The organism is Ralstonia sp. OTU4908, assembly GCF_038440115.1.
Taxonomy (GTDB): domain Bacteria; phylum Pseudomonadota; class Gammaproteobacteria; order Burkholderiales; family Burkholderiaceae; genus Ralstonia; species Ralstonia pickettii.
This window is the reverse complement of record NZ_JASATD010000013.1, coordinates 1-113676: the sequence shown is the minus strand read 5'-3', so window position 1 is coordinate 113676 and position 113676 is coordinate 1. Positions and strand designations below refer to the sequence as shown.

Below are 113676 nucleotides of genomic sequence, written 5' to 3'. Positions count from 1 at the left end.
CCGGAACCAGCGGATGCTCCGGATAACGCGCCTCCAGATAGTCGACAATGACCTGCGATTCGCACATGCCGAGATCGCCATCCTTCAGATACGGCACCTTGTGCAGCGGCGAGATTTCGCCGTCGGTCTGGTCCGGCCAGCGCAGTGATTCCTCAAAAGGGAGTCCCTTTTCCAGCAGGGCGAGCTTGACCTTGTTGTAGTAGTTGCTCGCGGCAAAACCGTATAGCGTCAGCATGAACCCATCTCCTTGGTAATTTGGCCGTCCGTTATGGTCGGTGCGGATGCCAGAAATCGCACGCTCGTGCTATTTTAGCCAGACTTCTTTCGATCGCAGCGGATTTCATATGCAGACTATCGGGATTGTGGGCACCGGCGCCATGGGGCGAGGCATTGCACAGATCGCGGCCCAGGCAGGTTTGCGCGTCAAACTGTTCGACGCCAATCCGCAAGCCGTGGAAGCGGCGCGCACTGCACTGGCCGATACGCTCGCCAAGCTTGCTTCCAAGGGCAAGCTCACAGCGGATGACGCCGACGCCACAATCGCCCGCCTGATTCCTGCCGGCGCCCTGACCGACCTCGCCGACTGCGATCTCGTGGTCGAGGCCATCGTCGAAAAGCTCGACGTCAAGCGCGACCTCTTCCGTCAGCTCGAAGACATCGTTCGCGCGGATGCCATCCTGGCGTCGAATACATCATCACTGTCGATTACCGCGATTGCTGCGACATGCAAGCACCCCGAACGCGTCGCGGGCTTTCACTTCTTCAACCCGGTGCCGCTGATGAAGGTGGTCGAAGTCATCGACGGCCTGCGCAGCGCGCCCGCCACCGGTGATGCCCTGGCCGCACTCGCCCAGCGCATGGGGCACACCGCCGTGCGCTGCATCGACATGCCGGGCTTCATCGTCAACCACGCCGGGCGCGGCATGAATACCGAAGGCCTGCGCGTGGCGCAGGAAAGTGTGGCGGCCTATGCGGACATCGACGCCATCATGCGCGAGCAGGCCGGTTTCCGCATGGGGCCGTTCGAATTGATGGACCTCACGGGGCTGGACGTTTCGCACCCGGTGATGGAATCGGTCTATCGCCAGTTTTATGACGAGCCGCGCTATCGTCCGTCGCAGATCACGGCGGTGCGCTTTGCCGGCGGCATTCTGGGCCGCAAGACGGGCGAAGGTTTCTACCGCTATCCGGAAGGACAGAAACAGGTGCCGGAGGAAACGCCCGGCCCGTCCGCGCGCCCGTCTTCGGTATGGATCAGCCGCGCGCATGACGCCGGCCACGCCGCAGCGCAGCGCCTGTTGCTCGATCTGGGCATCACGCCCGAGGGCGGTTCCAAACCGTCCGCCGATGCATTGATCATCGTGACGCCGCGCGGGCTGGATGCCACGGCCTGCGTGGCCGCCGAGGGACTCGATGCACGCCGCACCGTCGCGCTCGACACGCTCTATCCGTTTGCCGCCACCAAGCGCCGCACGCTGATGACCACACCCGCCACCGATGCGGCCTACCGCGATGCCGCCCACGGCTTGCTGGCCTCCGACGGCGTGCCCGTCACGGTGATCCGCGATTCGGGTGGCTTTGTCGCGCAGCGCATCGTCGCATGCATCGTCAACATCGCGTGCGATATCGCACAGCAGCGCATTGCTACGCCTACCGACATCGACCTCGCTGTCACGCTGGGGCTCGGTTATCCCAAAGGGCCGCTGGCACTCGGCGATACGCTGGGCACGAACGCCATCCTTGAAGTCCTGCAGAACCTCTACGTGCTGTATGGCGATCCGCGCTATCGCCCGAGCCCGTGGCTGCTGCGCCGTGCCCGTCTCGGCATGTCGCTGCTCACGCCTGATGCCTGATACGCCTGACGCCTGATTGCCGCTTACCCTGACGAGGCCGCCATGACCGCACAATTGCTCTCCAAACGCATCGGCTCGACGCTGGTGCTGACGCTGTCCAACCCTGACGCGCGCAACGCGCTGGACCCGGTGATGTACACCGCGTCGATGGAAGCGCTCGACCGTGCCGCCAACGACAACGAGATCCGTGCCGTCATCTTCACGGGCGACGGCAACGCCTTCTGTGCGGGCGGCAATCTGAACCGCCTGCTGGAAAACCGTAGCAAGCCGCGCAGCGTTCAAGAAGAAGGCATCGACGCGCTCAACCACTGGATCGAGACGATCCGCACGTTTCCCAAGCCGGTGATCGCCGCGGTGGAGGGCCCAGCGGCAGGCGCCGGTTTCTCGTTGGTACTGGCTTGCGACTTTGCGATTGCCGCATCGGACGCCAAATTCGTGATGGCATACGTGAACGTGGCGCTCACGCCGGACGGCGGCGGCTCATGGCACATCGCACGCTTCCTGCCGCGCCCGTTGGCGAGCGAAATCAACATGCTCGGCAAGCCTGTCAGCGCAGAGCGGCTGGCGCACTTCGGGCTCATCAATGAGGTGGTCAAACCCGGCGAGGCGCTGGACCAGGCAGTTGCACTGGCGGAAAAACTCGCTGCGCAATCGCCGCACGCGGTGGGCCGCATCAAGGGCCTGATCGCGCACGCCGAAGACGCCTCGCTGCACGACCACCTCAAGGCCGAGCAGCACAGCTTTGTCGAGGCGCTGCACCACGCCGACGGCAACGAAGGCATCTCGGCGTTCCTGCAAAAGCGCAAACCTCAATACCGCTGATTTCCGGTTTGCATGGTTCCCTTCCCGACACCCCAGCGCCGGCGCATCTATCTGATGCGTCATGGCGCCGTGACGTACTTTGACGAAACCGGTCGGCCCGTTCCGTCGCCCGAAGCCGTGCCGCTCAACGAACTCGGCCGCAGCCAAGCCACCGCTGCGGGCAAGATCTTCGCCGCCGAAAACATCGTCTTCGACCGCGTGATCGTCAGTGGCCTGCCGCGCACGGTGGAAACCGCGCAGCGCGTGCTGGCCGAGATGCCCGCGATGCAGGAACGCGGCATCGCGCTTGAACACTGGCCCGAGCTGCAGGAAATCCGCGGCGGCAAGCTGGCGGAAATTCCCGAGCACGAACTCGCGCAGGCTTTCATCGGCGCGTTTGAAGGCACGGTGTCCGAAGACCGGCGCTTCCTCAATGGCGAGAGCATCGGCGAATTTCTTGACCGCGTGATTCCGGCCATCGCCCGGCTGCGCGCGCAAACGGACTGGGACACCGTGCTGCTGGTGCTGCATGGCGGCACCAACCGCGCGATCCTCTCGCACGCCATCACCGGCGGCGAGCGCGTGTTCTTCGGCAGCCTCGCGCAGACCGCCGGCTGTATCAACGTGCTCGACGTTGGCGAGGCCCCGACCGACTGGGTGCTGCGCATGAGCAATTTTTCGGCGCCTTCGCCCGCGCACGTCGGCTCGCGGCTGACGACGATGGAGGTGCTGCTGCAGCAGTACCTTCGCCATCGCCAACCGACCTGAACTTTCCTCGATACACAAGAAGATTCGGAGACACACCCATGGCACAAACGGACCAGCAGGATTTTTCCGCCTTCGAGGGCACGCGCCCCGTGGCAGAACAGCAGAAGTTCGACATTGGCGCGCTGGAAGCGTGGATGCGTGAACACGTGGCCGGCTTTGCCGGCCCGCTCACGGTTGAACAGTTCAAGGGCGGCCAGTCAAACCCGACGTTCAAGCTGATCACGCCGTCGCGCACGTACGTGATGCGCGCCAAGCCCGGACCGAAGGCGAAGCTGCTGCCGTCGGCACACGCCATCGAGCGCGAATATCGGGTGATGGATGCGCTCGCCAAGACCGACGTCCCCGTCGCCAAGATGGATGCGCTGTGCGAAGACGAAGCCGTGATCGGCCGCGCCTTCTACATCATGGAGTTCGTTCAGGGCCGCGTGCTGTGGGATCAGGCACTACCCGGCATGGCGCCTGCCGAGCGCAGCGCGATCTATGACGAGATGAACCGCGTCATCTCTGCGCTGCACACGGTGGACTACGCCGCCATCGGCCTGGCCGACTACGGCAAACCCGGCAACTATTTCGCGCGCCAGATCGAGCGCTGGAGCAAGCAATACAAGCTGTCGGAAACCGAGTCGATTCCGGCCATGGACAACCTGATCGAATGGCTGCCCAAGCACGTGCCGCAGGAAGCCGAGGAAATCACCAGCATCGTTCACGGCGACTACCGGCTCGACAACCTGATCTTCCATCCGACCGAGCCGCGCGTGCTGGCCATCCTGGATTGGGAGCTGTCGACGCTCGGTCACCCGCTCGCCGATTTCAGCTACCACTGCATGAGCTGGCATATCGAGCCGGGCCAGTTCCGCGGCGTGGCAGGACTCGACTTCGCAGCGCTCGGCATTCCCACCGAAGCCGAGTACATCCGCCAATACGAAGAACGCACCGGCCGCCGCATCACGGGCGACTGGAACTTCTACCTCGCCTACAACATGTTCCGCATTGCCGGCATCCTGCAGGGGATCATGAAGCGCGTGGTGGATGGCACGGCATCGTCGGCGCAGGCGATGGAGGCCGGCAAGCGCGCCCGCCCAATGGCCGAACTGGGCTGGAAGTACGCGCAGCAGGCCGGAGCCTGACGCCGCTGCTTTACTAGTAGTCGCGCGCCGCTTCAAGAGGAGCGGACATTGGCGCCTCCAGCTCCAGCACCACCCCGCCCGGCAACTGCACGAAGATCTGTGCGGCAGGCCGCGCGGGGTGTTTTTTTACCTGGTGCGGGATGCCACTCTCGCGCACGGCGGCCAGCACATCGGCCGCATCCTTCCCGGTGCGGAACGCGATATGCGAGAACACCAGTTCCGGCGTATCGCCCGCCTGCGTCACGAGATGGACCAGCGCATCGTCGTTCTGATACAGCCACGTGCCGGGAAACGGAAATGCCGGACGCGGCCCCGGTTTCCAGCCAAGCACATCGGCGAAGAATTTCAGGATGGGCGCATCTCCTGCCACGTGAAAGTTCACGTGGTCGAAGGTCCAATCGCTGTCGGATGTCATAGCAAACCGCCTCCTTCAATGTCGATGATGGCGCCGGTCATGAAACCGTTGGTCATGGCCAGCAGGTAGCCTTGGGCGAGGTCTTCCGGCGTGCCGACACGGCCGACCGGCAGGCCGCTGCCGATGCGCGCGAGCATGGCCTGCCGATCTGCCGGCGCACCCCATACTTCCGTATCCACCACACCGGGGCTGATCACGTTGACACGGCGCGGTGCCAGTTCCTTCGCCAGGTTCTTGCCAGCAGCTTCCACCGCCGCGTTGATCGAGCCACGCAGCAGGCCGGTTGCTGTCGCCTTGCGTGAAAGCAGGCCAGAGGTGAGCGTAATCGATGCGCGTTCCGCCAGATGTGGCAATGCGGCCTGCACTGCCATCAAGGCGGCAAAGAACTTGGTGCCAAACGCCTGTTCCAGGTCAGCACGTTGCAGCGCGGCAAACGGCGGTGGGCTCGTACGCGAGCCGATGGTGATGACGAGATGGTCGATCTTGCCGCTGGGCGACAACTGGGCTGCCTGCGCCAGGGCGCTGGCGAGCGACGCCGTGTCGTTCGCGTCGACGGCAATGCCGTGCGCGCCATCCGCCGCTTGGGCCGAGCGCCCCAGCACCGTCACGCGCGCCCCTTCGGCTACAGCCGCGCGTGCCACCGCCTGACCAATACCGGCCGTACCGCCCAACACCACCACGGACTGATCCTGCAAGGTCTTCGAAGTCATGCCAATGCTCCTTTGTTTTGAGAAGAGGAAAGAAAAAACTGTCAATCAATTGGGCCATTCTTTCATCAAACAAAAGCAAGATAATCTGGCTATGCTTTGATGATTCTCCAAATCTGCTTTGACAATGATCGCCCTCGACGACCTCCGCCTGCTGGTGCGCATTGCTGACGCCGGCAACCTTTCCGCCGCCGCGCGCCAGCTCGGCTGGCTGCCCGCCACCGCCAGCGCGGCGCTCAAGCGCGTGGAGACCGAACTCGGCGCCCGCCTGTTTGAGCGCACCACGCGCAGCATGCGGCCTACCGAAGCCGGTCAGCGCTATCTAGGCTATGCCAGACAGGCGCTGGAAGCCCTGGACGAAGGCGCGGAAAGCCTGGGGCAGGATCGCACGGAGCTGTCCGGTCCCATCCGCATTGCCGCCACATCAGATCTGGGGCGGCACATCCTGCGCCCTTGGCTCGACGCGTTCTGCGATGAGCACCCCGGCGTGCGGATCACGCTGGTGCTGGGCGACCGGCTGGCTGACCTGATGCGCGAAGACCTCGACTTTGCGCTGCGCTATGGGAATCTGCAGGATTCGGCGCTGGTGCGACGGCCGTTGGCATCGCATCCGCGCGTGATCGTGGGCGCGCCGTCGTACTTCAGACAGCATGGCCGGCCCGCACACCCGAGCGACCTCGCCGACCACCGCTGCCTGATCCTCTTGCGCAACGGCGAGCCCGTCACGCGCTGGCAACTCACGCACGCCAGCGGCCCCGCCCCGATCGACGTGCGCGGCGGTTTCCAATGCGACGACGGCGCCGTGGTGCGCGACTGGGCCGTCGCCGGGCGTGGCCTGGCATTCAAATCGTGGTTGGATGTCGCGCAAGACGTGTGCGCCGGCCGTCTGGAGGTGGCACTGCCGGCATGGAGCCATGCCCCTACGCCGCTGCAGCTCGTCGCCCTTGCGCGTCGCCATCGACCGGCGCGACTGACGGCGTGTGCGGATTTTCTCGCCGCCCGCTTTGCGGAGTTCAGCGCGCGTTACCCGTTCCCGTCCGCACAAGCGGCAGCAGCATCGCAAAAGCCGGCCAAGGCGGTCAAGCCGACCAAAACCAAGCCGGCCGTCGCCGCAAACACGTAGGTGTCCTTAATGGTTGTTGCGGCGGCGGACCACCCACCACGCAACGATCACGGTAAACGCCGCCACCAGCCCCACCATCAGCCAGAAGCCGTGGTGGTTGTCGGCCAGCGGCACGCCACCAACGTTCATGCCGAAGAGCCCTGCGACGATATTGATGGGCAATGCCAGCACGGTCACCAGCGTCAGCGTGAACAGCGTCCGGTTGTTCTGCTCGTCCAGACGCGCGATCACCTCTTCCTGCAGCAGCTTGATGCGTTCGACCAGACCGCTCATGTCGCGTAGCACGACGGAAAACTCCTCGGTCGACTCACGCAATTGCTGCACATCTTCCGGATGCAGCCACGCCGGCGGTCGCGCCAGCAAGCGAAAGACCGAACCCGGCTCGGGCGCCAGCATGCGCTGAAGCCGCACCAGTACGCGGCGCGTGCCCGCAAGCTCCTGGCGCCCTGACGTGATCTTCGACGCAAGAAAACGGTCTTCGATGCGGTCGATATCGATGCCCGTCGCGCGGACGATCTGCGTCATCAAATCTGCCTGATCGCACATCAAATGGCCCAGCAGATCGGCTGGCGAGCGAAACGTCTCACCGCTGCGAACGCATTCGCGCAGCCGGTCGACCGAATGCAATGGCTTGCGGCGCAATGTCACCAGCAGGCGCCGGTGTGCGTACACCCACTGCGTTGCCACCTGGGTGGGCGTGCGCTCAAAATCGAAGATCACATCATTGAAGACAGCGACGAGCGCACCGTCCTGCTGCTCGACGCGTGTCGAATGCGCCTCCTCGCCCAGCAACTCGAGAAATGTCTCGGGCAGATCGAGATGGCCCTGCAGCCACCGCATGCAGCCCGCCCGCGACAGGTTGAAATGCAGCCAGATGAACGCGTCGTCGGCACCCTCCATTTCTGCATGCTTGAGCGCATCCGCAATCTCGGACGAATCCAGCGCGACGCCGGGCCTACCGGGTTCGAAGCGAAAACCGCAGATGAAACCGGTGTTGTCGGATTGGAAACTGATCGCGGACGCAGTCGCAGTCATACATCGGAAGAGAAGACGGTTTTCCGGGAAGCGCAGCCGCCGGACAGTCGAATGGCAAATGCCATCAATCTGTCATAAACCGGCGTGGTTACGCCATCTGCGCTGCGCAGCCCCGATGATTGCGTCCGCCCCAGCGTTCGTCAACGCCCGTCTGCGAATGCCGCCACGGTGTCGTCCAGGGCCACCTCTGCCATCGCTGCGAACACGTGGTCGCGCAGCCAGCGGCTGGCGGCATCCTGGTCGCTGTTCGTGTGCCAGTACAGGTACAGCTCAAGCGGCTGCACGTTGAACGGCAGCGGCAACATCACGTTGCCATACGGCTCGTTGGCGATGCGCGCGTAGCGGATCGGCAACGTCGCAAGCAGGTCGGTACAGCTCACTACCCGGCAGGCTGCCGGGTAATGCTGACAACGCAGCCGTACGCGCCGCTCGTGCCCGAGGCGGCGCAGCTCCACATCCTCCAGCCCCGCCCCGCGGCGTCGGGACGATACGTGCACGTGTTCGCATGCGAGGTAGCGTTCCAGCGTCAGGGGTTCATTTGCAATGGGATGGCCGGGGCGCGCCAGCACCACCATCGGGTCGGTCAGCAAGGGCGCGTGCCGGATGGCCGGAGATGCCGGCAGCAGAATGTCCGCCGCCGCATCGATGGTGCCGGCCAGCAGCTCGGTTTCAAGCTGCCGGCGGTCTCCGCGCACGGTCGTCACGTCGATGCGCGGTGCCTCCTTGGCAATGGCGGCCATGAGCGGCGGCAGCAGCGTGGCTTCCAGCGCATCGCGCATCGACAACGTGAAGCGGCGCTCGCTCGTGGCCGGGTCGAACCGCGTGCCCTCGCGCAACGTGCGCTCGAAGCCCTGCAGCGCGGAGCGCACCTCGGCGATGAGCGTGCGCGCCAGGGGCGTCGGCACCATGCCCTGCCCACGCCGCTCGAACAATGGATCATCAAACAACTCGCGCAGACGCCCGAGCGCGTGGCTTACCGCCGGTTGCGTCAAGTTGAGCGTGCGGGCGGCCGCCGTAATCCCGCCTTCCGTATAGATGGCGTCGAAAACGACAAACAAGTTCAGATCGACACGCGATATATGCATGATATTGATGGACCGCAATCTACGAAATTCATTTCTCTTATTGTAGGCGAAGGCTTATTCTGCGAACACCACTTGTGAGTTGCGCCGCGCGCCATGACCACAACCCCCAATCTCGCCGTACCGACGGGCTTTGAACTGCTGAACAAGCCGAGCCCTTTCCTGACGATGCTGGGGCCGGTGTATGCCAAGGGGATGGGCGCGTCGATGGTGATGGGTTTTCATGTACAGCATCACCACCTGAATCGGCGCGGCATTCTGCATGGCGGCGTGGTGGCATCGCTGGCCGATGCAGCGCTCGGTTATTGCTTGGCCGAACCCGGCGAAGGCACCGGCGGCGCGCTGGCCATGTCGACTGCCAGCCTGACGGTGGATTTCATCGCCTCTGCCGGAGAAGGCGACTGGATTAAGATCACCCCGGAAGGATTACGCACGGGCAGCAAGCTGGCCTTTGCGCAGGCGCTCTTCCATCGCGGCGACCGGTTGATTGCGCGCGCGAGTGCCGTGTTTGCCGTGCTCGGCGGGCGTATTTGACGCATGGCCCAGCGCGTCTGGTCTGAACTGAGTTGAGGGTTGCCCGTTCAAGGCGCTTGTTCGATGTACTGAGGAGACACCATGAATTTCGATTACACGCCCAAGGTCAAGGACATGCAGGCACGCCTGCTCGCATTCTTCGACCAGCACATCTACCCAAATGAGCACCGCTTCCACGAAGAAATCGAGGCCAACCGCCGTGCCGGCAACGCGTGGATTCCCACCAAGGTCATCGAAGAACTCAAGCCGCTGGCACGCAAGGCCGGGCTGTGGAACCTGTTCCTGCCGCGTTCGCCGCGCGCACCCGAAGGGCTGTCGAACCTCGAATACGCGCCGCTGTGCGAAATCATGGGCCGCGTGCCCTGGGCGCCGGAAGTGTTCAACTGCTCCGCGCCCGACACCGGCAACATGGAAACGCTGGAGCGCTACGCGTCCGAAGAACTGAAAGACCGCTGGCTCGAACCGCTGCTGCGCGGCGAGATCCGCTCGGCCTTCCTGATGACCGAGCCGGCCGTGGCGTCGTCGGACGCCACCAACATCGAATGCCGCATCGAGCGCCAGGGCGACGAATACGTCATCAACGGCCGCAAGTGGTGGTCGTCGGGCGCCGGCGACCCGCGCTGCGCCGTCTACATCGTCATGGGCAAGACCAACCCGGATGCCGGCCGCCACGAGCAGCAATCGATGATCGTGGTGCCGGCCAACGCGCCGGGCATCACGGTCATGCGTCCGCTGTCGGTGTTCGGTTACGACGATGCGCCGCACGGCCACATGGAAGTCGACCTGAAAGACGTGCGCGTGCCGGTGGGCAACATCCTCCTGGGTGAAGGCCGCGGCTTCGAAATCGCTCAAGGCCGCCTGGGCCCGGGCCGCATCCACCACTGCATGCGCAGCATCGGCGTGGCCGAGCGTGCGCTGGAGCTGATGTGCAAGCGCCTGTCGTCGCGCATCGCATTCGGCAAGGCCATCGCACAGCACAGCGTCTGGCACGAACGCATTGCCGAAGCGCGCTGCATGATCGAGCAGGCCCGTCTGCTGACGCTCAAGGCCGCATACATGATGGACACCGTCGGCAACAAGGTCGCCAAAGCCGAAATCGCGATGATCAAGGTCGTGGCCCCGAACATCGCCTGCCAGATCGTCGACTGGGCGATCCAGGCACACGGCGGCGGCGGCGTGTCGGGGGATTTCCCGCTGGCGTCGGCCTATGCGCACCAACGCACGCTGCGCCTGGCCGATGGCCCGGACGAAGTGCACCGCGCGGCCATCGCCAAGCTGGAACTGGCCAAGCATCTGCACCTGAAAGACGTGGTCGACATGCCGGTCACACGCGGCGCCTGACCTGACGCACGGCTGTACCGTTCACTCCTTAACCCCGCCTTGAGCGGGGATTTTTTTGCCCGTTGCCCGGCGTCTGCGCGTTTTTTGGTTCTGTGCTGGAATGGAACACTTTTGCAGGCTGCTGGTGGCCTGCACCTCTCTTCCCGGCCAGAAGCCAAGGAGCCAACTCGATGATCGACGTCTATAGCTGGGCCACGCCCAACGGGCACAAAGTGCACATCATGCTGGAAGAATGCGAGCTGCCTTACCGCGTTCACGGCATCAACATCGGCGCCGGCGACCAGTTCAAGCCCGACTTCCTCAAGATCAGCCCCAACAACAAGATCCCGGCCATCGTCGATCAGGATGGCCCAGACGGCAAACCGATCTCGCTCTTCGAATCGGGCGCGATCCTGCTGTACCTCGCAGGCAAGACCGGCAAGTTCCTGCCCGACGACGTGCGCGGTAAGTACGAAGTGCTGCAGTGGCTGATGTTCCAGATGGGCGGCGTCGGCCCGATGCTCGGCCAGGCGCACCACTTCCGCATCTACGCGCCTGAGAAGATCGAGTACGCAGTCAACCGTTATACGAACGAGGCCAAGCGTCTGTACGGCGTGATCGACAAGCGCCTGGGCGAATCAAAATTTCTCGGTGGTGCGGACTATTCCATCGCCGATATGGCGACCTGGCCCTGGCTGCGCAGCTGGAAGAATCAGGGAATCGAGCTGTCGGATTTCCCGAAGCTGCAGCGCTGGTTCGAAGCCATTGAAGAACGGCCCGCCGTGCAGCGCGCGGTAAAGGTGCTGGCCAAGGAGCGGCCCGCCGTGCAGGACGACAAGGCGAAGGAAATCCTCTTCGGCGCGACGCAGTACGCGCGGCGCTGATTCCGCGTCTTCGCATCGAAAGACAGGCTGCGAGATGCGGCCTGTTTTTTTTGAAAGTCGTCAATGCGGGGCGCGGGCGAGCGGCCTACACTGGCTCCACTCCATTCACGCGATCCCACACAAGCGCTATGGCAGCCTCACTCAAAATGGGCCTCGCGGCTGCGGTGTCCATCGCGGTTTATCTCGGCCTTGCCGCGCTCGGTTGGGGTGGTGTGGGCGCATTCCTGGCCCATCCCGCACGCGTCGTGCTTGTGGTGATCACGGTGTTGCTGGCCATCGCCGCCTTGCTTGCCGGCGGCAACCTGAGCCCCGGAGAACGCGAAGACCGAACCAACCGCTGGGTGCTGCCGGTGTTTGGCGTGATCGGCTTCGCCAGTGCATGGCTGCCGGCGTATACAGACCGGCTCGACCTCTGGTGCATCGATGGCGATGCCGTACGTTGGCTGGGCGTCGTGCTCTACGCCGCAGGCGGCGCGTTGCGTGTGTGGCCGGTGTATGTGCTGGGCAATCGATTCAGCGGACTGGTCGCGATCCAGCCCGGCCATACGCTTGTGACCGGCGGCATCTACCAATACGTGCGCAACCCGAGCTACCTGGGGTTGCTGATCGGCACGCTGGGTTGGGGACTGACGTTCCGGGCACTGGCCGGTGTGGTGCTGACGCTCTTGCTGATTCCACCATTGGTGGCGCGCATGCGTGCAGAAGAAGCCCTCCTGCAATCACAGTTCGGTGCGGAGTACGACGCCTACCGCGCCCGGACGTGGCGCCTCATTCCCGGCCTCTATTGATGCCGCTCATCATCATGCTGGCGATCCTTGTCGCGCGATTGCATGCGTCCGAGTGGCGCGGACGCTCCGACGCTACCTGACAGAAGACACCTGATCGCCAGTCCGGGGCAACGCAAAGCACTGCACGTCCGGCGCGGTGTAGACAGTCGGATACGGCGACCGGGGCCCCGTCTGCATCCGCAGCGGCTGTGTCGCCAATACTTCGGCCTCGTTACGCTCCCGCACCGTCAACGGCTCCGGCGGCGGACTCGGCAGGTGCACCGGTTGATTCACCGCACACCGCACGGGCTTCCCATCCGCCAGCCGTACATCCATCGTGTAGTACGGCCCGACGATGGTCGGCGCGCCCACGGCCACCGTGATCAGCACCACAGAATGCAGCGTCTTCATCACCCACCTCCGCAACGCATGCGTGAGTGTTTTCGACTGAGCGCGACACCCACAAGTGCCACAGTTTCAGGCAGCCGCCGTCAGCATCCCCTGTTTCTCAATAAAACGGATCACTTCATCCAACCCGCCCTGCGCCCGCAGATTGCACATCACGAACGGCCGATCGCCGCGCATCTTGCGGGTGTCGCTTTCCATCACCTCCAGCGACGCGCCAACGTACGGCGCCAGGTCCGTCTTGTTGATGATCAGCAGGTCCGACTTGGTGATGCCGGGGCCGCCCTTGCGGGGGATTTTCTCGCCGCCCGCCACGTCGATCACATAGATGGTCAAGTCCGACAGCTCGGGGCTGAATGTCGCTGCGAGGTTGTCACCGCCCGACTCAATGAAGACGACATCCGCATCCGGAAACTTCGAGAGCATGCGATCCACCGCTTCGAGGTTGATCGACGCATCTTCACGGATGGCCGTGTGCGGGCAGCCGCCCGTTTCGACACCCATGATCCGTTCTGCTGGCAGTGCGCCGGAGATGGTCAGCAGCCGCTGATCTTCCTTCGTGTAGATGTCGTTGGTGATCGCCACGAGGTCGTAGCGCTCGCGCATGGCCTTGCAGAGCATTTCGAGCAGCGTGGTCTTGCCGGAGCCCACCGGGCCGCCCACGCCAACGCGCAGGGCTGGAAGTTTCTTGGTTCGCATGATGATCAGGTTCAGGATCGAAAGAGTCGTGAATATTGCGTTTCATGCCGGGCGGACAACACGCCCAGCCCCGGTGAAAACGTAGACAGTTCGGGCGGATGAGATGCCGCACGGCGCGTGGCCTCTTCCACCGCACGCGCCACCGCTGCGTGCAGGCCAAAGAGAATCCGTTGCCCCGCAGCCTGCCCGAGCGGAACGGCCTTGACTGCCGCCGCCATCTGGTTTTCCACCCAGGCAAAGCAGTACGCCGTCACGCCGTCGTGCGGGTCGACATTCAGCGCGGCAGCGGCGGCGGCAAAGGCCGTTGGAAACGTCACTGAAGCACGCGCGGCCAACGCGCTGCGCAGTGCGGCATCGCCCCATTCCATCTGCTGGATGAGTCGACTGAGCGACCAGCCCATCTGCGACGTTTCGAGCCGCAGCTCGCGTGTCTCGCGGGTCGCGAGGAACCACGCATCGCGCTCGGCCACGGCATCGAAGCGGCCTGCCTGCCAGTCCGCAAACTGCAGCAGCCACAGCGGCGCCTCGCAGGCGGCCAGCACGTCGAGACCCTCGGCAATCCACGCCGCAGCCGACGCCTCATCGGCCACGTGCCGAACGTCCACCGCCGCTTCCAGCCCCTGCGAATAGCTGAACGCGCCCACCGGCAGCGCCGGGGACGCGAGATGCAGCAAGGCGGTGAGCTGCGCGGCGTTAGTCATGGTGATGGTGGTGATGGCCGCAGCCCGGGCCATGCACATGGCCATGATCGTGACCGTGCGCGTGGTCATGCTCGTGGTCGTGGTCATGCGCGTGACTGTGGCCATGATCGTGCCCGTGGTGCTCGTGATACAGCGCCTGCGCGGCCGCGTAGTCCTCTGCGAACGTCGCATCGTGGCCGTGACGATGGCCGCCGCCATAGGCGCCCGCCTCCGGCTCGAACGGCGCCTCTACATGCGCGACGGTCACGCCCAGGCGTACGAGCATGTCTTCGAGCACTGGATCGGCTTCGAGCTGCAGCGCATCTGCGCTGACCTGCACGGGTGTGTGGCGATTGCCGAGGTGGTAGGCAGCACGCATCAAGGCGAGGCGGTTGTCGCTCGTCACACGCAGGACGTGCTCCGGTGCGGCCTGTACTTCAACCAGCGTGCCGTCTTCAGCGACCAGCACATCACCGCCGCGCATGACGGTGCCGCGCGGCAGCACGACGGCCACGTCACGGCCATCGTCGAGGGTGGCGCGCAGGCGGCTGCGGCTGCGCTCCAGGAATGGGAGTACCAGCTTGGGTGCGCGCTTGACCAGCACGGAGGCCAGGCCGTGCGGCGCGGGGAGGTGTTTGTTGATGGAGAGCATGGTCAGTATTCGTTCATGATTTTGCGGGGGGGGGGGCCATCCCTGGTTTCACCCCCTGCCGGGGGCGACTCACTTTCTTTGTCTTGCCAAAGAAAGTAAGCAAAGAAAGGCGCGCCCGAGATGGCGACCCATCCCTTGAATTTTCGTAACCGGACGGAGACGGGAAAAACTCGCTTCGCTCAAACAGTTTCCCGTCTTGTTTCCGCCCGCTTACGAAAATTCAAGGCGCCATCTAGGGCAGGGGGAAAGCACACAATCTTCTGCCCGTGCGCTACTCCGTTGTACGTTTGGACCCATCGCACGCACTTGCACTTGCACTTGCACTTGCACTCGCACTCGCACTCGCACTCGCACTCGCACTCGCACTCGCCGAGCCCCGGCGCTCACCTCAGTTCCCCGCCGGTGTGGCCGTTGACTTTCCTGCCCTAGATGGCGCCTTGGATTTTTGTTGCGGGGAGGATCAAGAAGGGAGGCCTGTCTGAGCGCAGCGAGTTTGCCTCCCTTCCCTCCCCGCGACAAAAATCCAAGGAGTCTTTCGCCATCTCGGGCGCGCCTTTCTTTTGCCTACTTTTCTTTGGCAAGACAAAGAAAAGTAGGTCGTGCCCGGCAGGGTACGAAACACGGATGGACCAACAACAAAAAAACAGCGCCCAACCCCGCCCCACCAGCTAAAACAAAAAATACCTCTGCGCCATCGGCAACACCTCCGCCGGCTCACAAGTCAACACAGTCCCATCCGCCACCACCTGATACGTCTCCGGATCAACGGTAATGTGAGGCTGCCAGTCGTTATGAATCATGTCCGCCTTGCTGACAGTACGCGTACCCTTGACCACCGCGGTGGTCTTGGCAAGCCCGTACTGCTCCGCCACTCCAGCCGCAGCAGCCGACTGCGACAGAAAGCTCAACGAAGACCGCCCCAGCGCCCCACCCGCCGACCCGAACATCGGCCGATAGTGCACCGGCTGCGGTGTCGGGATCGACGCATTCGCATCCCCCATCGCCGCAGAAGCAATCATTCCGCCCTTGAGGATTAGGCTCGGCTTCACACCAAAGAACGCCGGCTTCCACAGCACGAGGTCTGCCCACTTGCCGACTTCAACCGAGCCGACTTCATGTGCGATGCCGTGCGTGAGCGCGGGGTTGATCGTGTACTTCGCCACGTACCGCTTGACGCGGAAGTTGTCATGTCCGCCCCGCGCATCGTTCGGATCACCGGCCAGCTTGCCGCGCTGCACCTTCATCTTGTGTGCGGTCTGCCACGTACGAAGCACGACTTCGCCCACGCGCCCCATGGCCTGCGAGTCGCTGGAGATCATGGAGAACGCGCCGAAGTCGTGCAGGATGTCTTCAGCGGCGATGGTCTCGCGGCGGATGCGGCTCTCGGCAAAGGCAATGTCTTCGGCGATGGACGCATCGAGGTGATGGCACACCATCAGCATGTCGAGGTGCTCGTCCAGCGTGTTGACGGTGAACGGCCGCGTCGGGTTGGTGGACGACGGCAGCACGTTCGATTCACCGCACACGCGAATGATGTCGGGTGCGTGTCCGCCGCCCGCGCCTTCGGTGTGATACGTGTGGATCGTGCGGCCTTTGAACGCAGCGACGGTCGCTTCAACGAAGCCCGATTCGTTCAACGTATCGGTGTGGATGGCGACCTGCGTATCGGTGTCGTCGGCCACGCCCAGGCAGCAGTCGATGGCGGCGGGCGTGGAGCCCCAGTCTTCGTGCAGCTTCAGGCCGATGGCGCCTGCGTCGATCTGCTCGCGCAGCGCGCCCGGCAGGCTGCCGTTGCCCTTGCCCAGGAAGCCGATGTTCATCGGGTACGCATCTGCGGCCTGCAGCATGCGCTGCATGTACCACGGGCCCGGCGTGCAGGTGGTGGCGTACGTGCCGGTGGCGGGGCCCGTGCCGCCGCCGATCATCGTCGTCACGCCGCTGTTGAGCGCTTCGTCGATCTGCTGCGGGCAGATGAAGTGGATGTGCGAGTCGACGCCGCCGGCGGTGACGATCATGCCCTCGCCCGCGATGATCTCGGTGCCGGGACCGATGACGATGGTCACGCCGGGCTGGATGTCCGGATTGCCCGCCTTGCCGATCGCCGAGATGCGGCCGTGCTTCAGGCCGATGTCAGCCTTGACGATGCCCCAGTGGTCGATGATCAGCGCGTTGGTGATGACGGTGTCAGCGCAGTCTTTCGATTCGCGCTGGCTCTGGCCCATGCCGTCGCGGATGACCTTGCCGCCGCCGAATTTCACTTCCTCGCCGTAGAGGGTGAAGTCGCGTTCGACTTCGACGATGAGTTCAGTGTCGGCCAGGCGGACGCGGTCGCCCGTGGTGGGGCCGAACATTTCCGCATAGGCGCGGCGATTGATCTTCAATGTCATGTCCGTGTCTCGCTCAAAGCTTGCCCATCACGCGTCCGGCAAAGCCGTAGACCACGCGGTCACCGGCCAGCGCCACGAGTTCGACCGTGCGCTCCTGCCCCGGCTCGAAGCGCACGGCGGTGCCGGCGGCGATATTGAGCCGATACCCGCACGCGGCTTCGCGGTCAAAGCGCAGGGCGTCATTCACTTCATAGAAGTGGTAGTGCGAGCCGATCTGCACGGGGCGATCACCGGTATTGGCCACCGTGACCGTCACTGTCGCGCGGCCAGCATTGAGTTCGAGATCGCCGTCTTGCGGCAGGAGTTCGCCGGGGATCATGGTGCAAGCCCCTCAGATGGCCGTGACGAGCAGGCCGGCACCATACAGCGCCACGCCTACACCCGACAGACGCGCCAGCCATGCCAGACGCGGCTTCAGCGCGAAGCCCGCGCCGATACCGGCGGTGTGCAACGCCGCCGTCGCCACGGCAAAGCCGCTCACGAAGTACGGGAACATGGCCTGCGCCCCTGCGGGGAATTCCGTGCTGTGCGCATAGCCGTGGAACAGCGCGAACGCGCCGCACAGCAGCGCACCGCCCCACGTCGGCAGTTGCGCGCGGGCGGCAATCAGCAGGCCGAATACCAGCAGCGATGCGGCGATCATCGGCTCGGCCATCGGCACCGCCACACCGCCGGCGCCGAGAAGCGCGCCCAGGATCATCAACGCGACAAAGGCGACGGGCGCCCACAGCGCATCGCGCACCGAATGCGAGGCCAGTGCGCTCCACACGCCCACGGCCACCATCGCCAGCAAGTGGTCTGCACCCGTGAGCGGATGGAGGAACCCGGCGAGCAGGCTGCCCTCGGCGGTATGGCCCGGGTGCCCAGGGTGGGCAAACGCGATGGAGGCGCCAAACGTAAGCGCGATGGCCGTAGCGGGCCGGACGAAGCGAGACAGGGTAGGCGTCATGGCAGGACTCGTAGTGGTGAGTGGCGTGCGGGCTTCAAACTTCGAAATTCAAACGATCGGGTGGTGAACGGTGACGAGCTTCGTGCCGTCCGGAAACGTGGCTTCGACCTGGATGTCGGGAATCATCTCGGCCACCCCGTCCATCACGTCATTGCGCGTGAGGAGCGTGGTGCCGTAGTGCATCAGGTCGGCGACCGTCTTGCCGTCGCGCGCGCCTTCCATGATGGCGGCGCTGATGAAGGCGACGGCTTCCGGGTAGTTGAGCTTGAGGCCGCGGCCCTTGCGGCGCTCGGCCAGCAAGGCGGCGGTGAAGATCAGCAACTTGTCTTTTTCGCGCGGGGTCAGTTCCACGTGGGGCTCTCTTCGGTGAGGGTCAATTCAGTTCAGTGCAGATCGGGCGATTCGAGGTCAGGTCGCCATCGTGTGGCCGTCATGTAGACCAGAGGCGCAGCGGACGGCCTACCACGCCATGCATCGGCTCGCGCAGCGCAAGCCACGTCTGTGACAGCAACGCGCGCGCATCTTCGGGCCGGCGTGCAAGCACGCGCAGCAACAAAACGTTTGGCAGGCCGGGCGCATCTTGCGTGAGACACGTGACGCCCGCGCGCAGGTCGAAGTTGTACGGCAGGTGCTCGGCCATCGATTCGGCGAGGGCTTCGGTGGCGCCCTCGCCGACGGCCCAGAGCGTGCCGACGACGTGGAAGCCGGCCATGCCCGTCGTCGCATTCAGCACGGGCGATTGCGCGTCGAATGCCGCCGATTCAATCCACAGCGGCTGACCGTTGCAACGCAATGCGGTGCGCATGGCGATGCGGCCTTCGGCCCACGATTCACCGGCGGCGTGGCGGCCGAGCATGGTGGTGTCCCAGCCGATGGCGCTGGCGCCCGGCGCCAGATCCAGCGTCAGGTCGATGATCGGGCGGGCCTGGTTGAAGACGATGTTCTCCTGCGGCAGCCAGTCGAGCCGCGCCCCCGCCTCCGCACGGATGGCAACGCGCTGCGTCGCCGTGCGGCCGAGCGACTTGTACCACTTGGTGGCGCCGGGCGTGGTCAGCACAGCATGCGCATCGGCACCGAGTTCGATGTCGATATCGAGCACATCGCCGCCGGCAATACCTGCAGGCGGATGCAGCATGACGGCATGGCAGACGCCCTCGCCTTCCGGATACAGCGCCTTCTGCACCCGCAGCGGCCCCTGATGCCGGCAGGTGGCCAGCACGGTGCGTTCACCGCGCCGCGCAAACGCCAGGTGCAGCGAGGCTTCCCAGGACGCGAACGAATCGGTCTGCGGCGGGACAGGAAAATCGGGATGGCGCATCAGGAAGGCAGCACGGCGGCTAGGAATTTTCTCATCATAGCCAGATGCCACAGATTTGGCATTCGACTTTTTCCGTCGAATGCCGGGGCATCAGCCGGGGCATCAAACGGCGACCAGATCACGCACGCCATCGGCTTCCATATTGGCGCCGTCGCCATGGGCGATCACCTCGCCGCGGCTCATGACGACGTAGCGGTCGGCAATGCTGCGCGCAAAGTCGTAGTACTGCTCGACCAGCAGCACCGACATGCCAAACTCATCCACCAGGCGCCGCAGCGTGCGGCCGATCTCCTGGATGATCGACGGCTGGATGCCCTCGGTCGGCTCGTCCAGGATCAGCAGGCGCGGCTCGCTCATCAGCGCACGGCCGATGGCAAGTTGCTGCTGCTGGCCGCCGGACAGGTCGCCACCGCGTCGGCCCTTCATCTCTTTGAGCACCGGAAACAGCTCGTAGATGGAATCGGGCACCTTGGACGGCGCCCGCTTGGCGGCTGCTCCAATCAGCAGGTTCTCTTCCACCGTCAGGCGCGGGAAGATCTCGCGCCCCTGTGGCACATAGGCGAGCCCCTGCGAGACACGCTCATACGCGGGCAGCTTCTGGATGGTGCGGCCTTCCCAATCGATCAAGCCGCTGGCGGTGGGCACCACGCCCATCAGGCATTTGAGCAGCGTCGTCTTGCCGACGCCGTTACGGCCAAGCAGCGTGGTGAGCTTGCCCGTAGGGACGTCAAAGCTGACGTTGCGCAGGATGTGGCTGCCGCCGTAGAACTGGTTCAGTTGTTGGACCTGCAACATATCAACGCCCTAAATACGATTCGATCACCCGCTCATCGCGCTTGACGGCATCGAGCGTGCCTTCGGCGAGGACACTGCCTTCAGCCAGCACGGTCACGCGCCCTTCCGCCCCTGCCAGCGCGGCGACAAACTCCATGTCGTGCTCGACGACCATGATCGAGCACGTGCCACGCAGGCCGTTGAGCAACGTTGCGAGCTGCATCGTCTCCTCATCCGTCATGCCGGCGACCGGTTCGTCGAGCAGCAGCAGTTGCGGTTGCTGCATCAGCAGCATGCCGATCTCCAGCCGCTGTTTCTGGCCGTGCGAGAGCAGCCCGGCAGGCCGATACGCCTCCGCTTCCAGGTGGATGCGGCCGAGCGTTTCTTCGATGCGCTGGCGGCCGTCGTTCAACAGGCGCGCACGCAGCGAGACCCACCAGCGCTTGTCGGCCTTCATCGCCAGTTCCAGGTTTTCCCACACGGTGTGCTGCTCGAACACGGTCGGCTTCTGGAACTTGCGGCCGATGCCGATCTGCGCGATGCGCGGCTCGGTCAGGCGCAGCAGGTCGATGGTCTGGCCAAGGAAGACGCGGCCGGTCACGTCTGCATTGCGCGGCCCGGTCTTGCCGGTAATCACGTCCATCATCGTGGTCTTGCCCGCGCCGTTGGGGCCGATGATGCAGCGCAGTTCGCCGTGGTCGATCGACAGCGTGAGCGCGTTCAGTGCGCGAAAGCCGCCGAAGCGCACCGTCACGTCTTCGAGATACAGGATGGCGCCGTGCGAGACGTCGATCGTGTCCGGCTCGACCAGATGGCCCATGCCGGTGGCGGTGCCGGTCTCCGCGCGGTCAGGGAGTGCAGTGAACGTGCTCATGCGTGATCTCCGGTGACGGTCGCGGCTTCATGCGCCTTGGCTTGCGCGGGCGCCCGCTTTTTCATGCGCAGCTTGCTCATCAGGCCCAGCACACCGTTCGGCAGATACAGCGTCACCAGTACGAAGATCGCCCCGAGCACGAACAGCCAGTATTCCGGCACCCATGCGGTCAGCAACGTCTTGGCCCCGTTGACGAGGAACGCACCGATGATCGGGCCGATCAACGTACCGCGTCCGCCCACGGCCACCCACACCGCCATCTCGATGGAGTTGCCCGGCGACATCTCGCCCGGGTTGATGATGCCGACCTGCGGCACGTAGAGCGCACCTGCGATGCCGCACAGCACGGCCGAGAACGTCCACACGAACAGCTTGTAGCCGAGCGGGTTGTAGCCGGAGAACATCACGCGCGCTTCGGCATCGCGGATGGCCGTGACCACGCGGCCGAACTTGGACGTGACGATGGCGCGGCAGGCGATGAACGCCAGCACGAGCGCCACGAACGTCGCCACGAAGAGCACGGTGCGCGTAGGCAACGCCGAGATCGGGAATCCGAGGATGCGTTTGAAATCGGTAAAGCCGTTGTTGCCGCCAAAGCCCGTCTCGTTGCGGAAGAACAGCAGCATGGCCGCGTACGTCATGGCCTGCGTGATGATCGACAGGTACACGCCCTTGACGCGTGAGCGGAAGGCGAAGAAGCCGAACAGCCACGCCAGCACGCCGGGCACCAGAATCACCAGCAGCATGGCCCAGGCAAAGTGCTCGGTGCCGTGCCAGAACCAGGGCAGCTCCTTCCAGTCGAGGAAGACCATGAAGTCCGGCAGATCGCTCTTGTACACGCCTTCGCGACCGATGGAGCGCATCAGGTACATGCCCATGCCGTAACCGCCCAGCGCGAAGAACAGCCCGTGGCCTAGGCTCAGGATGCCGCAATAGCCCCACACCAGATCAAGCGCCAGCGCCGCCAGCGCATAGCACATGATCTTGCCGACGAGCGTGAGCGCATACGCCGACAGATGCAGCGGGCTGCCCTCCGGCACAAGCAGCGCGCACACCGGCGCGCCAATGCACACGATGAGCGATACGAGCACCAGCGCAGACCACCCGCGCCGCGACAGCAGCGGCATGCGCGCCGGAATATCGAGAGAGAACTTGGTCCTCGTCATATCAGGCCTCGGCGCTGCGGCCCTTGAGGGCGAACAGGCCCTGCGGACGCTTCTGGATGAACAGCACGATCAGCACCAGCACGATGATCTTCGCCAGCACCGCGCCATAGAACGGCTCGATGAACTTGTTGATGAGGCCCAGCCCGAACGCACCGATGATCGTGCCGGCCAGTTGCCCCACCCCGCCCAGCACCACGGCCATGAACGAATCGATGATGTAGCTCTGGCCGAGATCCGGCCCGACGTTGCCGATCTGCGAGAGTGCGCAGCCGCCCAGGCCGGCAATTCCGGCACCGAATGCAAACGCGTAGCTGTCGACCTTCCACGTGCGCACGCCAACGCAGGCAGCCATCGTGCGGTTCTGCGTGGTGGCGCGCACGAACAGGCCCAGGCGCGTTCGGTTGAGCACCGCCCAGGCGATCGCCACCACGGCCAGTGCAAACAGCAGGATGACGAGCCGGTTGTACGGCAGCACGAGGCCCGGGTACAACGCAATGCCGCCGCTCATCCAGCTTGGGTTCGCCACCTCCACGTTCTGCGCACCGAAGATCGAACGCACGGCCTGCATCAGCAGCAGGCTGATCCCGAACGTGGCGAGCAGCGTTTCCAGCGGACGGCCATACAGGTGCCGCAGCACCAGCCGTTCCAGCGCAAAACCGACGATGGCCGCCGCCAGGAACGCGGCAGGCAGCGCGGCGGGCAAATACCAGTCGAATGCGCTGGGGAAGTGATTGCGGAAGATCGTTTGCACCACGTAGGTGGCATACGCGCCGATCATCAGGAACTCGCCGTGCGCCATGTTGATGACGCCGATGAGCCCGTAGGTGATGGCCAGCCCGAGCGCCGCCAGCAGCAGCACCGAGCCGAGGCTCAGCCCCGCAAACAGGTTGCCGACCAGCTCGGCCTTGCGTTGCTGCGCGGCCAGGCCGTCGAGCGCCTGTTGGGCCGCGGCGCGCAGTTCATCGTCGGCGCCGCTGTCCTTGGCAAGCAACGGGGCGATGCGCTGGCGCGTCTGCGGGTTGGTATCGCCCGCAAGCAGCTTGAGCGCTTCCAGCTTCTCGGCATGCGTACCGTCGTCGAGCGCGAGATTGGCCCAGAGCACATGCAGCTTGCTGCGCAACTCCGGATCGGTTTCATGCTTGCGCGCCGCGTCGACAATGGGGCGCGACGCCGTCTCGGGATGCGCAAGCAACGTATCGACGGCCTGCGCGCGCACGGCACGATCGGGCGATTGCAGCACGAAGCCGCTCGCCGCGCTGTCCACCTGCGCACGCAGGGCATTGTTCAGTGTGAGGGACTGCAGGTCGTCGGCCTTGACGGTGACGGGCAGGCCAGTGATTGCGTCCAGGTATTTCTCGCCGTCCTGACGCACCATGCCGGCGGCGGGCGCGAAGAACAGCGCGTCATTTTGCAGAGCTTGCAGGATCGGCCCGGCTTGTTCGGCGGGCGCAGCGGTCAGCGCGTTGAGCGCCTTGACCTTGGCATCGAAGTCGTCTTCGGCCAGCGGCTTGAGATCGGCCTGGGTCAGGGGTTGTCCGGCGGCCCACGCAAGGCCTTGGGGCGTCGCAGCCAGACAGAAAGCGCACAGCAGTGCGGCAAGAGAATGAAACAACCAGCGGGACAAGCGCATCATGGCAATCCGATGCGTGGCGGCCGGTGTTGGGGCCGTCCGCCACGTCGTGCAGCGTCGTTCAAAGGACCGGCCGCGCTCTATGCGCCGCCGGTCCGCCTGATTACTTCACTTCGTCAGGCTTGCCCTCGTTGCCCGGGATGTACGGGCTCCACGGCTTGGCGCGGATCACCGTCGGCGTCTTCCACACGACGTTGAACTGACCATCGGCGCGAACCTCGCCAATCATCACGGGCTTGCTCAGGTGATGGTTGTTGTTCATCACCAGCGTAAAGCCCGACGGTGCCTTGAACTGCTGGCCGTACATCGCCTTGCGGACCTTGTCCACGTCGGTCGAACCGGCCTTCTCGACAGCCTGCTTCCACATCATGATGCCGACGTAGGTGGCTTCCATCGGGTCGTTGGTGACGCGCTTGTCGCCGCCGGGCAGGTTATTGGCCTTGACCCACGCAGCCCACTTCTTCTTGAAGTCGTCGTTAACCGGGTTCTTGACCGACATGAAGTAGTTCCATGCGGCCAGATGGCCTACCAGCGGCTTGGTGTCGATGCCGCGCAGTTCTTCTTCACCCACCGAGAAGGCCACCACCGGCACGTCCTTGGCCTTCAGGCCGGCGTTGCCGAGTTCCTTGTAGAACGGCACGTTGGAGTCGCCGTTGATGGTCGACACCACGGCCGTCTTGCCGCCCTGCGCGAACTTCTTGATGTTGGCAACGATGGTCTGATAGTCGGAGTGGCCGAACGGCGTATAGACCTCTTCGATGTCGCTGTCCTTCACGCCCTTGCTGTGCAGGAAGGCACGCAGGATCTTGTTGGTCGTGCGCGGGTAGACGTAATCGGTACCGAGCAGGAAGAAGCGCTTGGCGCCGCCGCCTTCCTTGCTCATCAGGTATTCCACGGCCGGAATAGCCTGCTGGTTGGGTGCCGCGCCGGTGTAGAAGACGTTCTTCGACATCTCTTCGCCTTCGTACTGCACCGGGTAGAACAGCAGGCCATTCAACTCTTCATAGACCGGCAGCACGGACTTGCGCGACACCGACGTCCAGCAGCCGAATGTCACGGCCACCTTGTCCTGCGTCAGCAGCCCGCGCGCTTTTTCGGCAAACAGCGGCCAGTTCGATGCCGGATCCACCACCACCGGTTCCAGCTTGCGGCCCAGCACGCCGCCACTCTTGTTAATCTCGTCGATCGTCATCAGCGCGACGTCTTTCAGCGACGTCTCGGAGATGGCCATCGTTCCCGACAGCGAATGCAGGACGCCGACCTTGATCGGTTCTTTTGCCTGAGCAAACGCGAGGCTCGACACGGACAACAGCGTTGCGGCGGCGACGGCAGACAGCTTCAACAGCTCACGACGTTTCATTGCGGCTCCTTGGGTTTATTGGTGGCGAGAACGACTCCCGGGGCCTAAAAGTGCAACTACCGTGCCATCACATTTGGCTCATTCGAAGGGAAATTCGCGCCAAAACGGTGCCAATGCAGCGCCAAGTCAGCGCATTTATTGTTTTGAATGCGCCTGCTTGGGGCGCGCGAATACAAGCACAAAACAAGCGGAGCGCAAGGGCAAACCGACGCAAAGAGAAAGGCCGGCATTGCGCCGGCCCGGTGAGCTTGCGAAAGACGCGACTCAGGAATAGCGGCGCGAAATCGATTCGGCCACGCACACGGGGCGCTCCTGCCCCTCACGCTCGATGGTCACGGCCCAGGTCATCTGTGCGCCGGTCAACGCGGGGGCATTGGGCAGCGGCGGCAGCGCTTCCATTTCGACCAGCTTCACGCGCGCGCGCACGCGGCTGCCGACCGGCACCGGCGCCGTAAAGCGAACCTTGTTCAGGCCGTAGTTCACGCCCATCTTCACGTCGGACATCTCGATCGCATTGGCCATCAGCATCGGCAGCAGCGACAGCGTCAGAAAACCGTGCGCCACCGGTGCGCCAAACGGCGACTCACGCTTGGCACGCTCCACATCCACGTGAATCCACTGGTGATCGCCCGTGGCCTCGGCAAAGAGGTTCACCTGCTGCTGCGTGATCTCGGTCCAGTCGCTCACGGCGACTTCCTGGCCGATCAAACCTTTCAACTCGTCGAGCGATTCGATGATGCGCATCTGCGTTGTCTCCTTGTTGTGATGCGATGAGGTGTCATCAAGCCTTCGGGCGCCGGCCAAACAAGCCCATGCCCGTGACCGTACAGACAAGTTCGCCGCGCTGGTTGCGCGCTTCCCAACGGTTGACCGCCACGCCACGGTCCGGCTTCGACTGCGACGGACGCACTTCCATGCACGTGCTCGACACCGACAGCGTGTCACCCGGATACACCGGCTTCATCCAGCGGATTTCATCCACGCCCGGTGAACCCATGCTGGCTGCCTTGCCCAGAAACCCCGTCACCATCAGCCGCATCATGATCGAGCAGGTCATCCAGCCGCTCGAAATAATGCCGCCGTAAATGCTGTGCTTGGCGGCTTCCGCGTCGATGTGGAACGGCTGCGGATCGTACTGCCGTGCAAAGGTCAGGATCTCTTCTTCGGTGACCGTGTACGTGCCCACCTGCAGCGTGCGACCGACTTCAAAATCATCGAAGTAGAACTCGTACGATCGTGTTGCTTCTGCGCTTTCGTTCTCCGCCATGTCGTCTCCTCCAAATGACAACGCCCCGCACGAATGCGGGGCGTTCTGGTTTGCTGTTACGCCGCCTGCTGGAATCCAGGCAGCGATGCGAAGCGTGCCAGGTGATGATCCACGTCGCCCAGCGTCGTGTTGATCATCGTCAGCCGCTTGAACATGTGCGCGGCCGGCAGTTCGTTCGTAACGCCCATCCCGCCGTGCAGTTGCACCGCTTCCTGGCCAACGTCGCGTGCCGCCTGGCCGACACGAGCCTTGGCCGCAGACACATAGCGGCGGCGCGCCTCGACATCGCCATCTTCAAAGTGCGCAGCAGCCAGGTACGTGATAGAACGGGCTTGTTCGCCATGGATGAACATGTCGACCATGCGATGCTGCAGCGCCTGGAAGCGCGCGATGGGCACGCCAAACTGCTGGCGGGTCTTGGTGTACTCAAGCGTCGCGGCGTTCAGCGCATCGATCAGGCCGATCGCTTCAGCGCACAACAGCACGCAGCCGAGATCGGCCACGGCGTCGATGGTCTCCCACGCGTCGCCAGCCTTGCCGAGCAGCGTTGCCGGCGCGTTGTCGAAGCGGATGTCTGCAGCGTGCAGGTTGTCGATCGTGCGGTAATCCTTGACCGTCACGCCAGCGGCATCGCGGTCGACCACGAAGAGCGACAGGCCAGACGTATCACGCGCTTCGCCGCCCGTGCGCGCCGAGACGATCAGCTTGTCCGCCTGCGCGCCATGGACCACAACCGCCTTCTCGCCAGTGAGCGTCCAGCCGCTGCCCTGCTGCGCAGCGCGCGTGGTGACATTGAACAGTTCGTAGCGCGATTGGCGCTCACTGAAGGCGATAGCCAGCTTCAGAGCACCACCCGCGACCTCTTCCAACAGCGCGTCTTGGCCACCTGCGAGCTTCAACGCCTGGGCGCCCAGCACGGTCGCCTGATACGGCTCGACGACCAGCCCTCGACCCAGTTCCTGCATGACCACCAGCAGGTCCATCGCACGGCCGTCGAAACCGCCCTGTGCTTCGGGCACGGGCAGCGCAGTCAGACCCAGTTCGGCCAGCGCATCCCAATGGGCCTGGGACACCCCTTCAGGCGAGTACACCACCTTCTTGCGCGCCTCAAAACCGTAGTCCTTGTCGATGAAGCGGCGCACTGCATCGGCCAGTTGCTTCTGTTCGTCGGTGAACGAGAAATCCATGTTTGTCTCCGCTATGTGTTCGGTCGCCGTTTTGCTCAGACGCCAAGGATCATCTGCGAGATGATGTTGCGCTGGATCTCGTTCGACCCGCCGTAGATCGAAGTCTTGCGATAGTTGAAGTAGTACGGTGCCAGCGGCGCGGCATCGTTGTCGCCCGTCACGGCCTGCAAGGTCTCGCCTTCCAGGTAGCTCGGGTCGAACGGCTGGGCGTACGGCCCCACGGCCTCGACCATCAGCTCGGTCAGCATTTGCTGGATCTGCGTGCCCTTGATCTTGAGCAGCGATGCCTCAGGCCCCGGACCCTTGCCGGCGTTCTCGCTCGACACCACGCGCAGCACCGTCATCTCGAGCGCCAGCAGTTCGATCTCCAGCGAGGCCACCTTGGCGCCGAACACTGGGTCCTGCAGCAGCGGCTTGCCGTTCTTCTGGTGTTGCAGAGCGACGCGCTTGAGAAACGCCAGTTCGCGCTTCGAATTGCCCACACGCGCAATACCCGTGCGCTCGTGGCCGAGCAGATACTTGGCGTACGTCCAGCCGCGGTTCTCTTCACCGATCAGGTTTTGAACCGGCACCTTGACGTTGTCGAAGAAGACCTCGTTCACCTCGTGCTCTTCGTCCAGCATGATGATCGGGCGCACGGTGATGCCCGGCGTCTTCATGTCGATCAGCAGGAACGAGATCCCCTCTTGCTTCTTCGCGTCCGGATCCGTGCGGACCAGGCAGAAGATCATGTCGGCGTGTTGGCCCAGTGTCGTCCAGGTCTTCTGGCCGTTGACGATGTAGTGGTCGCCTTCGCGCACGGCGCGTGTCTTCACCGAGGCCAGATCGGAACCGGAACCCGGTTCGGAATAGCCCTGGCACCACCAATCGGTGCAATCGACGATGCGCGGCAGGAAATAGCGCTTTTGCGCTTCATTGCCGTACTTCATGATCACGGGCGCGACCATGCTGACGCCAAACGGCAGCACGCCAGGCGCGCCGACCTGCGCGCACTCTTCGTCCCAGATGTGTTTTTGGATGGGGGACCAACCGGTGCCGCCCCACTCGACCGGCCAGTGCGGCACCGACCAACCCTTGGCTGCGAGTGCCTTGTGCCAGCGAACGAAATCGTCGCGGTTCAGGCGCCGGTGGTTCAACACCTTGTCTTGGATGTCCTTGGGCAGATTGGCTTCCAGCCAGCCGCGGACTTCCTGGCGGAACGCATCATCGGCCGCCGAGTAGTTCAGATCCATGCCTGTCTCCTGTGGTTGGCTCCCCGCCGTGGCAAATCGGCGGAGAGCGTTCTGTCGGACCGGCGCGGACCTGAATCGGGGCAGCTAGTGCACGGGCTGCTTGAGCACGTCAGGCACCAACAGCGGCATCACGTCGATGCCCTCCTCCGCCAGCTCCTGCGCTTCCTCCCGAGAGGTCGTCCCGCGAATACCCCGCTCCGGCGCCTCCTTGTAGTGCATGCGGCGCGCCTCTTCTGCAAACCGCTCGCCCACGTCTTCGGTATTGGCAAGGACGTGGCGCACGGCTTTCAGGTAGAGCTGTTGCAGGGCTGCGGATGCACCGCCATCTCCGCCGGCCGTCTGGGCGGCAGGGCCCTTCTGGGCAGCGTCCGCTCGTGACGACGACAGATTCAGGCGCGGCGCACTCGGCAAGCGCTCAACCTCGTTGTGACCGCAGACAGGGCACGTCAACAGCCCGCGTTCTTGCTGCGATTGCAGGTCGGCATCGGAGCCGAACCAGCCTTCGAAGCGATGGTCATTGGCACAGCGGAGGTCCAGCACTTTCATGATCGGTCCAGCGCATGGGGATGAGTGTATCCCTGATTCAAAAATTTGTGAACGGTCGTGCTAATTTTTTCGCACGACCGTTCGCTATGGTAACGGCAACACGCGAAACACGTAGTCGAGCAACGAGGGCAAGCGGCTTAGGCTGCACCTGGTGTCCATGCGCCCGACAGGATCTTCTCGAGCCAGAACGTACCGATGATGGTCTTCACGTCCGAAATTTTGCCATCGCGCACCCAATCGATGAGTTGACCGGCGGACGTGATAAAGGTCTCGAGGAATTCGCCTTCATCCAGCATCGCCTCCCCTTGCTTGAGATCCCGTGCGAGATAAATGTCGATGAACTCGGTGGAATATGAAATGACCGGATGGATGCGCGTGAGGTAGTCCCAGCGCTCGGCCGTGTAACCGGTTTCCTCGCGCAGTTCGCGCTTGCCGCATGTGAGCGCGCCTTCCTGCGGATCCAGCTTGCCGGCGGGGAATTCAATCATCACCTTGCCGACCGGGTAGCGGAACTGACGCTCCATCAGCACCGTACCGTCGTCGAACAACGGGATCATCATTACCGCGCCTGGGTGGATGAGATATTCGCGGCTGGCGTTGCGGCCGTCCGGCAGGCGGACGATGTCGTGCTTGAGCGTGAGAAATTTACCCTGGTGCATCAGCGCGGATGCAACTTGCGTCTCGCGCAGACCGGCGTCGGGGTCCTGCGTCGCATCAGGGGCTTCGTTCAGAGGGGTGTGATCGGACATGGCGCTCTCTCATGCCGAGACAGCGGGAACCTGCCCGGCGGGAATTAACGGGAATCGCGGAGATGGCGAACCAGGTATTGCCACGTAAAGCCCGGAAACGCGAACACCAGCATCAGGCAAGCGGTGATCGCATAAAACTGCCAGCCTTGCGCAAACGCATTCCCCTGGCTCGATTCGATACCGAAGCCAATCAGCCCAACCACGACATACATGGCAATCAGCTCGGCGCCGCGCAGCCAGAACGGCTTGCGCGGCCAGCGTGTCGGCACAAGTGCCAGCACGCGTTGGTTGACGAACGGCAGGTTGGCACAGATCAGTGCCAACACGATGACAAACAGGCCGCCCGTCGATGTGCTCATGAAGCCGGGCGAGTTACGAAGCCAATGTCAGGCGGATCGCCTGATAGCACACGGCCATGAGACCGGCCGGAAAGATACCGAGCAGCAGCACCAGCAAGCCGTTGACCGACAGCAGCGAACGCAGACCGAAGGTAGCTTCCACAGGGCCTTCGTCAGCCGGCACGTCGAAGTACATGACCTTGATGACGCGCAGGTAGTAGAACGCGCCCACCAGCGAGAACAGTACCGCAACAACGGCCAGCCACGACATGCCAGCATCGACCACTGCGCCCAGGACCGACAGCTTCGCGTAGAAGCCAACCGTCGGCGGCAGGCCTGCCAGCGACATCATGATGAACAGCATCAGCAGCGCGAACCACGGGCTTTTCCTCGACAGGCCTTTCAGGTCGGCGATGTCTTCCGCCTCGTAGCCTTTGCGCGACAGCAGCAGGATGATGCCGAACGCGCCCAGTGCGGTCAGCACGTAGGTAATGGCATAGAACATCGACGCACTGTAGGCCTGTGCCGTCAAATCCGGCTTGCCGGAGCTGACGCCCGATACCAGACCCAGCAGCAGAAAGCCCATGTGGGAAACCGTCGAATAGCCCAGCAGACGCTTGAAGTTGGTTTGCACCACGCCGGTGATATTGCCGATGGCCAGCGACACGACAGCCAACACGATCAGCATGTTCTGCCAATCGAATGCCAGGGGCAGCAGGCCTTCGACCAGAATACGAAGCGTCATTGCAAAGGCGGCCACCTTCGGCGCACCGGCAATCAGCAGCGTCACGGCCGTCGGCGAGCCTTGATAAACATCGGGCACCCACATGTGGAACGGTGCCACACCTAGCTTGAAGCCGAGCCCGGCAACGATGAACACTACGCCGAACACGAGAATCGTCTTGTTGATCTCGCCGTTCTTGATGGCGTCAAACACCTTGCCCAGTTCCAGCGAGCCGGTGGCGCCATACAGCATCGACATGCCGTACAGCAGCAGGCCCGAGGCCAGCGCACCCAGGATGAAATACTTCATGGCCGATTCGGACGACACGTTCGAACGGCGGCGCAGCGCTACCAGCGTGTACGACGCCAGCGACAACAATTCAAGGCCCAGATAGAGCACGAGGAAGTTGTTGCCGGTGATCATCACCACCTGGCCGCCCAGTGTGAACAGGGCGAACATGTAGAACTCGCCCGCGTACATGTCGCGGTCGGCCAGATAGCGGCGCGTATAGACCAGCGTGGCAAACAGCGTCAGCGCACAGAACGACGCCAGCACGTTGGCCATCGGGTCGATCACGGCCATGTTGCCGAACACGTAGTGCGTTTCACCGTTCCCAGCATTCAAGCCGAACCACACCGCCAGCACCAGCGTAATCACCAACGAAACCGGATAGGCCACGCTGCTTCGCTTCTGGCCGCGCGCCAGGTCAATCCAGTTGACGGCACCAATGCCCAGCGCGAGAAAAACGATTGGGGCAAAAGCCGCAATAGAGGAGGACGATTGCATAGTTTCTTCTCGCTGCTTACAGCTTCGACTGAGCCACGTGGGTCAGCAAGTTGACCACGGACGCATGCATGACATCGGTGAAAGGCTTCGGATACAGGCCCATGTACAGGGTCGCAATCGCCAGCACGCCCAGCATGAAGAACTCACGGCAGTTCAGGTCCTTCAACTCGGCCACGTGCTTATGGGTCACATCACCGAAGATCACGCGCTTGACCATCCACAGCGAATACGCTGCGCCAAAGATTAGTGCCGTGGCGGCCAGCAGACCAATCCAGAAATTGAACTTGACCGAGCCCAGGATCACCATGAATTCGCCAACGAAACCCGAGGTCGCCGGCAAGCCGCAGTTGGCCATGGCAAAGAACACTGACAGCGCCGCGAACTTCGGCATGGTGTTCACCACACCGCCGTAATCGGCAATCTGACGCGAATGCACGCGGTCATACAACACGCCAATACACAGAAACATTGCGCCTGAGATAAAGCCGTGCGAGATCATCTGGACGATACCGCCCTCAACGCCGATTTCGTTGAAGATGAAGAAACCCAGCGTGACGAAGCCCATGTGCGCGATCGACGAATACGCGACCAGCTTCTTCATGTCGGCCTGCACCAGCGCCACCAGACCGATGTAGATCACGGCAACCAGCGAGATCGCGATGATGAACGCGGACAGGCTATGGCTGGCATCCGGCGCGATCGGCAGCGAGAACCGCAGGAAACCGTAGGCACCCAGCTTCAGCATGATGGCAGCCAGCACCACGGAGCCTCCGGTCGGGGCTTCCACGTGGGCGTCCGGCAGCCAGGTGTGCACCGGCCACATCGGCACCTTCACGGCAAACGCCATGAAGAACGCGAGGAAGATCAGGATCTGCTCGTTCATCGACAGCTTGACCTGATGCCACTGCAGGATTTCGAACGTGCCGCTGTGGAAGTACAGATACAGCAGCGCAACCAGCGTCAGCAACGAGCCCAGCAGCGTGTACAGGAAGAACTTGAATGCCGCGTAGACGCGGTTCGGGCCGCCCCACACGCCGATGATGATGTACATCGGGATCAGCGTGGCTTCGAAGAACACGTAGAACAGCAGACCGTCGAGCGACGCAAACACGCCGATCATCAGACCCGACAGGATCAGGAACGCGGCCATGTACTGCGCCACGCGCTCGGTGATCACTTCCCAAGCCGAGATCACCACGATCACGGTGATGAACGCGGTCAGCACCACGAACCACATCGAAATGCCGTCGACACCGAGGTAGTAGCTGATGTGGAAGCGCTCGATCCACGACGACTTTTCGACGAACTGCATCGCAGCCGTCGTCTTGTCGAAACGCGTGATGAGCGGGAGCGTCATCACGAAGCTGATCACGGAACCGATCAGCGACATCCAGCGGACATAACCGGGATTGCGGTCTGAGCCCGAGGCCAGCACCAGCACGCCGAAGAAGATCGGCAGCCAGATCGCAAAAGACAGAACCATTTTTGTAATCCCTTATTTGCCTGCCAGGAACACGAAATACGTCAGCAGCCCAACCGTGCCGATGATCATCGCGAACGCATAGTCATAGATGAAGCCGGACTGGAGCAGGCGCACGACAGTCGCGAACCAGCCCACCAGACGCGCGCTGCCGTTGACGACAACACCGTCGATCACACCTTGATCGCCGCCCTTCCACAGGCCACGGCCGAACTTGACCGCACCGTTGGCAAAGACGATCTCGTTGATCTTGTCCATGTAGTACTTGTTGTCCAGCAGCTTGTAGACGCCGGAGAAACGCTTGGCGATGGCTGCCGGAATATCCGGGCGCTTCAGGTAGAAGAACCACGACAGCACCACACCGGCCAGCAGCAGGATGAACGGTGCCGACGTGAAGCCGTGCAGCGCCATCTCGACCCAGCCGTGGAAGTCTTCGCTCAGCACCTTCATCGCTTCGTGGTTCTCGCTGTTGAAGATGACTTCCGAGAACACCACGCCGTGCTTGAAGAACTCGCCGAACAGCATCGGCTGGATTGCCATCGCACCGATGATGACCGACGGGATCGCCAGCAGCACCAGCGGCACTGTCACCACCCACGGCGACTCGTGCGGCTTCTGACCCGGAGCCAGGCCGTGGTGATGATCGGCGGTTTCCTCCTCGTCCACGTGATTGCCTTCGTGATGCGAGTGTTCCTTGCCGAAACGCTCTTCACCGTGGAACACCAGGAAATACATGCGGAACGAGTAGAACGCGGTCACGAACACGCCGGCCAGCACAGCCCAGTAGGCGAAGCCGGCACCCGGCAGGTGCGATTCGCGCACCGCCTCGATGATCGAGTCCTTCGAATAGAAACCCGAGAAGAACGGCGTGCCGATCAGCGCCAGCGAACCCACCAGCGACGTCAGCCAGGTAATCGGCATGTACTTGCGCAGGCCGCCCATGTTGCGCATGTCCTGATCGTGGTGCATGCCGATGATGACCGAGCCCGCGCCGAGGAACAGCAGCGCCTTGAAGAACGCGTGCGTCATCAGGTGGAACACGGCGACCTGGTAAGCCGAAGCGCCCAGCGCGACGGTCATGTAACCGAGCTGAGACAGCGTCGAGTACGCCACCACACGCTTGATGTCGGTCTGGATGATGCCCAGGAAGCCCATGAACAGCGCGGTGATTGCGCCGATGATCAGCACGAACGACAGCGCGGTGTCCGACAGTTCGAACAGCGGCGACATGCGCGCGACCATGAAGATACCGGCGGTCACCATGGTGGCCGCGTGAATCAGTGCGGAGATCGGGGTCGGGCCTTCCATCGAGTCCGGCAGCCACACGTGCAGCGGGAACTGCGCCGATTTGCCCATCGCGCCGATGAACAGGCAGATACAGGCCACCGTCAGCATGTGCCAGTCGGTACCCGGGAAGCCAATCGCGGCCAGGTTGTCACGGGCGGCGAACACATCGGCGTAGCTCAGGCTACCGCTGTATGCCAGCAACAGGCCGATACCGAGCACGAAGCCGAAGTCACCCACGCGGTTGACCAGGAACGCTTTCATGTTGGCGTAGATGGCCGTCGGACGCTTGAACCAGAAGCCGATCAGCAGGTACGACACCAGACCCACCGCTTCCCAGCCGAAGAACAGCTGTAGGAAGTTGTTGCTCATCACGAGCATCAACATCGAGAAGGTGAACAGCGAGATGTACGCGAAGAAACGGTTATAGCCGTCGTCTTCCGCCATGTAGCCAATGGTGTAGATATGCACCATTAGCGAGACGAAGGTCACCACGCACATCATCATCGCCGTGAGCGAATCGATGAGGAAGCCGACTTCCATCTTCAGCGAGCCAACCGTCATCCATTCATAGACAGTGCCGTTGTAACCGGCGCCGTTGATGACGTCGGACAGCGTCAGCGCCGACAGAATGAAGGCGATCGCAACACCGAGGATGGTGACGCTGTGGGATGCCGTGCGGCCGATCTTCTCGCCAAAGAACTTGGTGCCGAACAGCCCGGCGATCGCCGCGCCGGCCAGCGGCGCGAGCGGGATCGCCAGCAGCAGGTTGGGATTGAGCGTGGTAGCCATGGAACGCTTCTTATAGGTGGGATGCGGAGGTCAGCCCTTGAGGCTGTCCAGATCGTCGACGTTGATGGTGTCCAGATTACGGAACAACACCACCAGGATGGCGAGACCGATCGCGGATTCCGCCGCGGCCACCGTCAGGATGAAAAACACGAACACCTGCCCCGCCAGATCGCCCAGGTAGTGGGAGAACGCGACGAAGTTCAGGTTGACCGCCAGCAGCATCAATTCGATCGCCATCAGCAGCACGATGACGTTCTTGCGGTTCAGGAAAATGCCGACAATGCTGATGGCAAACAGCACCGCGCCGAGCACGAGGTAATGGGCAAGGGATAGTGAAGACATATGGGTTCTCCCGGGGCTCAGCTCTTGGATTCAGCCGAAGCTGCGCCGGCCGACTTTTCCGCCGGCATCGAGACCAGTCGCACGCGGTCCTTGCGCTTCACTCGGATCTGATCGGACACGTTCTGTGCCTTGGTGTCCTTGCGGCGGCGTGCGGTCAAGGCGACGGCGGCCACAATCGCCAGCAGCAACACCGCGCCAGCCACTTCAAAGGCATAGATGTAATCGGTATAGATCAGCTTCCCAAGCGCCTGTGTGTTCGGCCCATTAAAGCCCTTCGGCAGCTCCTGCACCGGCTGCACGCGGCCCATGAAGGTCTTGGTCAGCACGACGGCCATTTCCAAGATGATGACCACGCCCACGAAGGCCGCCATCGGTACGTAGGTCCAGAAATCGCGTCGCAGGTGTTCGATGTCGATATCGATCATCATCACCACGAACAGGAACAGCACCATCACTGCCCCAACGTAGACCAGCACCAGCGTGATGGCGAGGAATTCCGCCTTGAGCAGCATCCAGATCGCCGCCGCAGTGAAAAACGAGAGCACGAGGAACAGCGCCGCGTGCACCGGGTTCTTCGCGGTGATGACCTTCAGCGCTGCGAGCACCAGCACGAGCGCGAAACAGTAGAAGATGATCGTCGTGATTTCCATGATCCTGGCACGGGCCGTTTTGCGGCACGCGCTTGTCCAAAGCTGTGATGGCATGACGCCACCGCAACTGGTTGGCTCTGCAAGAGCCGTTGTCCAACCGGGATGTCAACTGCACCGCCCGCCTACTGCACGGCGGACGTCTTGAATCAGCGGTACTTTGCGTCGGCCGCTTTGTTGGCCGCGATTTCCGGCTCGAAGCGATCACCCACGGCCAGCAGCATGTCCTTGGTGAAATACAGGTCGCCGCGCTTTTCACCGTGGTATTCGAGGATGTGCGTCTCGACGATGGCGTCCACCGGACAAGCCTCTTCGCAGAAGCCGCAGAAAATACACTTCGTCAGGTCGATGTCGTAGCGCGTGGTGCGGCGGGTGCCGTCGTCACGCTGATCCGACTCGATCGTGATGGCTAGAGCCGGGCAAACGGCTTCGCACAGCTTGCACGCAATGCAGCGCTCTTCGCCGTTCGGATAGCGACGCAGTGCATGCAGACCGCGAAAGCGCGGCGACAGCGGCGTCTTCTCTTCCGGAAAGAGAACGGTGATCTTGCGCGCAAACAGGTAGCGCCCGGTCAGCGCCAGCCCCTTGAAGAGTTCCTTCAGGAGCAGGCTGTTAAAGAATTCCTTGATGGCAAGCAACATGGTGCCTTCCTATTGTCCCGTTACTTCCAGATGTTCCACGGCGACACCAACCAGATGGCGACGACGACAAGCCAGCCCACAGTGAGCGGAATGAAGATTTTCCAGCCCAGACGCATGATCTGGTCGTAGCGATAACGCGGGAACGATGCGCGCAGCCAGATGAAGACCGACAGCAGCAGGAAAACCTTGATCAGCAGCCAGAAGAAGCCCGGAATCCAGTTGAGGACCGATGCATCGATCGGCGAAGCCCAGCCGCCCAGGAACAACGTTGCGGTCAGCGCGGAGATCACGATCATGTTGATGTACTCGGCCAGGAAGAACAGCGCGAACGCCATGCCCGAGTATTCGATCATGTGACCGGCCACGATTTCGGATTCGCCTTCCACCACATCGAATGGGTGGCGGTTCGTTTCAGCCACACCCGAGATGAAGTAGACGCCAAACATCGGCAGCAGCGGCAGCCAGTTCCACGAGAGGATGTTGATGCCGTGACCCGCAAAGAAACCGCGATTCTGCGAATTAACGATGTCCGACAGGTTCAGGCTACCCGTCACCATCAGCACCGTCACGAGCGCGAAGCCCATCGCAATTTCGTACGAAATCATCTGTGCCGAAGCGCGCATCGCACCCAGGAACGCGTACTTCGAGTTCGACGCCCAGCCCGCCAAGATCACGCCGTACACGCCCACCGAGCTGATCGCCATGACGTACAGCAGGCCGGCGTTGATGTTCGACACCATCGCCTCGGCCTGGAACGGGATCACCGCCCAGATCGCAACCGCCGGCATCAGCACCATCAGCGGCGCGATGATGTACATGCCGCGGCTGACCGCGCTCGGCACCATGACTTCCTTGAGCAGCAGCTTGAGCACGTCGGCAATCGGCTGCAGCAGGCCCATCGGGCCCACGCGGTTCGGGCCCAGACGCACGTGCATCCAGCCGATGAGCTTGCGCTCCCACAGGATCAGGTAAGCCACGCACAGCAGCAGCGGCAGGATGATGCAGACCGCACGGACCAGCGTCCAGATCAGCGGCCACCACCCACCGAAGGTGGCGGTACCGAAAGAAGTAATCGACTCGATCATGTTGACCCTTACACCGTAGCCGCCAGCGCGGACGATTCAACCTTCTCAACGCTTACCGCACCGAACATGGCACCCAGCTGCGCCGACGCTTCGGTAGCGGCCGGCACGCGGATCACGCCAGAAGCCAGCGACTTGTCCAGCACGGCCGGCAGCACCACACTGCGCTGCCCTTGCGTCACGCGCACGGCGTCACCATTGGCCAGGCCCAGTTGTGCGTAGAGATCAGCCGGCAAGCCAGCACGCACGGCAGCACGTGCTGCAGCCGTCAGTTGCAGCGAACCGGCGCGGCGCACGATCGGATCGGCGTGGTAAATCGGCACATCGGCCAGACGCTCGATGCCTGCCGCAGTAGCAACAGGGGCGGCGGTCTGCGCAATCGTCGCGTTCGACAAACGCTCGATGACCGGCTTGGCCAGCACTTCGTCGCGCACCACTTCCGAACTGTCGTACTCAAAGCCAGACACGTTCAGCAGGTTGCCCAGCACGCGCAGGACCTTCCAGGCGGGACGCGAGTCACCCAGGCCGCGCACAACGCCATTGAAGCTTTGTGGCAATCCCTCGCAGTTGATGAACGTGCCCGAGGTTTCGGTGAACGGAGCCGTCGGCAGCAGCACGTCCGCGTACTCAAGCGCGGCGCGAGAGGCAAACGGTGCAAGCACGATCACGGTGTCGGCCTGGTCCAGCGCGGCACGCGCTTGCGTGGGGTTGGCAGTATCGAATTCCGGTTCGGCGCCCAACAGCACGTAAGCGCGACGCGGTTGCGCCAACATGGCGGCGGCGTCCAAGCCGTTGCCTTGGGGGAGCGCCCCGGCGATGTAGCCACCAACCGTGTTGGCTGCTTCCGTCAGGAAGCCAAGCGTCGCGCCGGTCTGCTGCGCGACCCACTGGGCCAACGCGTGCAGTTGCGAAAACTGCGGGTGCGCCACGGCGGCGTTGCCGAGGAACACAGCCTTGCGCTCGCCCGAAGCGAGGCTTGCGGCGATGCGCTGGGCAATGTCACCGGCTTCGATGCCATCGGTGCCGCCTGGACGGGCAACATTATTGGCAGCCGCCACGGCCACCGCCACTTGCGACAGCAGCGACAGCCATTGCGACGGTGCGCCCAACAGTTGCGTGGCAGGCATCAGCAGATCCTCGCCACCTGCGCCGATCATGCTCAGTTGCGCACCCTTCTTGCCTGCCTGACGCAGACGCGCGGCCAGCAGTGGGTGATCCTTGCGCAGGAAAGAGCCTACGACCAGCGTACGCTGCAGCAGCGACACGTCGGCGATGGGCATGCCGAGCCACGGAGCGCCCGTCGGCTTGACCGAGAAATCGGACTGACGCAGACGGAAATCGACGTTGTCGCTGCCAATGCCGCGCACCAGTTTTTGCAACAGGAACAGCTCTTCCAGCGTGCTGTGCGGGCTGGCCAATGCACCAATCTGCTCTGCGCCGTGATCACGCTTGATTTCGTTGAGGCCGTTGGCCACGTATTCCAGCGCGGTGGTCCAGTCGACCGCCTTCCACTGACCGCCTTGCTTGAGCATCGGCTGGGTCAGGCGGTCGTCGCTGTTCACGCCCTCATAGGCGAAACGGTCCTTATCGGATAGCCAGCATTCGTTGATGGCTTCGTTGTCCAGCGGCAGAACGCGCATCACGCGCTGATTCTTCGTCTGGACGATCACGTTGGCGCCCAGGCCATCGTGCGGCGACACCGACTTGCGGCGTGCCAGTTCCCACGTACGGGCCGAATAGCGGAACGGCTTGCTGGTCAGCGCGCCAACGGGGCACAGGTCGATCATGTTGCCCGACAACTCGGAGTCAACAGTCTGACCGACGAACGTCGTGATCTCAGAATGCTCGCCGCGGTTGAGCATGCCCAGTTCCATCACGCCGGCAATTTCCTGGCCGAAACGGACGCAGCGCGTGCAGTGAATGCAGCGCGTCATCTCTTCCATGGAGATCAGCGGGCCCACATTCTTGTGGAACACCACACGCTTTTCTTCCTGGTAGCGCGATTCAGACTTGCCGTAGCCCACGGCCAAGTCCTGCAACTGGCACTCGCCGCCCTGGTCACAGATCGGGCAATCCAGCGGGTGGTTGATCAGCAGGAACTCCATCACGGACTTCTGCGCCTTCACCGCCTTCTCGGAATTTGTGAAGACCTTCATGCCCGCGGTGACGGGCGTGGCGCAGGCCGGCAGCGCCTTGGGCGCCTTCTCGACCTCGACCAGGCACATCCGGCAGTTGGCCGCGACCGACAGTTTGCGGTGATAGCAAAAGTGAGGAATGTAGGTGCCCGTCTGGCGGGCCGCCTCCATCACCAGGCTGCCTTCGGCAACCTCGACCTTCTTGCCATCAATTTCGATTTCAACCATGTTCTGCCACGCTTAAAGGTAGGTGGGCACCATGCACTGCTTGTGTTCGACGTGATACGCGAACTCATCCCAGTAGTGCTTGAGCATGCCGCGGACCGGCATCGCAGCGGCATCGCCGAGTGCGCAGATGGTCCGGCCCATGATGTTTTCGGCCACGTTGTTCAGCAGGTCCAGGTCTTCCTGGCGGCCCTTGCCGTGCTCGATGCGATCGACGACGCGGTACAGCCACCCGGTGCCCTCACGGCACGGCGTGCACTGGCCGCACGACTCTTCGTAATAGAAATACGACAGACGCAGCAGCGACTTCACCATGCAGCGCGTTTCGTCCATCACGATGACAGCGCCCGAGCCCAGCATCGAGCCGGCCTTGGCGATTGAGTCGTAGTCCATGTCGGAGGCCATCATCAGGTCAGCCGGCACCACCGGCGCCGACGATCCACCCGGGATGACCGCCTTGAGCTTCTTACCACCGCGCATGCCGCCGGCAAGCTCCAGCAGCTTGGAGAACGGGGTGCCCAGCGGAATCTCGTAGTTGCCCGGACGCTCAACGTCGCCGGACACAGAGAAGATCTTCGAGCCGCCGTTGTTCGGCTTGCCCATCTTCAAGTAGTTATCCGGACCGATGGCCAGCAAGAACGGCACCGCGGCAAAGGTCTCGGTGTTGTTGATGGTGGTCGGCTTGCCGTACAAGCCGAAGCTCGCAGGGAACGGCGGCTTGAAGCGCGGCTGGCCCTTCTTGCCTTCCAGCGACTCGAGCAGTGCGGTCTCTTCACCGCAGATGTACGCGCCATAACCATGGTGCGCATGCAGCTGGAAGTTGAAGCCGGAGCCCAGGATGTTGTCACCGAGGAAGCCCGCAGCACGCGCCTCTTCCAGTGCCTGTTCGAAGATCTTGTATTCGTTCCAGATCTCGCCGTGGATGTAGTTGTAGCCCACGGTGATGCCCATCGCGTAGCCGCCGATGGCCATGCCTTCGATCAGCGCGTGCGGGTTGTAGCGAATGATGTCGCGATCCTTGAACGTACCCGGCTCACCTTCGTCGGTGTTGCAGACGAGATACTTCTGGCCGGGGAACTGGCGCGGCATGAAGCTCCACTTCAAGCCGGTCGGGAAACCGGCACCGCCGCGGCCGCGCAGGCCCGACGCCTTCACGTCAGCAATGACCTGCTCGGGGGTGATCTTCTCGGTGAGGATGCGTTTGAGCTGCTGATAGCCGCCACGCTTGATGTAGTCTTCGAGGTGCCAGTTGTCGCCGTTCAGACCGGCCAGAATCAACGGCTGGATATGTCGATCGTGCAGGGAGGTCATTTACTTGCCTGCTCCGTTGGTCGGCGCCTTCGACTGGAGGTCGGCGATCAGCGCGTCGAGCTTCTCGTTGCTCATGAAGCTGCACATGTGGGTGTTGTTGACGATCATGACCGGTGCATCACCGCACGCGCCCATGCACTCGCCTTCCTTCAGCGTGAAGTTGCCGTCGGCGGTGGTCTCGTTGAAACCGATGCCCAGCTTCTTCTTCAGGTAGTCGGCAGCACGTTCGCCGCCCGACAGCGCGCACGGCAAGTTCGTGCACACCGACAGTTTGAATCGGCCAACCGGCTTGGTGTCGTACATGTTGTAGAACGTCGCCACTTCCTCGACCCACACCGGCGGCATTTCGAGGTACTCGGCCACGAACTGCATGACTTCGGGCGAGACCCAGCCTTTCTCGCTCTGCGCGACCGCCAGCGCCGCCATCACGGCGGACTGCTTCTGGTCGGCGGGATATTTCGCGACCGCCCGGTCGATTTCCTTGAGAGCTTCTGCTGATAGCATGTTCGTTGCGATTGGTGCGGGACGCGGGGCGTATTACCTAAGTACCTTACCCCGGCGTGCGTCCTCGTTTCACAGCCGCGCTTGCCTGCGCGTCAAACCGTTGTTTCCTGCGGGCTCAGCGATCGATCTCGCCAAACACGATGTCCTGCGTACCGATGATCGTCACCGCATCGGCAATCATGTGACCCTTCGCCATTTCGTCGAGCGCAGCCAGATGAACGAAGCCCGGGGCGCGAATCTTCAGACGGTACGGCTTGTTGGCGCCGTCGGAGATTGCATAAATGCCGAACTCGCCCTTCGGATGCTCAACGGCGGCATACGCCTCGCCTTCGGGCACGTGCATACCTTCGGTGAAGAGCTTGAAGTGGTGAATCAGCTCTTCCATGTTGGTCTTCATGTCCACGCGCGACGGAGGCGCCACCTTGTGGTTATCGGTGATCACCGGACCCGGGTTTTTGCGCAGCCACTCGATGCACTGACGAATGATGCGATTGCTCTGGCGCATTTCTTCGACGCGCACCAGATAACGGTCGTAGCAATCACCGTTCACGCCGACCGGAATGTCGAAATCGATGCGGTCGTACACTTCGTACGGCTGCTTCTTGCGCACATCCCACTCGATACCCGAACCACGCAGCATCGCACCGGAGAAGCCTTTGTTGAGCGCGCGCTCCGGAGTCACCACCCCGATGCCAACGAGACGCTGCTTCCAAATCCGGTTGTCGGTCAGCAGGGTTTCGTATTCGTCAACGTACTTCGGGAAGCGGTTGGTGAAGTCTTCAATGAAGTCCAGCAGCGAACCCGAACGCGCTTCGTTCAGGGCAGCCAAGGCCTTCTCGTTGCGCACCTTGGATGCCTTGTATTGCGGCATCGTGTCAGGCAGGTCGCGATAGACACCACCCGGGCGGTAGTAGGCTGCGTGCATGCGCGCACCCGAAACCGCCTCGTACATATCAAACAGGTCTTCGCGCTCACGGAAGGCGTACAGAAACACCGCCATGGCACCCACGTCCAGCGCGTGCGAACCAATCCACATCAGGTGGTTCATGATCCGCGTGATTTCGTCGAACATCACGCGGATGTACTGCGCACGCAGCGGCACTTCGAGGCCCAGCAGGCGTTCGATCGCCATCACGTAGGCGTGCTCGTTGACCATCATCGACACGTAGTCGAGACGGTCCATGTACGGCACGCTCTGAATCCAGGTCTTCTGTTCGGCGAGCTTTTCCGTCGCGCGATGCAGCAGACCGATGTGCGGGTCGGCGCGTTGAATGACTTCGCCGTCCAGCTCCAGCACGAGCCGCAGCACGCCGTGCGCGGCCGGGTGTTGCGGACCGAAGTTCAGGGTGTAGTTCTTGATATCTGCCATGATCGGGCGCCCTTCAGTGCTTCAGACCACCGTATTGATCTTCACGGATCACACGCGGCGTAATCTCGCGCGGCTCGATGGTCACCGGCTGATAGACCACGCGACGCTGCACCGGGTCGTAGCGCATTTCAACGTAACCCGACACGGGGAAATCCTTGCGGAACGGATGGCCGATGAAGCCGTAGTCGGTCAGGATGCGACGCAGGTCCGGGTGGCCTTCGAACACCAGGCCATAGAGGTCAAATGCCTCACGCTCGTACCAGTCAGCGGAATTCCAGATCGTCGTCACGGACGCCACCACCGGCAGGTCATCGTCCGGCGCGAACACGCGAACGCGAACGCGCCAGTTGTGCGTGATCGACAGCAGGTGCGACACACCAGCAAAACGCGGGCCGTTCCAGGCACCGTCACCGTAATCGGCATAATCGACGCCACACAGGTCGATCAGCTGCTCAAATTTGAGCGAGGCGTCGTCGCGCAGCGTGCGCATGACGTCGTAGTAATCGGCAGCCTTCACTACGAGAGTGAGTTCACCAATCGACTCGGTCAGGCTTTGAACGCGATCGCCCAGCGCCTTTTCCAGCGCGGCCTTCAGGGTGGCAAGCTTCTCGGTCATGTCAGGCCTTGCGCGCGATGGTGTTGGTGCGACGGATCTTGGCCTGCAGCTGGATGATGCCGTAGATCAGCGCTTCAGCCGTGGGCGGACAGCCCGGCACGTACACATCGACCGGCACGATGCGATCGCAGCCCCGCACGACAGAATACGAGTAGTGATAGTAACCGCCGCCATTCGCGCACGAGCCCATGGAGATGACCCAGCGAGGCTCGGCCATCTGGTCGTACACCTTGCGCAATGCAGGCGCCATCTTGTTGCACAGTGTGCCGGCCACGATCATCACGTCAGACTGACGCGGCGACGGACGAAACACCACGCCGAAACGGTCCAGGTCATAACGCGACGCGCCGGCATGCATCATTTCCACAGCACAGCACGCCAGACCGAACGTCATCGGCCACAGGGACCCGGTACGGGTCCAATTGATCAGCTTGTCAGCGGTTGTCGTGACAAAGCCTTCGTTGAGTACGCCTTCGATCGCCATTTCACATCACTCCCAATCGAGCGCGCCTTTTTTCCAGATGTAGACGAAGCCCACGAGAAACTCGAGAAGAAACACGCCCATCGCGAAGAACCCCGGCCAGCCGATCTCACGCAGCGCCACGCCCCACGGGAAGAGGAACGCGGTCTCCAGATCGAACAGGATGAACAGGATGGCGATGAGGTAATAGCGCACGTCGAACTTCATACGCGCGTCTTCGAATGCTTCGAAGCCGCACTCGTACGGCGAGAGCTTGTCAGGATCGGGATTGTTCGGACCGAGGACTCGGCCGATGGTCATCAGCGCAAGGCCAAGGCCAACACCGACGACAATGAACAACAGTACGGGGAAATAGGCTTCGAGGTTCAAGGGACGCCCGCCTTTTTGAATGGTTGCAACAGCACTGCCCGCAGGCGGCGCCTTGTCGCCCCATCGAAGGCGCCGGGTCCGCAGCCTTACGACGCCTCGACTGCGCGTCGTCTTGCGGAGGGGCCTGCGCGGAACATCCCGTGGAACAGACCCCGAATTTGATTGGTGCCGACGGCGAGACTCGAACTCGCACAGCTTTCGCCACTACCCCCTCAAGATAGCGTGTCTACCAATTTCACCACGTCGGCTGGGGGAAGAAACTCTATCAGGAACCCGGTTGAGACTTAGCGCCCCCGCCCGTTTTCCGTATTGTTTCAAGCCTTGCATTCTACCGCAAAGCGAAGCTTTTGTTCAATGCACAAAGAAAAATCTTATGCTTCGCGGCGCGCTGAAAACCCAAACAGTACGCCGCGATCGTTACATCAAATTACTTGGGCACAGCCGGCGAGGAAGCTGCGGCCGGACCAGCAGCCGGAGCCGAGGCCGCCGGTGCCGATGCCGTGGACGTAACAGGTGCGACCGAACCCATCACACCCGCAGACACACTGCCCTTGCTGGTGCCGATCAGCGTCAGCGCCAACGTGGCAATGAAAAACACGGTAGCCAGCACAGCCGTCGTGCGCGACAAGAAGTTGGCCGAGCCGGTTGCGCCGAACAGGCTACCCGACGCACCGGAGCCAAAGGCCGCCCCAACGTCGGCGCCCTTGCCGTGCTGTAGCAGCACCAGGCCGATCACACCGAGCGCGCTCAGGATTTGTGCCACCAGCAGCAGCGTCTTCAGAATTGCCATTTCGTTTCTCTCAATAATATGTTGCAGTCGCACATCTGTGACATTGCGACTCGATCCGTCGTTTATGCGCGACCGATCGTCAGGAAATCTTCGGCCTTCAGGGACGCGCCGCCGATCAGGCCACCATCGATGTCCGCCATTGCAAACAGTTCGCCGGCATTGTCGGGCTTGACGCTTCCGCCATACAGAATTGCCAGGCGCTGCGCCACACCAGCGTCACGGGCGGCGACGCGCGCTCGAAGGAACGCATGCACAGCCTGCGCCTGCTCGCTGGATGCGGTCTTGCCTGTGCCGATGGCCCAGACCGGCTCGTAAGCCACAACAATACGACCCAGTTGCTCCACCGACAGCGCCTCCAGCACCGCATCCAGTTGCCGGCCCACCACCTGCTCGGTCTCACCGGCTTCGCGCTGCGCAAGCGTTTCGCCCACACAGACGATCGGGGTGATGCCGTGTTCGAGCGCGCGGAGGGCCTTGGCCGCCACTTGCGCGTCGGTTTCGCCGTGGTACGACCGACGCTCGGAGTGCCCAACGATCACGTAGCCGCAACCGAATTCCGACAGCATCGACGCCGCCACTTCGCCCGTAAAGGCACCGCGCGCTTCAGCCGAAACATCCTGTGCGCCCCATGCCACCGCAGAACCGGCGAGCAGCGACTGGCACTGCGCCAGGTACGGAAACGGCGCACAGACCGCCAGCGTGGCGGCGGTTTTGCCTGCGGCCTTGATCTGCTCAAGCAGCGCGGCGTTCGTGCTCAGACTGCCATGCAGCTTCCAGTTGCCCACCACCAGCTTCGGTCTTGCGTTCACGTTTTGCCCGGTTGACTGTCAAATAAACCCGGCATTCTACCGCGGCGGCAAAAACGGGGTCAATTTTGGCGTCCTGGCGTCAATCCCAAACCAACATGATCTTGCCGATATGCGCGCTCGATTCCATCAAAGCATGCGCCTGCGCGGCCTGTGCGGCCGGCATGACCTCATGGACGACCGGCTTGATGCGCGCAGACGCAAGCAACGGCCAGACCGTTTCATACAGATTGGCCGCGATGGCCGCCTTGAATGCAACCGGACGCGGGCGCAGCGTCGAGCCCGTCAAGGTAATGCGCCGACGCAGGATGTCGCCCAGCGGCACCTCGGCCTTGGCGCCGCCCAGCAACGCGATCAGGACGATGCGGCCATCGTCGGCGGTGCAGGCGATCTCACGCGCGACATAACTGCCGCCGACCATGTCGAGCACCACGTCGGCGCCGCGGCCCGTCTCAGCCTTGACGATCTCGACGAAATCTTCGGTCTTGTAATTGATGGCGCGCGCAGCACCGAGTTTGACGCACGCGTCGCACTTGTCGGCGCTACCTGCCGTCGCGAAAACACGGTGACCCAATGCGGACGCGATCTGAATGGCCGTCGTTCCGATGCCGCTGGAGCCACCTTGCACGAGCAGCGTTTCATCGGCACCGTGTGCGCCCCGCCCCAGCAAGCCGCGGTCGAATACGTTCGACCACACGGTGAAATAGTTCTCGGGCAACGCAGCGGCTTCCACATCGGACAAACCGCCCGGCACGGGCAGCACCTGGCCCAGCGGTGCCGTGCAGAATTCCGCGTAGCCCCCACCCTGCACCAGCGCGCAAACGCGATCGCCCACCTTCAAGCCGTAGCGATTGTCAGCATGCTCCAGATCACCACTGACGATCTCGCCAGCGACTTCCAGTCCGGGAATGTCGGACGCACCGGGCGGCACCGGATAATTGCCTGTCCGCTGAAACACATCCGGCCGGTTCACGCCGGCAGCGCGCACACGGATCAACACCTCACCAGCCTTGGTTTCCGGCATCGGCCGCTCGCCAAGCTGCAAGACTTCGGGGCCACCGTATTGCGTGATTTCGATCGCTTTCATGGGAATCGGATCAATGAGGTTTACGACGCGACGCTCGAGTTACGAGACGCTACGCTTGGGCTCGACAAAATGCTGCGGAATGCCACGCGTGGTCTCGCGCATGATTTCCTGTTTGCCGTGGACGATGCCGTCGGCGATCTTGCCGATATGCAATTTGAGCCACATCTCTGTCGGGGAGCCCGCGCGATAGTCCGCCGGGCCGAGCATGTCGACGCGATCATCGGCACGCAAGTTGTCGGCCTGCTCGAACGAACGCGGGCTCTCAGGGTTGTAGACAGCATAGGTGCGGCCGCCGCCCTTGCGGGCGACCGAAAACGCCGGAATGTCGCTCGGCCCATCGGCCACGTAGATCATGTTTGCGAACGGCACGCGGCGCTCGTCTTCGGCAATCGAGGAGTTGACACTCACGGCTTCGGGGTGCTTGTTGACGCCCTTGTTGATCTCAAATAGCGCCCGCGTCTTGGTCGTGTTGTCAATCGCATAGATGATTTCCGAGACGACCGGCCGGCCATCCGCGTTCATGTCGGGCGCCTCCAGGAATTCGCAGCCCCACACGCCATCGATGTATGGGGCAATGGGCGAGCCCTTGATCATCTCCGTCAGGCCCGTGCTGACAATGTAGTGCTCAAGCTTGATGTCGAACGCTTGGTAAGCCCCGTTGTCGCGCACCCACGCCTTGCTGCGCTCGAAAAAATCCGTTACGCCGGGAAAGAATTCAAGTTCGGCGCCCAGCTCGCGCAGCGTAGCGTTGTCGAGACCGCCCATGCGGCCGTCGCGCACATGGCGCAGCAGCACATTGAGATAAAACGTTTCGTGGTTGACCTTCTGGCCACGCGATTCGATTTCGCGCGACCCCGCTGCCACTTCATCCCAGAAGGCTTGCTCGGAGATGTTGAAGCGGTCGAACAGCGGCACTTGCATGTAGCGCGGGATCAGCGTCTTGTCGAAGTCCCAGACGATGGCGATGCGGTTTTGTTCGAACAGGCGGCTCATGATGGGGCGCAAAGGCGCAACGGGAAGAACTCGCGACGCAGTGTAAACAAAAAAAGGCTGGACATCGTCCAGCCGTTTTTCTTGGCGAAAACCGCTCGCTTATTGCTGTTGTTGCTGCTGTTGTTGCGAGGAAGCGTCGCCAGCACCCGGTGCTTGCGGTGCAGCGGCCGGCACGTCGCCTTCTTCGGCCTTGGCGGCCTTGATCGACAGACGCATACGGCCCTTCTCGTCAGTGCTCAGCAGCTTCACGCGCACAGCCTGACCTTCCTTCACATAGTCGGAAACCTGGTTCACGCGCTCGTTGGCGATCTCCGAGATGTGCAGCAGACCGTCCTTGCCCGGCAGGATGTTCACGATCGCGCCAAAGTCCAGCAGCTTGAGAACCGTGCCGCTATAGATCTTGCCCACTTCGGCTTCGGCCGTGATGCCTTCGATGCGACGCTTGGCTTCTGCCATGCCTTCCGACGACGTCGACGCAATGGTGATGGTGCCGTCTTCCTGGATGTCGATCGTGCAGCCGGTTTCTTTGGTCAGCGCCTGGATGGTCGAACCGCCCTTGCCGATCACGTCGCGGATCTTCTCCGGATTGATCTTGACCGTGATCATGCGCGGAGCGTGTTCCGACAGCTCGGTACGTGCGCCGCCCATGGCAGCCTGCATCTTGCCCAAGATGTGCAGACGGCCTTCCTTGGCTTGCGCCAGCGCCACCTGCATGATTTCCTTGGTGATGCCCTGCACCTTGATGTCCATCTGCAGTGCGGTGATACCAGCGTCGGTACCCGCGACCTTGAAGTCCATGTCGCCTAGGTGATCTTCGTCACCCAGAATGTCGGTCAGCACGGCGAACTTGTTGTCTTCCAGGATCAGGCCCATGGCCACGCCGGCCACGTGCGCCTTGAGGGGCACGCCAGCATCCATCAGTGCCAGCGAACCGCCACACACCGAAGCCATCGACGACGAGCCGTTCGACTCGGTGATTTCCGACACCAGACGGATCGTGTAAGCGAATTCGTCGTCCTTCGGCAGCACCGGAATCAGAGCGCGCTTGGCCAGACGGCCGTGGCCGACTTCGCGGCGCTTCGGGCTGCCCACGCGACCGGTTTCGCCCGTGGCGAATGGCGGCATGTTGTAGTGGAGCATGAAGCGATCACGGTACTCGCCTTGCAGCGCGTCGATGATCTGCTCGTCGCTCTTGGTGCCGAGCGTGGCCACCACCAGCGCTTGCGTTTCACCACGCGTGAACAGGGCCGAGCCGTGCGCACGCGGCAGCACCGACGAACGGATCTCGATCGGGCGCACCGTGCGGGTGTCGCGACCGTCGATACGCGGTTCGCCGTTCAGGATCTGACCGCGCACGATCTTCGATTCGAGTTCGAACAGGATGTTGTCGACTTCCACGCCGTCGGCTTCCACACCGGCTTCGGCCAGCTTGGCGGCAACCGACTTGTAGACTTCCTTCAGCTTCTGGCTGCGGGCCGACTTCTGGCGCAGTTGGTAAGCGGCTTGCAGATCGGCCAGGCCCAGTTCGGACACCTTGGCAACCAGCGCTTCGTTCTTCGGAGCCGCTTGCCAATCCCACTCGGGCTTACCGCCGTCGCGCACCAGCTCGTGGATCGCGTTGATGGCGATCTGCATCTGCTCATGGCCGTACACCACGGCGCCCAGCATGACTTCTTCCGACAGCTGCTGCGCTTCCGATTCGACCATCAGCACAGCACGCTCGGTACCGGCCACAACCAGGTCCAGATCCGAATGCGCGAGTTGGGCACGATTCGGGTTCAGCAGGTACTGGCCATCCTTGTAACCCACGCGGGCAGCGCCCACCGGACCGTTGAACGGCAGACCCGACACGGCCAGCGCAGCCGAAGCGGCCACCAGCGCCGGGATGTCGGCCGGCACTTCCGGGTTCATCGACAGCACGTGGATCACGACCTGGACTTCGTTGTAGAAGCCTTCCGGGAACAGCGGACGCAGCGGGCGATCGATCAGGCGCGAGGTCAGCGTTTCGTTTTCCGACGGACGGCCTTCGCGCTTGAAGAAGCCACCCGGGATCTTGCCGGCGGCGTAGGTCTTCTCGAGGTAATCGACAGTCAGCGGGAAGAAGTCCTGACCCGGCTTCGGGTTCTTGGCGCCCACCACGGTGGCGAGCACGACGGTGTCGTCCATATCGAGCAGCACAGCGCCGCTCGCCTGACGGGCGATCTCACCCGTCTCCATGCGGACCTTATGGCCGCCCCATTGGAATTCTTTGACGACCTTATTGAACATGGTCATAGCATCTCCTGTTCGGTATTCGCGGCGCGCTTCATTGCGCTTCACCGCGACAAACACGTTCCGTAAGACGGTGCGGTTGCAGAGGTGTGTTTTATGCCATTCCAGCGCAGCGCTGGCATCAACGCCGCGCTGGAATGACACAAGGCCCTGCTTCCTGCCGCCCCCGGTCCTTGGCAGCCGCCTCATCTTGAACTGGCCGACTGCCATCACTCACCGGTTGCCCGGCGCGGCCACAAACGCAGCCGCCAAAAACAAAATGCCTGCATCAGCACGCTGACGCAGGCACTTTTCATCACGCGCAGTGCGTGATACCCGCCATTACTTACGCAGACCCAGCTTCGCAACCAGGGCGGTGTAACGGTCAGCGTCCTTGCTCTTGAGGTAGTCCAGCAGACGGCGACGACGGCTCACCATGCGGAGCAGGCCGCGACGGCTGTGGTGATCCTTCATGTGCGCCTTGAAGTGCGGCTGCAGTTCGTTGATGCGAGCGGTCAGCAGTGCAACTTGCACTTCCGGGCTACCCGTATCGTTGGCGCTGCGGCCGTTATCTTTGACGATGTCTTGCTTTTTGATGTCAGCGACGGACATTTTGATTCCTTTGACTTGCGGACACCGCAGCGCCTGGATAGCCGCCGTTGGTGCCGTGTTGAACAATGATCTTGCCGTTCCATCTACAACTGACCTGGACAGCAAGAGCGAGATTATAGCCTAGAACCCCACCCCAGCGACAGCCCCGCGTCGTTGCCCTCAATGGCGCGCCATCTTGCACGTCGTTGGCAGGGCTGTTTGAGCTTCCGAGATCACTTTCAACGTACGAAACCCGTAGCCGGAGCCCTCGATATCGAAAGGCACACCGGGCGTGCCCGTCCGCTCCATCTGCGTGACGACAAGGGGCTGGATGGCTTGATGATCCTCGGGCCGCAGCGTGATGCGGTGGAAGCCGTTGTCCAAAGAAGCGCCCTCCAGCGCACGTGCGACGGCGGCAGCTTCCGTGGTTCCCGCTGTGGTGATGGCCGCCGCCAGCATCTCCACCATCATCTGGTCACGCAGCAGCGGGTAGTCGTCGGCGGGGGCGGGATAGCGGGCGCGGAAGGCCTTGTAGAACGCGTCGGACTTGGCGCCGCCCAAATTCGGATGCCATTCCGCGACCGCCACCACACGGCCAACGCCTGCGTCGCCCATCGCACCTGGCGCCCCCAGCGAGTTGCCATAGAACGTGAAGAACCGCGCCTTCAGTCCGGCATCCCGTGCCGCCTTGACGAGCAGCGTCAAATCATTACCCCAGTTGCCGGTGATGACCGTATCCGCACCGGACGCGGCAATGCGCGCCACGTACGGCGCAAAATCCTTCACCTTGCCGATGGGGTGCAACACCTCACCAACGACTGCGACGTCCGGCCGCTTCTCGCTCAACTGCTGCCGCGCCAGTTGCGCCACCTGGCGGCCGAATGTGTAGTCCTGCCCGATCAGGTAGACCCTTTTGACGGCCTTGTCCGCGCGAATCACTTCCGTGAGCGCATGCATGCGCATGTCGGCCGATGCGTCAAAGCGGAAATGCCAGAAGCTGCATGCTTCGTTGGTCAGCGCAGGATCGACGGCGGCGTAGTTCAGAAAGAGCACGCGCGCGTCCGGATGACGTTCGTTGTAGCGCGAGATCGACGTCGACAACGCCGCCGCAGCCGCCGAACTGTTGCCCTGCAGCACAAAGCGGATGCCCGCATCCGTCGCGGCCTGCAACTGCAGCAACGACTCGTCGACACTGTTCTTGCTATCAAAGCGCACAAGGGCAAGCGGATGCATGCCATCGGGCAACTTCACACCACCGCGCGCATTCACACCTTCGATCGCCATGCGCAGATTGCGCTCGGCTGCCTCGCCCGCGTTGGCAAACGGGCCTGAAAGACCTTCAATCAGCGCCAGCCGGATCGGCGCGGCTTCGGGCTGGGCACCTGCTGTCCCACACAACCCAACGGCCGCCAGCGCGGCCACAAACCAACGAAACACCATGGCAAATCTCCGTGAAGCGCGGATGGTAAAGCGCCGCCGCGTGTCGACACAAGCCGGCGCAAATCACACGCCCTCCTACACTAAGGGCATTGGAGGAACCACTGTGAACATTCGATCGACACGGCAGTGCGCGGCGCTGCTCGCCGTGGCGCTGGCGTCAACAAGCGCGTGTACCGTATTGGCGCCCGTACAAACGGGCGAAGCACTGGTCGGCCAACCCGCTTCTGCAGTGGAGGCACGGTTTGGCACACCACCGGAACGGTATCCCCGCGCCGGTGGCGGCACGCGCTGGCTCTATCCGACGCAGCCTTATGGGCAATTCACCTATGCCGCTGATTTCGACGCAAGCGGCAAGCTCGTCTCGTTCCGGCAGATTCTGACCACGATGGACTTTGCGCAGATCCGCGTCGGGACCGCGACGCAGAATGACGTGCTGCAGACATTCGGCAAGCCAGAGGAGACCGCGTATTTCCGACTGATGGATCGGCAGGTGTGGTCCTACCGCTTCAAGCATGAAGGCGTGTGGCCCTCGCTGATGCACTTCTATTTCGACCGCGATGGCGTCGTACGGCTCACGCAGGTCAGCCCCGACCCCATGTACGACCACGACCACGATTCCAGCCGCTGAGCCAGCGTCAAACGCCAGAACGGCAACATCCACGCGAGGCCGATCGCCTGGCGTGGACCTTCGGGTCGGCGATGTCGTGGATCGCACAGACATCGCTCTCAAAGACGGCCGGCATGGTGCACGCTCCTGACGTGTCCGGTGCCGCCGCACCCGCTTCGCGTTCCGGTGGATAGCCGGGTGCGCGCTCAGTGGTGATCGTGTTGGGGTCTGGGCTGACTCCTGCCTGTGTTGATGAAACCCGCGATCAGATCTGCGGGTTGAGTTTTTCGCTGCTCTTGTCCTGCAGCTTGTTGAGCGCAGCAAGGTAAGCCTTGGCCGAAGCCGCAACGATGTCCGGATCAGTACCCACACCGTTGACGATGCGGCCCGACTTCGACAGCCGCACCGTCACTTCGCCCTGCGCCTGCGTGCCCGTCGTGATCGCGTTGACCGAATACAGCAGCTGCTCTGCCCCGCTGGCGACCTTGCTCTCAATCGCGTTCAGCGTGGCGTCGACCGGGCCATTGCCCTCCGCTTCGCCCGTCACTTCCTTGCCGTCCGCAACGAAGACGATGCGCGCGTGCGGACGTTCGCCAGTCTCCGAACGCTGGGCCAGCGACACGAAACGGAAGTGCTCGCCCTCGCTGTGCTGGGCCTCGTTCGAGACGATGGCAACGATGTCCTCGTCAAAGATCTCGGCCTTCTGATCGGCCAGCTCCTTGAAGCGGGTGAAGGCAGCGTTCAGCTCGGCTTCCGAATCCAGTTCAATGCCCAGTTCCTGCAGGCGCTGCTTGAACGCGTTGCGGCCCGAGAGCTTGCCCAGGACGATCTTATTGGCCGTCCAGCCCACGTCTTCGGCTCGCATGATTTCGTACGTGTCGCGCGCCTTGAGCACGCCATCCTGGTGGATGCCCGAAGCGTGCGCGAAAGCGTTGGCGCCCACGACGGCCTTGTTTGGCTGCACGACGAACCCGGTGATCTGCGAGACCAGCTTGGAAGCCGGCACGATCTGCGTGGTATCGACACCCACGTCGAGATTGAAGTAGTCGCGACGCGTCTTCACGGCCATCACCACCTCTTCGAGGCTGGTGTTGCCGGCGCGCTCGCCCAGGCCGTTGATCGTGCATTCAATCTGGCGTGCGCCGCCCAGTTTGACAGCGGCCAGGGAGTTGGCGACCGCCATGCCGAGGTCGTTATGGCAATGCACTGACCAGACCGCCTTGTCGGAATTGGGGATGCGCTCACGCACCGAACGGATCAGCGCGGCATAGCCCTCCGGCACCGCGTAGCCCACCGTATCCGGCAGATTGATGGTGGTGGCGCCTTCGGCGATCACGCCTTCCAGCACGCGGCAGAGGAAGTCCATGTCGGAGCGGCTGCCATCTTCCGGCGAGAATTCGATGTCGTCGGTGAACTGGCGGGCAAAACGCACCGCCAGGCGCGCCTGCTCGTACACCTGATCCGGCGACATGCGCAGCTTCTTCTCCATGTGCAGCGCCGATGTGGCGATGAACGTGTGGATGCGGAACTGCCCCGCCGGCTTGAGCGCCTCGGCAGCGCGGGAAATATCACGGTCGTTCGCGCGGGCGAGCGAGCAAATGCGCGAATCCTTGACCGACAGCGCAATCGCACGGATCGCTTCAAAGTCACCGTTTGAGCTTGCCGCAAAGCCAGCCTCGATCACGTCCACCTTGAGCCTCTCAAGCTGCTTGGCGATGCGGATCTTCTCGTCCTTGGTCATCGACGCCCCGGGGGACTGCTCGCCGTCGCGCAAGGTGGTATCGAAAATGATGAGTTTGTCGCTCATGGCGGCTCCTTGGTGGGTTGACGTTTTTGGCGTCAGTCTTAGTGGTGTCTCGAATGGTTTCTTGCGGCGCAGAATACAAAACGCCCCGGCGTGCATAGTTGCAGGCCGGGGCGCTGTGAATCCTGGTTCGCGAAAACTTGGCGGTTTCTGCTTGCCTAGTTTTGCGATTTCCTATGCGCGTGTCCCGACCTGACGACCTAGTAGGCCATCAATCGAGACTAGCGTAATCAGAATGGAAATCGGGCGCGAAAACATGCATTCGACTATAGACGAATTCAAAAATCGGCGCAAGCGCACATTGGTGCAGCGCATCCGTCACTCATGCGCATCATCTTGCGCCTGCTTCGGCAAGCGCGGGCTACCTTGTTGCCCATGCAGCGCACGCCAGCCCCACAGCAGGTAGCCCGATACCGCGTAACCAACAAACAGACCGAACAACGCGACCGGCGGATCGCTCGATATGACCACAAACAACACCAGCACCAGCACCATCACGCCGAACGGCACACGGTGACGAACGTCGAGCGCCTTGCCGCTGTAAAACGGCGCGTTCGACACCATCGACAGCCCTGCATACAGCGTCAGCCCGAAGGCCACCCACGGCATCCATAGTTCTTTGACCGGCAGTTTGTTGTCGATCGCGAGCCAGACGAAACCCGCGATGAGCGCCGCGGCTGCCGGACTCGGCATGCCCTGGAAGAAGCGTTTGTCGACCGACCCGATGTTCGTGTTGAATCGCGCCAGACGCAGTGCAGCGCCAGCGCAATACACGAACGCCGCGAGCCAGCCCCACTTGCCGAGATCGCGCAGGATCCATTCGTACATGACCAACGCGGGCGCCACGCCAAACGACACCATGTCCGACAGCGAGTCGTATTGCTCGCCGAACGCGCTTTGCGTGTTGGTGATACGAGCGACGCGGCCGTCCATGCCATCGAGGACCATCGCGGCGAAGATGGCGATGGCGGCGGTCTCGAAATTCAGGTTCATCGCCTGCACGATGGCGAAGAAGCCGGCGAACAGCGCAGCCGTCGTAAACGCGTTGGGCAGCAGATAGATGCCGCGGCGACGCGGACGCACGATCTCAAGATCGTCGTCATCCGGCCTCGGCTGGTTGTGCCGCAACGGACGCAGGTGCGTCACGTTGCCGGCGGTAAAACGCTTCTTGCGTCGGTTGAACGCGGGCATGGCGGCCTCCGGATCAGTCCAGCTCAGCAAGCACCGTAAGCGTGGCGGATACCTTTTCGCCGATGGTCACGCGCGGGCGCGCCGTCAGCGGCAGGTACACGTCAACACGCGAGCCAAAACGGATGAAGCCATAGCGCTGACCACGCGTGAGCGCTTCGCCTGCCTTCGTATAGCAAAGGATGCGCCGCGCGATCAATCCGGCCACCTGCACCGAAGTGACGAGCTGGCCATCAGCGCGGCGCAAAACGATGGCATTGCGCTCGTTCTCGAGCGACGCCTTGTCGAGGTCGGCATTGACGAACTTGCCCGGGAAGTACTGCACCTGCTGCACCGTGCCGTCGACCGGCGCGCGGTTCGAGTGCACGTTGAACACGTTCATGAACACGCTGATCTTCAGCGCGTCGCGATCCGCATACGGGTCACGTACCTGCTCGACTGCGACGATGCGACCGTCGGCCGGCGAAAGAATCGCATTGGCCTGCGTTGGCACGGCGCGCGCCGGATCGCGGAAAAACTGCAGCACAAACAGCGTCAGCACCCAGAAAGGCCAGGCCCAGCCGAAACCGGCGGCAGCCTGCACGATGAGCGTGACGATGAAAATCCCGCCCAGGTACGGCCAACCCTCGCGGGCGATGATGGGATGCGGATACGTGTTGTTCAAATCAGACCTCGACAGCGTCTTGAAGGAAATGCGGCATTCTAGCCGACACGGGGCTGCGCCAGCACTTGAAACAACGTTTGGCGCCCTCGAATCAGCACAAAAAAAGCCAGCCCGAAGGCTGGCTTTCTCGCACAAGATGCGAACGATCAGTTCTTCGACTGGTCGACCAGCTTGTTCTTGGCGATCCACGGCATCATCGCACGCAGCTTGGCACCGACCTGCTCGATCTGGTGCTCTTCGGTCAGGCGGCGGCGCGAGATCAGCGTCGGCTGGCCGGCCTTGTACTCCAGCAAGAAGCTCTTGGCGTATTCGCCGGTCTGGATGTCCTTCAGGCATTGCTTCATGGCCTTCTTGGTCTCATCCGTCACGACGCGCGGGCCGGTGACGTACTCACCGTATTCGGCGTTGTTCGAGATCGAGTAGTTCATGTTGGCGATGCCGCCTTCATAGATCAGGTCGACGATCAGCTTCAGCTCGTGCAGGCACTCGAAGTACGCCATTTCCGGCGCGTAACCGGCTTCCACCAGCGTCTCGAAACCAGCCTTAATCAGTTCGACCGTGCCGCCGCACAGCACAGCTTGCTCGCCGAACAGGTCGGTTTCGGTTTCTTCGCGGAAGTTGGTCTCGATGATACCGGCGCGGCCACCGCCGTTGGCAGTGGCGTACGACAGAGCGATATCACGTGCAGCGCCCGACTTGTCCTGGTGCACGGCGATCAGGTGCGGCACGCCGCCACCTTGCGTGTACGTGCCGCGCACGGTGTGGCCCGGCGCCTTCGGGGCGATCATGATGACGTCCAGGTCCGCGCGCGGGATCACGGCACCGTAGTGCACGTTGAAGCCGTGGGCGAACGCCAGTGCGGCGCCTTGCTTGATGTTGTTGTGCACTTCGTTCTTGTACACATCGGCGATCTGCTCGTCCGGCAGCAGGATCATGACAACGTCGGCTTCCTTCACCGCCTCAGCCACTTCCTTGACCTGCAGGCCAGCGTTAACGGCCTTGTTCCACGACGCGCCATTCTTGCGCAGGCCGACCGTCACCTTCACGCCCGAGTCGTTCAGGTTCAGGGCGTGGGCGTGGCCTTGCGAGCCATAGCCAACGATGGTGACGTTCTTGCCCTTGATCAGGGAGAGGTCGGCGTCCTTGTCGTAAAACACTTTCATGGTGATGTCCTAATTTTCAAATACTTCAATATCGATGGGGTCCGGCTGCAGCTACACGTTGGTGCACGCGCCGGCTCAAACCTTCAGAATGCGCTCGCCGCGGCCGATGCCCGAGCCGCCTGTGCGAACGGTCTCAAGAATGGCAGTGCGATCGATGGCATCGAGAAACGCGTCAAGCTTGCTGCCGTTACCGGTCAGCTCGATCGTGTAGGTCTTCTCGGTCACGTCGATGATGCGGCCACGGAAGATGTCCGCGGTACGCTTCATTTCCTCACGCTCCTTGCCGACCGCACGCACCTTCACGAGCATCAGCTCGCGCTCAATGTGCGCACCTTCGGTCAGGTCGACGACCTTGACGACCTCCACCAGGCGGTTCAGGTGCTTGGTGATCTGCTCGATGATGTCGTCCGAACCGGTCGTGACGATCGTCATGCGCGACAGCGAGGCATCTTCAGTCGGGGCGACCGTCAGCGTCTCGATGTTGTAGCCACGCGCCGAGAACAGGCCCACCACGCGCGACAGCGCGCCCGGCTCGTTTTCCAGCAGGACAGAAATAATGTGGCGCATTACAGATCCTCCGCGCCGAGCAGCATTTCAGAGATGCCCTTGCCAGCCTGGACCATCGGCCAGACGTTCTCAGTCGGGTCGGTCTGGAAGTCGAGGAACACGGTGCGATCCTTGAGTCGGAAGGCTTCGCGCAGGGCTGGCTCGACGTCAGACGTCTTCTCGATGCGCATGCCGACGTGACCATACGATTCGGCCAGCTTCACGAAGTCGGGCAGCGCCTGCATGTAGGAATGCGAGTAGCGGTTGTCGTACTCGATTTCCTGCCACTGGCGGACCATGCCGAGGTAACCGTTGTTGAGCGAGCAGATCTTCACCGGCGTGTCGTACTGCAGGCAGGTCGACAGTTCCTGGATACACATCTGGATCGAGCCCTCACCCGTAATGGTGACGACTTCCTTGTCCGGGAACGCCTTCTTGATACCCATCGCGTACGGCAGGCCGACACCCATCGTGCCCAGACCGCCGGAGTTGATCCAGCGGCGCGGCTCGTTGAACTTGTAGAATTGCGCGGCCCACATTTGATGCTGACCGACGTCGGAGCAGATGAAAGCGTCGCCGTTGGTCAGTTCCCAGATCTTCTCGACCACGTACTGCGGCTTGATGATCTCGGAGGTGCGGTCGTACTTCAGGCAGTCGACACTGCGCCACTGTTCGATCTGCTCCCACCACTTGGCCAGCGCCGTCTTGTTCGGCTTGGCTTCGCCAGACTGGATCTGGGCAATCATCTCCTGCAGCACGTCCTTGACGTTGCCGACGATAGGGATGTCGACCTTCACCCGCTTCGAAATGGAGGACGGATCGATGTCGATGTGGATGATCTTGCGCGGCTGCGAGGTGAAGTGCGCCGGGCTGCCGATCACGCGATCATCGAATCGCGCGCCAATGGCAATGAGAACGTCGCAGTTCTGCATCGCCATGTTGGCTTCGTACGTGCCGTGCATGCCAAGCATGCCCACGAACTGCTTGCTGGTGCCCGGGAATGCACCCAGGCCCATCAGCGTGTTCGTCACGGGGTAACCGGTCAGCGCAGCCAACTGGCGCAGCTCTTCGCTGGCCTCGGCGAGCACCACGCCGCCGCCCGAATAGATATACGGACGCTCAGCCTGCAGCAGCAGGCTCACTGCCTTCCGAATCTGCCCCGAATGCCCCTTGTTGACCGGGCTGTACGAGCGCATCTCGATGGTCTTCGGATACTCGTACTTGCAGAGCTCGCGCGAGACATCCTTGGGGATATCCACCACCACCGGACCCGGACGGCCCGTTGCGGCGATGTAGAACGCCTTCTTGATGGTTGAGGCGAGGTTGCGTACGTCCTTGACCAGGAAGTTGTGCTTGACGATCGGGCGGGTAATGCCGACGGTGTCGCACTCCTGGAAGGCGTCCTGGCCGATGGCGTGCGTCGGCACGTTGCCGGTGATGATCACCATCGGGATCGAATCCAGGTAAGCGGTGGCGATGCCCGTCACGGCATTGGTCACGCCCGGGCCGGACGTCACCAGGGCGACACCGACCTTGCCCGTGGCGCGCGCATAGCCGTCAGCCGCATGGACTGCCGCCTGTTCATGGCGCACCAGGATGTGTTCGATCTTGTTTTGCTTGTAGAACGCGTCGTAGATATAGAGCACCGCGCCGCCGGGGTAACCCCAGACGAACTCGACGCCCTCTGCCGCGAGCGCATTGACGAGGATGTCAGCCCCCATCATGTCGGCAGATGAACCGCTATTGGCGTGGGAAAATTCCGCGCTTGGCATATTCATGTCAGTCCTTTGCAATTTTCGGCAAAAAATTGTTTGGATGCTCTCTACCGGGCTTGTGGCGCGGATTTGAGCGGTGCGCGTCTGCATGGATGGTCCGCCTGATGGGCGTCCAGATGAGACAAACCACAGATATTGTGAACCGCGGATGATACTGCAATGCCGCATGGCGGTCCAGCGCCGGTGCGAATCCCCAAGTCAACGGGCCCGCTAGACAGACGGACTGTCCGTGGCGCCGCATTTTTGCTAGCATCGCAACATTTTTCACGGCCAACGCCGTTGACGCCACGCGGCGTGACCATCACATCTTGTGAATGTGAATTTTCGCGCGGCCGCCTCACAGGATTCGCACCCGCCGTTGTATGGCCTCTGAACAGGAACTGTCGGCCTTTCTCCTAAGCGTCGAGAAACGCGCCTTCAAGCAGGCGGTCTTCGCGGTGCGCGACGACGATGCCGCGCTCGATATCGTGCAGGACGCCATGATCAAGCTGGCCGAGAAATACGGCGACAAGCCCGGGGCCGAACTGCCCCTGCTGTTTCAGCGCATTCTGCAGAACACGATTCACGACTGGTTTCGCCGCACCAAGGTGCGCAACACATGGGTCAGCCTGTTCTCCAGCTTCCGCTCGGACGCCGAAGGCGACGACACCGATCCGCTTGAACTGATCGAAAGCGAAGCCGGCACCACAGCGGCAGAAAGTAGCGCCGACAAGGTCGAGCGTTCGCAGATGCTCGAGATTCTGGAACGCGAAATCGAGAAGCTCCCCACACGTCAACGGGAGGCGTTCCTGATGCGTTACTGGGAGGACATGGATGTTGCAGAGACGGCCCAGGCGATGGGCTGTTCCGAGGGCAGTGTAAAGACGCACTGCTCGCGGGCAACACACGCCCTGGCCCAAGCGCTGCGGGCGCGAGGGATCCGACTATGAACAAGGTAGAACTTCGAGAACGCCGTTTTGCGCATGCCGTCCGAACCGCTCTAAATGAGTCGGCAGGACAGTTGCCGCCCGACGTGCGCGACCGCCTCGCAGCGGCGCGCCGGATGGCGCTTGCGCAAAAAAAAGCGGAAGCGCCGAGCACGGTGCACTCGCCTGCCTTGGCGATGCCGGGAGGCGGTTCGGTATCCTTCGAGATGGAAGGCGAAGCACCGTCGCCGCTGCAACGTGCCGCAGCAGTCCTGCGCCGCCTTGGCCTGCTGTGGCCGACCATCGCGCTGGTGGCGGGGCTTGCAGGCATCTATCAGTGGCAACAGCAGCAACGCGTGGACGAACTCGCGGAGGTCGATGCCGCAATGCTGCTCGACGATCTCCCGCTGGCTGCTTACGCCGATCAAGGCTTCCATCAGTACCTCAAACACGATCAGTGAAAGGCTGATCGATGAGCAACTTCCTGCACACCCACGGCCAACCACCGCGAGGCGCAACGACCGCGCGCCTGCGCGCCGGCATCGTTGCGTTGATCGGCGCTGCCGGCCTGATGGCGGGACTTGCGGTCGGGCAGGTTCCGGCCGCTTCGGCACCCGCGGCGACGCCTGGCGTGACAGTCGGCGCGCCGGTTGGTTTGCCGACGCCGCCGGCGACCAACCCGCTGCCCGCCGTTCATCCGAACTGGGCCGAACTGACCATTGTCCAGCAGCGCATCTTCGCGCCTCTGGCGCCGGAGTGGAACGGCATGCCGGAATTGGCCCGCAAGAAGTGGCTGCAGATCGCTCAGGCGTATCCGAAGTACACGCCGGCTCAGCAGCAGCGCCTGCAAACGCGCATGGCGGATTGGGTCAAGCTCACGCCGGAGCAACGCCACCGCGCGCGTGAGAATTTCCAGACCACCAAGTCGCTGCCAGTGCAGAAGAAGAGCGAGGCCTGGCAGAGCTACCAGCAACTGACCGAAGAGCAGAAGAAGGCGCTGGTTGCCGCGGCCAAGGCGCAAAAGCACCCTTCCGCAGTGACGGCACTGCCGGGCGGCGCGGGCTTGGCGAAGGACGCGGCCAAATCGATTCATCACGGTGCGCGCACCAAGCCTGGCACGACCAAATCCGCGCCGACCAACAAGACGGCCGCCACCGCATCCACGCCGGCCGCAAAACCTGCGCCCGAACCTGCCGCTGCCGCACCTGCCCCCGCCAGCGCACCGCTCACGCCGGCGCACCCTGTTGCACCACCCGCGGCCACCGGTGGAGAATCGGGCAACCCGCCGCCCTCGACGGTGTTGGGCGGCTGAGGCCGGCAAACCCTTTGGCATAATCCGAACCACGTGCCGCTCGACCTCCGCGCCGGCACATGATGGATTGCGCTCACGGCGCTCACACTCTGTTCGATGGCCACCTCCGTTTCCACGTCTTCACCCGTTGCGGCGCCTGATCCGCTCGCAGCGCCCACGCTGCGCCGCCGTCTTGCCGCCATGCTGTACGAAGGCCTGCTGCTGTTTGGTGTGATGTTTGGCGCCACGGCCGTCTTTCTGCTGCTGCGCCTGATCGTGCCGCCCCTTGCGCGCACCGGCGATGTAGGGCTGCAGGTGTGGGGCTTTCTGTCGCTCGGTCTGTACTTCGTGTGGTTTTGGCGCAAGCGCGGCCAAACGCTTGCGATGCAGACATGGCGTATGCGCGTGGTCAACGCCGATGGGTCGCGTATTTCGCTGGGCCGTGCCATTGCACGCTATTTGCTGGCGTGGGTGTGGGTGGCTGCAGCGGTCGGCGTCATCCATCTGAGCGGCGCGTCGCGATGGACCGGTGCCGGTGTCGCTCTCGCATGCCTTCTGGTTTGGGGCGCGTTGGCGTGGTTCGATCCGCAGCGCCAGTTCCTGCACGATCGCCTGGCCGGCACGCGGCTGGTGCGTGACTGATCAGTTTCACATTCGGCGGCCACCTCGACTATGACGCACGCCGATCTTCCAGCCTCCCCTGTTCCTTTCGCCTCCCTGACCGCCGCCACTGTGCGCCGCATTGCCGTTGCGCTGCAATGTGCCGCGACGATCGCGGTCGGCTGGGCAGCGCATGACTGGGCGGGATGGCATTGGCCGGCCGCAACGTTGCTCGCGGGCGCGGCGCTGGTGCTGGGCTATCTTCTTTCGGTCGGATGGGCATTCCTGGTGTCGCTGACGAGCCTCGGTACGGCGATACCGGACGACCCCATGTGGGACCGCATGCCCGTGCCCTGCGAACAGCGCATCGGCGTCACTGGCTTCATCGCATGTTGGTTGCGCGAATGTGTATCCGTGGCGTGGATGTTCAACGTGCTGCAACCGTTCCGAGCACGCGCCGCGTTCGATACGCCGGCGGGTGATGGCAAGCGCGTGCCTGTGCTGATGATCCACGGCTATGGCTGCAACCACGCGGTGTGGCTGCCGATGCAGCAGCATCTGGCCGCCGCCGGACATCCGACCGACGCCATCGATCTCATGCCGTTGCTGGGCGACATCGACGACTACGCCCGGGACATGACGGCCGCTGTCGCGCGCCTGACGCGCATGCACGGCCGTGCGCCCGTTCTGCTCTGCCACAGCATGGGCGGGCTTGCCGCACGTGCGCTGCTGCGCCAGTCGCAGCCCTGCCCTGTCGCCCACGTCATTACGCTCGGCACGCCGCATCGGGGCACGGCAATGGCGCGCACGGGACGCGGCCACAATGTGCGCCAGATGGCTTGGGCGAGCCCTTGGCTGCGCCAGCTTGCAGCATCCGAAACGCCGGCCTCCCGAGCACGCATCACGTCGATTTTCTCGTGGCACGACTCCATCGTCGGCCCGGCTGGCGCATCCTGGCTGGAAGGCGCGCGACACATCCCGTTCGCGGGCATCGGCCATGTGTCGCTGTTATGCGACGCACGCGTGCGTGATGCCGTGCTGGCAGAACTCGCACGCATCGAAGGCGTCTCTGCGATCCCTTCTGCTTGAAACGCCCGCCCGGCGCGCTTCTTGGGCGTATGCCCTTCCATTACCGGCAACCGCGTCATGTGACGGTCATGTTTCTGACATGGCTTTTTCATGCAGCGATGGCGAAATCCGTCCAACGCAGCCTCTGTTGCCGACATGGTCCTGCCAAAACTGCCATCGCGCCCTGGTTTCCTCCGCCGCCTCGCGCAACGCTTTCGCGCTGCTCCCCTCACCGGTTCCGACTGGAACGCTCCACCGCCTCTGATGCAAATGGCCGCCGGGCTCGCCGCCGCGGGCGCGCTGGGCTCGGCTGTACCGGCCGGCCGCGGCGATGTCCGCGAGCACGAAGCACCCGCCGCCACGCCCGCCTCGACAGCGGCACCGGACCGCTCGGCTGACACGGACACTGACCCGCCCGCCGAAAAAATCCAGCGCTATCGCACGATCTGGCTGTCGGACATCCACCTCGGTACGCCAGGCTGCCAAGCTGACTATCTGCTCGACTTCCTCAAGCACCACGAGTCCGACACGCTGTACTTGGTCGGTGACATCGTCGACGGCTGGCAACTGCGCAAAGGCTGGTACTGGCCGCAGGCGCACAACGATGTGGTACAGAAAGTGCTGCGCCGCGCGCGCAAAGGCACGCGTGTGGTCTTCATCCCGGGCAACCACGATGAGATGGCGCGCCAGTTCCACGGCCTGAACTTTGGCGACATCGAAGTCGCTGAAGACGCGGTGCACGTGACCGCCACGGGCAAGCGCCTGTGGGTCGTGCACGGCGACCTGTTCGACGGCGTGATGCAGCACGCGCGCTGGCTGGCCTACGTGGGCGATTCGCTCTACACCTTCATCCTCGCGATGAACCGGCACTTCAACCGCATCCGTGTGCGACTGGGTTTTCCGTACTGGTCGCTGTCGCAATACCTGAAGCATCAGGTCAAGAACGCGGTGAACTTCATCAATTCGTTCGAGCGTGTGATGACGGACGAAGCGCGCCGCCGCGGCTGCGACGGCGTGGTCTGCGGGCATATCCACAAGGCCGAAATCCGCGAGATCGACGGCCAGCTTTACTGCAACGACGGCGACTGGGTGGAGAGCCTCTCTGCCTTGGTCGAAACCATGGAAGGCGAACTGCAGATCGTCTACTGGACGCATCTGCTCGATGCGCCGCGCACCTCCCGCCGCGCACGCCGTGCCGCTGCGGCCGCCGCCTGATGGAAGCCCCTATGACCAACACCAGCATCGACCTCGCCCAGCCCGCTGCGGCCCAACCTACCCCCCAAGGAGAGCCCGTGAAAGTCATGATCGTCACCGATGCCTGGGAACCGCAGGTCAACGGCGTCGTCCGCACCCTCACCCAGACGCGCCGCGAGCTGGAGGCCATGGGGCACATCGTCGACATGATCACGCCGCTGGAATTCAAGACGGTGCCGTGCCCGACATATCCGGAAATCCGCCTCTCGATCCTGCCGTCCAAGCGCGTGCGCGAGCGCATCGAAAAGTTCGCCCCGCAGGCCTTGCACATCGCCACCGAAGGCCCGCTGGGCCTGGCTGCACGCGCCTACGCGCTGCGCCATAAGCTGCCCTACACGACGGCATACCACACGCGCTTTCCGGAGTACGTGCAGGCGCGCTTCGGCATTCCGCTGGCGTGGACGTATCGCTTTCTGCGCTGGTTCCACAGCCCCGCGCAGGCCGTGATGGCGCCGACGCCCGTGGTGCTGAAAGACCTTGCTGACTACGGCATCACCAACGGCGTGCTGTGGACGCGCGGCGTGGATCTGGACATCTTCACCGCCCAGCGCAGCAACGTGCTCAATACGGCGCACCCCATCTTTCTGTACGTCGGACGTGTGGCCGTGGAAAAGAACGTCGAAGCCTTCCTGGAGCTGGATCTGCCGGGCTCCAAGTGGGTCGTCGGCGAAGGCCCCGCGCTCGCCGGGCTGAAAGCCAAGTACCCGAATGCCAGCTATCTCGGCGTGCTCAAGCAACCGGAACTGGCCAAGGTGTATGCCTCGGCCGATGTGTTCGTCTTCCCGAGCCGCACCGACACGTTCGGCTTGGTACTGCTGGAAGCACTTGCCAGCGGCCTGCCGGTGGCTGCGTACCCGGTGACGGGACCGATCGACGTGCTGGGCGATTCACCGGCCGGTGCGTTGCGCGAAGACCTGCGCGAAGCCTGCCTGGAAGCGTTGCGAATCGACCGCGCCACGGCGCGTGCGCATGCCGAGAAGTTCTCGTGGCGCGCTGCCTCCGAACAGTTTCTCGCACACCTGCGTCCGATGCCCGCTGCCTCCGCCGGCAACACGACGGCCGCCGAACCCTCCACCGCCGCGGGTGCCTGAGCCTTGCGTTCCATGAAGCCCACCACCCCGCCGGACAAGGGACTGGAAAATCCGCCCGCACCGCCCGCGGCCGGTGCGTACTCGCCGGCCGACAACCCGCATAAGGGTAATCGCGGCATCACGCGGGCGTGGTTTGCGCTCAAGAATTCCATCAGCGGCATCCGCTTCGCCATCGACGAGGAAAGCGCGTTCCGCCAGGAGTTGACGCTGTGCGCCATCCTGCTGCCATGCGCGTTCGTGATTCCCGCCACGGTGGTAGAGCGCATTATGATGCTCGGCACGCTGGTGCTGGTGCTGATCGTGGAACTGCTCAATTCGAGCGTGGAAGCGGCCGTTGACCGCATCTCGCTGGAGCAGCACGGGCTGTCCAAGCGCGCGAAGGATTTCGGCAGCGCGGCCGTCATGCTCGCCTTGCTGCTGTGCGTGGGAACTTGGGTGGCGATCGCCTGGCCGTGGGTGGCGTCGCTGTTGCATTAGGAACACCAGCGAAAAGCCGGCGACAACGTTTGGTAATGCCTGCCCCACAGCATGTGGGGGTCGTTGCACAAGCACGATCTCTTATAATCCGGGCACCAATACGCCACGGAGACAGGGCCACCGGCCTTGGCAGTTCAATGGAAACCAAGCAGCATTCCACCGGCCCGCGCCGCACGCGTGATCGCATCCTCGAAGTGTCGCTGCGCCTGTTCAACGAACTGGGCGAGCCCAACGTCACCACCACGACGATCGCCGAAGAGCTGGAGATCAGCCCGGGCAACCTGTACTACCACTTCCGCAACAAGGACGACATCATCAACTCGATCTTCGTGCAGTTCGAGCAGGAGATCGCCCGTCGCCTGAAGCTGCCGGATGACCACAAGGCCACGCTGGACGAAACGTGGGGCTACCTGCAGTACATGTCTGAGTTCCTGTGGAACTACCGCTTCCTGTACCGCGACATCAACGATCTGCTCGCGCGCAACCGCATGCTCGAGCTGAACTTCAAGCGCATCGTCGAGCAGAAGCGCCACTTCGCCATGGACATCTGCCACCAGTTCATCGAAGACGGCGAGATGGAAGCCACAGCCGAGCAGGTCGACGTCATCTGCACCAATATCGTCGTGATTGCCACCTACTGGCTGTCGTTCCAGTTCGTGCAGCACCCGCGCCAGTACAACGACCAGAACGCGATTCGTGACCACCTGCACGGCGCGAGCTACCACATCCTGTCGATCCTCGCGCCTTACCTGCGCGGCAAGCCCCGGCGGGCGTTTGATTTGCTAGCGGTGAGCCGCAGCAACGATCCGCCCATCGGCGCCCCGGGCACCCCCAGCAACAACACCCCTGCTCAATGAAATCGATCTGCGTCTATTGCGGTTCCAGCCCGGGCGAGCGCCCGGAATACAAAGCCAACGCAATCGCGCTGGGCAACGAGATGGTCAAGCGCGGCCTCACGCTCGTCTACGGCGGCGGCAACGTCGGGCTAATGGGCGTGGTGGCCGACGCAGTGCTGCACGGCGGCAGCCCGGTCATCGGCATCATCCCGAAATCGCTGGTGCGCAAGGAGGTCGGGCATAAGGAGCTGACCGAACTCCACATCGTCGACAGCATGCATCAGCGCAAGCAGATGATGGCCGATCGCGCCGATGCCTTCATCGCCATGCCCGGCGGCGTCGGCACCTACGAAGAGCTGTTCGAGACCTTCACGTGGCTGCAGCTCGGCTATCACAACAAGCCGATCGGCCTGCTGAACGTGGCGGGTTTCTACGACAAGCTGCTGGCCTTCATCGACCATGCCGTGGACGAAGGCTTCCTCAAGCGTCACCACGCTGACCTGCTGCACGTGAGCGACGACCCCGCCGCGTTGATCGACATGCTGGCGCGTGCGCCGCGCGAGACGGTCGACAAATGGTCGGAGCGCCGCCAGCGCACGTAAGCCCCGCCAGGGCTAAAACGACGACCCTGGCTGCTTCAGAAACTCCACTTCCTCGGGCGTGGAAACGCGCCCGAGCGCTTTGTTGCGATGCGGAAAGCGCCCGAAGCGCGCCACGATCTCGCGGTGCTTCTCTGCCCAGAAGAGCGGGTCCGCATCGCCTTCCTGATCGCGCAGGCGTGTGTAGAGGCGAATCGATTCGTCCTGCGCAGACAGCGCCTCGCTGTGCTCGAACGGCAGGTAGCAGAACACACGGTGATGGCGCGTCGGCAATCGCGCATCCCAACCCGCGGCCACAACGATTTGCGCGGTGTGCAACGCAGCCGCATCGCTGGCAAACGCGCGCGCGGTGGCGCGAAACATGTTGCGCGGAAACTGGTCGAGTACGACGATGCGCGCGATGGCTTCGAGCGGCGTATCCATCCAGGTGTCGGCGTCACCCGTGGAAAGCGCTTCCCACAGCGGCAGGAAACGGGCGCGGATCTCGGCATCGAACGCGTCGGACTTGGTGAACCACTCCGGCCGTGCATCGATCAGCGGCGCGTTGCCGAACCAGAACGCGAGCACGTCGTCTGCCGTGGGCAAACCGATCATCGGGGTCTCCTCGAATATGTTCTTGTAGGGTGCGCTTTCGCGCGGCACCTTAGCGTTGCACGTTCCGCATCCAGTCGGCGGTCTGCCAGAACGCCTGCATCAGGCGCATCTGCAGGGCTTCGTCCAGGCCGATGTCTTGCATGGCGAGGGCCATGCAGCGCATCCATTGATCACGCTCCTGCGTGCCGATCTCGAACGGCATATGGCGCGCACGCAGGCGCGGGTGGCCAAAGCGCTCGATGAAATGATTCGGGCCGCCCAGCCAGCCGCACAAAAACCAGAACAGCTTGTTCCGCGATCCATCCAGGCTTTGCGGATGCAGCGCGCGCAGCACGGCAAACTCGGGCTCCAGATCCATGAGGTCGTAGAAGCGGTCGACGAGTTCGCGCACACGCGCTTCGCCGCCAATCAGGTCAAACGCCAGGGTCTCCTGGCCGGAAGTTGCGTCAGTCATACAGCGTCATTCACATCAAGAATCCAGGCGTCGTCATGCATCGCGGAGCGTTGCCATGGCGGGGCGGCGCAGCACGTCGCGCAAGCCCAGCCAGCCGCCAATAAAGGCGCACGCCATGCCGCTCACGATGCCCACCGGCAAGATCGCCGGGTTGAAACGATACGGAAAATCGAAGACGTACGCCGACAGCACCCAGCCGATGGCGATCGCGCCCAAGCCCGCCATCAGCCCGGCGAGGCCACCAACGATCAGCACTTCTGCGTACTGCGTCTGACGTACCACACCAGAGCCTGCACCGAGGGCGCGCAGCACACCGGCATCGCGCAGGCGCTCGTCGCGTGAACCGGAGAGCGCGGCATACAACACTAGGACACCCGCCGCGAGCGTAAAGACGAAGAGGAATTCCACCGCCGCCGTCACCTGGTCCAGCACGCCCTGCACCTGCTGCAGGATCAGTTCGGTATCGACCACCGTGAGGTTCGGAAACTCGCGCACTAGCTTAGCCGGCAGATCGGCCTGCCCGGCGGGAATGCGGAACGCGGTCACGTACGTCTGCGGCATGTCGCGCAGCGCCACGGGCGGCAGGATCACGAAGAAATTCACGCGCATCGAACTCCAGTCGAGCTTGCGCAATGACGTGATGGGCGCATCCACCGTCTGCCCCGCGACATCGAAGCGCAGCACGTCACCCAGATGGAGATTGAGCGTCTTGGCAATGCCCTCCTCCACCGAGGCCTCGGGCTTTTGTCCTCTGAACCACTGTCCGGAAACGATGCGATTTTCAGGCGGCTGCGTGGTCGCGTACGACAGGTTGAATTCGCGTTCGACCAGGTTGCGGGCGCGCGATTCGGCATAGGTCTGGCGGTCGATCACCTGACCATTCACCTGCGTCAGGCGCCCGCGCACCATCGGGTAGAGCTTCGGGTCCGCCACGCCGGCTTGGGCGAGGGCCTGCGCCACCGCGTGCATCTGATCAGGCTGGATATTGATGATGAACCGGTTGGGCGCATCGGCCGGGGTGGCGTTGTGCCACGAGCGGACCAGATCATTGCGCGTCATGGCGAGCAGCAGCAGTGCCATCAGGCCGACCGCAAGCGCCACCGTCTGCAGCACGCTCACGCCGCGACGGCGCTCCAGTACGGCCAGTGCAAAGCGCCACCCCACGCTGAGCGCACGACCCCGCCCCAGGGACACCGCCAGCGCGCGCAATCCGCCGGCTGCCAGCAGCGCAAACACGACGATGGCGCAGGCAAACCCCGCGGCGGTCAGCGCCCCAAGCTTGACGTCGCGCGCTGACACCACGAGGAGCGCGAAGAACGCCGCCCCGCCCAGCGCATAGCCGATCCAAGCGGCAACGGCACGCTCAGCCACGTCGCGCCGCAGCACGCGCAGCGGCGCCACGCGCACGAGGCTCAGCAAGGGTGGCACCGCAAAACCGATCAGCAACACCAGCCCCGCCGTCACGCCCACCACCGCAGGCCAGACAGATGGCGCGGGCAACGTCACCGTGACCAGGTCGCCCAGCGACGCCAGCAACAGCCAGTGCGCGCCGTAACCCAGCGCCACGCCCACCGCCGAACCCATCACGCCGATCAGCAAGAACTCCAGTGCGAACGTGCCGAGAATCTGCCGTTGCTCGAGCCCAAGGCATTTGATGACGGCCACCGCATCGGTATGGCGCGCGGTGTAGCGGCGCGCGGCCATCGTAATCGCCACTGCGGCAATCATGGCCGCCAGCAAGGCGACGAGAGAGAGGAAGCGCTCGGCGCGGTCCAGCGTTTCGCGCATCTGCGGCTGGCCGTTCTGCAACGATTCAACGCGCACGCCACGCAACTGGCGCGTCTTCGCTTCGTTCTCGATCCAAGTGTGGAATGCGCCGGCAGCGGCATCCGGGCCAGCGACCAGCAAGCGGTACGTTACGCGGCTGCCGTAGGTGACGAGGCCTGTCGAGCCCAGGTCTGACATCGACAGCATCACCCGGGGGGCGAAGTTCATGAAGCCCGCGCCGCGATCGAGCTCCTGGGTGATGACGTGAGCGACCTTGAAGGAGCGCTTGCCCAGCCGGATCGCATCGCCCACGCGAATGCCGAGCGCTTCGAGCAGCGGTGCGTCCACCCACACCGTGCCTGCGGCGGGAACGCCCTGGATTGGCGCGCCCACGGTATCTCGCCCGTCATCGCCCACCTTGAGGGTGCCGCGCAGCGGGTAGCCCATGTCGACGGCCTTGATGGCAGCGAGTTGCGATACCGGTTCGCCCGACGCGCCCTTCGCCAATGTGCTGGCCATGCTGGGGAAGGTGGCGGTATGCGTGACTTGCAAGCCGCTTGCACGCGCATGCGCCTCGATGTCGGGCGGCAGCGGCTGATCGGAGACGACAAGCACATCCGCCCCGATTAACTGCCGCGCATCGCGCTCGAGGCCCGCATGCATGCGATCGGCCAGAAAACTGACGGACGCCAGCGCCGCCACGGCCAGCACCAGTGCGACGAGCAGGAGGTTCAGTTCACCGGCGCGCCAGTCGCGGCGCAGCATGCGCAGGGCTTGGGTCCAGACGGAGAAACGTGACATGGGCAGAACATGGACGGGGCGCGCAATGGCGCAAACCCCGCCATGTTCGCACGACTTCAGCGGGCCAGCGCGCGGGCCTCGTCAGCGTGCCAAGGCAGCGCCTGCTCTGCGGTCAGCAGCGAAACGTGCTCGGTCGGCCGGTAGCCGGCGAGATGGCCCAGGCCTTCGCGGAAGGCCGGCTGCCCGATGCGCTCGATCAGCTCGCGCACCCAGGGCGACAGCGCGTCGTTGCGGCGCACCGCCAGGTAATACGTTTCGCGTGTCAGCGGCACAAAATGCAGACCGTGCGCTTCGGCGCCAGGGCGCAGGCCGAAGCCGACGTCCGCCCGCCCTTCCTGCACGGCCACGGCGATCTTGTCGCTGGAGAATTCCTGCTCGTCGTACCCGTTGATCTGGTCGGGATACAGCCCGGCTGCCACCAGCAACTGATCGAACAGCAACCGCGTGCCCGAACTGCGCTGGCGGTTGATGAAGCGCGCCTGCGTGCGCGCCAGATCCCCCAGCGACTGCACCCGCCCCGCCCATTCCGCCGACATCATCAGCCCCTGCTCGCGATCGGCCAGGGCGATCAGGCGCACGGCGGTCGGGCGCAGCCACTTGCGCAAGGTCTGGTGCGCGATCGAGCCCGCGCCTTGCTGCGGCGCCACATAGAAGCCGGCTACCTCGCATTGCTTTTCCTGCAGGCAGATCAGCCCTTCGACGGCGCTGCAGAACACGGTATCGATGTGCGCGCCGGGGCTTTGCCGCGCAAACGTCTCGGCCAGCAGCTCCACGGCGGGGTCATGGCTGCCCGAGAAACGGATGCGCGCCTGCGACTGGGATGCGTCTTCCAGCTCCGAGAGGAACTGCCCCATGGCCTGATGCAGTGCCGGATCGATCTGCTCGCGCAGGCGCATCTCGGCGCGCAGCATGCGCTCACCAAAAAGCGTGAGGGAGGCCCCCCGGCCCCGCTCCATGTCGAGCAGCGCGCGGCCAAGCATCTCCTCCCACGACCGCATCACGCCCCAGGCGTGCCGGTATGACAGCCCCACCTGTTTCGCCGCGCGGTGTAGCGACCCCGTCTCTCGCACCGCCCGCAGCAACTGGAACACCTTGCCGTTCGCGCGCGGGTTGTCGTCCGGCCCCACCACCGGAAATACCTCGAACTGGAATGTCATTATGTTTATGGTTTCCTATTTACTTCCGCCGTGCCCCGGGAGAACAATTCTGCTCATTGCGGGGTGGGCATCTCGTGGTCGCTGGCTGCCCCCGACGTTGCCGCCATCATGCAGCATCCGACATAAAGCGTCCACGCCTTTGCGCTAGCCCCCACAACATGCCCCGATTGTCCAAAGCCCTTCGGCTATCTGCTCTCATCTGCCTGACGCTCGCGGTTGCCACTCCCGCATATGCTGGTGATCTCCGCATGGCTACCACCACCAGCACAGAGAATTCCGGTCTGCTGAAGGTCCTGTTGCCCAAATTTGAGGCCGCCACCGGCGTGCATGTGCAGGTGATTGCCGTTGGCACTGGCAAGGCGGTCAAATTGGGTGAATCGGGGGATGTGGATGTGGTGCTGGTGCACGCCCGCCCACTGGAAGACGCCTTCGTCGCCTCAGGGGGTGGCATCGACCGCCGCGACGTGATGTACAACGATTTCATCCTCGTCGGCCCAGACACGGACCCGGCCCACGTGCGGGGCCAGAAGAACGTCATTCAGGGGATGGAGACCATCGCTGCGGCTGGCGAGAAAGCCGGCGCCAAGTTCATCTCGCGCGGCGACAACTCCGGCACCGATGTCATGGAAAAGGCCTATTGGAAGACGGCCAACATCGACCCGAAGGGAAAGCCGTGGTACGTGAGCGCAGGGCTCGGAATGGGCGAAGTGCTGAACATGGCCGCGCAGATGAACGCCTACACGCTGTCCGACCGCGCGACCTACGGCGCCTACCGTGCCAAAACGGGTCTCGACATCGTGTTGGCCGGCGACCCGCGCATGTTCAACCCCTACGGCATCATCGCGGTCAACCCGAAGAGATACCCGAGCGTCAACTACACCGATGCAACCAAGCTGATCGAATGGATCACGTCACCCGCCGGTCAGCAGGTCATTGCCGACTTCAAGGTCAACGGAGAGCAGGTGTTCTTCCCGGACTACGGGAAGGCGGTCGCAACCGGAAAATAGCTTCCTGCCTGCCCCGCCGCAGGGCAGGACGACGGCGGTTCAGTTCAGGCCACGGCCGATTCCAACTGCGGATGCTGCGGTAACTCGGCCGCCACTTCACCGATCATGCGGCGCAGCCACATCACATCGGGCGCCGCGTGGCTGCGCTCGTGCCAGAGCTGGTAGAAGCGCATCTTGGGGAATGCCATGGGTGTCGGCAGGATGCGGATCGGCAAATACTGGGCGCAGTGCGCGGCGAACTGGCGGCCGGTGGTGAACACCAGATCGGTGCGCATCAGCACATACGGCACCAGCCCGAAATACGGCAGCGACACCTGGATCTGCCGCTTGAGCCCCTGCTCCGCAAGAGCCTGATCGATCATGCTGCGCTGCATCACGGCATACGGCGCGGGCGCCAGGTGGGGCATCTCCACATAGTGCTTGAGCGAGATGCCCTTGCGCGCCAGCGGATGCTGTGCACCCAGCATGCAGACGACTTCATCGTCGAACAGCGGTGAAATGTGCAGATGCTCGGGCGGTGAGAGCCAGTTGCCGATCACCAAGTCCATGCCGCCTTGCTCCAGGGCCGCCAGGTAGTCAACACCGGCATTGAGCGGATGCACGACCAGCTTGGCTTGCGGCGCCTGCTTGCGCAGGCGCTCGACGATGTTGGGCAGGAAAAAGGCATCAAGATAGTCCGGTGCACCCAGGTGGAACGTGCGCGTCGTGTTGCCGGGATCGAAATCCTGCGAAGGTCGGGCGATGCGCTCCATCGCCTCCAGGCTTTGCTGGGCCAGCGACAGCAAGTCATGCCCCCGCTCGGTCGGCACCATGCCGTTCTTGCCGCGCACCAGAATGGCGTCGCCGGTGATCTCGCGCAGGCGCTTGAGCGTGTTGCTGATGGCCGGCTGCGACTGGCCGAGCTTGACGGCCGTACGCGTCACGCTCTGCTCAGTGAGCAGCGTGTAGAGAACGCGCAGGAGATAGGTATCGAGGTGATCTTTGCCGTGCATCTGGAGGCGGGTAACGGCTGCGCCGACCCTTCTAAAAAACGTGCGTGGAGACGCTGTCAGTGTATGTCACCTGCACGTCGCGCCGCCAGACCGCTACCGGCGGGTATACCCCGGATTTTGGCTTTCCGATGCGGGTTATCACATGGGCCAAATATTGCATTCCTGGCCCGGTGCTATGGTTCCGTTACACACACAAACAGGCGTAGAACCCCCATGGAGACTCAGCCCATCCGCTTCTTCCACCGCGGCCAAGTCCGCACCGTCACGGACGCCCCGATCACCCGGACGGTGCTTCAATACCTGCGTGAAGACGCACACTGCACCGGCACCAAGGAAGGGTGCGCCGAGGGCGATTGCGGTGCGTGTACCGTCGTGCTCGGTGAGCTGCAGGAAGACGGCAGCGTCGGCCTGAAGGCCGTCAACGCATGCATCCAGTTCCTGCCCACGCTTGACGGCAAGGCGCTGTTCACCGTGGAAGACGTGCGCGGCAAGGACGGCACGCTGCACCCGGTGCAAGAGGCGATGGTGGAGTGTCACGGATCCCAGTGCGGCTTCTGCACGCCGGGCTTCGTGATGTCGCTTTACGCCCTGTACGAGAACACCGGCAATCAGGCGCCCATCCCCTCGCGCCAGACCATCTGCGATTCGCTCACCGGCAACCTGTGCCGCTGCACCGGCTACCGCCCCATCATCGACGCGGGCGAACGCATGTTCGAGCTGCCCTCTCCAGCCGGCATCGACCGCACGCAACTGGCCGACACGCTGCGCAAGCTGCAGCGCAAGGACACCTTCAGCTATGCGCCCGTCGGCACCGAGAATGCGCCGCGCTTCTACGCCCCACGCACCGCTTCGGCCTTCGCCGCGATCAAGGCCGCGCATCCGAACATCCGCATCCTGGCCGGCAGCACCGACGTCGGCCTGTGGGTCACCAAACAGTTCCGCGACCTGGGCGACATCCTGTACATCGGCCAGGTGTCGGATCTGTACGCACTGGAAAAGCGCGATGGCTGGATCGAGATCGGCGCTGCCGTCTCGCTGGAAAAAGCGTACGAATTTCTGGCTGCGGACTACCCCGAGGTGACGGAGCTGTGGAAGCGCTTTGCCTCGCTCCCAATCCGCAATGCCGGCACGCTGGGCGGCAACGTTGCAAACGGCTCGCCCATCGGTGACTCGGCACCCGCGCTCATCGCCATCGGCACGCGTGTCGTGCTCCAACGTGGCGAAGTCCGCCGCGAGTTGCCGCTTGAAGACCTCTACCTCGCCTACCAGAAGAACGCGATGGAGGAAGGCGAATTCGTTGCGGGCCTGCGCATCCCCGCGCGTGAGGGCCGCGACGCCCTGCGCTTCCGTACGTACAAACTCTCGAAGCGTTTTGACGAGGACATTTCCGCCGTGTGCGCGGCGCTGGCCATCGAGCTGGACGGAAACATCGTGCGCAGCGCGCGCATCGCATACGGCGGCATGGCGGCAACATCCAAGCGCGCGACGGAGACGGAAAACGCCATCCTTGGCCAGCCGTGGAACGAGGCGACGGTGCGTGCTGCCATGGCAGCCATGTCGCGCGACTACACGCCGTTGACCGACATGCGCGCGACCGACAATTACCGGCGCATCTCGGCTGCCAACACGGTGTACCGCTTCTGGCTGGAAACCCGCACTGACGCGCCGCTCGCGCCCGAACAGATCAACGTGCGCGCGGTCGAATTGAATACCCTCACGGCAGCCTAAGAACATGAACAAGCAAACCGAAGCCTTCCTGCAGGCGGAAGCCGATATTGCTGGAGCCGTGTCTGGCCAGCGCGGCGCAGTGGTCGGCGTGTCGCGCCCGCATGAGTCTGCGCACCTGCATGTTGCGGGTACCGCCACGTACACCGACGACATTCCTGAGCTGGCCGGCACGCTGCACGCGGCGCTCGGCATGAGCACGCAGGCGCATGCGCGCATCGTCAACATGGACCTGGACCGCGTGAAGGCCGCGCCGGGCGTGGTGGCGGTGTTCACGTCGGCCGACATCCCCGGCACGAACGATTGCGGCCCGATCATTCACGACGATCCGATCCTCGCAACCGACACGGTGCACTTCGTCGGGCAGCCGATGTTCATCGTGGTCGCCACGTCGCACGATGCGGCGCGCCGTGCGGCGCGTCTGGGCAATATCGAATACGAAGTCCTGCCTCCGCTGCTGACGCCTGAAGAGGCTCGTGCCGCGGGCAAGTCGGTGCTGCCGCCGATGCACCTCAAGCGTGGTGAGCCGGCCGAGCGCATCGCCGCAGCGCCCCACTCCGAAGCCGGCAAGATGTCGCTGGGCGGGCAGGAGCAGTTCTATCTCGAAAGCCAGATCTCGTACGCCGTGCCGAAGGAAGACAACGGCATGCACGTTTGGTGCTCGACGCAGCATCCGACCGAGATGCAGCACATGGTGTCGCACATGCTGGGCTGGCACGCCAACCAGGTGCTGGTTGAATGCCGTCGCATGGGCGGCGGTTTCGGCGGGAAGGAGTCGCAATCGGGCCTGTTCGCCTGCTGCGCTTCGCTGGCGGCATGGAAACTCGCCTGCCCCGTCAAGCTGCGTCCGGACCGCGACGACGACATGATGATCACCGGCAAGCGGCATGACTTCCGCTTTGCCTACGAAGCCGGCTACGACGACGGTGGGCGCATCCAGGGTGTCAAGGTCGACATGACCTCGCGCGCCGGTTTCTCGGCCGACCTGTCGGGCCCGGTGATGACGCGCGCCATCTGCCACTTCGACAACGCCTACTGGCTGCCTGAGGTGGAAATCGACGGCTTCTGCGCGCGCACCAACACGCAGTCGAACACCGCGTTCCGAGGCTTTGGCGGCCCGCAGGGCGCGTTTGCCATCGAGTACATCATGGACAACATCGCGCGCTCGGTCGGCAAAGATGCGCTCGACGTACGCCGCGCCAATCTGTACGGCAAGGACAAGAACAACGTCACGCCATACGGCCAGACGGTGGAGGACAACGTCATCCATGAACTGCTGGACGAGCTGGAAGCGACGTCCGACTATCGCGCCCGCCGAGAAGCGATTCGCGCATTCAATGCGACCAGCCCGGTGCTCAAGCGCGGCCTGGCGCTGACGCCGGTGAAATTCGGCATCTCGTTCAACGTGAAGCACTTCAACCAGGCGGGTGCGCTGGTGCACGTCTACAACGATGGCTCGATCCTCGTGAACCACGGCGGTACCGAAATGGGCCAGGGCCTGAACACGAAGGTTGCGCAGGTCGTGGCGCACGAACTGGGCGTGTCGTTCACGCGCATCCGCGTCACGGCAACTGACACCAGCAAGGTGGCCAACACCTCCGCCACGGCGGCATCCACAGGCAGCGACCTGAACGGCAAGGCTGCGCAAGACGCCGCACGCCAGATCCGCCAGCGCCTGATCGCGTTTGCGGCCGAGCATTACGAAGCGCCTATCGAGACGGTGGCGATCGTGGGCGACCATCTGGAAATCGGTACGCGCCGCGTGCCGTTCGACGAGCTGGTCGGCAAGGCCTATGTTGCCCGCGTGCAATTGTGGTCCGACGGCTTCTACGCCACGCCCAAGCTGCACTGGGATCAATCCAAGCTCAAGGGCCGTCCGTTCTACTACTTCGCCTATGGCGCAGCGGTGTCGGAAGTGGTGGTCGATACGCTGACCGGTGAATGGCGCCTGCTGCGCGCCGACGTGCTGCACGACGCCGGCCGCTCGATCAACCCGGCCATCGACATCGGCCAGGTGGAAGGCGCGTTCATCCAGGGCATGGGCTGGCTCACGACCGAAGAGCTGTGGTGGAACAAGAACGGCAAGCTGATGACGCATGCGCCGTCCACCTACAAGATTCCGACGGTCAACGACTGCCCGCCGGACTTCCGCGTGAATCTGTTCAACAACGCCAACGTGGAAGACAGCATCCACCGTTCCAAGGCACTGGGTGAGCCGCCGCTGCTGCTGCCGTTCTCGGTGTTCTTTGCCATTCGCGATGCGGTGGCTGCGGTTGGCGACGGCCGCACCAATCCGCCGCTGAATGCGCCTGCCACCAGCGAGGAAATCCTCAAGGCTGTGGATGCCATCCGCAGCGCCCCGCTGTCCGCCTGAGTTCGGAGAACAGACCATGGACCACACGCAACTGCGCCCATTCCGCTTCGCCGACGTGCTCGCCACCGTGCAAGCGGCGCAGCCGTGCGTGCTGGTCACGGTAACGGACGTGCAGGGCTCTGCCCCGCGCGAACCAGGCACGCTGATGCTGGTATGCGCCGACGGCTTTTTCGGCACCATCGGCGGCGGCCATCTCGAATGGCGTGCGATGGAAATCGCGCAGACGATGATGAATGCGCCTGAAGCCGCCGGCGAAGCACGTCGGCAGTTCGTGCGCATTCCGCTCGGCCCTGCGCTCGGCCAATGCTGCGGCGGCGTGGTGCGGCTGTCGCTTGAACGACTCGACGCGCGTGATGTGAAGTGGATCGCGCTGGCCGACGACGCCATGCGCCAACGCCGCAGCCTGCGCCGTATCGTCTCCGCCGATCCGGCGGTCGCGGTTGAAGCGAGCGTGGCCGACGCAGCCGCAGCCGGCGTGCAACTCGACGCCAGCGGCTTCACCCAAACCGTGCTGCCGCCCGACATGTCGATCGTTCTGTGTGGCGCGGGCCACGTCGGCCACGCCATCGTGCGCGCACTGGCGCATCTGCCCTGTCGCGTCACGTGGGTTGACGAGCGGGATGCGATGTTCCCGTTTCCCACGGAAGTGCCGCCGAACGTCGTCATCGAATCCACCGCTACGCCGGAAGCCGTGATCGACCACGCGCCCGCGGGCAGCTACTTCCTGGTCATGACGCACAACCATGCGTTGGATCTCGCGCTGTGCGAACGCATCATGCGCCGCACGGACTTTGCCTACTTCGGTCTGATCGGTTCCAAGACGAAGCGCGCGCGTTTCGAGCACCGCATGGTCGAGCACGGCGTGGACCCGGCCCGCCTGCCGGAAATGGTGTGCCCGATTGGCGTGGCGGGCATCGTGGACAAGGCGCCGGATATCATTGCGGTATCCGTCGTCGCGCAACTCCTGCAGGTGCGAGAGCTGCAGCAACATGCGCTCACCAGCGCCAGCAGTGGCGCGACGGTTCCTTACCGAGTCCCTACATCCGTCTGACCATGCCGATCTCCCCTGCCCTTGCAGAACGCATCGCCACCAGCCCCAAAGCTGAACTGCACATCCACATCGAAGGCTCGCTCGAACCCGAACTGATGTTCGCGCTGGCCGAGCGCAACGGCGTGAAGCTGCCGTATGCGTCCGTGGAAGAAGTACGCGCGACCTACGCCTTCAACGATCTGCAATCGTTCCTCGACCTGTATTACGCCGGCGCCAGCGTGCTGCTCACCGAGCAGGATTTCTACGACATGACGGCCGCTTATGTCGCGCGCGCGCTTGCCGACAACGTCCACCACGCCGAAATCTTCTTCGACCCGCAGACGCACACCGCCCGCAACGTGCCCATGCATGTGGTCGTTCATGGCATCGTCCGCGCCCTGGACGACGCCGAGCGCGAGCATGGTTTCTCCAGCGCGCTGATCCTCTGCTTCCTGCGGCATCTGAGCGAAGAAGACGCTTTCGACACGCTCGAAGCGGCCCTGCCCTATATCCAGGATCCGGCCAACCGCATCATCGGCGTGGGGCTGGATTCGTCCGAGCGCGGCAACCCGCCGGAAAAATTCGCACGCGTATTCGCACGCTGCAAGGAACTCGGCCTGCGCCTGGTGGCCCACGCCGGTGAAGAAGGCCCGGCGCAATACGTGATCGACGCGCTCGACATCCTCAAGGTGGAGCGCATCGACCACGGCGTACGCGCCATCGACGATGCCGCGCTCGTCAAGCGCCTCGCGGCCGAACGCATCGCGCTGACGGTCTGCCCGCTGTCGAACGAAAAACTGAAGGTCTACCCTGACCTGCGCGACCACTCGCTCAAGCAACTGCTGGACGCCGGCTGCGCTGTAACGCTGCATTCCGACGATCCGGCCTACTTTGGCGGCTACATGAACACCAACTGGCTCGCCACTTTCAACGCCCTTGACCTGTCTGCGGCCGATGCCCATACGCTCGCGCGCAACAGCTTCGAGGCGTCCTTCCTGCCCGAACAGGACAAAGCCCTGTGGCTTGCCAAGGTCGACGACCACTGGAAAGCCGCACACTAAAAATCACGAGACGACATGACCACGATGCCTCCGACTTCCAACACCGTTCACGCCTACCGCGGCCGCGTGCTGCATTTCCTGCACGATCCGCAGTATCGCGAGCGCGATGCCTATGAGTATTGGGAAGACGGCCTGCTCGTGGTCTTGGGGGGCAAGGTGATCAAGGCCGGCGACTACGCCGCGCTGCGTGAAGACCTGCCGGCCGGCGCGCAATTGCACGACTACAGCGGCAAGCTCATCGTCCCGGGCTTCATCGACACGCATATCCACTTCCCGCAGACGGACATGATCGCGTCGCCGTCGCCGGGTCTGCTGCACTGGCTGGAGACGTACACCTTCCCGGAAGAGCGCCGCTTCGAAAGCGAGCAGTACGCCGCCGGTGTCGCCTCGTTCTTCCTCGACGAACTGCTGCGCAACGGCACGACCAGCGCGATGGTGTGGAGCACCGTGCATCGCGGCTCCGCCGAGACACTGTTCACGCAAGCCCAGCAACGCGGCATGCGCATGATCACCGGCAAGGTGATGATGGATCGCAACTGCCCGGACTACCTGCGCGACACGGCCGAATCCGGCGCGCGCGACACCGCCGACCTGATATCGCGCTGGCACGGCAAGGACCGGCTGGCCTACGCCATCACGCCGCGATTCGCGCCCACCTCGAGCGAAGCCCAGCTGCAGGCCTGCGCAGAACTCGCCAAGCAATACAAGGACGTCTTCATCCAGACGCACGTCGCAGAAAACCCCGACGAAGTGAAATGGGTGGCCGACCTGTTTCCAGACGCGCGCAGCTATCTGGACGTCTACGACCGCTACGGCCTGCTGCGCAAAGGCGCCTTTTACGGCCACGCCATCTGGCTGGACGACGGTGACCGCCAACGCATGGCCGAATCCGGCGCAGCCGTGGCGCACTGCCCCACCTCCAACCTGTTCCTGGGCAGCGGCCTCTACAACTTCCACCAGAACGACGCATACCGCCTGGCGCTCACGCTGGCGACCGACGTGGGCGGCGGCAGCTCGTTCTCGATGCTGCGCACGATGGGCACGGCGCACAAGGTCGCGCGCATGGGCGGGTATCACCTGACGGCGCTGCGGATGTTCTACCTGGCCACGCGAGGTGCCGCTGAGGCTCTGGGCTGGGAAGATCGCATCGGCAGCTTCGTGCCGGGCGCGGAAGCCGACTTCATCGTGCTGGACCCGGCAGCCACACCGCTGCTCGCCCGCCGCAACGCGCGCTCGGAGACGCTGGAAGAGCTGCTGTTCTCGCTGGCGCTGTTGGGCGAGGATCGCGCCGTGGCTGCCACCTACATCCAGGGCGAGCCGGCCAAATTCGCGATTGGCGCCAACGCTTGATGCACTTATAATCGTGGCTTCCATTGGGGAGTAGCCGCCTGGGGTCGATACCCCGGGGGCCACGTCAACAGACTTGACCGCCGTCGCAACGACAGGTGGTTATGGCGTGGTCAGCCGCACTCAGGGTGCCACCCCGGCACCCGGTGACGCGCCTGGCGAGACCGATGACAACCCACTGCGGACAGGGCCGGCAGTGGCGCGTCATTGGTTCGCATACGGCCCGGACACCACAACAACATGGAAGCCTTTCTCGTCTCCACCGGCATCGTCGCGCTCGCTGAAATCGGCGACAAGACGCAATTGCTCTCGATCCTGCTGGCCGCGCGTTTTCGCAAGCCGGTGCCGATCATTCTCGGCATCTTCATCTCCACCCTCGTCAACCACGCACTGGCCGGCGCCGTCGGTGGCTGGATCACGCACGTGCTCGGCGAAAACGTGCTGCGGTGGATCCTGGGCGTGGGCTTTATCGCCATGGCCGGCTGGATGCTGATTCCGGACAAGCTAGACGACGACGAAGCGCCCTCGACGACGCAGCGCGGCCTGGGCATCCTGGGGACGACCATCGTTGCGTTCTTCTTTGCCGAGATGGGCGACAAGACGCAGATCGCGACCGTGGCGCTGGCCGCACGCTTTAACGACGTGTTTTCTGTCGTGGCGGGCACCACCGTCGGCATGCTGCTGGCCAATGTGCCGGCCGTGCTGATGGGCAACAAGTTCGCCTCGCGTATGCCGATCACGCTGGTGCACCGTATTGCAGCGCTGATCTTCCTGGTGCTGGGTGTGCTGGCGCTGCTTGGCGTGAGTAAATAACCAGTCAGCGCCTCATACTTCCAGGCTAGTTTGATTGGCAAACTCAGGATTTTCGGTCACCCGTTTGTTTGCCAAACCACGGCCAGTACGCACGGCCCTCACCCCGCGCACGGTCCCATTGCGTGATTGGCGGCGTCGGCTGCCAGCCCGGCGGGGGGCCGATCAGTACCGCCCAGCTGTCTTTGGCATCGGCCACGCTGGTGACGACGGCGCTCTTGCCACTTTGGTTGGCGTAGGCAGCGGCAAAGGCGGCGTTGACCGCGAAGCTAGCGGCGCGGGCCGGACCCTCCATGACTTGGGACACGCTGTAGAAGTTGCCAACTTGATCCAGGTCGGGCCATTGCTGGTGGACGGCGGCGTGCAGTGGGCCCATCAGGGCGTTGATGTTGGCGGTGTGCTTGTGCACGTCGTGATAGACACGTTCGACCGGGTGATCCTGCGAGGCCTGTTCTCGCAGCGTCTTCATCAGAGGCGTCCATGCGCCACCCGGGTTGGCGGCCTTGGCGCCGATGCCGCCTTCGTGATGCTGCGGCGTGTAGATGGACGCGAGCGGCGCGTAGCCCCAGTTGGCGCTGGGGTGGCCGAGGATGAGGAGGGCGGTGTTTTCGTTGGTCTGCTCGCCCATCGGGTAGTTGGGCGCATCCATGTTCCACACCCACACCAGCTTGTTGGGGTTATCGGCCAGGAATTTGAGCGCCTCTTGCAGATCGTAGAAGCCCACGGTCTCGTCGCCAGCCTTGAGCACCACCTGTGGCAGCTTGCCGCTGGGGTTGTACTTCATGCTTTTGGCGAAGGCGGCATCGGCCACCTTGTCGAACATCAGTCTCCGTGCACCTTGCAACGACAGAATGGACTCGCCAACGATCATTGGTTCACGAGTACGCAGGCCGCGCACGGTTTCGCCGGTCTTCGGGTCTTTGTGCAGCTTGACCCAGTAGTCCTGCATGCGTTGCTCGGCATGTGCGGCGTCGTAGGCCAGATAGCTGGGCGCGGGCATGCCCATGGCGGCCTGCTCTTTCAGCAGTTCATCCACGCTCCAATCATCGCCAAGGGCATAGTTCTTCAGGTACGTGGGCGTACCGATCCACTCGCGCGGCATACCCGCGAACACGATGGCATCCATGAAGTCGGGCCGGTCGGTACCCTGCTCCATCGAGTAGAAACCCGAGTTGAAGTAGCGATAACTGAAAGTGCTTAGAGGAACACTCAACAGCTTGCTATAGGCTCCCCAGAACCTGTCGCGCTTGATCTGCGGGTAGTCATCTAGACGATTCTTGCGCTCTAGCCCGAGCGTTAATTCCCCTACCGCATCCCCAAGCTTGAATCTTGCTGCATCGCGATCATTGGCGTTGGGCTGGGCCAGGCCCTGCGCCCAAAGTAAGTTCCATTGGGTGGGGTAGTCCCGCCACATCAGCGGGTTGATCCATTGCACGCCCAACAGCACGGCAGCGGGGGCTTTCGGGTCGGCCTGCGCGGCGGCCTGCATACGCGGCCAGGCCACGGGCTTGCGGGAATACGAATCGTTGGCGGACATCGACACTCCAGAATAACTAACGGTCAACAGCAGGCAGGCGGCGGCCAGCACGCGCGTGGCCTTCAGCGCGCGCCTGCATGGGCTCAAACAAGACAAGTTGGGCATGGCAGCTCCCTCAGGCATAGGGGGTACCGGTGTCGTCCGGCGTGTGGTAGGAGTACATGCGCCCCGGGTTGCGCTCGCCGGGGATCCCGATCGCCGTGACGCCGCCCTTGGCTTCGACGAACATGTCGTGGTCTTCCAGCTTCTTGCTGTCATACGTGGCTTTCTCGGAGTTGTAGTACTCAAACTCAATATCCTTCGCGGGCTCCCGCCCCGCCGGATATACCTCGCCCCCCTCAGACTGCGGCTCACACCAGCGCCAATCCGCCATCCTGCGGAACTGAGCCATGTGATTGGCGTTGAACAGACACAGGCCCACATCCACGTCATACGCCAGCACGTGTTCACTGTGCGCCGGGTTGGTGAGGATGGTGGAGTGGTTGGTGGGCTGCTGGCGGTCGCCTTCCTTCAACTGCGCCGCGCGCGCCTGCTCCTCGAACTTGCCAAACTCGGTGCCGCGAATCTTGTGATGGTTCTCGTCGTTCATCAGAGCAATGTCGTTTTTGTCGAAGGTGGCTCCGCTCTGGAGTTGGCCCCTTTCGTCGTAGGCATTGCGCCGCGCGCGCTGGCGAATGCCGGCGTTCTGGTCGTAGCGCATGGCGGCTTCGCTGGCAGTGCTGCCGTGTCCGGTCGTGCGTTGATGGGCGTAAGGGTCCTCAGTGCCCTGGGGTACTTGACGCGCCGGATTGAGCGCATCACGAGCGGATTCGTAGTGGACATTGAAGGGTCCCAGCGTGTGGACGCCGTCGACGTAGCATTGCTCGGTCGGCAGCGTGCTGCCGTCGCTGCGCGCCAGGTAGACAGCCCGCGGCACGATGCCGCCGCTGGAGATGGCCGGCGCGTTGACACGCACGGCCCAGTCCTTGTCGGGCACGCCATTGACCTTGGCGACATTGCTCACCTGATTGGCAATTACAGCGCCCGCTCCCATGAATATGCCGATGGTCGAGCCAAAGAACTTGCCCCAAAAACCCTTTCGATCGTCACCCCAGATTTTCTTGAATTGAACGCTCACGCGTTCGGAATCCGGAGTCCAGAAGATGCTGGTCTCGGGATTGGCGCCAATGGTGTCATTCCAGTAGTGGTAGTCAGTACCAGGGGTGCCGCCCACCTTGTACGGCACCCCCGGCTTGGCCTCGGCCCAGACACGTTGGTAGAGCACACCGTCAGCTCCGGTGGCCTCCACATCTTCCTTGTTTAAACCTAGCCAGCCCATACCACGCACGGCGGCAACGGAGATGACCCGATCATGCGGGCTGCAGTACAAGAAGACGCGGGCGCGCGTGTCGCGCCCCTTGCAATCTTGCTCGGCGGTGCAGGCAGCGTCGCCATTCCGAGGCTTGTGGTTGAAGGCGTGCTGGGTTACGAAGTCGGCATCGTAGTGCTGCGCTCGCTCCTTGCCGAAGCCCCGCACGATGTCGAAGAAGTTCCTGAGGCCCTTGGCGCGGGCTTCATAGGTGACACGACCCGCTTCGTTTTTTGAATCGTATTGGGAGACGTTGTCGATCCAGCTCTTGCGCAGGCTGTAGGGCGCACAGGCGAGGACGTAGTTGTCGGCGACACCGTTGCACTTGCCTTCACCGTTGAATTCGGCGTGATGGGCGCCAAAGTACGCCGAGCCGATGCCTATCATGTTGCCTTGGCTATGGCAGACCACGGTAATGGGGCAATCCTTGTCAGTGACACCATCGCGCTTCAGCGTCCTATGCACCTCGCGGATGCGGCTCACCAGCTTGGCCAGTCGCCAGGCGGCGAAGGCCTGGTAATGACGGGCCGGAGCACTGTAGACCTGCCGGTCACTGGTTTGAAGGTGGGTCAGGGACAGTGCGCCAAAAACGAGTTCCGCATCGGTGCCTTTGTTGAACATGTCGGGCAAGGCCGAGCAGCCGTTCACGAAGGGGCCGCCGCCCCAGGCGTTCTTCTCATCGAGCAGAATGTTGCCGCCCACGGCATTGAGTTCATCGACACTGGACTTGTAGCCCCAGCGGAACCGAATGACGGGGCTGTAGCCTGCGTCTTTGACAAACGTTGCCGACTTGAGGTCACGCTGGATGTAGCCATCCTCAGTCAATTCGCTCATGTAGGTGACGGGCCTGAGTTGCCCGCTACCCTTGACGCGAAAGACATGATCGTCCTCGCGTTGCAGGCGCGCGTTCAGGCCCTTGCAGAGCCCCTCTTCTGCGGTGTCAAACCATTCGCCCATGGAGTTGACGCCGTGTACAAAGATGACGACGCCCGGCAGCGGCAAGGGCTCATCCACATCCTGACAAGGATTGCCCGGCAGGCAGAGGGCTTCTGCGCGCGGGCCGCCTGAAAAAGATTCGATTGAATCAGTCATTGATGCGTCCTGTCCGATTGATGAGAGCGGTTAGCCAAACTTGATTGCCAGCACGTCTGCTGCGTGAGATTCATGCAGGTCGGTTTCTCCCAGGGCGTTACTGACTCCCCTGATAACGCTGCCGTCTCTCTTGACGATTTCATACGACCGGTTCGCTACGGGTTCATTGTCTGCGGGACGAATCAGCCGGAACTTGCGCCCCGTATCCCCTGAGTCGAACTGCGGTACTGCCCCATCAATCCCCTGCGGCCCTGGCGCATCAAAGTCGGCGGTATGCGCATGCACGCGCGTCGGTCCAAAGATATCCACGCACCCATCCGAGATGCGGATGCCGGCATTGCCACTCATGAAGGTGATACCGGTCTTGCCATTGAGCACGATGGTGCCGTCGGTGGTGGTAATCACCACATCCGTCTTGGCGTTGAGCGCCATGTTCTTGCTCTGCGCCTGTAGCACGAGCTGGCCTTGGTGGGCGGTGGCCTTCCAATCACCACTGTGGGCGAACTGGCTGATGCCAGTGCCAGCGTTGACAATGTATTGCTGACCTGCCGTGTGTTGCTGGTTGAGTTTGGAGATCGTGTCGACGTGCTTGCCGGCGTAGCTGGTCAGCGTCTCGGGTATGGCGAACGCCATGCCCGCCGGCGCGTAGGCGCCAATGATGGGTTGTCCACCTTGCCCCGGGGCGTCCTTATGGTTGTTGGCGCCAGCATCCCAGTCCTCGATGGCTTGGGTGAGCTTGGATTGCGGATCGGTGTCGCACTTGAGCGCTTCGTGCTGACTGCTGTAGTTGCCGAACGATTCGGCGGTCTCAAGCGCTGCTCGCATGCAGCGGATGAATTCCTCTCGCGTGAAGTGGCCACCCACGGCAGCGATTTGCCCTTCTGCGGTAAAGAACAGGCCCTTGGCGCCTCGCACACTGCCCCGCCCATCAGTACGCAGATCAAAACCTTCGCCACGCGGGTCTTTGCGCCCAGGCTGCCCCGGCACACCGGTCAAGTAGCCCAGGTTGAGCTGGGATGTCTGGTGGTCTGACGACAGTTGGGCCTGAATCTGCCCTTGGGTGTCATCCATCAGAAGATGGTTACGCCGCCGCCCGAAGAGTTCCTTGCTGGCAATGCCGGACAACGCATGCTGCGTCGGCAGCGCCCACGGCGGTGTGTTGAGCTGGTTGGGTACGCGACCAACGATGATCGGCGTGTTCGGATCGCCGTTCAGATAGTCGACCAGGACCTCCTGACCAATACGAGGAATTTGCATGGTGCCGAATTGATCGCCGGACCAGCCATTGGACACGCGGATCCAGGGCGAGGAATTCTCGTCGTGCTGGCCGTAGCGGTCCCATTCGAACTGGACTTTGACGCAGCCGTGGTCGTTGGTCCAAATCTCTTGGTTCTCGGGACCGGTGACGACGGCGCGCTGGATACCTTGAACGCGACGCTTGTGGGCGATCCGTTCTGGACGGAAGACTTCGTCCGTGGGGTGAGCTTCGAAGCTGACGCGGCAGGTGTATTGCTGGGTGCCGCCACTGTGGATGCCCACGTCTTCCAACATCAGGTCCGTGCTCACAATCAGGACTTCGCGGTTCAGCGCGTCATGGTCGTGATTGGTGATGTGGTAGGTGTTGCCGGCGGCGACGCCGCGCAGGTTGCCGACACCACGCATGCGTCGCCCCTTGGCGCGCCGCTCTTCCGTATGAATGCGAGCGTGCAAGTTGCCGACATCTCGGCTGTCATAGAGGCCGGGTTCGTATTCGTAGCGTTCGAACTCGGAAAACAGCGTGTCGCGCGGCAGGCTGTCACTGGTGGTGAGGTCGGCTTTGGGCTGGCGTGGGTCGTAATCCTTGAACGTAACCTTGCCGGTACGCAGACGGTTGATGGGCTCGAAACGTGTCAGGTGCTCCTGGTCGATCTTGAAACCTTGCGGGTAGATCGACAGCGCGTGATATGCCCCGCTGGGGAATTTGCGCCAGGCGCCGGATTCGGAGACGAGCACGAGCCGGTGGTGGCTGCCATCGTGTTCGAAGAAATAGCTGATACCCCATTCTTCGGTGAGACGTTGGATGAAGTGAGCGTCGGTCTCGCCGTGCTGGACTTCCCAGATGAGCTTGGGGAAGACACTGGTGTCCAGACGCTTGTCCACCGAATACGGGTAATCGGCCAGCACTTCGTCGAGGATGTCGATGACAGACTTGTTTTGGAACGCTTTGTAATCAGAGGTCTGACTGGCCAACCAAAGCCAGGGGCGCAAGGTGTAGCGGTAGAGACGATTGTTGTCCACGCCGCCGATCAGTTCGACGGCGGTGATCAGGCCGGTGATTTCTCGCATGCCCGCACCAACACCACCAAGCAGGCCGGTGCCCATGCCGTCCAGTTCGATGGACAAGGTCATCTCGTGGCCAATGGCAGCGTCTAGATCTGATTCGAGCATGGACTGATCGGCTGCCAACGAAACGGGGCGCAGATCCACTGTGTAGGTGAACAACTCGCTCAGCGCTTCGCGGCCCGAGACGCACACGAATTCCAACTGTGGCTGCCCCAGTAGGTCAGGGATCGCGTTGCTGCTCGCTTTGACTGTGCGGTGGTTGCCGATTTTGTTGGACATGCGTTCTGCTGCGCCCATCTCTGTGCTCCTCGTGCGTGACACGCCAATGTCGTAGCGACGTGCGGGGTGTTATGAGTGGCTATGACGGTAGCGCTCTTTGTCGTGAAATCGAATGAGAATGGCGCGCAACCGCGTCAAAAGTTGTCACACACCAAGGCTCAACTGACTCCCTCCGACACATCGATTCCATCCCAAACTGTTAGCGCTCGATATGCCTCTTCTGCAAAGTCCAGACACGTCCACAGGTATTCCGCCTGCCGCGTCTCGTCCATCGCACGAAATTGTTCGAATCCAGTCGCGTGCAGCATGCTCAAGAACGTTCGCAGCTTCGAAAGCTTGTCGAACAAATCAGCATGCGCTTGATAGCGGCGAATATCGGGGAGGGCTTGGGAATCCGTCATGGCGCGGTCTCCGTCGAGCTGAAGGAAACGCGCCACCCGTGGTGAACGGGTGGGCGAGCCTTGACAAGGTTGGAACCCGAGTAGCAACTCTCGATCGGCACGAAGCCGCCCCTGCCAAGCTCGCCCATAAGGGGAAGCGGCCACGGGAGAATGACGACAAGGACTTGTGCTCAGTCCTTGCCGGTTGCTACCGAGGGTTCCAGTCCTCGGCCGCTTTCTCTCATGGCACGAAAGCGGCACCGACAAGTCTAGTGGGCCGCTTCCTATTGAGGCAATACAGCACGGAACAAATCAGAATTTGGCTATGCATGCCCGTGCAGTGCTTTGTCCCGTGGAATTTGTGCGGTGGTGCACGAGGCGCGCATTATCGCGCAACGGCACCACACCTGCCCGAAATCAGCTGGTAGGCGCTGCTGCATGCAAAGGCTCGCATTCTCAAGGCGAAAAAAAAAACGGGGCCGCAGCCCCGTTCAACCCTCACCGGTCATGCCACCCGCTAGGGAACGAATGGCATGCTCCGATAAACCTTTCCGTTGTTGCTCAGCATGCGCTTCAGTTCGTCTTGGCGCCGCCTTCGAACCACTTGGCGATGATCGTGCGCTCGTCGTCGGTGATTTGCGTCACGTTGCCCAACGGCATCAGCTTCTGCTGGACGACCTGCTGGTAGACGAGCTGCGCATGCTTGCCCAGTTCGTCCGGCGTATCGAGCAACACGCCCTTGGCCGGTGAAGGCATCAGGGTAGGATGTGCCGAGTGACATTGGTAGCACCGCGCGGTAACGACTGCCTGTACTTTGGCGAAGTCCGAACCGCCGGCAGCTGCCGCAGTGGCCTGGCCTGCTGCAGCCGGTACCGAAGCGCCGCCTTCTGCCGCCGCTGCATGCGCCGTCGCCGCCGGGGCTTCTGCCACCGGGACTGCCGGACGCGACGCCGGAGCCAGCCACACCGCCACACCCAGCAGCACGGCCACACCCGCTGCCGGATAGCCCCAGTTGATCACGCCCTTGTGCTTCAGGATGAAGAACTGACGGATCAGCACGCCGGCCAGCATGATCAGCACCAGCACAACCCAGTTGTACTTGGCGGCGTACGTCATGCTGTAGTGGTTCGACAGCATCGCGAACAGCACCGGCAGCGTGAAGTACGTGTTGTGCACGCTGCGCTGCTTGCCGCGCTTGCCGTGGATCGGGTCCGGCTTTTCGCCAGCCTTGAGCGAGGCGACCACCTTGCGTTGCCCCGGGATGATCCAGAAGAACACGTTGGCGCTCATGATCGTTGCGATCATCGCGCCGATCAGCAGGAATGCCGCGCGGCCCGAGAACAGGTGGCACGCCGCAAACGCCGCAATCACCACATAGATCGCCACAAGAATGCCGACCACGCGGTCGTTCTTGCCGAACACACGGCAGATCGTGTCGTACACCAGCCAGCCGACCACCAGGAAGCCCAGCGCCAGCAGCACGGCTGTGGTCGCCGTCATGTCGAACACGCTGCGATCGATCATGTAGACGTTGGCGTTGAACAGGTACACCACCGTCAGCAGGGCGAAGCCCGACATCCAAGTCGAGTAAGACTCCCAGTAGAACCAGTGCAGATGATCGGGCAGTTGCTTCGGTGCGAGCAGGTACTTCTGCGGGTTGTAGAACCCGCCCCCGTGCACGGCCCACAGCTCGCCATCGACGCCCTTGTCCTTCAGGTCCGGTGCGGTCGGCTTGGTCAGGCTGTTATCGAGCCAGACAAAGTAGAACGACGAACCGATCCACGCGATCGCGACGATCACGTGCAGCCAACGCAAGAGCAAGTTGGCCCAGTCGAGGATATAGCCTTCCATGATGACTCCCTGCCCTGTTAGCTGCCGCGATAGGTCGAATACGACCACGGCGACACCAGCAGAGGCACGTGGTAGTGCGCACTGGTGTCGGCCACGCCAAAGCGCAGGGTCACCACGTCCAGGAACGCGGGATCGGGGAGTTTGACGCCGGCGGCGCGGTAGTACTCCCCCACGCCGAAGTCCAGCTCGTACACGCCGGCTTGCAGCGCTTCGCCTTCAAGCAGCGGCGCATCGCAACGGCCATCGTGATTGGTGCGGACCGACTTGATCGGTTGCCGCTGATTGTCGACAATTTTGAACAGTGCGATCGCCAGGTTTTGGCCCGGCGTGCCTGCAGCGGTGTCGAGCACATGGGTGGTCAAGCGTCCCATTTGTCTTCCTCTGTAGTTCGAATTTTCAGAAGCGCCGCTGCCTCCACTTGCACCTCGCACCAAACCCTTGTTTGACAAGGGCTGGCGTCGGGGCCCGCTCGGTACGTGCTGTGCACGCATCCCGGCGCGCGTCCAGCCGGTTTACGCCTGCCATCCATGTGGGGAGGGGCATGCCAAACCGGCAAAGCCGTCGCTGGTTCTGGGTCCGACGCCTTGCTCCTGCCGTGTCGCTAGACTCGGCTTGAAACAGGGATTTCCCTAGTTTGTCGGATTCCCGAACACATTTTGTTGACAATATTGAAGGCCGCCACGAATAATTGTCAACAGATTTTCGCAGTTGCTTATGCTGCGGCGCGTTACTCAAAGGCGGATCTGCCATGTCCAAGAATCTCAAGCTGGTCTCCACGGAAGCGACGTCGAAATCGGGCGTCAAGGCATCGGGGGCAACACGCATGTCGGTCGAAGAACGGATGTATCACGAGATCTACGACGCGATCATGGAGCACCGTCTGCCCCCGCGCACCAAGCTGACGGAGCATGCGCTGTGCGAAATCTATGCCACCGCGCGTCATACGGTGCGCAAGGTCTTCTCCCAACTGGCCGCTGACGGCCTGGTCGACCTGGAGCCGAATCGCGGCGCGTTCATCGCAGCGCCCTCCATCGACGAAGCCCACGCCATGTTCGAGCTGCGCCAGATCCTGGAGCGTGCGGTGCTCGACAAGGTCGGCCACAGCAGCAATCCCAAGGCAGCCATCGCCCCGCTGCTGGAACTCGTCAAACAGGAACGCCAGGCGTTTGTCACGCAGGATCGCCCGCGCTGGATTCGCCTGTCTGCGGAATTTCACGTGGCGCTGGCCGAGCAATCCGGGAATCCGCTGGTGGTCGAGATGATGCGTCGACTGGTGTCGCGCACCACTCTGATGATCGCCAGCGTCGAGGCGCCGGGCAACAACGCCTGCTCGTTTGACGAACACCTCGACATCCTCAATGCCCTGGAGCGCGGCGACGCCAGCGCTGCCCAGGCACACATGGCCCAGCACTTGCAATGCTGCGCCGATCGCGTGCGCCCCGAAGCGCCCGCTGATTTCGATCTGCGTTCGGTATTGGGCCCGCGCGGCGGGAAGGACAAAGTCTAGGACCGGTCTAGCTGTATGGGGCGAGCTGGCACGACAGAGGCCGGCCGCCCAAGAACCTGTCCACGATCCGTAGCGACTCGCCGAAGGTTGGCCCGAGAGACACTGCCCGACATCAGGACGGCACGTGTCACAAGGCCAGAACTGGGGCGCGCAGCAGGAATGTGGACAGGCTCCAAGCCGGACGTCGTCCGGCTTACCACCCAAAGGAGACCTTTATGGCAAGCAGCACCATCGCCGCCCCCACGGCGGATCTGACCAATGAGCGCGTGGCGTACGGACGCCTGCTCGCATTGGGTCTGCAACATGTATTGGTGATGTATGCAGGCACCGTGGCGGTGCCTCTGATTGTGGGCGGTGCACTGCATCTGCCCAAGGAGCAGCTCGCTTTCCTGATCAACGCGGACTTGTTTGCCGCTGGCCTTGCCACCCTCATCCAGGCCTTCGGCATTTGGAAGTTCGGCATTCGCATGCCGGTCATGATGGGTGTGACCTTCGCGTCGGTGGGCCCGATGATCGCCATCGGCACGGACCCGAGCATCGGCCTGCTCGGCATCTACGGCGCGGTGATCGCGGCGGGGTTGTTCGGCATCGTCGTCGCGCCGCTCATGGGGCGTGTGCTTGGACTCTTCCCGCCCGTCGTGACGGGCACCGTCATCACGCTGATCGGCATGTCGCTGATGGGCGTGGGCATCAACTGGGCTGCCGGCGGCCAGCCGACCATGAAAACCATGGTCGACGGCGTGCTCAAGACCGTGCCCAACCCGGCCTACGGCGACCTGAGCGGCCTTGGCATTGCGCTGGCTGTGCTCGTCATCATCCTGTTGCTGACGAAGTACGGCCGCGGCCTGATCGGCAACATTGCCGTGCTGCTGGGCATCGTGATCGGCACGTTCATCGCCATGGCATTCGGCAAGGTCAGCTTTGCCGGCATCACCGAAGCCGACTGGGTGGCCGGCATCACGCCGCTGCACTTCGGCATGCCGACCTTCCACTTCGGTGCCATCGCTTCGATGTGCATCGTGATGTTGATCACCCTGGTGGAATCGACCGGCATGTTCCTGGCACTGGCGGAAATCACCGGCAAGAAGCTCTCCACCGATGACCTCACGCGCGGCCTGCGCGCGGACGGCCTGGGCACCGTGATCGGCGGTGTGTTCAACACGTTCCCATACACGTCGTTCTCACAGAACGTTGGGTTGGTGACGGTCACGGGTGTGCGGTCGCGCTTCGTGGCAGCCATGGGCGGCGTGATTCTCATCGCGCTCGGCCTGTTCCCGAAGATGGCGCACATCGTGGCGTCGGTTCCTTCGTTCGTGCTGGGCGGGGCGGGCATCGTGATGTTCGGCATGGTGGCCGCCACGGGTGTGCGCATTCTCGGCTCGATCGATTTCAACAAGTACCGCCACAACCTCTTCATCGTGGCGATCGCGATCGGTTTCGGCATGATCCCGACGCTGGCCCCGACCTTCTTCCAGTACCTGCCGCATTGGCTGGAGCCCGTCACGCACAGCGGCATCGTGCTGGGCACGCTGGTCGCGGTCATCCTGAACCTGTACTACAACGGCATGCAGTCGACCGAGCACGCAATGCGCGACGCTGCCGCCAACACCCACGGCACGGAGTAATTGCATGAATGCCACTGTCGCGCACAACGACCCGCTTCTGATCGCCCGTCATGCGGACGTGCTGGTCACCATGGATGCGCAACGCCGGGAGATCGCCGACGGCGCCCTGGTTGCGCGCGGTGGCGTAATCGAATGGGTTGGCGCCACGGCCGATCTGCCGTCGCAGTACCGCGAGGCCATCGGGCAATCCAACGTACGCGTGATGGAACTGCGCGACCACGTGGTCACGCCGGGTTTCGTCAACACGCACCATCACATGTATCAAAGCCTGACGCGCGCCCTGCCCGCCGCGCAGGACGCCGAACTGTTCGGCTGGCTGACCAACCTGTACCCGGTGTGGGCCGGCCTCACGCCCGAGATGGTGCGCGTGTCTACGCTCACGGCGATGGCGGAACTGCTGCTGTCGGGCTGCACGACGTCCAGCGACCATCTCTATCTGTACCCCAACGGCAGCCGGCTCGATGATTCGATCGAAGCCGCACAGCAGATCGGCATGCGCTTTCACGCGGCGCGCGGCAGCATGAGCGTCGGCCGCAGCCAGGGCGGTTTGCCGCCGGACCGCGTGGTCGAAGGCGAAGAAGCCATCCTGAAGGAAACGCAGCGCCTGATCGAAACGTGGCACAACGCCGATCGCCATTCGATGCTGCGTGTGGTGGTGGCGCCGTGCTCGCCGTTCTCCGTCTCGCGCGACTTGATGCGCGAATCGGCCAAGCTCGCGCGCAGCTACGGTGTGTCGATGCACACCCACCTGGCCGAGAACGACAACGACATCGCTTACTCGCGCGAGAAGTTCGGCATGACGCCGGCCGAGTACGCGGAAGACCTCGGCTGGGTTGGCCGCGACGTGTGGCATGCGCACTGCGTGAAGCTCGACGCGCACGGCATCGACGTGTTTGCACGCACCGGCACCGGCGTTGCGCATTGCCCGTGCTCGAACATGCGGCTGGCGTCGGGCATTGCGCCCATCCGCACCATGCGCGATGCCGGCGTGCCGGTCGGGCTGGGCGTGGATGGCAGCGCGTCGAACGATGGCGCACACATGCTCGGCGAAACGCGCCAAGCCATGCTGCTCGCGCGTGTCGGCTTTGGCCCCGCGGCGATGAGCGCGCGCGAGGCGCTGGAGATCGCCACGCTCGGCGGCGCGCGTGTGCTCAACCGCGACGACATCGGCGCGCTTGCACCCGGCATGTCGGCCGACTTTGTCAGCTTCGATCGTCACCAGGTCGGTTTTGCCGGCGCCGACCACGACCCGGTCGCGGCGCTGGTGTTCTGCGCCCCGTCCAATGTGGCGCACAGCGTGATCAATGGGCACGTGGTCGTCGAAGACGGCCGCCTGACCACGCTGGAACTCGACGCCCATCTCACGGTTCACCGGAGGCTCGCGCTGGAACTCGCGCAGGCTGCCCGGGCAGTCCCGGCCTGACGCGGCGGCGCCTTGCCTCGTTCATGACGCCGCCGTGATGTCGTGAATTTGGAAAGCCGCATTCCACTGTCTGACCGGCGTTGTATGAAGACTCCTCGACATGAAAAAACCATGACAAACAATAACTATCCACGCGATCTCATCGGTTACGGCAAGAACCCGCCGAACGCCAATTGGCCGGGCGGCGCGCGCGTCGCCCTGCAGTTCGTCCTCAACTACGAGGAAGGCGGTGAAAACTGCGTGTTGCACGGCGATGCCGGCTCCGAGCAGTTCCTCTCTGAGATCATCGGCGCCGCGGCCTACCCGGCCCGCCACATGAGCATGGAGGGGATCTACGAATACGGATCGCGCGCGGGCGTGTGGCGCATCCTGCGCGAGTTTGAAAAGCGCGGCCTGCCGCTGACGATCTTCGGTGTGTCGATGGCCCTGCAGCGCCATCCGGACGTGACGCAAGCCTTTGTTGATCTGGGCCACGAAATCGCCTGCCACGGCTGGCGCTGGATCCACTACCAGAACATCGACGAAGCCACCGAGCGCGAGCACATGCGCACCGGCGTCGAGATCATCCGCGAGTTGACTGGCAATGCGCCGCTTGGCTGGTACACCGGCCGCGACAGCCCCAACACGCGGCGCCTGGTCGTCGAGCACGGCGGCTTTGCGTATGACGCCGACTACTACGGCGACGACCTCCCCTTCTGGACCGAAGTCGAAACCTCGTCCGGTGAGCACAAACCGCACCTGGTGGTGCCGTACACGCTCGACACCAACGACATGCGTTTTGCCAGCCCGCAAGGCTTCAACACGGCCGACCACTTCTACCAGTACCTGAAGGACGCCTTCGATGTGCTGTACGAGGAAGGCGATCCGAATGGCCTTGCGCAGCCGAAGATGCTGTCGATCGGCATGCACTGCCGCCTGCTGGGCCGCCCGGCGCGCTTCCGCGCGCTGCAGCGCTTCCTCGACTACGTGCAATCGCACGACAAGGTGTGGATCTGCCGGCGCATCGACATCGCGCAGCACTGGATCCAGAACCATCCGTATGCAAAGCAACCCGTTTTGAGCACCGCAGCATGAGCCAGACCACCTACACCCTCTCGCAACTCAACGGCATGGACGCACCGCAGTTCGTGCAAGTCCTCGGCGGCATCTACGAGCACTCGCCGTGGGTGGCCGAACAGGCCGCAACGCAGCGCCCGTTCGCTTCGGCCGAAGCGCTCGCGGCCGCCATGCGCAATGCCGTGGATACCGCCGGCATTGCGCCGCAGCTCAAGCTCGTGCGCGCTCACCCTGAGTTGGCGGGCAAGGCGGCCGTGCGCGGTGAACTGACCGCCGAGTCGACGCGCGAGCAAAGTGGTGCGGGCCTGAACCAGTGCTCGCCGGAAGAGTTTGCACGCCTGCAGGCCCTCAACGCGCAGTACAACGAGAAGTTCGGCTTTCCGTTCATCCTGGCGGTGCGCGGCTATGACCGCCACGGGATCATCGACAACTTCAGCAAGCGCGTGGAAAACGACCGCGATACCGAGCTGCGTGCATCGCTCGAACAGATTCATCGCATCGCGGGTTTCCGTCTGGCCGATTTGATCGCCGCCAACTGATTTCTCAGGTTCAGCAGCAAAAAACAACGCTGTGGGCGCGGTGTCATGGGGCATGGGACACCGTCCGGCATGGAGCCTGACCAGCCGGCCTGTGACCGCATCAAAGAATGCGGCGCAACCTGCAGTGACTTTCAACAACAAAGGAGGTAGCAATGCAGTCGAAATTCAAGCGTGGCATGGCCGCGCTGGCAGTGGCATCGGCACTGGGGGCAGCAAGTGCCGGTGCGCAGGCGCAATCGTCCGTCACGCTGTACGGCCAGGTGGATGCCTGGGCGGGCGCCACCAAGAGCCTGGGCGCATCGGACCGCGCCTGGGGCGTCAACTCGGGCGGTATGTCGACCTCGTACTGGGGCATGAAGGGCAGCGAAGATCTGGGCAATGGCTTGAAGGCGATCTTCACGCTGGAAGCGTTCTTCCGCCCGGACACCGGCAAGTACGGGCGCTTTGACGGCGATACGTTCTTCGCCCGGAACTCGTTCGTCGGCCTGCAATCGAGCACGTGGGGTTCGATCAAGCTCGGCCGCCTGACGCCGCCGTATTTCGTATCGACGATCCTGTTCAACCCGTTCATCGATTCGTACACGTTCTCGCCGATGGTGTTCCACACGTACCTCGGCAACGGCCTGCGCGGCCCCGGCGGTATCTCGGGTCTGGTGGGCGATTCGGGCTGGAACAACGCGATCATGTATTCGACGCCGGACTTCAACGGTCTGACCGCCAACTTCATCTACGGCGCGGGCGAGCAAGCCGGCCACAACGGCCAGAACAAGTGGGGCGGCAACTTCCTGTACTTCCATGGCAACTTCGCAGCCACGGCGGCTTTCCAGCAGGTGCGCTTCGACTCCGCCCCGGGTGACCTGAACGCACTGGTGGCAGGCTTCTCGCGTCAGACGGCTGCGCAGCTCGGTGCCACGTACGACTTTGGCGTGGTCAAGCTGTACGGCCAATACCAGTACATCAAGAACGCCATCAACTCCGGCGATGCGAAGAGCAACGGCGGCCAGCTGGGCGTATCGGTGCCGGTCGGCCCGGGCAGCATCCTCGCGTCGTACGCATACACCAAAACTTCGGGCGCGGCTGACGTGAAGCGCAACACGTGGGCGGTCGGTTACGACTATTCGCTGTCCAAGCGCACTGACGTGTACGCCGCGTACATGCGCGACAAGGTGACGAGCCTCAGCTCGGCAGACACCTTCGGCGTGGGCATCCGCGCGAAGTTCTAAGCAGTCGGCAGCAAAGAAAAACGGCGCCTGGACTTTCCCCAGGCGCCGTTTTCTTTTGGGCCGCCAACCTTCAGCGGCCCAACAGTTGGATCAACCAATCAACGCGTAGCCGACACGTCTGCCACCGCCAGCGCCGTCATGTTGACGATGCGGCGCGATGTGGCCGACGGGTTCAGGATGTGCACCGGCTTGGCCGCGCCCAGCAGGATCGGGCCCACCGTCACGCCCTGCCCGCCCGTGATCTTGAGCAGGTTGAACGCGATGTTGGCCGCGTCGAGCGACGGCATCACCAGCAGGTTCGCACTGCCGGAGAAGGCGCTCTTCGGCAGGAAGTGATGGCGGATGTCTTCCGACAACGCCGCGTCACCCTGGATCTCACCTTCCACCTGCAGGTCGGGCGCTTCCACCTTCAGCAGGTCATACGCAGCGCGCATGCGGCGGGCCGATGCGTTTTTCGACGAGCCGAACATCGAGTGCGACAGCATCGCCACCTTCGGCTCCTGGCCGAAACGGCGCACTTCTTCTGCCGCCAGCTTGGTGATGTCGGCCAGCTCTTCTGCGCTCGGCAGCTCGTTGACGAACGTATCGGTGATGAACAGCGTGTGCTTCTCCAGCATCAGGCCGTTCATGGCGGCGAACACCTTGGCGTTGGGAGCCAGGCCGATCACGTCGCGCACGTGTTCGAGGTGGGCATCAAAGCGGCCGACCGTGCCGCACAGCAGCGCATCGGCATCACCCAGGCGTACCAGCAGTGCACCGATCAGGGTGTTCGAGCGGCGCAGCGCCGACTTCGCCATGTCCGGCGTCACCCCGTTGCGGCCCATCAGCTCGTGGTAAGCGGTGTGGTACTGGTGATAGCGGCGGTCGTCTTCCGGATCGACCAGCTCGAAATGCACCCCCGGCTTCAGGCGCAGGCCGGCCTTCTGGATGCGCATTTCGATCACGTGCGGACGGCCGATCAGGATCGGCTTGGCGAGGCCTTCGTCCACCACCGTCTGCACGGCGCGCAGCACGCGCTCTTCTTCACCTTCGGCGTAGACGACGCGTTTCGGGTTGGCCTTGGCGGCCGAGAACACCGGGCGCATGGTCAGGCCCGTGTGGTACACGAAGTCGCTCAGCTGGGCGCGATAGGCATCCAGATCCTTGATCGGACGCGTGGCCACGCCGGATTCTTCCGCGGCCTTGGCGACGGCCGGTGCGATCTTCTCGATCAGGCGCGAATCGAACGGCTTCGGGATGATGTAATCCGGGCCGAAAGTCAGGTCCTGGCCCGCGTAAGCCTGCGCCACGGCGTCGTTCGTTTCGGCTTCTGCCAGCTCGGCAATGGCCTTCACGCATGCCAGCTTCATCTCTTCCGTGATCTTGGTGGCGCCGCAATCGAGCGCACCGCGGAAGATGTACGGGAAGCACAGCACGTTGTTGACCTGGTTCGGGTAGTCCGAGCGGCCCGTAGCGATGATGCAGTCCGGGCGCGCGGCCTTGGCGATTTCCGGGCGGATTTCCGGCTCGGGATTGGCCAGCGCCAGGATGATCGGCTTCGGCGCCATGGTCTTGACCATGTCGGCGGTCAGCACGCCGGCGGCCGAGCAACCGAGGAACACGTCTGCATCGCGCACGATGTCGGCCAGCGTACGGGCCGACGTGTCCTGCGCATAACGGGCCTTGTTCGGCTCCATCTTGGCGTCGCGGCCGGCGTAGATCACGCCCTTCGAATCGACCACGTAGACGTTCTCGCGCTTGACGCCCAGGCCGACCATCACGTCCAGGCAGGCAATGGCCGCAGCGCCCGCGCCCGACACGGCCACCTTCACGTTGCCGATGTCCTTGCCGACGACCTTCAGGCCGTTGAGCAGCGCCGCCGACGAGATGATCGCCGTGCCGTGCTGGTCATCGTGGAAGACGGGAATGTTCAGGCGGTCACGCAGCTTCTGCTCGATGTAGAAGCACTCCGGCGCCTTGATGTCTTCCAGGTTGATCCCTCCCAGCGTCGGCTCCAGCGAGGCGATGATGTCGACCAGCTTGTCCGGATCGCGCTCGGCCAGTTCGATATCGAACACATCCACGCCGGCAAATTTTTTGAACAGGCAGCCCTTGCCTTCCATCACGGGCTTGCTGGCCAGCGGGCCGATGTCGCCCAGACCCAGCACCGCAGTGCCGTTGGTGATCACGCCGACCAGGTTGCCGCGCGACGTGTACTCCGCCGCCAGCGACGGGTCTTGCTCGATCGCGGTACACGGATACGCCACGCCCGGCGAATACGCCAGCGAGAGGTCGCGCTGGTTGATCAGCGCCTTGGTCGGGCGAACCTCGATCTTGCCGCGCGTGGGGGCGCGGTGATATTCAAACGCCGCGCGGCGCAGTTCGGCCTCGGCGCCTTGGTCTTGGGAATCCGGCGAGGCGTCGTGAAGCTTGTCGTTCATAGCAATGCATCCTGATGGGGAGTTCCGCGGAGAGGCGCTCAGGCGCTCAGGCAGAAACTCCCTGAGACAAAGTGGCAAAAACCAGTGGGAACAGAGAGAAACCGGAGGCGAGGCCGCACGCGTTCTGGGGCACCGTCAGAAGGGTAGCGACGGAGCGGACGCAGCGCCGGCCAAGGGTGGCGGTCGGCGCGAGACGGGATGAGGTGACAACGCTCAAGCGGGGTACGGCTGGCGGCCTACAGATTAGGTCCCGCATTCTAACGTAGACCGCCGGCCAAAACCCACCCGGGCGCACTACTTAGGTGCCGGCCCGGATGCTGGTTTTGCCGCCGGTTTCACCGATGGATCAACCGGCAATTCCACGAGGATCGGCTGCGCATTCGGCGCCGGGAAATTGGCAAAAGCACTACGCACCAGATAGGGCATCACAGCCGTCAGTGAGCCATCCCCACCCTGCGTTTGCGCCGTCACCTGATAAACGCGCTGACCGGTGGCTGCCTCGTCAATTTCCACGTGATAGGTGTAGAACGGCACCTGGACGTTCGTGTCGACGTATTGCGGACCCCACGGGCCCCAGGGCCCCCAGGGACTGCGCCACGGCCCCCAAGGCCCGGGGCCCCAGTACGGATCCGGATACACGGGCTGACGCACCTGCACGAGCCGCGTGGCGGTCGAATAGTCCAGGCGGACCACGTAGCGGGCGCTGGCGCGCGGTACGCTGGTAAAACCGTGGGCGGCCAGTTGGTCCGACGTCCAGGCCTCGTAGGTCTGGCGCTCCAGGTCATTTTGCTGCGCTGCGGGGCGTTCGAAGGCATAGGTGCGCGGCGGGGTGTCGGTCCAGCCGGGTTGCCGGAACGCCGTCACCTGACTGGTGACCGTGCTGGCACAGCCCGCCAGGAGGCTGGCCGCCATCAACGCGCCGGCCGTCGGCCAGACGCCCGATGACTTGATCCATTTCCACATGAAAATCCCCCTACTCTCAATCAGACAGATGGCCGCGGGCCCCGGAAACAGGCTGCGCGCGGTCTGTTACTCAGAGTGACACCCAACGCGGAAGATTCCCGCCAAGGGGCTGAGTACAATGGCCTTTTGCGTACCTCTACGAGGATGTTACCGATGTTGCGCACCGATACCGCCGTCACGATTTACCGCAAGGACTACACCGCGCCCGCTTTCCGCATTGACGAAGTGGCCCTGGAGATCGATCTGGTGCCCGAGCGCACCCGTGTCGTCAACCGCATGCGCCTGACGCGCACGGATGCCGGCAAGCCGCTCGTGCTGGCAGGTGAAGGGCTGGAGCTGGCGGGCGCAACAGTCGACGGCAAGGCGCTGTCCGGCCTGCAGGCTTCCGGCGACACACTCACCATCGAAGCCGTACCGGCCGATGTTGGCGCCAGCTTCACGCTGGAACTCACCACGTACTGCAATCCCGCCGCGAACTCGTCGCTGATGGGTCTGTACGTTTCCAACGGCAATTTCTTCACGCAGTGCGAGGCAGAGGGCTTCCGCAAGATCACCTACTTCCTTGACCGCCCGGACGTGATGACCGTCTACACCGTCACGCTGCGCGCATCGAAAGCGGATTACCCGGTGCTGCTGTCCAACGGCAACCTCGTGTCGGAGCGCGACCTGCCGGACGGCCGCCACGAAGCGGTGTGGCACGACCCGTTCAAGAAGCCGTCGTACCTGTTCGCGCTGGTGGCAGGCAAGCTCAAGTGCATCGAGGAGCGCATTCAATCCGCATCGGGCAAGGAGAAACTGCTGCAGGTATGGGTCGAGCCGCATGACCTGGGCAAGACCCGCCACGCAATGGATTCGCTGATCCACTCCATCCACTGGGACGAGCGCCGCTTCGGCCTGGAGCTGGATCTCGACCGTTTCATGATCGTCGCCGTGGGCGACTTCAACATGGGCGCGATGGAAAACAAGGGCCTGAACATCTTCAACACGAAGTACGTGCTGGCCAATGCAGAGACCGCCACCGACGTTGACTTCGCCAACATCGAATCGGTGGTGGGCCACGAATACTTTCACAACTGGACGGGCAACCGCGTCACCTGCCGCGACTGGTTCCAGCTGAGCCTGAAAGAAGGCCTGACGGTGTTCCGCGATCAGGAATTCTCCGCCGACATGGCGGCACAAGCGGCCGCGCAAGCCGGCAATGAAGCCGCAGCCGCCAGCGCTCGCGCCGTCAAGCGCATCGAAGACGTGCGGCTGCTCCGCCAGGCGCAGTTTCCGGAAGATGCGGGCCCGATGGCCCACCCGGTGCGGCCCGACAGTTACGAAGAAATCAACAACTTCTACACCGTCACGGTGTACGAAAAAGGCGCCGAAGTCGTCCGCATGTACCAGACGCTGCTGGGCCGCGACGGCTTCCGCAAGGGCATGGACCTGTACTTCCAGCGCCACGATGGCCATGCCGTCACCTGCGACGATTTCCGCACCGCCATGGCCGATGCCAACGGCCGCGACCTCACGCAATTCGGCCGCTGGTACAGCCAGGCCGGCACGCCGCTCGTGGCAGTCGAAGGCCACCACGATGCCGCCACGCATACCTACACGCTCACGCTGCGCCAGCGCTGTGAGCCGGTCGGCATCGAAGTGAACAGCGGCATCCAGAAGCAACCGTTCCACATTCCGTTTGCGATCGGCCTGATCGACAAGAACGGCCGCGACTTGCCTCTGCGCTTGCGTGGCGAGCCCGCATCGCCCTCGCCCGTGACCACACGCGTGCTGGACTTCACGGAAACCAAGCAGACCTTCGTCTTCGAAGATGTGGCCGAAGCGCCGTTGCCCTCGCTGTTGCGCAATTTCTCGGCGCCGGTGATCGTGGAATACAGCTATACGACCGAGCAGCTTACGTTCCAGCTCGCGCACGACTCCGACCCGTTCAACCGCTGGGAGGCCGGCCAACGCCTGGCCACGGACACACTGCTGCGCATGGTGACGGACATCCAGCACGGCCGCGCGCCGCTGGTGGATCCGGCGCTGGTCGAAGCCCTGCGTGCCGTGGTCGCCGACACCTCGCTCGATCCGGCCTTCCGCGAGCAGATGCTGATCCTGCCCGCCGAAAGTTACCTGGCCGAATGCATGGACGTGGCCGACCCGGCTTCCATTCACACCGCCCGCCGCACGCTGCGCCGCACGCTTGCGGAGAAGCTCAACGCAGAGTTGCTGCGCGCCTATCAGGACAACCAAACCGAGGGGCCCTACTCGCCAGATGCGGTGTCTGCAGGCAAGCGTGCGCTCAAGAACATCGCCCTCGGTTATCTGGTGGAAACCGAAGCCCCTGAGGCGCTGGCCCTGGCCGAACGGCAATATGCCGGCGCCACCAACATGACCGACCGCATGGGCGCCCTCTCCGCCATGGTGAACAGCTACGCCCCTGGCCGCGAAGGGGCGCTGGCCGATTTCTACACGAGATTTGCCGACGATGCCCTCGTCATCGACAAGTGGTTCTCGCTGCAAGCCATGCAGCCGGGCGCCTTCGGCAAGCCAACGCTGGAAACCGTTCGAGCCCTGATGACTCATCCGGCCTTTACGCTGCGCAATCCGAACCGCGCGCGCTCGCTGATCTTCAGCTTCTGCTCGGGCAACCCAGCGCAGTTCCACGCCGCCGATGGGTCGGGCTATGCGTTCTGGGCCGAGCAGGTGCTGGCGCTCGACGCCATCAACCCGCAGGTCTCTGCCCGCCTGGCCCGCGCGCTGGACCGCTGGCGCAAGTACGTGCCCGCGCTGCGCGACGCCATGCAGGACGCGCTCAAGCGCGTGGCGGCACATCCGAGCCTCTCGCGCGATGTGCGCGAGATCGTTGGCAAGGCGCTGGCCTGAATGTCACCGCTTGTATCGTAAAATCGCGCCCGTCTCAGGAGAACCCATGAAGCGCATCAACCTCACCCGCTACCTGATCGAAGAGCAGCGCGAGCACAACACCATCCCGGCCGAGCTGCGCCTGCTGCTCGAAGTCGTGGCGCGCGCCTGCAAGGCGATCTCGCACAGCGTCAACAAGGGGGCCCTTGCCGGCGTGCTCGGCTCGGCCGGCACCGGCAACGTGCAAGGCGAAACCCAGCAGAAGCTGGACGTGATCGCCAACGAAGTCCTGCTCGAAGCCAACGAATACGGCGGCAACCTGGCCGCCATGGCCTCGGAAGAAATGGAATCGTTCTACGAGATTCCGCACCGCTATCCGAAGGGCGAATACCTGCTGCTGTTCGATCCGCTCGACGGCTCGTCCAACATCGACGTGAACGTATCGATCGGCACGATCTTCTCGGTGCTGCACATGCCCCAAGCGGGCCAGGCTGTGACCGAAGCCGATTTCTTGCAGCCTGGGGCAAAGCAGGTTGCCGCCGGTTACGCCGTGTACGGCCCGCAGACCACGCTGGTGCTGACGGTTGGCAATGGCGTGCACATGTTCACGCTCGACCGCGAAGTCGGCAGCTTCGTGCTGACCAGCCGCGACGTGAAGATTCCGGTCGACACGAAGGAATTCGCCATCAACATGTCGAACATGCGCCACTGGGCCCCACCCGTGCGCCGCTACATCGACGAGTGCCTGGCCGGCACCGAAGGCCCGCGCGGTAAGGACTTCAACATGCGCTGGATCGCCTCGATGGTGGCTGACGTGCATCGCATCCTCACGCGCGGCGGCATCTTCATGTACCCGTGGGACAAGCGCGAGCCGGGCAAGGCCGGCAAGCTGCGCCTGATGTACGAGGCCAATCCGATGGCCTTCCTGGTGGAACAGGCCGGCGGCGCGGCCACCAACGGCGAGCAACGCATTCTGGATATCCAGCCCGAACAGCTGCACCAGCGTGTGGCGGTCGTCCTCGGGTCGAAGAACGAGGTGGATCGCGTCACGCAATATCACCTCGAGGCCAAGAAGACGGCGTAACGAGACCATGTGAGGTTGTTGTTCCAGCGGTTCTTGCAGAGCGACAAAAAGTTCTGTTAGAATCGCTGTTTCCGACGCCGCTGTAGCTCAGTCGGTAGAGCAGCGCATTCGTAATGCGAAGGTCACCAGTTCGATTCCGGTCAGCGGCACCAGAATAAAAAAGCCCAGTCTTCAACGACTGGGCTTTTTGCTTTGCGCCTCCGAAACGAGACAAGCCAAATCACGCCGCCGGAATACGCAGCTTCTGCCCCGGATAAATCTTGTCCGGATTCGACAGCATCGGCTTGTTGGCCTCGAAGATGGCGGGGTACTTGTTGGCATCGCCGTAGAACTTCTTGGCGATGGCCGACAGCGTATCGCCGCGCTCCACCGTGTGCCATTGCGATTCTTCCGACTCGGTGTTGACCGACATCTGGTCATCCACCGACTTGATGCCTTCGACGTTGCCGCAACACAGGATGATTTTCTCGCGCGTGGCTTGATCGGGGGCGACGCCAAACACCTTGGCTGCATCGCCTTCCACCTGCACCGACAGCGCCGTGGCGCTCAGGCCCTGCTGTGCGATGTAGTCCTGAATGGCTTGGCCCTTGGCATCGTCGGCCGCCTTGGCGGCGTCGGCATCCGCCGACGCATCGGCCGGCGCGGCTGCAGCGCTGCCGTGGAAGAGCTTCTCGCCAGCCTCTTTGATGAAGTCAAAAAAACCCATAACGACCTCCATAAGTACACAACGGGGAACGGGGAAAGTGGAGACGCCCACTGCGGGGCTCGTCCGTCGCGGCAGTGTAGCCGCTCACCAACGGTGTCTCCATGACAGCCGCGCTCAATTGCAAACTTTGCGCCTCATGCAGGCGCCAATGCGGCGCTTCGCCCACTTTCAATGCTGCATTGCAACAAACTCACTGGCACACTGTCCTACCAATACCGAAACCCCTTGCGACCTCTTGGAGAGCACGCGCACCATCGTCCTCATCCGAGCAACTTTGCCTCCGCCATGCACCGTAATTGGATGAAATCCTTCACCCGCCTGGTCGACGCCCTGACCACACCGGGCTTTGGCCGCCAGTCATGGCCGCCTAAACCGGTTAAGCCGCTCAAGCCAACCACACGCGGCGAGAGCCCGCGCCGCGTACGCCCCACGCCCACCCAGGGCACCTTCGTCCGCGAACAGTTCATCTACGAACCCGAGTCGCCCGCCGTGGTGGCGCGCCGGCCGGAATACTGCCTCTACACACCGCCCACACGCGGCAGCAAGCTCCCGGCACTGATGGTGATGCTGCATGGCTGCAAGCAGTCGGCCGAAGTCCTGGCGCATGGCACGCGCATGAACGCGCTGGCCGACCGTGAAGGCTTTATCGTGCTGTATCCGGAGCAGCCGCGCCGCGCGCATCCGCAATGCTGCTGGCACTGGTATGACCCGGAGCATGCTGGCGCGCGCGAGGCCGACGGCATTGCCCAACTGATCGAACAAACCCTGGCACAAACTGGCGCAGACCCCTCGCGCGTATATCTGGCAGGGTTGTCGGCCGGCGCGGGATTGGCCGGCCTGATGGCATTGCGTCATCCGAAGTTGTTTGCCGCGTTGGCGCTACATTCGGGCCCGGCCTTGGGCGTGGCACGCTCGCCGGCGTCTGCATTGAACCTGATGCGCCGCGGGGCACGCGTCGACGCCGTCGATGCACTCTCCAGCGTGGTAAATGTAGCCGCCTATCCCGGCATGCCAACGATGCTGTTGCACGGTCTGCGCGATGAGGCCGTCAACCCCACCAACCAAGCGCAGTTAGCCGCGCAGTTCCGCGCGCTGAATCATCTGGGCGATGGGCGCAACGTCTCACGCGAAACCACGCGCGGCGAGGGCTATGTCCTGCGCAACGACATACGCGACGGCGAATGCATCGTCAGCCTGTGCCAACTCACCGCCACGGGCCACGCCTGGAGCGGCGGCGACCCGCGCTACGCCTTCCACACGCCGGGCCCGGACGCGACCTGGCTGTGGTGGCAATTCGCACGCCGGCACATTCGCGATACAGCGCTCGCGGCGTAAGCGGACATTAGAGATCGATCGACTGCTGCACGGCGTTGCGCCCCAGCAATTCATCGATCAAGCCATAGCCGCGCGTGAGCCCGGCGTCTTCGGCGGATTCACGCGTGGGCAGCGGGCGCTCGTCATGCGAATGGGCGACGAGCGTTTCGACGGCCGTCGGGTCCGCGCCGGACTCGCAGATGCGCACGACAAAATCCCACTGCGTGGGTCCCTGCCCGCTCTTGTCCGATTTGCGCTCAGCACGCGGAATGGCCAGTACGTAGACGTCAAAGTCTTTGTACAGCTCGGTGCGCCAATTCGATTCCATTGTCATGTGGTCTCCCGGAAGGCGCCGCGGCCTCTCTTTCAGCGGTTGCGGCGTCGACAGACTTGCCTGCAAAAAAACAGGCCGGTACATGACCGGCCTGTCGTCGCATCATCAGCATTCGCCCTTGCGCGCATGGCCCGGGGGGCAGTGGTAGCGGTCGTCGCGGTCGCGGCGGCCGTGATCCCAGTCGCGATCCCGATCACGGCCACGCCAGCGGCCGTCGTCGCCGCGGTCCCAGCCACCGTCATGCATCTGCCAGCCGTGCGGACCCTGCTCCCAACGCGGCTCGCGCCAGTGGTAACCCGGGCGGCCGTGTTCACGATAGCCACGACGCCAGACATAGCGGCCATCGCGCCATTGCCAGTAACCCGGCACCCATACGTAGCCCGGCGGCAAGACCGGCACCGGCTCATACTGGGGCGGTGGCGGCGCATAGCTCGGACCGATCTGCACACCGATCGACACCTGCGCCTGCGCCGGCAAGGCGATCGAACCTGCCACACCGGCAGCGGCCAGGCATGCGGCGAGAATCCACGCGCTCCTCTTCATGTGAGGGCCTCCTTTCTACAGCAGTCGAGCTTAAGTGCATCGTAGCATCGCGTTCCGCCCCCGCCTCTAGGGTGTTACGTGGCGTTACCACCGTTACCTGGGATCAGAGATGTGTTCAGGTTTGCGTGACGTTGTGGCCGGTCCTCGCCGAGCCACGCGCAAAAAGCCTGCACCACTTCGACACCGAGATTGCGCGCAGGGCTGTACCAGTAGTAGCTGCGCGCGCCCAGCGCGAGATTGGGGAACGGTGCCACAAGACGCCCCTCCTCGAGATCATCCGTGATGAGCGCCGATGGCCCCATCGCGACACCCAACCCATCGATGGCGGCTTGAATGGACAGATAGAAATGCTCGAACGTGAGCGCATGCGCAGGCCGCAGGTTTGGTACGCCGGCCAGCACCAGCCAGCTTGGCCACACGGAGGGCAACGTGTCCGAATGCAGCAGCGTGTGATGCCGCAACTCCGACGGCGTCGACAACGGCAAGCGCTCCAGCAACACAGGGCTGCACACCGGAAAGCGGCTCTCGTCCAGAAAGCGCCCCGATTGAAACCCCGCATGAATCTCCGGCCCGCCACGAATGATCACGTCGAAATGATCGGGCAAGTCCTCGATCTCTTCGATGGAGGTGGTCAACCGCACCTCCACGCGCGGAAAGCGCATCTGGAACGTGGAGAGCCGCGGAATCAGCCAGCGCATGGTGAACGTCGGGATGCTGTTCACGCGGAGGATGCGCACCGCGTCGCGGTCGCGCAGCGCCTGGCTGGACGTGCTGATGCGGTCAAGTGCTACGCCAATCTCCGACAGGTAGCGCTGGCCCGCATCAGTCAGTTCCACCCGCCGATTCAGCCTGCGAAAGAGCGACACCCCGAGCCACGCCTCGAGTGCCTGAACCTGGCGGCTGATCGCGCCATGCGTGACGTTCAGCTCGTCGCCCGCACGCGTGAAACTCAGATGGCGCGCCGCCGATTCAAAGGCGCGCACGGCATTCAGAGGAGGCAGCTTGCGCATATCGCGTGAGTTTTTCGCACAGATCAGGTCAGTATATATCGATTGTTGATCACACTTCGTGGCGCTACGCTGGCGCCTTCTGGCTCTTGCCGACACTACATCGGGTGAGAAAAATCGACCCGATCCTCACTTCGCGCACCACGTCATCGTGACCCCCGCCGTTATCGCCCTGGTTCTCTGCGCCGCCCTGCTCCACGCTTCATGGAATGCACTGCTGAAAAGCGGCGCGGACCGCCTGCGCGCTATCACGCTGATGACACTGGCTTCCGGCGTGGCAGCACTACCGATGGCGATTGCATTGCCATTGCCCGCACCGGCCGCGTGGCCGTATGTGGCGCTGTCCGCGGTACTGCACGTCGGCTACAACGTGTTCCTCGCGCGCGCGTATCGGTTTGGCGAGTTCGGCCAGGTGTACCCGATTGCGCGCGGCTCATCACCGCTGCTCGTAACGGTGGGCGCCGCGCTCTTCGCGGGCGAAATGCCTGGCGTGATTGCACTCACGGGCGTAGTGCTGGTGAGCGGCGGCATTCTCAGTCTGGCGCGCGGCCGGAAGGCCGATCTTGGCTCGACGCTGGCGGCACTCACCACCGGCGTATTCATCGCGTGCTACACGGTGTGCGACGGCATCGGCGCGCGCGTCGCCGGCAATGCGAATGCGTACTCGGCATGGTTGTTCATGCTCGACGGCCTGCCGATGGTGCTGCTCTATCGCGTGTGGAAAGGCCCGTTGAACATCGGCCTGCGCGACGTCAACACACTCAAGACGTTTGGCGGCGGCGTGGTCTCCCTTGTCGCCTACGGCATCGTCATCTGGGCCGTGACGCTCGCGCCGATGGGGCCGGTGTCGGCCCTGCGCGAAACGTCGGTCGTGTTTGCTGCGCTGCTCGGCCGACTGTTCCTGAAAGAATCGCTCACCGCACGGCGCGTGTCGGCCTGCTCGGTCATCGCCTTTGGCGCTTACTGCCTGGGGCACCCGGCCTGAGTACAACACTCAGGCTGAGCGCGGCGGATATTTGACCTCGAGAATATCGATCTGCTCGACACCCGTGGGCGTGCGCAGCGGCACCGTGTCGCCCTCGCGCGCCTTGATGAGCGCGCGCGCGATCGGCGAGATCCAGCTCACGTGCCCAATGTCCAGGTCGACCTCATCCATGCCGACGATGGTGATGGTGGTCTCTTCACCGCGCTGGTTGGCGTAGGTGACGGTCGCACCAAAGAAGATCTGATCGTTGTCGCCCTGCAAACTGGCGTCGACAACCTCCGCCTTTTCGATGCGACGCGTGAGAAAGCGGATGCGGCGATCGATCTCGCGCAGACGCTTCTTGCCGTACAGGTAGTCGCCGTTTTCCGAGCGATCGCCATTGGATGCGGCCCACGACACGATGCCGACCACCTCAGGCCGCTCGGTGTCGATCAGGTGCATCAGTTCGCTACGCAAGCGCTCGTAGCCCGCAGGCGTGATGTAGTTCTTGGAACCGGGGGGCAAGGGCGCGGCGCCCTCGGGCAGATCGTCTTCGTCATCGCCGGAATCTTCCCGGACGAAAGCCTTGTTCATGATGGAAGCCACGGTCGATCAAGGCTCCATTATAGAAAGTCGGGCCCTCTCCAAGAAAAAGTGAAGAAGGGGGTTCACAAGGCGGAAAATCTCTGTATAATCTCATTTCTCGGTTGCGGCTGTAGCTCAGTTGGATAGAGTACTTGGCTACGAACCAAGGGGTCGTGGGTTCGAATCCTGCCAGCCGCGCCAACCTAATACGAGAACAAAAAGGGCTTCCAGAAACGGAAGCCCTTTTCTTTTGTCCGCATCGAGCGTCGCTGACGACGCAGGCAGCGTCACAGCGCTTGCACATGCTACCGGCGGGCCGCAAACAAAAAAGGCGAAGCCCTCCGGCCTCGCCCTTTTTTTGCGTGG

The 113676-nt window shown here is 63.2% G+C and carries 108 protein-coding genes and 3 tRNA genes (1 of these 111 only partly in view); 39 read left to right on the top strand and 72 right to left on the bottom strand.

Going from position 1 to position 113676, the window contains the following annotated elements; all coding sequences use genetic code 11:
- A protein-coding gene (locus AAHM38_RS13840; protein ID WP_009241024.1) for a glutathione S-transferase crosses the window boundary here: on the bottom strand, positions 1-235 show its 5' end (the start). Its footprint begins 419 nt before the window's first position; only the first 235 of its 654 coding nucleotides appear in the window; the start codon lies at positions 233-235; its stop codon lies beyond the left edge, outside the window.
- 46 nt (positions 236-281) lie between these two features.
- Between AAHM38_RS13840 and AAHM38_RS13835 the strand changes: the two genes are divergently transcribed.
- The 4 genes from AAHM38_RS13835 to AAHM38_RS13820 are packed head-to-tail and all read left to right on the top strand — an operon-like array spanning position 282 to position 4549.
- Positions 282-1853, top strand: a complete 1572-nt coding sequence (locus tag AAHM38_RS13835; protein WP_116576501.1) for a 3-hydroxyacyl-CoA dehydrogenase — start codon at positions 282-284, stop codon at positions 1851-1853.
- A gap of 42 nt (positions 1854-1895) precedes the next feature.
- A complete protein-coding gene (locus AAHM38_RS13830) occupies positions 1896-2675 on the top strand; it encodes an oxepin-CoA hydrolase, alternative type (RefSeq protein WP_116576502.1) in 780 nt (259 codons plus the stop codon).
- 12 nt (positions 2676-2687) lie between these two features.
- Positions 2688-3422: a histidine phosphatase family protein gene (locus AAHM38_RS13825; protein WP_116576503.1), complete on the top strand. Its 735-nt coding sequence runs from the start codon at positions 2688-2690 to the stop codon at positions 3420-3422.
- A 38-nt stretch (positions 3423-3460) separates the two neighbouring features.
- A complete protein-coding gene (locus tag AAHM38_RS13820) occupies positions 3461-4549 on the top strand; it encodes a phosphotransferase (protein ID WP_116576504.1) in 1089 nt (362 codons plus the stop codon).
- A 13-nt stretch (positions 4550-4562) separates the two neighbouring features.
- Here the strand turns inward: AAHM38_RS13820 and AAHM38_RS13815 are convergent, their stop codons facing one another.
- Both AAHM38_RS13815 and AAHM38_RS13810 read right to left on the bottom strand, forming a co-directional pair.
- Positions 4563-4964: a glyoxalase gene (locus AAHM38_RS13815; protein WP_012762276.1), complete on the bottom strand. Its 402-nt coding sequence runs from the start codon at positions 4962-4964 to the stop codon at positions 4563-4565.
- On the bottom strand, positions 4961-5674 hold the full coding sequence (locus AAHM38_RS13810) for an SDR family oxidoreductase (protein WP_012762277.1): 714 nt from the start codon (positions 5672-5674) through the stop codon (positions 4961-4963). Before AAHM38_RS13810 ends, AAHM38_RS13815 begins: the two co-directional genes overlap by 4 nt.
- A 124-nt stretch (positions 5675-5798) precedes the next feature.
- On the opposite strand from AAHM38_RS13810, the gene AAHM38_RS13805 reads away from it, so the two are divergent.
- Entirely contained in the window at positions 5799-6794 is a 996-nt protein-coding gene (locus AAHM38_RS13805) for a LysR family transcriptional regulator (protein WP_116576505.1), read from the top strand.
- A 6-nt stretch (positions 6795-6800) separates the two neighbouring features.
- Here AAHM38_RS13805 and AAHM38_RS13800 read toward each other — a convergent pair whose 3' ends face one another.
- Positions 6801-7829, bottom strand: a complete 1029-nt coding sequence (locus tag AAHM38_RS13800; RefSeq protein WP_116576506.1) for a transporter — start codon at positions 7827-7829, stop codon at positions 6801-6803.
- Positions 7830-7969: 140 nt separating this feature from the next.
- Entirely contained in the window at positions 7970-8914 is a 945-nt protein-coding gene (locus AAHM38_RS13795; RefSeq protein ID WP_065858822.1) for a LysR family transcriptional regulator, read from the bottom strand.
- A gap of 93 nt (positions 8915-9007) precedes the next feature.
- Here AAHM38_RS13795 and AAHM38_RS13790 point away from each other — a divergent pair, with 93 nt between their 5' ends.
- From AAHM38_RS13790 to AAHM38_RS13775, 4 genes are all read left to right on the top strand, one after another.
- A complete protein-coding gene (locus AAHM38_RS13790) occupies positions 9008-9445 on the top strand; it encodes a PaaI family thioesterase (protein ID WP_116576507.1) in 438 nt (145 codons plus the stop codon).
- Positions 9446-9526: 81 nt separating this feature from the next.
- Complete coding sequence (locus tag AAHM38_RS13785; protein WP_004636510.1) at positions 9527-10786, top strand: acyl-CoA dehydrogenase family protein; 1260 nt, start codon at positions 9527-9529, stop codon at positions 10784-10786.
- Between the two features lie 170 nt (positions 10787-10956).
- Positions 10957-11649 (top strand): glutathione S-transferase N-terminal domain-containing protein, encoded by a 693-nt coding sequence (locus tag AAHM38_RS13780; RefSeq protein ID WP_012762282.1) that lies wholly within the window; start codon positions 10957-10959, stop codon positions 11647-11649.
- A gap of 128 nt (positions 11650-11777) precedes the next feature.
- Complete coding sequence (locus tag AAHM38_RS13775; RefSeq protein ID WP_009241036.1) at positions 11778-12437, top strand: methyltransferase family protein; 660 nt, start codon at positions 11778-11780, stop codon at positions 12435-12437.
- Positions 12438-12509: 72 nt separating this feature from the next.
- Here the strand turns inward: AAHM38_RS13775 and AAHM38_RS13770 are convergent, their stop codons facing one another.
- From AAHM38_RS13770 to AAHM38_RS13560, 43 genes are all read right to left on the bottom strand, one after another.
- Positions 12510-12827 (bottom strand): hypothetical protein, encoded by a 318-nt coding sequence (locus AAHM38_RS13770; RefSeq protein WP_116576508.1) that lies wholly within the window; start codon positions 12825-12827, stop codon positions 12510-12512.
- 66 nt (positions 12828-12893) lie between these two features.
- Positions 12894-13520: an urease accessory protein UreG gene (gene ureG, locus AAHM38_RS13765; RefSeq protein WP_009241038.1), complete on the bottom strand. Its 627-nt coding sequence runs from the start codon at positions 13518-13520 to the stop codon at positions 12894-12896.
- A gap of 11 nt (positions 13521-13531) precedes the next feature.
- Positions 13532-14221, bottom strand: coding sequence for an urease accessory protein UreF (locus AAHM38_RS13760; protein ID WP_116576556.1), 690 nt, complete (start codon positions 14219-14221; stop codon positions 13532-13534).
- Positions 14214-14852, bottom strand: a complete 639-nt coding sequence (gene ureE, locus AAHM38_RS13755) for an urease accessory protein UreE (RefSeq protein ID WP_116576509.1) — start codon at positions 14850-14852, stop codon at positions 14214-14216. The genes AAHM38_RS13760 and ureE overlap by 8 nt, the downstream gene beginning before the upstream one ends.
- A 668-nt stretch (positions 14853-15520) precedes the next feature.
- Positions 15521-17239 (bottom strand): urease subunit alpha, encoded by a 1719-nt coding sequence (gene ureC / locus AAHM38_RS13750; protein WP_116576511.1) that lies wholly within the window; start codon positions 17237-17239, stop codon positions 15521-15523.
- A gap of 13 nt (positions 17240-17252) precedes the next feature.
- Complete coding sequence (locus tag AAHM38_RS13745) at positions 17253-17558, bottom strand: urease subunit beta (protein ID WP_116576512.1); 306 nt, start codon at positions 17556-17558, stop codon at positions 17253-17255.
- A gap of 12 nt (positions 17559-17570) precedes the next feature.
- Positions 17571-18188 carry a HupE/UreJ family protein gene (locus AAHM38_RS13740; RefSeq protein WP_116576513.1) on the bottom strand — a complete coding sequence of 206 codons (618 nt, stop codon included), beginning with the start codon at positions 18186-18188 and terminating at the stop codon, positions 17571-17573.
- A gap of 48 nt (positions 18189-18236) precedes the next feature.
- Complete coding sequence (locus AAHM38_RS13735; protein ID WP_004630759.1) at positions 18237-18539, bottom strand: urease subunit gamma; 303 nt, start codon at positions 18537-18539, stop codon at positions 18237-18239.
- Positions 18540-18618: 79 nt separating this feature from the next.
- A complete protein-coding gene (locus tag AAHM38_RS13730; protein WP_116576514.1) occupies positions 18619-19506 on the bottom strand; it encodes an urease accessory protein UreD in 888 nt (295 codons plus the stop codon).
- 102 nt (positions 19507-19608) lie between these two features.
- The gene (gene urtE / locus AAHM38_RS13725) at positions 19609-20301 is read right to left on the bottom strand and encodes an urea ABC transporter ATP-binding subunit UrtE (RefSeq protein WP_012762291.1); all 693 of its coding nucleotides are present in this window, start codon (positions 20299-20301) and stop codon (positions 19609-19611) included.
- Position 20302: 1 nt separating this feature from the next.
- Complete coding sequence (urtD, locus tag AAHM38_RS13720) at positions 20303-21154, bottom strand: urea ABC transporter ATP-binding protein UrtD (protein ID WP_012762292.1); 852 nt, start codon at positions 21152-21154, stop codon at positions 20303-20305.
- On the bottom strand, positions 21151-22320 hold the full coding sequence (gene urtC / locus AAHM38_RS13715; RefSeq protein WP_012762293.1) for an urea ABC transporter permease subunit UrtC: 1170 nt from the start codon (positions 22318-22320) through the stop codon (positions 21151-21153). The genes urtD and urtC overlap by 4 nt, the downstream gene beginning before the upstream one ends.
- Position 22321: 1 nt before the next feature.
- Positions 22322-23953 (bottom strand): urea ABC transporter permease subunit UrtB, encoded by a 1632-nt coding sequence (gene urtB / locus AAHM38_RS13710; protein WP_165835798.1) that lies wholly within the window; start codon positions 23951-23953, stop codon positions 22322-22324.
- A 100-nt stretch (positions 23954-24053) separates the two neighbouring features.
- Positions 24054-25310, bottom strand: a complete 1257-nt coding sequence (gene urtA / locus AAHM38_RS13705; protein WP_116576515.1) for an urea ABC transporter substrate-binding protein — start codon at positions 25308-25310, stop codon at positions 24054-24056.
- Positions 25311-25574: 264 nt separating this feature from the next.
- Positions 25575-26054, bottom strand: a complete 480-nt coding sequence (locus AAHM38_RS13700) for a MaoC family dehydratase (RefSeq protein WP_092969588.1) — start codon at positions 26052-26054, stop codon at positions 25575-25577.
- 37 nt (positions 26055-26091) lie between these two features.
- The gene (locus AAHM38_RS13695; RefSeq protein WP_012762297.1) at positions 26092-26577 is read right to left on the bottom strand and encodes a MaoC family dehydratase; all 486 of its coding nucleotides are present in this window, start codon (positions 26575-26577) and stop codon (positions 26092-26094) included.
- Between the two features lie 56 nt (positions 26578-26633).
- On the bottom strand, positions 26634-27764 hold the full coding sequence (locus tag AAHM38_RS13690) for an acyl-CoA dehydrogenase family protein (RefSeq protein WP_116576516.1): 1131 nt from the start codon (positions 27762-27764) through the stop codon (positions 26634-26636).
- Between the two features lie 35 nt (positions 27765-27799).
- The gene (locus AAHM38_RS13685; protein WP_065858855.1) at positions 27800-28996 is read right to left on the bottom strand and encodes an acyl-CoA dehydrogenase family protein; all 1197 of its coding nucleotides are present in this window, start codon (positions 28994-28996) and stop codon (positions 27800-27802) included.
- A gap of 84 nt (positions 28997-29080) precedes the next feature.
- Positions 29081-29542, bottom strand: a complete 462-nt coding sequence (locus tag AAHM38_RS13680) for a DUF1178 family protein (RefSeq protein WP_009241052.1) — start codon at positions 29540-29542, stop codon at positions 29081-29083.
- A 137-nt stretch (positions 29543-29679) separates the two neighbouring features.
- Positions 29680-30291 (bottom strand): NUDIX domain-containing protein, encoded by a 612-nt coding sequence (locus AAHM38_RS13675; protein WP_116576517.1) that lies wholly within the window; start codon positions 30289-30291, stop codon positions 29680-29682.
- A gap of 44 nt (positions 30292-30335) precedes the next feature.
- Positions 30336-30650: a DUF2818 family protein gene (locus tag AAHM38_RS13670; RefSeq protein WP_116576518.1), complete on the bottom strand. Its 315-nt coding sequence runs from the start codon at positions 30648-30650 to the stop codon at positions 30336-30338.
- A 13-nt stretch (positions 30651-30663) separates the two neighbouring features.
- Positions 30664-32139: an NADH-quinone oxidoreductase subunit NuoN gene (nuoN, locus tag AAHM38_RS13665; RefSeq protein WP_116576519.1), complete on the bottom strand. Its 1476-nt coding sequence runs from the start codon at positions 32137-32139 to the stop codon at positions 30664-30666.
- A gap of 16 nt (positions 32140-32155) precedes the next feature.
- Positions 32156-33622, bottom strand: a complete 1467-nt coding sequence (locus AAHM38_RS13660; RefSeq protein WP_116576520.1) for an NADH-quinone oxidoreductase subunit M — start codon at positions 33620-33622, stop codon at positions 32156-32158.
- A 12-nt stretch (positions 33623-33634) separates the two neighbouring features.
- Positions 33635-35695, bottom strand: a complete 2061-nt coding sequence (nuoL, locus tag AAHM38_RS13655; RefSeq protein ID WP_116576521.1) for an NADH-quinone oxidoreductase subunit L — start codon at positions 35693-35695, stop codon at positions 33635-33637.
- Positions 35696-35725: 30 nt separating this feature from the next.
- Positions 35726-36037: an NADH-quinone oxidoreductase subunit NuoK gene (nuoK, locus tag AAHM38_RS13650; protein ID WP_004630788.1), complete on the bottom strand. Its 312-nt coding sequence runs from the start codon at positions 36035-36037 to the stop codon at positions 35726-35728.
- Between the two features lie 17 nt (positions 36038-36054).
- Entirely contained in the window at positions 36055-36687 is a 633-nt protein-coding gene (locus AAHM38_RS13645; protein WP_009241058.1) for an NADH-quinone oxidoreductase subunit J, read from the bottom strand.
- 146 nt (positions 36688-36833) lie between these two features.
- Positions 36834-37325 (bottom strand): NADH-quinone oxidoreductase subunit NuoI, encoded by a 492-nt coding sequence (gene nuoI, locus AAHM38_RS13640; protein WP_003261939.1) that lies wholly within the window; start codon positions 37323-37325, stop codon positions 36834-36836.
- A 20-nt stretch (positions 37326-37345) separates the two neighbouring features.
- Positions 37346-38410, bottom strand: coding sequence for an NADH-quinone oxidoreductase subunit NuoH (nuoH, locus tag AAHM38_RS13635; protein WP_116576522.1), 1065 nt, complete (start codon positions 38408-38410; stop codon positions 37346-37348).
- A gap of 8 nt (positions 38411-38418) precedes the next feature.
- The gene (gene nuoG / locus AAHM38_RS13630) at positions 38419-40770 is read right to left on the bottom strand and encodes an NADH-quinone oxidoreductase subunit NuoG (protein WP_009241060.1); all 2352 of its coding nucleotides are present in this window, start codon (positions 40768-40770) and stop codon (positions 38419-38421) included.
- A gap of 12 nt (positions 40771-40782) precedes the next feature.
- Entirely contained in the window at positions 40783-42078 is a 1296-nt protein-coding gene (gene nuoF, locus AAHM38_RS13625) for an NADH-quinone oxidoreductase subunit NuoF (RefSeq protein WP_116576523.1), read from the bottom strand.
- Positions 42079-42582, bottom strand: coding sequence for an NADH-quinone oxidoreductase subunit NuoE (gene nuoE, locus AAHM38_RS13620; RefSeq protein ID WP_004630801.1), 504 nt, complete (start codon positions 42580-42582; stop codon positions 42079-42081).
- A gap of 115 nt (positions 42583-42697) precedes the next feature.
- Positions 42698-43951, bottom strand: a complete 1254-nt coding sequence (locus AAHM38_RS13615) for an NADH-quinone oxidoreductase subunit D (protein WP_065858874.1) — start codon at positions 43949-43951, stop codon at positions 42698-42700.
- 13 nt (positions 43952-43964) lie between these two features.
- A complete protein-coding gene (locus AAHM38_RS13610) occupies positions 43965-44567 on the bottom strand; it encodes an NADH-quinone oxidoreductase subunit C (RefSeq protein WP_012762306.1) in 603 nt (200 codons plus the stop codon).
- Position 44568: 1 nt separating this feature from the next.
- Positions 44569-45051 carry a NuoB/complex I 20 kDa subunit family protein gene (locus AAHM38_RS13605; RefSeq protein WP_004630808.1) on the bottom strand — a complete coding sequence of 161 codons (483 nt, stop codon included), beginning with the start codon at positions 45049-45051 and terminating at the stop codon, positions 44569-44571.
- Positions 45052-45057: 6 nt separating this feature from the next.
- Entirely contained in the window at positions 45058-45417 is a 360-nt protein-coding gene (locus AAHM38_RS13600; RefSeq protein WP_004630810.1) for an NADH-quinone oxidoreductase subunit A, read from the bottom strand.
- A gap of 163 nt (positions 45418-45580) precedes the next feature.
- Positions 45581-45665, bottom strand: a tRNA-Leu gene (locus AAHM38_RS13595).
- A 179-nt stretch (positions 45666-45844) separates the two neighbouring features.
- Entirely contained in the window at positions 45845-46207 is a 363-nt protein-coding gene (gene secG / locus AAHM38_RS13590) for a preprotein translocase subunit SecG (protein ID WP_009241064.1), read from the bottom strand.
- Positions 46208-46269: 62 nt separating this feature from the next.
- The gene (tpiA, locus tag AAHM38_RS13585; protein ID WP_116576524.1) at positions 46270-47016 is read right to left on the bottom strand and encodes a triose-phosphate isomerase; all 747 of its coding nucleotides are present in this window, start codon (positions 47014-47016) and stop codon (positions 46270-46272) included.
- Positions 47017-47095: 79 nt separating this feature from the next.
- On the bottom strand, positions 47096-48100 hold the full coding sequence (locus AAHM38_RS13580; RefSeq protein ID WP_116576525.1) for an NAD(P)H-quinone oxidoreductase: 1005 nt from the start codon (positions 48098-48100) through the stop codon (positions 47096-47098).
- A gap of 39 nt (positions 48101-48139) precedes the next feature.
- Complete coding sequence (locus AAHM38_RS13575; protein WP_009241067.1) at positions 48140-49093, bottom strand: HAD family hydrolase; 954 nt, start codon at positions 49091-49093, stop codon at positions 48140-48142.
- A gap of 99 nt (positions 49094-49192) precedes the next feature.
- Complete coding sequence (pnp, locus tag AAHM38_RS13570) at positions 49193-51367, bottom strand: polyribonucleotide nucleotidyltransferase (RefSeq protein WP_116576526.1); 2175 nt, start codon at positions 51365-51367, stop codon at positions 49193-49195.
- A gap of 318 nt (positions 51368-51685) precedes the next feature.
- Positions 51686-51955, bottom strand: coding sequence for a 30S ribosomal protein S15 (gene rpsO / locus AAHM38_RS13565; protein ID WP_012436069.1), 270 nt, complete (start codon positions 51953-51955; stop codon positions 51686-51688).
- Between the two features lie 159 nt (positions 51956-52114).
- Complete coding sequence (locus AAHM38_RS13560) at positions 52115-53374, bottom strand: branched-chain amino acid ABC transporter substrate-binding protein (RefSeq protein WP_116576527.1); 1260 nt, start codon at positions 53372-53374, stop codon at positions 52115-52117.
- A gap of 22 nt (positions 53375-53396) precedes the next feature.
- Between AAHM38_RS13560 and AAHM38_RS13555 the strand changes: the two genes are divergently transcribed.
- The gene (locus tag AAHM38_RS13555) at positions 53397-54002 is read left to right on the top strand and encodes a membrane protein (RefSeq protein ID WP_009241070.1); all 606 of its coding nucleotides are present in this window, start codon (positions 53397-53399) and stop codon (positions 54000-54002) included.
- 244 nt (positions 54003-54246) lie between these two features.
- Here the strand turns inward: AAHM38_RS13555 and AAHM38_RS13550 are convergent, their stop codons facing one another.
- From AAHM38_RS13550 to AAHM38_RS13525, 6 genes are all read right to left on the bottom strand, one after another.
- Complete coding sequence (locus tag AAHM38_RS13550) at positions 54247-55788, bottom strand: 2-isopropylmalate synthase (RefSeq protein ID WP_116576528.1); 1542 nt, start codon at positions 55786-55788, stop codon at positions 54247-54249.
- 315 nt (positions 55789-56103) lie between these two features.
- Positions 56104-56976, bottom strand: a complete 873-nt coding sequence (gene pssA / locus AAHM38_RS13545; protein WP_116576529.1) for a CDP-diacylglycerol--serine O-phosphatidyltransferase — start codon at positions 56974-56976, stop codon at positions 56104-56106.
- A 13-nt stretch (positions 56977-56989) separates the two neighbouring features.
- A complete protein-coding gene (locus AAHM38_RS13540) occupies positions 56990-57637 on the bottom strand; it encodes a phosphatidylserine decarboxylase (RefSeq protein ID WP_009241073.1) in 648 nt (215 codons plus the stop codon).
- A gap of 146 nt (positions 57638-57783) precedes the next feature.
- Positions 57784-58800, bottom strand: coding sequence for a ketol-acid reductoisomerase (gene ilvC, locus AAHM38_RS13535; RefSeq protein WP_012762314.1), 1017 nt, complete (start codon positions 58798-58800; stop codon positions 57784-57786).
- A gap of 75 nt (positions 58801-58875) precedes the next feature.
- Positions 58876-59367 carry an acetolactate synthase small subunit gene (gene ilvN / locus AAHM38_RS13530; protein ID WP_004630835.1) on the bottom strand — a complete coding sequence of 164 codons (492 nt, stop codon included), beginning with the start codon at positions 59365-59367 and terminating at the stop codon, positions 58876-58878.
- Positions 59367-61124, bottom strand: coding sequence for an acetolactate synthase 3 catalytic subunit (locus tag AAHM38_RS13525; protein WP_027681021.1), 1758 nt, complete (start codon positions 61122-61124; stop codon positions 59367-59369). Before AAHM38_RS13525 ends, ilvN begins: the two co-directional genes overlap by 1 nt.
- 359 nt (positions 61125-61483) lie before the next feature.
- On the opposite strand from AAHM38_RS13525, the gene AAHM38_RS13520 reads away from it, so the two are divergent.
- From AAHM38_RS13520 to AAHM38_RS13475, 10 genes are all read left to right on the top strand, one after another.
- On the top strand, positions 61484-62050 hold the full coding sequence (locus AAHM38_RS13520; RefSeq protein ID WP_004630839.1) for an RNA polymerase sigma factor: 567 nt from the start codon (positions 61484-61486) through the stop codon (positions 62048-62050).
- Complete coding sequence (locus AAHM38_RS13515; protein WP_009241076.1) at positions 62047-62487, top strand: DUF3619 family protein; 441 nt, start codon at positions 62047-62049, stop codon at positions 62485-62487. Before AAHM38_RS13520 ends, AAHM38_RS13515 begins: the two co-directional genes overlap by 4 nt.
- A gap of 11 nt (positions 62488-62498) precedes the next feature.
- A complete protein-coding gene (locus AAHM38_RS13510) occupies positions 62499-63338 on the top strand; it encodes a DUF3106 domain-containing protein (protein ID WP_116576530.1) in 840 nt (279 codons plus the stop codon).
- Between the two features lie 96 nt (positions 63339-63434).
- Positions 63435-63959, top strand: a complete 525-nt coding sequence (locus AAHM38_RS13505; RefSeq protein WP_009277486.1) for an RDD family protein — start codon at positions 63435-63437, stop codon at positions 63957-63959.
- 30 nt (positions 63960-63989) lie between these two features.
- The gene (locus AAHM38_RS13500; RefSeq protein WP_012762319.1) at positions 63990-65006 is read left to right on the top strand and encodes an alpha/beta fold hydrolase; all 1017 of its coding nucleotides are present in this window, start codon (positions 63990-63992) and stop codon (positions 65004-65006) included.
- 243 nt (positions 65007-65249) lie between these two features.
- The gene (locus AAHM38_RS13495; protein WP_012762320.1) at positions 65250-66200 is read left to right on the top strand and encodes a UDP-2,3-diacylglucosamine diphosphatase; all 951 of its coding nucleotides are present in this window, start codon (positions 65250-65252) and stop codon (positions 66198-66200) included.
- 86 nt (positions 66201-66286) lie between these two features.
- On the top strand, positions 66287-67330 hold the full coding sequence (locus AAHM38_RS13490; RefSeq protein WP_154207209.1) for a glycosyltransferase family 4 protein: 1044 nt from the start codon (positions 66287-66289) through the stop codon (positions 67328-67330).
- 12 nt (positions 67331-67342) lie between these two features.
- Positions 67343-67807, top strand: a complete 465-nt coding sequence (locus tag AAHM38_RS13485; protein WP_116576531.1) for a diacylglycerol kinase — start codon at positions 67343-67345, stop codon at positions 67805-67807.
- Between the two features lie 137 nt (positions 67808-67944).
- Positions 67945-68664: a TetR/AcrR family transcriptional regulator gene (locus tag AAHM38_RS13480; protein WP_012762322.1), complete on the top strand. Its 720-nt coding sequence runs from the start codon at positions 67945-67947 to the stop codon at positions 68662-68664.
- The gene (locus AAHM38_RS13475; RefSeq protein ID WP_116576532.1) at positions 68661-69245 is read left to right on the top strand and encodes an LOG family protein; all 585 of its coding nucleotides are present in this window, start codon (positions 68661-68663) and stop codon (positions 69243-69245) included. The genes AAHM38_RS13480 and AAHM38_RS13475 overlap by 4 nt, the downstream gene beginning before the upstream one ends.
- Positions 69246-69257: 12 nt before the next feature.
- Here AAHM38_RS13475 and AAHM38_RS13470 read toward each other — a convergent pair whose 3' ends face one another.
- From AAHM38_RS13470 to AAHM38_RS13455, 4 genes are read right to left on the bottom strand one after another with little or no spacing between them, the layout of a single operon-like run.
- Entirely contained in the window at positions 69258-69836 is a 579-nt protein-coding gene (locus AAHM38_RS13470; protein WP_116576533.1) for a DUF924 family protein, read from the bottom strand.
- Between the two features lie 49 nt (positions 69837-69885).
- The gene (locus AAHM38_RS13465) at positions 69886-70290 is read right to left on the bottom strand and encodes a group II truncated hemoglobin (protein WP_116576534.1); all 405 of its coding nucleotides are present in this window, start codon (positions 70288-70290) and stop codon (positions 69886-69888) included.
- A gap of 33 nt (positions 70291-70323) precedes the next feature.
- Entirely contained in the window at positions 70324-72858 is a 2535-nt protein-coding gene (locus tag AAHM38_RS13460) for an ABC transporter permease (protein WP_116576535.1), read from the bottom strand.
- A 56-nt stretch (positions 72859-72914) separates the two neighbouring features.
- Entirely contained in the window at positions 72915-74015 is a 1101-nt protein-coding gene (locus AAHM38_RS13455; protein ID WP_012762327.1) for a substrate-binding domain-containing protein, read from the bottom strand.
- A 158-nt stretch (positions 74016-74173) separates the two neighbouring features.
- On the opposite strand from AAHM38_RS13455, the gene AAHM38_RS13450 reads away from it, so the two are divergent.
- Positions 74174-75022: a substrate-binding domain-containing protein gene (locus AAHM38_RS13450; RefSeq protein WP_009277483.1), complete on the top strand. Its 849-nt coding sequence runs from the start codon at positions 74174-74176 to the stop codon at positions 75020-75022.
- A gap of 44 nt (positions 75023-75066) precedes the next feature.
- Here AAHM38_RS13450 and AAHM38_RS13445 read toward each other — a convergent pair whose 3' ends face one another.
- Positions 75067-76014 (bottom strand): LysR substrate-binding domain-containing protein, encoded by a 948-nt coding sequence (locus AAHM38_RS13445; RefSeq protein ID WP_009241090.1) that lies wholly within the window; start codon positions 76012-76014, stop codon positions 75067-75069.
- A gap of 213 nt (positions 76015-76227) precedes the next feature.
- On the opposite strand from AAHM38_RS13445, the gene xdhA reads away from it, so the two are divergent.
- The 6 genes from xdhA to AAHM38_RS13415 all read left to right on the top strand — a co-directional run bounded on the left by xdhA (position 76228) and on the right by AAHM38_RS13415 (position 84364).
- Positions 76228-77742: a xanthine dehydrogenase small subunit gene (gene xdhA / locus AAHM38_RS13440; protein ID WP_116576536.1), complete on the top strand. Its 1515-nt coding sequence runs from the start codon at positions 76228-76230 to the stop codon at positions 77740-77742.
- A gap of 4 nt (positions 77743-77746) precedes the next feature.
- Positions 77747-80113: a xanthine dehydrogenase molybdopterin binding subunit gene (gene xdhB / locus AAHM38_RS13435; protein WP_182552940.1), complete on the top strand. Its 2367-nt coding sequence runs from the start codon at positions 77747-77749 to the stop codon at positions 80111-80113.
- Positions 80114-80129: 16 nt separating this feature from the next.
- Positions 80130-81164: a xanthine dehydrogenase accessory protein XdhC gene (gene xdhC / locus AAHM38_RS13430; protein ID WP_116576538.1), complete on the top strand. Its 1035-nt coding sequence runs from the start codon at positions 80130-80132 to the stop codon at positions 81162-81164.
- A 2-nt stretch (positions 81165-81166) separates the two neighbouring features.
- The gene (locus tag AAHM38_RS13425) at positions 81167-82204 is read left to right on the top strand and encodes an adenosine deaminase (protein ID WP_116576539.1); all 1038 of its coding nucleotides are present in this window, start codon (positions 81167-81169) and stop codon (positions 82202-82204) included.
- Between the two features lie 15 nt (positions 82205-82219).
- On the top strand, positions 82220-83554 hold the full coding sequence (gene guaD, locus AAHM38_RS13420; RefSeq protein WP_116576540.1) for a guanine deaminase: 1335 nt from the start codon (positions 82220-82222) through the stop codon (positions 83552-83554).
- Between the two features lie 237 nt (positions 83555-83791).
- Positions 83792-84364, top strand: coding sequence for a TMEM165/GDT1 family protein (locus tag AAHM38_RS13415; RefSeq protein WP_012762332.1), 573 nt, complete (start codon positions 83792-83794; stop codon positions 84362-84364).
- A gap of 43 nt (positions 84365-84407) precedes the next feature.
- Here the strand turns inward: AAHM38_RS13415 and AAHM38_RS13410 are convergent, their stop codons facing one another.
- The 6 genes from AAHM38_RS13410 to uraH form a co-directional block, all read right to left on the bottom strand.
- Positions 84408-86003 (bottom strand): hypothetical protein, encoded by a 1596-nt coding sequence (locus AAHM38_RS13410; RefSeq protein WP_116576541.1) that lies wholly within the window; start codon positions 86001-86003, stop codon positions 84408-84410.
- A gap of 10 nt (positions 86004-86013) precedes the next feature.
- Positions 86014-88338 carry a T6SS effector phospholipase Tle3 domain-containing protein gene (locus AAHM38_RS13405; protein WP_116576542.1) on the bottom strand — a complete coding sequence of 775 codons (2325 nt, stop codon included), beginning with the start codon at positions 88336-88338 and terminating at the stop codon, positions 86014-86016.
- Positions 88339-88368: 30 nt separating this feature from the next.
- Entirely contained in the window at positions 88369-90957 is a 2589-nt protein-coding gene (locus AAHM38_RS13400; RefSeq protein ID WP_116576543.1) for a type VI secretion system Vgr family protein, read from the bottom strand.
- A gap of 140 nt (positions 90958-91097) precedes the next feature.
- The gene (locus AAHM38_RS13395; RefSeq protein ID WP_012762336.1) at positions 91098-91340 is read right to left on the bottom strand and encodes a hypothetical protein; all 243 of its coding nucleotides are present in this window, start codon (positions 91338-91340) and stop codon (positions 91098-91100) included.
- A gap of 552 nt (positions 91341-91892) precedes the next feature.
- Positions 91893-93170: a urate hydroxylase PuuD gene (locus AAHM38_RS13390; protein WP_116576544.1), complete on the bottom strand. Its 1278-nt coding sequence runs from the start codon at positions 93168-93170 to the stop codon at positions 91893-91895.
- Positions 93171-93187: 17 nt separating this feature from the next.
- Positions 93188-93541 carry a hydroxyisourate hydrolase gene (gene uraH, locus AAHM38_RS13385; protein ID WP_116576545.1) on the bottom strand — a complete coding sequence of 118 codons (354 nt, stop codon included), beginning with the start codon at positions 93539-93541 and terminating at the stop codon, positions 93188-93190.
- Between the two features lie 377 nt (positions 93542-93918).
- Between uraH and AAHM38_RS13380 the strand changes: the two genes are divergently transcribed.
- From AAHM38_RS13380 to AAHM38_RS13355, 6 genes are all read left to right on the top strand, one after another.
- Positions 93919-94677 (top strand): GntR family transcriptional regulator, encoded by a 759-nt coding sequence (locus AAHM38_RS13380; RefSeq protein ID WP_116576546.1) that lies wholly within the window; start codon positions 93919-93921, stop codon positions 94675-94677.
- 215 nt (positions 94678-94892) lie between these two features.
- Positions 94893-96302 carry a nucleobase:cation symporter-2 family protein gene (locus tag AAHM38_RS13375; protein WP_116576547.1) on the top strand — a complete coding sequence of 470 codons (1410 nt, stop codon included), beginning with the start codon at positions 94893-94895 and terminating at the stop codon, positions 96300-96302.
- Positions 96303-96306: 4 nt separating this feature from the next.
- Positions 96307-97725: an 8-oxoguanine deaminase gene (locus AAHM38_RS13370; protein WP_012762340.1), complete on the top strand. Its 1419-nt coding sequence runs from the start codon at positions 96307-96309 to the stop codon at positions 97723-97725.
- Positions 97726-97836: 111 nt separating this feature from the next.
- The gene (gene puuE, locus AAHM38_RS13365) at positions 97837-98799 is read left to right on the top strand and encodes an allantoinase PuuE (RefSeq protein ID WP_116576548.1); all 963 of its coding nucleotides are present in this window, start codon (positions 97837-97839) and stop codon (positions 98797-98799) included.
- The gene (uraD, locus tag AAHM38_RS13360; protein ID WP_116576549.1) at positions 98796-99320 is read left to right on the top strand and encodes a 2-oxo-4-hydroxy-4-carboxy-5-ureidoimidazoline decarboxylase; all 525 of its coding nucleotides are present in this window, start codon (positions 98796-98798) and stop codon (positions 99318-99320) included. Before puuE ends, uraD begins: the two co-directional genes overlap by 4 nt.
- A 152-nt stretch (positions 99321-99472) precedes the next feature.
- The gene (locus AAHM38_RS13355) at positions 99473-100543 is read left to right on the top strand and encodes a porin (protein ID WP_116576550.1); all 1071 of its coding nucleotides are present in this window, start codon (positions 99473-99475) and stop codon (positions 100541-100543) included.
- A gap of 98 nt (positions 100544-100641) precedes the next feature.
- On the opposite strand, the gene AAHM38_RS13350 is transcribed toward AAHM38_RS13355, so the two are convergent.
- Together AAHM38_RS13350 and AAHM38_RS13345 are read right to left on the bottom strand one after the other, a co-directional pair.
- Positions 100642-102963: an NADP-dependent malic enzyme gene (locus AAHM38_RS13350; protein ID WP_116576551.1), complete on the bottom strand. Its 2322-nt coding sequence runs from the start codon at positions 102961-102963 to the stop codon at positions 100642-100644.
- Positions 102964-103257: 294 nt separating this feature from the next.
- Complete coding sequence (locus tag AAHM38_RS13345) at positions 103258-103926, bottom strand: DUF4136 domain-containing protein (RefSeq protein ID WP_116576552.1); 669 nt, start codon at positions 103924-103926, stop codon at positions 103258-103260.
- 153 nt (positions 103927-104079) lie between these two features.
- On the opposite strand from AAHM38_RS13345, the gene pepN reads away from it, so the two are divergent.
- The 3 genes from pepN (at position 104080) to AAHM38_RS13330 (ending at position 108009) form a co-directional block, all read left to right on the top strand.
- The gene (gene pepN / locus AAHM38_RS13340) at positions 104080-106794 is read left to right on the top strand and encodes an aminopeptidase N (RefSeq protein WP_116576553.1); all 2715 of its coding nucleotides are present in this window, start codon (positions 104080-104082) and stop codon (positions 106792-106794) included.
- Between the two features lie 46 nt (positions 106795-106840).
- Complete coding sequence (locus AAHM38_RS13335; protein ID WP_012762347.1) at positions 106841-107857, top strand: class 1 fructose-bisphosphatase; 1017 nt, start codon at positions 106841-106843, stop codon at positions 107855-107857.
- Between the two features lie 76 nt (positions 107858-107933).
- A tRNA-Thr gene (locus AAHM38_RS13330) sits at positions 107934-108009 on the top strand.
- Between the two features lie 68 nt (positions 108010-108077).
- Here the strand turns inward: AAHM38_RS13330 and lysM are convergent.
- The gene (gene lysM / locus AAHM38_RS13325; protein ID WP_009241111.1) at positions 108078-108563 is read right to left on the bottom strand and encodes a peptidoglycan-binding protein LysM; all 486 of its coding nucleotides are present in this window, start codon (positions 108561-108563) and stop codon (positions 108078-108080) included.
- A 300-nt stretch (positions 108564-108863) separates the two neighbouring features.
- Here lysM and AAHM38_RS13320 point away from each other — a divergent pair, with 300 nt between their 5' ends.
- Positions 108864-109898, top strand: coding sequence for an extracellular catalytic domain type 1 short-chain-length polyhydroxyalkanoate depolymerase (locus tag AAHM38_RS13320; RefSeq protein WP_116576554.1), 1035 nt, complete (start codon positions 108864-108866; stop codon positions 109896-109898).
- A 7-nt stretch (positions 109899-109905) separates the two neighbouring features.
- Here AAHM38_RS13320 and AAHM38_RS13315 read toward each other — a convergent pair whose 3' ends face one another.
- The 3 genes from AAHM38_RS13315 to gcvA all read right to left on the bottom strand — a co-directional run bounded on the left by AAHM38_RS13315 (position 109906) and on the right by gcvA (position 111764).
- Positions 109906-110211 carry a hypothetical protein gene (locus tag AAHM38_RS13315; protein WP_012762350.1) on the bottom strand — a complete coding sequence of 102 codons (306 nt, stop codon included), beginning with the start codon at positions 110209-110211 and terminating at the stop codon, positions 109906-109908.
- A gap of 105 nt (positions 110212-110316) precedes the next feature.
- Positions 110317-110754 carry a YXWGXW repeat-containing protein gene (locus AAHM38_RS13310; protein ID WP_012762351.1) on the bottom strand — a complete coding sequence of 146 codons (438 nt, stop codon included), beginning with the start codon at positions 110752-110754 and terminating at the stop codon, positions 110317-110319.
- 74 nt (positions 110755-110828) lie between these two features.
- A complete protein-coding gene (gcvA, locus tag AAHM38_RS13305; protein WP_116576555.1) occupies positions 110829-111764 on the bottom strand; it encodes a transcriptional regulator GcvA in 936 nt (311 codons plus the stop codon).
- A gap of 148 nt (positions 111765-111912) precedes the next feature.
- Between gcvA and AAHM38_RS13300 the strand changes: the two genes are divergently transcribed.
- Positions 111913-112746, top strand: a complete 834-nt coding sequence (locus AAHM38_RS13300; RefSeq protein ID WP_012762353.1) for a DMT family transporter — start codon at positions 111913-111915, stop codon at positions 112744-112746.
- Positions 112747-112755: 9 nt separating this feature from the next.
- Here the strand turns inward: AAHM38_RS13300 and greB are convergent, their stop codons facing one another.
- Positions 112756-113319, bottom strand: coding sequence for a transcription elongation factor GreB (greB, locus tag AAHM38_RS13295; protein WP_065858958.1), 564 nt, complete (start codon positions 113317-113319; stop codon positions 112756-112758).
- A 115-nt stretch (positions 113320-113434) separates the two neighbouring features.
- On the opposite strand from greB, the gene AAHM38_RS13290 reads away from it, so the two are divergent.
- A tRNA-Arg gene (locus AAHM38_RS13290) sits at positions 113435-113511 on the top strand.
- Positions 113512-113676 lie beyond the last annotated feature (165 nt).

Bases quoted from the DNA above. Each gene is read 5' to 3' on its own strand.
- AAHM38_RS13835 (WP_116576501.1), top strand. From the start codon at position 282: ATGCCAGAAATCGCACGCTCGTGCTATTTTAGCCAGACTTCTTTCGAT.
- AAHM38_RS13830 (WP_116576502.1), top strand. From the start codon at position 1,896: ATGACCGCACAATTGCTCTCCAAACGCATCGGCTCGACGCTGGTGCTG.
- AAHM38_RS13825 (WP_116576503.1), top strand. From the start codon at position 2,688: ATGGTTCCCTTCCCGACACCCCAGCGCCGGCGCATCTATCTGATGCGT.
- AAHM38_RS13820 (WP_116576504.1), top strand. From the start codon at position 3,461: ATGGCACAAACGGACCAGCAGGATTTTTCCGCCTTCGAGGGCACGCGC.
- AAHM38_RS13815 (WP_012762276.1), bottom strand. From the start codon at position 4,964: ATGACATCCGACAGCGATTGGACCTTCGACCACGTGAACTTTCACGTG.
- AAHM38_RS13810 (WP_012762277.1), bottom strand. From the start codon at position 5,674: ATGACTTCGAAGACCTTGCAGGATCAGTCCGTGGTGGTGTTGGGCGGT.
- AAHM38_RS13805 (WP_116576505.1), top strand. From the start codon at position 5,799: ATGATCGCCCTCGACGACCTCCGCCTGCTGGTGCGCATTGCTGACGCC.
- AAHM38_RS13800 (WP_116576506.1), bottom strand. From the start codon at position 7,829: ATGACTGCGACTGCGTCCGCGATCAGTTTCCAATCCGACAACACCGGT.
- AAHM38_RS13795 (WP_065858822.1), bottom strand. From the start codon at position 8,914: ATGCATATATCGCGTGTCGATCTGAACTTGTTTGTCGTTTTCGACGCC.
- AAHM38_RS13790 (WP_116576507.1), top strand. From the start codon at position 9,008: ATGACCACAACCCCCAATCTCGCCGTACCGACGGGCTTTGAACTGCTG.
- AAHM38_RS13785 (WP_004636510.1), top strand. From the start codon at position 9,527: ATGAATTTCGATTACACGCCCAAGGTCAAGGACATGCAGGCACGCCTG.
- AAHM38_RS13780 (WP_012762282.1), top strand. From the start codon at position 10,957: ATGATCGACGTCTATAGCTGGGCCACGCCCAACGGGCACAAAGTGCAC.
- AAHM38_RS13775 (WP_009241036.1), top strand. From the start codon at position 11,778: ATGGCAGCCTCACTCAAAATGGGCCTCGCGGCTGCGGTGTCCATCGCG.
- AAHM38_RS13770 (WP_116576508.1), bottom strand. From the start codon at position 12,827: ATGAAGACGCTGCATTCTGTGGTGCTGATCACGGTGGCCGTGGGCGCG.
- ureG (WP_009241038.1), bottom strand. From the start codon at position 13,520: ATGCGAACCAAGAAACTTCCAGCCCTGCGCGTTGGCGTGGGCGGCCCG.
- AAHM38_RS13760 (WP_116576556.1), bottom strand. From the start codon at position 14,221: ATGACTAACGCCGCGCAGCTCACCGCCTTGCTGCATCTCGCGTCCCCG.
- ureE (WP_116576509.1), bottom strand. From the start codon at position 14,852: ATGCTCTCCATCAACAAACACCTCCCCGCGCCGCACGGCCTGGCCTCC.
- ureC (WP_116576511.1), bottom strand. From the start codon at position 17,239: ATGACATTGAAGATCAATCGCCGCGCCTATGCGGAAATGTTCGGCCCC.
- AAHM38_RS13745 (WP_116576512.1), bottom strand. From the start codon at position 17,558: ATGATCCCCGGCGAACTCCTGCCGCAAGACGGCGATCTCGAACTCAAT.
- AAHM38_RS13740 (WP_116576513.1), bottom strand. From the start codon at position 18,188: ATGACGCCTACCCTGTCTCGCTTCGTCCGGCCCGCTACGGCCATCGCG.
- AAHM38_RS13730 (WP_116576514.1), bottom strand. From the start codon at position 19,506: ATGCGCCATCCCGATTTTCCTGTCCCGCCGCAGACCGATTCGTTCGCG.
- urtE (WP_012762291.1), bottom strand. From the start codon at position 20,301: ATGTTGCAGGTCCAACAACTGAACCAGTTCTACGGCGGCAGCCACATC.
- urtD (WP_012762292.1), bottom strand. From the start codon at position 21,154: ATGAGCACGTTCACTGCACTCCCTGACCGCGCGGAGACCGGCACCGCC.
- urtC (WP_012762293.1), bottom strand. From the start codon at position 22,320: ATGACGAGGACCAAGTTCTCTCTCGATATTCCGGCGCGCATGCCGCTG.
- urtB (WP_165835798.1), bottom strand. From the start codon at position 23,953: ATGATGCGCTTGTCCCGCTGGTTGTTTCATTCTCTTGCCGCACTGCTG.
- urtA (WP_116576515.1), bottom strand. From the start codon at position 25,310: ATGAAACGTCGTGAGCTGTTGAAGCTGTCTGCCGTCGCCGCCGCAACG.
- AAHM38_RS13700 (WP_092969588.1), bottom strand. From the start codon at position 26,054: ATGCGCATCATCGAATCGCTCGACGAGTTGAAAGGTTTGATCGGCCAG.
- AAHM38_RS13695 (WP_012762297.1), bottom strand. From the start codon at position 26,577: ATGGCGGAGAACGAAAGCGCAGAAGCAACACGATCGTACGAGTTCTAC.
- AAHM38_RS13690 (WP_116576516.1), bottom strand. From the start codon at position 27,764: ATGGATTTCTCGTTCACCGACGAACAGAAGCAACTGGCCGATGCAGTG.
- AAHM38_RS13685 (WP_065858855.1), bottom strand. From the start codon at position 28,996: ATGGATCTGAACTACTCGGCGGCCGATGATGCGTTCCGCCAGGAAGTC.
- AAHM38_RS13680 (WP_009241052.1), bottom strand. From the start codon at position 29,542: ATGAAAGTGCTGGACCTCCGCTGTGCCAATGACCATCGCTTCGAAGGC.
- AAHM38_RS13675 (WP_116576517.1), bottom strand. From the start codon at position 30,291: ATGTCCGATCACACCCCTCTGAACGAAGCCCCTGATGCGACGCAGGAC.
- AAHM38_RS13670 (WP_116576518.1), bottom strand. From the start codon at position 30,650: ATGAGCACATCGACGGGCGGCCTGTTTGTCATCGTGTTGGCACTGATC.
- nuoN (WP_116576519.1), bottom strand. From the start codon at position 32,139: ATGCAATCGTCCTCCTCTATTGCGGCTTTTGCCCCAATCGTTTTTCTC.
- AAHM38_RS13660 (WP_116576520.1), bottom strand. From the start codon at position 33,622: ATGGTTCTGTCTTTTGCGATCTGGCTGCCGATCTTCTTCGGCGTGCTG.
- nuoL (WP_116576521.1), bottom strand. From the start codon at position 35,695: ATGGCTACCACGCTCAATCCCAACCTGCTGCTGGCGATCCCGCTCGCG.
- nuoK (WP_004630788.1), bottom strand. From the start codon at position 36,037: ATGTCTTCACTATCCCTTGCCCATTACCTCGTGCTCGGCGCGGTGCTG.
- AAHM38_RS13645 (WP_009241058.1), bottom strand. From the start codon at position 36,687: ATGGAAATCACGACGATCATCTTCTACTGTTTCGCGCTCGTGCTGGTG.
- nuoI (WP_003261939.1), bottom strand. From the start codon at position 37,325: ATGTTGCTTGCCATCAAGGAATTCTTTAACAGCCTGCTCCTGAAGGAA.
- nuoH (WP_116576522.1), bottom strand. From the start codon at position 38,410: ATGATCGAGTCGATTACTTCTTTCGGTACCGCCACCTTCGGTGGGTGG.
- nuoG (WP_009241060.1), bottom strand. From the start codon at position 40,770: ATGGTTGAAATCGAAATTGATGGCAAGAAGGTCGAGGTTGCCGAAGGC.
- nuoF (WP_116576523.1), bottom strand. From the start codon at position 42,078: ATGACCTCCCTGCACGATCGACATATCCAGCCGTTGATTCTGGCCGGT.
- nuoE (WP_004630801.1), bottom strand. From the start codon at position 42,582: ATGCTATCAGCAGAAGCTCTCAAGGAAATCGACCGGGCGGTCGCGAAA.
- AAHM38_RS13615 (WP_065858874.1), bottom strand. From the start codon at position 43,951: ATGGCAGATATCAAGAACTACACCCTGAACTTCGGTCCGCAACACCCG.
- AAHM38_RS13610 (WP_012762306.1), bottom strand. From the start codon at position 44,567: ATGACCGAGAAGCTTGCCACCCTGAAGGCCGCGCTGGAAAAGGCGCTG.
- AAHM38_RS13605 (WP_004630808.1), bottom strand. From the start codon at position 45,051: ATGGCGATCGAAGGCGTACTCAACGAAGGCTTTGTCACGACAACCGCT.
- secG (WP_009241064.1), bottom strand. From the start codon at position 46,207: ATGGCAATTCTGAAGACGCTGCTGCTGGTGGCACAAATCCTGAGCGCG.
- AAHM38_RS13580 (WP_116576525.1), bottom strand. From the start codon at position 48,100: ATGAAAGCGATCGAAATCACGCAATACGGTGGCCCCGAAGTCTTGCAG.
- AAHM38_RS13575 (WP_009241067.1), bottom strand. From the start codon at position 49,093: ATGAGCCGCCTGTTCGAACAAAACCGCATCGCCATCGTCTGGGACTTC.
- pnp (WP_116576526.1), bottom strand. From the start codon at position 51,367: ATGACCATGTTCAATAAGGTCGTCAAAGAATTCCAATGGGGCGGCCAT.
- rpsO (WP_012436069.1), bottom strand. From the start codon at position 51,955: ATGTCCGTCGCTGACATCAAAAAGCAAGACATCGTCAAAGATAACGGC.
- AAHM38_RS13560 (WP_116576527.1), bottom strand. From the start codon at position 53,374: ATGGTGTTTCGTTGGTTTGTGGCCGCGCTGGCGGCCGTTGGGTTGTGT.
- AAHM38_RS13555 (WP_009241070.1), top strand. From the start codon at position 53,397: ATGGTAAAGCGCCGCCGCGTGTCGACACAAGCCGGCGCAAATCACACG.
- AAHM38_RS13550 (WP_116576528.1), bottom strand. From the start codon at position 55,788: ATGAGCGACAAACTCATCATTTTCGATACCACCTTGCGCGACGGCGAG.
- pssA (WP_116576529.1), bottom strand. From the start codon at position 56,976: ATGCCCGCGTTCAACCGACGCAAGAAGCGTTTTACCGCCGGCAACGTG.
- ilvC (WP_012762314.1), bottom strand. From the start codon at position 58,800: ATGAAAGTGTTTTACGACAAGGACGCCGACCTCTCCCTGATCAAGGGC.
- ilvN (WP_004630835.1), bottom strand. From the start codon at position 59,367: ATGCGCCACATTATTTCTGTCCTGCTGGAAAACGAGCCGGGCGCGCTG.
- AAHM38_RS13525 (WP_027681021.1), bottom strand. From the start codon at position 61,124: ATGAATATGCCAAGCGCGGAATTTTCCCACGCCAATAGCGGTTCATCT.
- AAHM38_RS13520 (WP_004630839.1), top strand. From the start codon at position 61,484: ATGGCCTCTGAACAGGAACTGTCGGCCTTTCTCCTAAGCGTCGAGAAA.
- AAHM38_RS13515 (WP_009241076.1), top strand. From the start codon at position 62,047: ATGAACAAGGTAGAACTTCGAGAACGCCGTTTTGCGCATGCCGTCCGA.
- AAHM38_RS13510 (WP_116576530.1), top strand. From the start codon at position 62,499: ATGAGCAACTTCCTGCACACCCACGGCCAACCACCGCGAGGCGCAACG.
- AAHM38_RS13505 (WP_009277486.1), top strand. From the start codon at position 63,435: ATGGCCACCTCCGTTTCCACGTCTTCACCCGTTGCGGCGCCTGATCCG.
- AAHM38_RS13500 (WP_012762319.1), top strand. From the start codon at position 63,990: ATGACGCACGCCGATCTTCCAGCCTCCCCTGTTCCTTTCGCCTCCCTG.
- AAHM38_RS13495 (WP_012762320.1), top strand. From the start codon at position 65,250: ATGCAAATGGCCGCCGGGCTCGCCGCCGCGGGCGCGCTGGGCTCGGCT.
- AAHM38_RS13490 (WP_154207209.1), top strand. From the start codon at position 66,287: ATGATCGTCACCGATGCCTGGGAACCGCAGGTCAACGGCGTCGTCCGC.
- AAHM38_RS13485 (WP_116576531.1), top strand. From the start codon at position 67,343: ATGAAGCCCACCACCCCGCCGGACAAGGGACTGGAAAATCCGCCCGCA.
- AAHM38_RS13480 (WP_012762322.1), top strand. From the start codon at position 67,945: ATGGAAACCAAGCAGCATTCCACCGGCCCGCGCCGCACGCGTGATCGC.
- AAHM38_RS13475 (WP_116576532.1), top strand. From the start codon at position 68,661: ATGAAATCGATCTGCGTCTATTGCGGTTCCAGCCCGGGCGAGCGCCCG.
- AAHM38_RS13470 (WP_116576533.1), bottom strand. From the start codon at position 69,836: ATGATCGGTTTGCCCACGGCAGACGACGTGCTCGCGTTCTGGTTCGGC.
- AAHM38_RS13465 (WP_116576534.1), bottom strand. From the start codon at position 70,290: ATGACTGACGCAACTTCCGGCCAGGAGACCCTGGCGTTTGACCTGATT.
- AAHM38_RS13460 (WP_116576535.1), bottom strand. From the start codon at position 72,858: ATGTCACGTTTCTCCGTCTGGACCCAAGCCCTGCGCATGCTGCGCCGC.
- AAHM38_RS13455 (WP_012762327.1), bottom strand. From the start codon at position 74,015: ATGACATTCCAGTTCGAGGTATTTCCGGTGGTGGGGCCGGACGACAAC.
- AAHM38_RS13450 (WP_009277483.1), top strand. From the start codon at position 74,174: ATGCCCCGATTGTCCAAAGCCCTTCGGCTATCTGCTCTCATCTGCCTG.
- AAHM38_RS13445 (WP_009241090.1), bottom strand. From the start codon at position 76,014: ATGCACGGCAAAGATCACCTCGATACCTATCTCCTGCGCGTTCTCTAC.
- xdhA (WP_116576536.1), top strand. From the start codon at position 76,228: ATGGAGACTCAGCCCATCCGCTTCTTCCACCGCGGCCAAGTCCGCACC.
- xdhB (WP_182552940.1), top strand. From the start codon at position 77,747: ATGAACAAGCAAACCGAAGCCTTCCTGCAGGCGGAAGCCGATATTGCT.
- xdhC (WP_116576538.1), top strand. From the start codon at position 80,130: ATGGACCACACGCAACTGCGCCCATTCCGCTTCGCCGACGTGCTCGCC.
- AAHM38_RS13425 (WP_116576539.1), top strand. From the start codon at position 81,167: ATGCCGATCTCCCCTGCCCTTGCAGAACGCATCGCCACCAGCCCCAAA.
- guaD (WP_116576540.1), top strand. From the start codon at position 82,220: ATGACCACGATGCCTCCGACTTCCAACACCGTTCACGCCTACCGCGGC.
- AAHM38_RS13415 (WP_012762332.1), top strand. From the start codon at position 83,792: ATGGAAGCCTTTCTCGTCTCCACCGGCATCGTCGCGCTCGCTGAAATC.
- AAHM38_RS13410 (WP_116576541.1), bottom strand. From the start codon at position 86,003: ATGCCCAACTTGTCTTGTTTGAGCCCATGCAGGCGCGCGCTGAAGGCC.
- AAHM38_RS13405 (WP_116576542.1), bottom strand. From the start codon at position 88,338: ATGACTGATTCAATCGAATCTTTTTCAGGCGGCCCGCGCGCAGAAGCC.
- AAHM38_RS13400 (WP_116576543.1), bottom strand. From the start codon at position 90,957: ATGGGCGCAGCAGAACGCATGTCCAACAAAATCGGCAACCACCGCACA.
- AAHM38_RS13395 (WP_012762336.1), bottom strand. From the start codon at position 91,340: ATGACGGATTCCCAAGCCCTCCCCGATATTCGCCGCTATCAAGCGCAT.
- AAHM38_RS13390 (WP_116576544.1), bottom strand. From the start codon at position 93,170: ATGGAAGGCTATATCCTCGACTGGGCCAACTTGCTCTTGCGTTGGCTG.
- uraH (WP_116576545.1), bottom strand. From the start codon at position 93,541: ATGGGACGCTTGACCACCCATGTGCTCGACACCGCTGCAGGCACGCCG.
- AAHM38_RS13380 (WP_116576546.1), top strand. From the start codon at position 93,919: ATGTCCAAGAATCTCAAGCTGGTCTCCACGGAAGCGACGTCGAAATCG.
- AAHM38_RS13375 (WP_116576547.1), top strand. From the start codon at position 94,893: ATGGCAAGCAGCACCATCGCCGCCCCCACGGCGGATCTGACCAATGAG.
- AAHM38_RS13370 (WP_012762340.1), top strand. From the start codon at position 96,307: ATGAATGCCACTGTCGCGCACAACGACCCGCTTCTGATCGCCCGTCAT.
- puuE (WP_116576548.1), top strand. From the start codon at position 97,837: ATGACAAACAATAACTATCCACGCGATCTCATCGGTTACGGCAAGAAC.
- uraD (WP_116576549.1), top strand. From the start codon at position 98,796: ATGAGCCAGACCACCTACACCCTCTCGCAACTCAACGGCATGGACGCA.
- AAHM38_RS13355 (WP_116576550.1), top strand. From the start codon at position 99,473: ATGCAGTCGAAATTCAAGCGTGGCATGGCCGCGCTGGCAGTGGCATCG.
- AAHM38_RS13350 (WP_116576551.1), bottom strand. From the start codon at position 102,963: ATGAACGACAAGCTTCACGACGCCTCGCCGGATTCCCAAGACCAAGGC.
- AAHM38_RS13345 (WP_116576552.1), bottom strand. From the start codon at position 103,926: ATGTGGAAATGGATCAAGTCATCGGGCGTCTGGCCGACGGCCGGCGCG.
- pepN (WP_116576553.1), top strand. From the start codon at position 104,080: ATGTTGCGCACCGATACCGCCGTCACGATTTACCGCAAGGACTACACC.
- AAHM38_RS13335 (WP_012762347.1), top strand. From the start codon at position 106,841: ATGAAGCGCATCAACCTCACCCGCTACCTGATCGAAGAGCAGCGCGAG.
- lysM (WP_009241111.1), bottom strand. From the start codon at position 108,563: ATGGGTTTTTTTGACTTCATCAAAGAGGCTGGCGAGAAGCTCTTCCAC.
- AAHM38_RS13320 (WP_116576554.1), top strand. From the start codon at position 108,864: ATGAAATCCTTCACCCGCCTGGTCGACGCCCTGACCACACCGGGCTTT.
- AAHM38_RS13315 (WP_012762350.1), bottom strand. From the start codon at position 110,211: ATGACAATGGAATCGAATTGGCGCACCGAGCTGTACAAAGACTTTGAC.
- AAHM38_RS13310 (WP_012762351.1), bottom strand. From the start codon at position 110,754: ATGAAGAGGAGCGCGTGGATTCTCGCCGCATGCCTGGCCGCTGCCGGT.
- gcvA (WP_116576555.1), bottom strand. From the start codon at position 111,764: ATGCGCAAGCTGCCTCCTCTGAATGCCGTGCGCGCCTTTGAATCGGCG.
- greB (WP_065858958.1), bottom strand. From the start codon at position 113,319: ATGAACAAGGCTTTCGTCCGGGAAGATTCCGGCGATGACGAAGACGAT.